This window comes from uncultured Cedecea sp. (genome assembly GCF_947498825.1).
Lineage (GTDB): Bacteria > Pseudomonadota > Gammaproteobacteria > Enterobacterales > Enterobacteriaceae > JGM124.
Window position 1 is genome coordinate 1 of the sequence record NZ_CANMLV010000005.1, and the last position, 115,343, is coordinate 115,343.

At 48.1% G+C, this 115,343-nt stretch carries 89 protein-coding genes, 4 tRNA genes, 1 other RNA gene and 3 pseudogenes (1 of these 97 running past the window's edge); 42 read left to right on the plus strand and 55 right to left on the minus strand.

All coding sequences use genetic code 11. The features are described from left to right. The 10 genes from Q1A40_RS07535 to nnr all read right to left on the minus strand — a co-directional run. Positions 1 to 869: hypothetical protein (locus Q1A40_RS07535; RefSeq protein WP_299998931.1), on the minus strand; the 869-nt coding region annotated here is incomplete at its 3' end. 509 nt (positions 870 to 1,378) lie between these two features. Next, positions 1,379 to 2,386, minus strand: coding sequence for a protease modulator HflC (gene hflC, locus Q1A40_RS07540; protein WP_299998933.1), 1,008 nt, complete (start codon positions 2,384 to 2,386; stop codon positions 1,379 to 1,381). Between the two features lie 2 nt (positions 2,387 to 2,388). Beyond that, positions 2,389 to 3,642 carry an FtsH protease activity modulator HflK gene (gene hflK, locus Q1A40_RS07545; protein ID WP_299998935.1) on the minus strand — a complete coding sequence of 418 codons (1,254 nt, stop codon included), beginning with the start codon at positions 3,640 to 3,642 and terminating at the stop codon, positions 2,389 to 2,391. Between the two features lie 82 nt (positions 3,643 to 3,724). Beyond that, positions 3,725 to 5,008 (minus strand): ribosome rescue GTPase HflX, encoded by a 1,284-nt coding sequence (gene hflX / locus Q1A40_RS07550; protein ID WP_299998937.1) that lies wholly within the window; start codon positions 5,006 to 5,008, stop codon positions 3,725 to 3,727. A gap of 74 nt (positions 5,009 to 5,082) precedes the next feature. After that, a complete protein-coding gene (gene hfq / locus Q1A40_RS07555) occupies positions 5,083 to 5,394 on the minus strand; it encodes an RNA chaperone Hfq (protein ID WP_299998939.1) in 312 nt (103 codons plus the stop codon). 100 nt (positions 5,395 to 5,494) lie between these two features. Beyond that, complete coding sequence (gene miaA, locus Q1A40_RS07560) at positions 5,495 to 6,442, minus strand: tRNA (adenosine(37)-N6)-dimethylallyltransferase MiaA (protein ID WP_299998940.1); 948 nt, start codon at positions 6,440 to 6,442, stop codon at positions 5,495 to 5,497. Further along, on the minus strand, positions 6,435 to 8,291 hold the full coding sequence (gene mutL / locus Q1A40_RS07565; RefSeq protein ID WP_299998941.1) for a DNA mismatch repair endonuclease MutL: 1,857 nt from the start codon (positions 8,289 to 8,291) through the stop codon (positions 6,435 to 6,437). The genes miaA and mutL overlap by 8 nt, the downstream gene beginning before the upstream one ends. 33 nt (positions 8,292 to 8,324) lie before the next feature. Then, the gene (gene amiB / locus Q1A40_RS07570; RefSeq protein ID WP_299998943.1) at positions 8,325 to 9,608 is read right to left on the minus strand and encodes an N-acetylmuramoyl-L-alanine amidase AmiB; all 1,284 of its coding nucleotides are present in this window, start codon (positions 9,606 to 9,608) and stop codon (positions 8,325 to 8,327) included. A 13-nt stretch (positions 9,609 to 9,621) separates the two neighbouring features. Then, the gene (gene tsaE, locus Q1A40_RS07575; protein ID WP_299998945.1) at positions 9,622 to 10,083 is read right to left on the minus strand and encodes a tRNA (adenosine(37)-N6)-threonylcarbamoyltransferase complex ATPase subunit type 1 TsaE; all 462 of its coding nucleotides are present in this window, start codon (positions 10,081 to 10,083) and stop codon (positions 9,622 to 9,624) included. A gap of 4 nt (positions 10,084 to 10,087) precedes the next feature. Next, a complete protein-coding gene (gene nnr, locus Q1A40_RS07580) occupies positions 10,088 to 11,599 on the minus strand; it encodes a bifunctional ADP-dependent NAD(P)H-hydrate dehydratase/NAD(P)H-hydrate epimerase (RefSeq protein ID WP_299998947.1) in 1,512 nt (503 codons plus the stop codon). Here nnr and queG point away from each other — a divergent pair. After that, positions 11,598 to 12,737, plus strand: a complete 1,140-nt coding sequence (gene queG / locus Q1A40_RS07585; RefSeq protein ID WP_299998948.1) for a tRNA epoxyqueuosine(34) reductase QueG — start codon at positions 11,598 to 11,600, stop codon at positions 12,735 to 12,737. The genes nnr and queG overlap by 2 nt on opposite strands. A 284-nt stretch (positions 12,738 to 13,021) precedes the next feature. Here queG and Q1A40_RS07590 read toward each other — a convergent pair. From Q1A40_RS07590 to orn, 4 genes are all read right to left on the minus strand, one after another. Beyond that, positions 13,022 to 13,097, minus strand: a tRNA-Gly gene (locus tag Q1A40_RS07590). A gap of 37 nt (positions 13,098 to 13,134) precedes the next feature. Further along, positions 13,135 to 13,210 (minus strand) — tRNA-Gly (locus Q1A40_RS07595). Between the two features lie 37 nt (positions 13,211 to 13,247). Next, positions 13,248 to 13,323 (minus strand) — tRNA-Gly (locus Q1A40_RS07600). Positions 13,324 to 13,519: 196 nt separating this feature from the next. Beyond that, positions 13,520 to 14,062: an oligoribonuclease gene (gene orn, locus Q1A40_RS07605; RefSeq protein ID WP_299998950.1), complete on the minus strand. Its 543-nt coding sequence runs from the start codon at positions 14,060 to 14,062 to the stop codon at positions 13,520 to 13,522. Between the two features lie 112 nt (positions 14,063 to 14,174). On the opposite strand from orn, the gene rsgA reads away from it, so the two are divergent. From rsgA to Q1A40_RS07625, 4 genes and pseudogenes are all read left to right on the plus strand, one after another. Next, entirely contained in the window at positions 14,175 to 15,227 is a 1,053-nt protein-coding gene (gene rsgA, locus Q1A40_RS07610) for a small ribosomal subunit biogenesis GTPase RsgA (protein WP_299998952.1), read from the plus strand. 121 nt (positions 15,228 to 15,348) lie between these two features. Beyond that, positions 15,349 to 16,215, plus strand: a pseudogene (gene asd, locus Q1A40_RS07615) (archaetidylserine decarboxylase); the annotation flags it as partial. 105 nt (positions 16,216 to 16,320) lie between these two features. After that, a complete protein-coding gene (mscM, locus tag Q1A40_RS07620) occupies positions 16,321 to 19,647 on the plus strand; it encodes a miniconductance mechanosensitive channel MscM (protein ID WP_299998953.1) in 3,327 nt (1,108 codons plus the stop codon). Positions 19,648 to 20,528: 881 nt separating this feature from the next. Then, positions 20,529 to 23,636 (plus strand): autotransporter outer membrane beta-barrel domain-containing protein, encoded by a 3,108-nt coding sequence (locus Q1A40_RS07625; RefSeq protein WP_299998955.1) that lies wholly within the window; start codon positions 20,529 to 20,531, stop codon positions 23,634 to 23,636. A gap of 221 nt (positions 23,637 to 23,857) precedes the next feature. Here Q1A40_RS07625 and Q1A40_RS07630 read toward each other — a convergent pair whose 3' ends face one another. Beyond that, positions 23,858 to 24,748: a LysR family transcriptional regulator gene (locus Q1A40_RS07630; RefSeq protein WP_299998956.1), complete on the minus strand. Its 891-nt coding sequence runs from the start codon at positions 24,746 to 24,748 to the stop codon at positions 23,858 to 23,860. A 105-nt stretch (positions 24,749 to 24,853) separates the two neighbouring features. On the opposite strand from Q1A40_RS07630, the gene Q1A40_RS07635 reads away from it, so the two are divergent. Together Q1A40_RS07635 and Q1A40_RS07640 are read left to right on the plus strand one after the other, a co-directional pair. After that, positions 24,854 to 25,552, plus strand: coding sequence for a pirin family protein (locus tag Q1A40_RS07635; protein ID WP_299998958.1), 699 nt, complete (start codon positions 24,854 to 24,856; stop codon positions 25,550 to 25,552). 530 nt (positions 25,553 to 26,082) lie between these two features. Beyond that, on the plus strand, positions 26,083 to 26,394 hold the full coding sequence (locus Q1A40_RS07640; protein ID WP_299998959.1) for a cupin: 312 nt from the start codon (positions 26,083 to 26,085) through the stop codon (positions 26,392 to 26,394). A 270-nt stretch (positions 26,395 to 26,664) separates the two neighbouring features. Here the strand turns inward: Q1A40_RS07640 and Q1A40_RS07645 are convergent, their stop codons facing one another. After that, positions 26,665 to 27,255, minus strand: a complete 591-nt coding sequence (locus Q1A40_RS07645) for a TetR/AcrR family transcriptional regulator (RefSeq protein ID WP_299998961.1) — start codon at positions 27,253 to 27,255, stop codon at positions 26,665 to 26,667. Positions 27,256 to 27,314: 59 nt separating this feature from the next. Further along, positions 27,315 to 28,361, minus strand: coding sequence for an aldo/keto reductase (locus Q1A40_RS07650; protein ID WP_299998963.1), 1,047 nt, complete (start codon positions 28,359 to 28,361; stop codon positions 27,315 to 27,317). 108 nt (positions 28,362 to 28,469) lie between these two features. On the opposite strand from Q1A40_RS07650, the gene Q1A40_RS07655 reads away from it, so the two are divergent. Both Q1A40_RS07655 and Q1A40_RS07660 read left to right on the plus strand, forming a co-directional pair. After that, the gene (locus Q1A40_RS07655; protein ID WP_299998964.1) at positions 28,470 to 29,264 is read left to right on the plus strand and encodes an SDR family oxidoreductase; all 795 of its coding nucleotides are present in this window, start codon (positions 28,470 to 28,472) and stop codon (positions 29,262 to 29,264) included. A 170-nt stretch (positions 29,265 to 29,434) separates the two neighbouring features. Then, the gene (locus Q1A40_RS07660) at positions 29,435 to 30,271 is read left to right on the plus strand and encodes an alpha/beta hydrolase family protein (protein ID WP_299998965.1); all 837 of its coding nucleotides are present in this window, start codon (positions 29,435 to 29,437) and stop codon (positions 30,269 to 30,271) included. Positions 30,272 to 30,377: 106 nt separating this feature from the next. On the opposite strand, the gene Q1A40_RS07665 is transcribed toward Q1A40_RS07660, so the two are convergent. Further along, entirely contained in the window at positions 30,378 to 30,998 is a 621-nt protein-coding gene (locus Q1A40_RS07665; RefSeq protein ID WP_299998966.1) for a LysE family translocator, read from the minus strand. 148 nt (positions 30,999 to 31,146) lie between these two features. On the opposite strand from Q1A40_RS07665, the gene Q1A40_RS07670 reads away from it, so the two are divergent. Further along, positions 31,147 to 31,815 carry a nucleoside-diphosphate sugar epimerase gene (locus tag Q1A40_RS07670; RefSeq protein WP_299998967.1) on the plus strand — a complete coding sequence of 223 codons (669 nt, stop codon included), beginning with the start codon at positions 31,147 to 31,149 and terminating at the stop codon, positions 31,813 to 31,815. Positions 31,816 to 31,867: 52 nt separating this feature from the next. Here the strand turns inward: Q1A40_RS07670 and Q1A40_RS07675 are convergent, their stop codons facing one another. From Q1A40_RS07675 to rsmI, 4 genes are all read right to left on the minus strand, one after another. Then, positions 31,868 to 32,848, minus strand: coding sequence for an alpha/beta fold hydrolase (locus Q1A40_RS07675; protein WP_299998968.1), 981 nt, complete (start codon positions 32,846 to 32,848; stop codon positions 31,868 to 31,870). Between the two features lie 66 nt (positions 32,849 to 32,914). Beyond that, positions 32,915 to 33,337, minus strand: a complete 423-nt coding sequence (locus tag Q1A40_RS07680; RefSeq protein ID WP_299998969.1) for an NUDIX hydrolase — start codon at positions 33,335 to 33,337, stop codon at positions 32,915 to 32,917. A gap of 269 nt (positions 33,338 to 33,606) precedes the next feature. Further along, an RNA gene (rnpB, locus tag Q1A40_RS07685) (RNase P RNA component class A) lies at positions 33,607 to 33,987 on the minus strand. Positions 33,988 to 34,091: 104 nt separating this feature from the next. Next, the gene (gene rsmI / locus Q1A40_RS07690) at positions 34,092 to 34,958 is read right to left on the minus strand and encodes a 16S rRNA (cytidine(1402)-2'-O)-methyltransferase (protein ID WP_299998970.1); all 867 of its coding nucleotides are present in this window, start codon (positions 34,956 to 34,958) and stop codon (positions 34,092 to 34,094) included. Positions 34,959 to 35,020: 62 nt separating this feature from the next. Here rsmI and Q1A40_RS07695 point away from each other — a divergent pair, with 62 nt between their 5' ends. From Q1A40_RS07695 to dolP, 4 genes are all read left to right on the plus strand, one after another. Next, positions 35,021 to 36,994 carry a penicillin-binding protein activator gene (locus Q1A40_RS07695; protein WP_299998971.1) on the plus strand — a complete coding sequence of 658 codons (1,974 nt, stop codon included), beginning with the start codon at positions 35,021 to 35,023 and terminating at the stop codon, positions 36,992 to 36,994. Then, complete coding sequence (locus Q1A40_RS07700) at positions 36,952 to 37,347, plus strand: YraN family protein (RefSeq protein ID WP_299999238.1); 396 nt, start codon at positions 36,952 to 36,954, stop codon at positions 37,345 to 37,347. The genes Q1A40_RS07695 and Q1A40_RS07700 overlap by 43 nt, the downstream gene beginning before the upstream one ends. A gap of 18 nt (positions 37,348 to 37,365) precedes the next feature. Further along, a complete protein-coding gene (gene diaA / locus Q1A40_RS07705; protein ID WP_211992824.1) occupies positions 37,366 to 37,956 on the plus strand; it encodes a DnaA initiator-associating protein DiaA in 591 nt (196 codons plus the stop codon). Between the two features lie 86 nt (positions 37,957 to 38,042). Then, on the plus strand, positions 38,043 to 38,618 hold the full coding sequence (gene dolP / locus Q1A40_RS07710; protein WP_299998974.1) for a division/outer membrane stress-associated lipid-binding lipoprotein: 576 nt from the start codon (positions 38,043 to 38,045) through the stop codon (positions 38,616 to 38,618). Between the two features lie 65 nt (positions 38,619 to 38,683). On the opposite strand, the gene cybC is transcribed toward dolP, so the two are convergent. Then, the gene (gene cybC / locus Q1A40_RS07715; protein WP_299998977.1) at positions 38,684 to 39,073 is read right to left on the minus strand and encodes a cytochrome b562; all 390 of its coding nucleotides are present in this window, start codon (positions 39,071 to 39,073) and stop codon (positions 38,684 to 38,686) included. 61 nt (positions 39,074 to 39,134) lie between these two features. Then, positions 39,135 to 40,487, minus strand: coding sequence for a metalloprotease PmbA (gene pmbA, locus Q1A40_RS07720; RefSeq protein ID WP_299999240.1), 1,353 nt, complete (start codon positions 40,485 to 40,487; stop codon positions 39,135 to 39,137). Positions 40,488 to 40,586: 99 nt separating this feature from the next. On the opposite strand from pmbA, the gene yjgA reads away from it, so the two are divergent. Continuing rightward, positions 40,587 to 41,135, plus strand: coding sequence for a ribosome biogenesis factor YjgA (gene yjgA, locus Q1A40_RS07725; RefSeq protein ID WP_299998978.1), 549 nt, complete (start codon positions 40,587 to 40,589; stop codon positions 41,133 to 41,135). A gap of 59 nt (positions 41,136 to 41,194) precedes the next feature. Here the strand turns inward: yjgA and Q1A40_RS07730 are convergent, their stop codons facing one another. Then, on the minus strand, positions 41,195 to 41,824 hold the full coding sequence (locus tag Q1A40_RS07730) for a LysE family translocator (RefSeq protein WP_299998981.1): 630 nt from the start codon (positions 41,822 to 41,824) through the stop codon (positions 41,195 to 41,197). A gap of 352 nt (positions 41,825 to 42,176) precedes the next feature. Continuing rightward, entirely contained in the window at positions 42,177 to 43,154 is a 978-nt protein-coding gene (gene epmA, locus Q1A40_RS07735; RefSeq protein ID WP_299998983.1) for an elongation factor P--(R)-beta-lysine ligase, read from the minus strand. A 318-nt stretch (positions 43,155 to 43,472) separates the two neighbouring features. Here epmA and frdA point away from each other — a divergent pair, with 318 nt between their 5' ends. From frdA to Q1A40_RS07765, 6 genes and pseudogenes are all read left to right on the plus strand, one after another. Next, entirely contained in the window at positions 43,473 to 45,263 is a 1,791-nt protein-coding gene (gene frdA, locus Q1A40_RS07740; RefSeq protein WP_299998985.1) for a fumarate reductase (quinol) flavoprotein subunit, read from the plus strand. After that, entirely contained in the window at positions 45,256 to 45,990 is a 735-nt protein-coding gene (locus Q1A40_RS07745) for a succinate dehydrogenase/fumarate reductase iron-sulfur subunit (protein ID WP_299998986.1), read from the plus strand. The genes frdA and Q1A40_RS07745 overlap by 8 nt, the downstream gene beginning before the upstream one ends. Before the next feature lie 10 nt (positions 45,991 to 46,000). After that, positions 46,001 to 46,396 carry a fumarate reductase subunit FrdC gene (gene frdC, locus Q1A40_RS07750; protein WP_299998987.1) on the plus strand — a complete coding sequence of 132 codons (396 nt, stop codon included), beginning with the start codon at positions 46,001 to 46,003 and terminating at the stop codon, positions 46,394 to 46,396. A 10-nt stretch (positions 46,397 to 46,406) separates the two neighbouring features. Beyond that, positions 46,407 to 46,766 carry a fumarate reductase subunit FrdD gene (gene frdD, locus Q1A40_RS07755; protein ID WP_299998988.1) on the plus strand — a complete coding sequence of 120 codons (360 nt, stop codon included), beginning with the start codon at positions 46,407 to 46,409 and terminating at the stop codon, positions 46,764 to 46,766. Between the two features lie 249 nt (positions 46,767 to 47,015). Continuing rightward, positions 47,016 to 47,318, plus strand: a pseudogene (locus Q1A40_RS07760) (serine hydrolase); the annotation flags it as partial. Between the two features lie 246 nt (positions 47,319 to 47,564). Beyond that, positions 47,565 to 48,158 (plus strand): LuxR C-terminal-related transcriptional regulator, encoded by a 594-nt coding sequence (locus Q1A40_RS07765; protein WP_299998990.1) that lies wholly within the window; start codon positions 47,565 to 47,567, stop codon positions 48,156 to 48,158. 86 nt (positions 48,159 to 48,244) lie between these two features. Here Q1A40_RS07765 and efp read toward each other — a convergent pair whose 3' ends face one another. After that, positions 48,245 to 48,811, minus strand: coding sequence for an elongation factor P (efp, locus tag Q1A40_RS07770; RefSeq protein WP_299998992.1), 567 nt, complete (start codon positions 48,809 to 48,811; stop codon positions 48,245 to 48,247). 40 nt (positions 48,812 to 48,851) lie between these two features. On the opposite strand from efp, the gene epmB reads away from it, so the two are divergent. After that, positions 48,852 to 49,898 carry an EF-P beta-lysylation protein EpmB gene (gene epmB, locus Q1A40_RS07775; RefSeq protein ID WP_299998994.1) on the plus strand — a complete coding sequence of 349 codons (1,047 nt, stop codon included), beginning with the start codon at positions 48,852 to 48,854 and terminating at the stop codon, positions 49,896 to 49,898. Positions 49,899 to 49,990: 92 nt separating this feature from the next. Here the strand turns inward: epmB and Q1A40_RS07780 are convergent, their stop codons facing one another. From Q1A40_RS07780 to Q1A40_RS07795, 4 genes and pseudogenes are all read right to left on the minus strand, one after another. Beyond that, the gene (locus Q1A40_RS07780) at positions 49,991 to 50,347 is read right to left on the minus strand and encodes a DUF4156 domain-containing protein (protein ID WP_299998996.1); all 357 of its coding nucleotides are present in this window, start codon (positions 50,345 to 50,347) and stop codon (positions 49,991 to 49,993) included. Positions 50,348 to 50,562: 215 nt separating this feature from the next. Continuing rightward, positions 50,563 to 51,090, minus strand: a complete 528-nt coding sequence (locus tag Q1A40_RS07785) for a hypothetical protein (RefSeq protein ID WP_299998998.1) — start codon at positions 51,088 to 51,090, stop codon at positions 50,563 to 50,565. Between the two features lie 261 nt (positions 51,091 to 51,351). Next, positions 51,352 to 52,920, minus strand: a complete 1,569-nt coding sequence (locus Q1A40_RS07790) for an SPOR domain-containing protein (RefSeq protein WP_299998999.1) — start codon at positions 52,918 to 52,920, stop codon at positions 51,352 to 51,354. Between the two features lie 611 nt (positions 52,921 to 53,531). Further along, positions 53,532 to 54,139: pseudogene (locus tag Q1A40_RS07795) on the minus strand (MFS transporter); the annotation flags it as partial. Between the two features lie 324 nt (positions 54,140 to 54,463). Between Q1A40_RS07795 and uxuA the strand changes: the two are divergent. After that, positions 54,464 to 55,645: a mannonate dehydratase gene (uxuA, locus tag Q1A40_RS07800; RefSeq protein ID WP_299999001.1), complete on the plus strand. Its 1,182-nt coding sequence runs from the start codon at positions 54,464 to 54,466 to the stop codon at positions 55,643 to 55,645. 8 nt (positions 55,646 to 55,653) lie between these two features. Beyond that, on the plus strand, positions 55,654 to 57,072 hold the full coding sequence (uxaC, locus tag Q1A40_RS07805) for a glucuronate isomerase (RefSeq protein ID WP_299999003.1): 1,419 nt from the start codon (positions 55,654 to 55,656) through the stop codon (positions 57,070 to 57,072). A 126-nt stretch (positions 57,073 to 57,198) separates the two neighbouring features. Here uxaC and ltrA read toward each other — a convergent pair whose 3' ends face one another. The 4 genes from ltrA to Q1A40_RS07825 form a co-directional block, all read right to left on the minus strand. After that, positions 57,199 to 58,590: a group II intron reverse transcriptase/maturase gene (ltrA, locus tag Q1A40_RS07810; protein ID WP_299999006.1), complete on the minus strand. Its 1,392-nt coding sequence runs from the start codon at positions 58,588 to 58,590 to the stop codon at positions 57,199 to 57,201. 528 nt (positions 58,591 to 59,118) lie between these two features. Then, entirely contained in the window at positions 59,119 to 60,765 is a 1,647-nt protein-coding gene (gene groL / locus Q1A40_RS07815) for a chaperonin GroEL (protein ID WP_299999009.1), read from the minus strand. 43 nt (positions 60,766 to 60,808) lie between these two features. Next, on the minus strand, positions 60,809 to 61,099 hold the full coding sequence (locus Q1A40_RS07820; RefSeq protein ID WP_211992806.1) for a co-chaperone GroES: 291 nt from the start codon (positions 61,097 to 61,099) through the stop codon (positions 60,809 to 60,811). A 133-nt stretch (positions 61,100 to 61,232) separates the two neighbouring features. Then, positions 61,233 to 61,712, minus strand: a complete 480-nt coding sequence (locus Q1A40_RS07825; protein WP_299999012.1) for an FxsA family protein — start codon at positions 61,710 to 61,712, stop codon at positions 61,233 to 61,235. Between the two features lie 332 nt (positions 61,713 to 62,044). Here Q1A40_RS07825 and aspA point away from each other — a divergent pair, with 332 nt between their 5' ends. From aspA to Q1A40_RS07845, 4 genes are all read left to right on the plus strand, one after another. After that, positions 62,045 to 63,481 (plus strand): aspartate ammonia-lyase, encoded by a 1,437-nt coding sequence (gene aspA, locus Q1A40_RS07830; protein ID WP_299999014.1) that lies wholly within the window; start codon positions 62,045 to 62,047, stop codon positions 63,479 to 63,481. Between the two features lie 112 nt (positions 63,482 to 63,593). After that, a complete protein-coding gene (locus Q1A40_RS07835) occupies positions 63,594 to 64,895 on the plus strand; it encodes an anaerobic C4-dicarboxylate transporter (protein WP_299999016.1) in 1,302 nt (433 codons plus the stop codon). 237 nt (positions 64,896 to 65,132) lie between these two features. Beyond that, positions 65,133 to 66,839 (plus strand): protein-disulfide reductase DsbD, encoded by a 1,707-nt coding sequence (locus tag Q1A40_RS07840; RefSeq protein ID WP_299999018.1) that lies wholly within the window; start codon positions 65,133 to 65,135, stop codon positions 66,837 to 66,839. Between the two features lie 38 nt (positions 66,840 to 66,877). Further along, complete coding sequence (locus tag Q1A40_RS07845; RefSeq protein WP_299999020.1) at positions 66,878 to 67,453, plus strand: transcriptional regulator; 576 nt, start codon at positions 66,878 to 66,880, stop codon at positions 67,451 to 67,453. Positions 67,454 to 67,570: 117 nt separating this feature from the next. Here the strand turns inward: Q1A40_RS07845 and Q1A40_RS07850 are convergent, their stop codons facing one another. After that, complete coding sequence (locus tag Q1A40_RS07850) at positions 67,571 to 68,755, minus strand: SGNH/GDSL hydrolase family protein (RefSeq protein WP_299999022.1); 1,185 nt, start codon at positions 68,753 to 68,755, stop codon at positions 67,571 to 67,573. Positions 68,756 to 69,735: 980 nt separating this feature from the next. Between Q1A40_RS07850 and Q1A40_RS07855 the strand changes: the two genes are divergently transcribed. Then, positions 69,736 to 69,811 (plus strand) — tRNA-Phe (locus tag Q1A40_RS07855). A gap of 135 nt (positions 69,812 to 69,946) precedes the next feature. Here the strand turns inward: Q1A40_RS07855 and Q1A40_RS07860 are convergent. The 18 genes from Q1A40_RS07860 to tssB all read right to left on the minus strand — a co-directional run bounded on the left by Q1A40_RS07860 (position 69,947) and on the right by tssB (position 92,869). Then, complete coding sequence (locus Q1A40_RS07860; protein WP_299999024.1) at positions 69,947 to 70,732, minus strand: type VI secretion system ImpA family N-terminal domain-containing protein; 786 nt, start codon at positions 70,730 to 70,732, stop codon at positions 69,947 to 69,949. Between the two features lie 100 nt (positions 70,733 to 70,832). Continuing rightward, complete coding sequence (tssE, locus tag Q1A40_RS07865; RefSeq protein ID WP_299999026.1) at positions 70,833 to 71,288, minus strand: type VI secretion system baseplate subunit TssE; 456 nt, start codon at positions 71,286 to 71,288, stop codon at positions 70,833 to 70,835. Continuing rightward, positions 71,288 to 71,833, minus strand: coding sequence for a type VI secretion system lipoprotein TssJ (tssJ, locus tag Q1A40_RS07870; protein ID WP_299999027.1), 546 nt, complete (start codon positions 71,831 to 71,833; stop codon positions 71,288 to 71,290). The genes tssE and tssJ overlap by 1 nt, the downstream gene beginning before the upstream one ends. Then, complete coding sequence (gene tssG, locus Q1A40_RS07875) at positions 71,811 to 72,896, minus strand: type VI secretion system baseplate subunit TssG (protein WP_299999029.1); 1,086 nt, start codon at positions 72,894 to 72,896, stop codon at positions 71,811 to 71,813. Before tssG ends, tssJ begins: the two co-directional genes overlap by 23 nt. Then, positions 72,860 to 74,614, minus strand: coding sequence for a type VI secretion system baseplate subunit TssF (gene tssF, locus Q1A40_RS07880; RefSeq protein WP_299999031.1), 1,755 nt, complete (start codon positions 74,612 to 74,614; stop codon positions 72,860 to 72,862). Before tssF ends, tssG begins: the two co-directional genes overlap by 37 nt. A gap of 18 nt (positions 74,615 to 74,632) precedes the next feature. Then, positions 74,633 to 76,222 (minus strand): type VI secretion system protein TssA, encoded by a 1,590-nt coding sequence (gene tssA / locus Q1A40_RS07885; RefSeq protein WP_299999033.1) that lies wholly within the window; start codon positions 76,220 to 76,222, stop codon positions 74,633 to 74,635. Next, positions 76,222 to 79,632 (minus strand): ImcF-related family protein, encoded by a 3,411-nt coding sequence (locus Q1A40_RS07890; protein WP_299999034.1) that lies wholly within the window; start codon positions 79,630 to 79,632, stop codon positions 76,222 to 76,224. The genes tssA and Q1A40_RS07890 overlap by 1 nt, the downstream gene beginning before the upstream one ends. Before the next feature lie 5 nt (positions 79,633 to 79,637). Then, complete coding sequence (locus tag Q1A40_RS07895; RefSeq protein ID WP_299999035.1) at positions 79,638 to 81,068, minus strand: hypothetical protein; 1,431 nt, start codon at positions 81,066 to 81,068, stop codon at positions 79,638 to 79,640. Then, positions 81,068 to 81,331, minus strand: coding sequence for a PAAR domain-containing protein (locus Q1A40_RS07900; protein WP_299999036.1), 264 nt, complete (start codon positions 81,329 to 81,331; stop codon positions 81,068 to 81,070). The genes Q1A40_RS07895 and Q1A40_RS07900 overlap by 1 nt, the downstream gene beginning before the upstream one ends. A gap of 346 nt (positions 81,332 to 81,677) precedes the next feature. Continuing rightward, positions 81,678 to 83,582, minus strand: coding sequence for a hypothetical protein (locus tag Q1A40_RS07905; RefSeq protein ID WP_299999038.1), 1,905 nt, complete (start codon positions 83,580 to 83,582; stop codon positions 81,678 to 81,680). A gap of 81 nt (positions 83,583 to 83,663) precedes the next feature. Continuing rightward, positions 83,664 to 86,186 (minus strand): type VI secretion system Vgr family protein, encoded by a 2,523-nt coding sequence (locus tag Q1A40_RS07910; RefSeq protein WP_299999039.1) that lies wholly within the window; start codon positions 86,184 to 86,186, stop codon positions 83,664 to 83,666. A gap of 57 nt (positions 86,187 to 86,243) precedes the next feature. Continuing rightward, complete coding sequence (locus Q1A40_RS07915) at positions 86,244 to 86,372, minus strand: hypothetical protein (protein ID WP_299999258.1); 129 nt, start codon at positions 86,370 to 86,372, stop codon at positions 86,244 to 86,246. A 175-nt stretch (positions 86,373 to 86,547) separates the two neighbouring features. Next, positions 86,548 to 87,039 (minus strand): Hcp family type VI secretion system effector, encoded by a 492-nt coding sequence (locus tag Q1A40_RS07920; protein ID WP_299999041.1) that lies wholly within the window; start codon positions 87,037 to 87,039, stop codon positions 86,548 to 86,550. A gap of 4 nt (positions 87,040 to 87,043) precedes the next feature. Continuing rightward, positions 87,044 to 88,753: an OmpA family protein gene (locus Q1A40_RS07925; protein ID WP_299999043.1), complete on the minus strand. Its 1,710-nt coding sequence runs from the start codon at positions 88,751 to 88,753 to the stop codon at positions 87,044 to 87,046. Continuing rightward, positions 88,750 to 89,439: a type VI secretion system protein TssL, short form gene (gene tssL, locus Q1A40_RS07930; protein ID WP_299999046.1), complete on the minus strand. Its 690-nt coding sequence runs from the start codon at positions 89,437 to 89,439 to the stop codon at positions 88,750 to 88,752. The genes Q1A40_RS07925 and tssL overlap by 4 nt, the downstream gene beginning before the upstream one ends. Continuing rightward, positions 89,436 to 90,779 (minus strand): type VI secretion system baseplate subunit TssK, encoded by a 1,344-nt coding sequence (gene tssK, locus Q1A40_RS07935; RefSeq protein ID WP_299999048.1) that lies wholly within the window; start codon positions 90,777 to 90,779, stop codon positions 89,436 to 89,438. Before tssK ends, tssL begins: the two co-directional genes overlap by 4 nt. A gap of 18 nt (positions 90,780 to 90,797) precedes the next feature. After that, complete coding sequence (tssC, locus tag Q1A40_RS07940; RefSeq protein ID WP_299999050.1) at positions 90,798 to 92,333, minus strand: type VI secretion system contractile sheath large subunit; 1,536 nt, start codon at positions 92,331 to 92,333, stop codon at positions 90,798 to 90,800. An 11-nt stretch (positions 92,334 to 92,344) separates the two neighbouring features. After that, entirely contained in the window at positions 92,345 to 92,869 is a 525-nt protein-coding gene (gene tssB, locus Q1A40_RS07945; RefSeq protein ID WP_299999052.1) for a type VI secretion system contractile sheath small subunit, read from the minus strand. 592 nt (positions 92,870 to 93,461) lie between these two features. On the opposite strand from tssB, the gene Q1A40_RS07950 reads away from it, so the two are divergent. From Q1A40_RS07950 to Q1A40_RS08010, 13 genes are all read left to right on the plus strand, one after another. Then, the gene (locus Q1A40_RS07950) at positions 93,462 to 93,968 is read left to right on the plus strand and encodes a DUF2501 domain-containing protein (RefSeq protein ID WP_299999054.1); all 507 of its coding nucleotides are present in this window, start codon (positions 93,462 to 93,464) and stop codon (positions 93,966 to 93,968) included. Positions 93,969 to 94,364: 396 nt separating this feature from the next. Next, a complete protein-coding gene (locus tag Q1A40_RS07955; RefSeq protein ID WP_299999057.1) occupies positions 94,365 to 96,032 on the plus strand; it encodes a hypothetical protein in 1,668 nt (555 codons plus the stop codon). Between the two features lie 272 nt (positions 96,033 to 96,304). Beyond that, a complete protein-coding gene (locus tag Q1A40_RS07960; protein ID WP_299999058.1) occupies positions 96,305 to 98,701 on the plus strand; it encodes a hypothetical protein in 2,397 nt (798 codons plus the stop codon). After that, positions 98,698 to 99,786: a glycoside hydrolase family 88 protein gene (locus Q1A40_RS07965; RefSeq protein WP_299999060.1), complete on the plus strand. Its 1,089-nt coding sequence runs from the start codon at positions 98,698 to 98,700 to the stop codon at positions 99,784 to 99,786. The genes Q1A40_RS07960 and Q1A40_RS07965 overlap by 4 nt, the downstream gene beginning before the upstream one ends. 39 nt (positions 99,787 to 99,825) lie before the next feature. After that, positions 99,826 to 101,469, plus strand: a complete 1,644-nt coding sequence (locus tag Q1A40_RS07970) for an alpha-glucoside-specific PTS transporter subunit IIBC (RefSeq protein ID WP_299999062.1) — start codon at positions 99,826 to 99,828, stop codon at positions 101,467 to 101,469. A 12-nt stretch (positions 101,470 to 101,481) separates the two neighbouring features. After that, on the plus strand, positions 101,482 to 103,566 hold the full coding sequence (locus Q1A40_RS07975; RefSeq protein ID WP_299999066.1) for a metallophosphoesterase: 2,085 nt from the start codon (positions 101,482 to 101,484) through the stop codon (positions 103,564 to 103,566). Between the two features lie 118 nt (positions 103,567 to 103,684). Further along, positions 103,685 to 104,566 (plus strand): Fe(3+)-hydroxamate ABC transporter substrate-binding protein FhuD, encoded by an 882-nt coding sequence (gene fhuD, locus Q1A40_RS07980; RefSeq protein ID WP_299999068.1) that lies wholly within the window; start codon positions 103,685 to 103,687, stop codon positions 104,564 to 104,566. After that, a complete protein-coding gene (gene fhuB / locus Q1A40_RS07985) occupies positions 104,557 to 106,494 on the plus strand; it encodes a Fe(3+)-hydroxamate ABC transporter permease FhuB (RefSeq protein WP_299999070.1) in 1,938 nt (645 codons plus the stop codon). The genes fhuD and fhuB overlap by 10 nt, the downstream gene beginning before the upstream one ends. 81 nt (positions 106,495 to 106,575) lie before the next feature. Continuing rightward, positions 106,576 to 108,789 carry a TonB-dependent siderophore receptor gene (locus Q1A40_RS07990; RefSeq protein ID WP_299999071.1) on the plus strand — a complete coding sequence of 738 codons (2,214 nt, stop codon included), beginning with the start codon at positions 106,576 to 106,578 and terminating at the stop codon, positions 108,787 to 108,789. A 186-nt stretch (positions 108,790 to 108,975) separates the two neighbouring features. Next, positions 108,976 to 109,743 (plus strand): IclR family transcriptional regulator, encoded by a 768-nt coding sequence (locus Q1A40_RS07995; protein WP_299999073.1) that lies wholly within the window; start codon positions 108,976 to 108,978, stop codon positions 109,741 to 109,743. Between the two features lie 224 nt (positions 109,744 to 109,967). Continuing rightward, entirely contained in the window at positions 109,968 to 110,867 is a 900-nt protein-coding gene (locus Q1A40_RS08000; protein WP_299999075.1) for a dihydrodipicolinate synthase family protein, read from the plus strand. A gap of 18 nt (positions 110,868 to 110,885) precedes the next feature. Then, the gene (locus tag Q1A40_RS08005) at positions 110,886 to 112,196 is read left to right on the plus strand and encodes an MFS transporter (RefSeq protein ID WP_299999078.1); all 1,311 of its coding nucleotides are present in this window, start codon (positions 110,886 to 110,888) and stop codon (positions 112,194 to 112,196) included. 34 nt (positions 112,197 to 112,230) lie between these two features. After that, positions 112,231 to 113,826 (plus strand): UxaA family hydrolase, encoded by a 1,596-nt coding sequence (locus Q1A40_RS08010; protein WP_299999079.1) that lies wholly within the window; start codon positions 112,231 to 112,233, stop codon positions 113,824 to 113,826. Positions 113,827 to 113,976: 150 nt separating this feature from the next. On the opposite strand, the gene Q1A40_RS08015 is transcribed toward Q1A40_RS08010, so the two are convergent. Beyond that, positions 113,977 to 115,343, minus strand: partial view of a membrane-bound PQQ-dependent dehydrogenase, glucose/quinate/shikimate family gene (locus Q1A40_RS08015; RefSeq protein ID WP_299999081.1) — the 3' portion only. The gene runs 1,012 nt beyond the window's last position; only the last 1,367 of its 2,379 coding nucleotides appear in the window; its start codon lies beyond the right edge, outside the window — the gene reads right to left on this strand; the stop codon is at positions 113,977 to 113,979.

The following is a 115,343-nucleotide window of genomic DNA, read 5'->3' on the forward strand; positions in this document are numbered from 1 at the left end:
GAGGCTTTCGCCGCAGGCTTTGCTGCAGGTTTGGCCGCGGGTGCCTGTGCGTTAGCGGCAGGCTTTACCGCCGGAGCAGAGGCTTTCGCCGCAGGCTTTGCTGCAGGTTTGGCCGCGGGTGCCTGTGCGTTAGCGGCAGGCTTTACCGCCGGAGCCGCAGCGATTACAGTAGGCTTTGGGACTGATGCGGATGATTTAGCATCGATCTTTTTAATTTCGAGAGAGATTTTATCAATATGTTTTCGGAGATCATTAACTTTCAAATTAATGTCATCCAAATGCTTTATTGCATTTTCTTTCTGGATTAATTTCGTTCTAAAATCAACCCACTCCTGCCACTGATAATGACTTTGGGCGATAGTCTTATAAACGATATCGCCATCTGCAATTTGCGCTTTAACGGTAGGGCACTGCTGCTTGATTGCGTTATAAGCATATTTTTTAATAAAATATTTTTCTTTTTCACTGGCTATAGAAATTTTTTGTGCTGTATCTTTCTTCGCCGCACATTGTTCCGCCAGTGCCTTATTTAATAATTCTTGCGCCTGGGCCAGGCGTTTTTTTAGATCATTTTTATTATCAGAAACAGATGGAGTGAATATTTTTAAACGTTCTGCATTTTTATTTAATGTAATTCTCCCCTTGTTAAACTCTTTTTGAGAGATCTGTATGCCTTGAGGTGGCCTCGGGTTCTCCATCCTTCTGTTTTGCGCATCAGATACATGCTGCATAACACTCACATCCGGTGTTATTTTATCCACATAATGCATTAAACAAAACCCAGGCTCCGGGCCATCAAAATTGGGCATGCAAGTTAAAGCCATCTCACTATTCACCCGCGTGAAACTACCTGGAAATCTATTTTCCATTTTTTATCCTTAAGTGGCTAAATTCCATTTTATATAATCATCTGAATATTTAATTTTCACCTGAAATCTTGCACGACAATAACAGGATCCTCAGATAATAATATTTTACCTAAGATCACGTTTATTTATTATATTTTACGACTTTAATTTTTATTATTATCCGGACTATTGATGAGCGTAAAATACACTGGTGGAAGAATGATTTATATTATTCGCACACTATATAATACATAGTGATTTTTTATTATATCGCTAAGTTAACTGATGACCAAAACAGGATCTGACCGCTTTCTGACAGGCAAAAAAAAGAGCCGGTTTCCCGGCCCTCAGACTGCTGACAAAGAAGGAAAAAACGTGGTTTTTCCTTCTTTGTGGTTAGCAGGCGAAAATCAATAAATTGATTTTCCTTGTTTTTTATTCGGCGATCTCTGTTTATTCAGAGATGGCTTAAGGTTTGTCATTACTCTCAGGGCCGGTTTCCCGGCCCTTGGTATTGATGTTATTGCGAATCAGTGACTGGCACTTTTTTCCGGTGACTTCATATGACGGAAGAAGTCATCGTCCGGGCTCATAACCATCACGTCTTGATTCGACTTGAAGCTATTTTCGTAAGCACGCAGACTACGGACTAAAGAATAGAAGTCCGGATCCTGACTGAAGGTTTCAGCAAAGAGCTTAGCCACTTCGGCATCACCTTCACCGCGCGTGATACGACCTTCACGCTCGGCTTCTGCCAGCGTACGCGTCACTTCATAGTCAGCCGCTGCGCGCAGCTTTTCAGCCTCTTCCTGACCTTGTGAACGGTGGCGACGGGCTACCGCTTCACGCTCAGCGCGCATACGGTTGTAGATAGCCTCGGACACTTCAGTCGGCAGGTTGATTTGCTTAATACGCACATCGACAACTTCAATTCCCAGCGCAGCCATACTGTTCGGATTAACTACCGGAATTTTTCCGTTAGTTTCTTTCATCACACGAGCGGCGGCAGAGGCAATGGCATCGTCGGCAGCAGGTGTTGCTACTTCGTCGTCAGTACCAGCAGAACCTGAGTTCAGCGCATCACGAACGTCGAGGGTCAGACGACCACGGGAGTCAGTCACGATGTCTTTAACATCCAGGCGACCAATTTCAGAACGCAGACGGTCACTGAACTTACGTTTCAGCAGCACTTCTGCCTGAGAAACATCGCCACCACCGGTAGCAAGGTAGTAACGGCTAAAGTCGCTGATACGCCATTTGATGTAAGAGTCGACAATCAGGTCTTTTTTCTCTTTGGTGACAAAGCGATCGGCCTGGTTGTCCATAGTCTGGATACGGGCATCAAGCGTTTTAACTGACTCGATGAATGGGATCTTAAAGTGCAGACCCGGGGCGTATACCAGAGGTTTATTTTCGTCATCACGGACCACTTTACCAAAACGTAAAGTAATACCGCGTTCACCTTCATGTACCACGAATACCGAAGTAAAGAGTACAAATAGCACGACGACAATCAGTGCAATTATAGACTTACGCATCGTTATTCACTCCCTACGCGCTGTGCATTGGCGCGACGCTGATCCATAATGTCGCTACTCCGGGTTTGTGAAGTCGTGCTGGCACGAGTGCTGGTATTTGATGTCGATGCTGGCGGCAGACGCAGTAAACTCTCTGCCGTGCTGCTTCCGGTGTTCGCAGCAGGAGTCTGAGTGCCTCCTCCTTTCAACATTTGGTCAAGTGGCAGAACCATCAGGCTGTTGCCTTTATCGTTAACCAGTACTTTACGGGTATTGCTCAGCACTTTTTCCATGGCTTCGATATACAGACGCTCACGGGTAATCGCCGGAGCAGCTTTATACTCTGGCAACAGTTTTGCGAATCGAGCAACTTCACCCTGTGCTTCCAGAACCGTCTGTGCTTTATAGGCACGGGCTTCTTCCAGAATACGCTGAGCTTTACCGTTAGCACGTGGCTGAACTTCGTTGGTATAAGCTTCTGCTTCACGGATATACTGCTGTTCGTTTTCACGAGCGGCAATCGCATCATCGAATGCAGCTTTAACTTCTTCAGGCGGACGAGCAGCCTGGAAGTTCACGTCCAGTAAGGTAATACCCATGTTATATGGACGCACAGTCTCTTCAATTTCACGCTGAGTATCGTTACGAATGATCGTACGTCCCTCAGTCAGGATCTTGTCCATGGTGTATTTACCGATAACGCCGCGTAATGCGCTATCTGTTGCCTGACGTAAGCTATCATCGGCACTGGTCACACTATACAAATAATGCTCAGGGTCGGTAATACGATACTGTACGTTCATTTCGACACGCACCACGTTTTCGTCAGAGGTCAGCATGACACCCGACGCCGCCAGTTCACGTACCGCTTCGACGTTGACAGGTCTTACGCTATCAATAAAGGTCGGTTTCCAGTTCAAACCGGGTCCAACCAAATGGCTGAATTTACCAAAACGAGTCACGACACCACGTTCGGCTTCTTTGATAGTATAAAAACCGGTTGCGGCCCACAGAATAACAATAGCTACAACAGCTATCCCGAGCAGACGTCCACTCACCGGCTTATTAGGTTCTTGTGATGAGCCGCCACCGGTCCCACCGCTTTTTCCACCTTTACCAAGCCCATTGAGCTTACTACTCAGTTTGCGGAAGATATCATCCAAATCAGGTGGTCCTTTATCACGACCTCCTTTGTTTCCCCCAGAGTCGCCGCCAGGCTTGCTGCTTCCCCACGGGTCGCGGTCCTGTCCGTTATTACCGGGCTGATTCCACGCCATGTTTATGCTCCATAATTGTTGTGCGGTGATATCCCCTCAATGGGGAAATAGTCTTCAGGATAAGGGTGACCCGACAGCGTGACTAATTAACGATATAGTCTGTTAATGTCGGTTCTTGTTTACAGAGACGATTCCAGTCTACGACAGGCAGGCGAATATCCAGCCCAACGAAACCATCCTCTTCTGTCCACTCTTTTTCTATTGCCTGAAGCTGATATAAACGACTCCGAAGTCGCCCGGCCTTAGGAGGTAAACGCAGCTCATGCTGCGCAATTTCACCAGACAGACGTTCTGTCAAAGCCTGAAAAAGCAGTGGGACACCAACCCCGGTCTGAGCTGAAAGCCAGACCCGAATAGGCAAATTCTCATCATTACGATCGATGCGCGGCGCAAAATCGTCCAATGCATCAATTTTATTCATGACCAACAGCGTTGGGATCTCATTCGCTTCAATTTCTTCCAGTACGGTATCAACTGCTGCAATGTTTTCCTGAAGCCGAAAATCGGCCGCATCGATCACGTGTAACAACAACGTTGCCTGACGTGTCTCCTGCAAGGTGGCCTTAAACGCTGCTACCAAATCATGCGGTAGATGGCGAATAAAACCGACAGTATCTGCCAGCACGGTTTCGCCTACATCTGCAACGTCAATGCGACGCAGTGTAGGGTCAAGAGTGGCAAATAACTGATCCGCAGCATATACCTCAGCCGCGGTAATTCGGTTAAAGAGGGTAGATTTACCGGCATTGGTATAACCTACCAGAGAGACTGTTGGCACATCAGCTTTTGCGCGGGAACGCCTTCCCTGCTCGCGTTGTTTTTCAACTCGTTCTAAGCGCGAGAGAATCAGCGTAATACGGTTACGCAGTAACCGACGGTCAGTCTCAAGTTGGGTTTCACCCGGGCCACGCAAACCAATACCACCTTTCTGGCGTTCAAGGTGAGTCCAGCCTCGAACTAAACGCGTTGCCAAATGGCGTAACTGGGCCAGTTCAACCTGCAATTTGCCTTCATGGGTACGTGCACGTTGGGCAAAAATATCTAAAATTAATCCTGTACGATCGATGACCCGACATTCGCAGAGTGCTTCAAGGTTGCGCTCCTGAGCGGGAGACAACGCATGATCAAACAGCACCACTGATGCTCCTGTGGCTTTCACTGCTTCGGCAATCTCAATTGCCTTACCTTCACCAACAAAATACTTGGGGTGTGGAGCTTTGCGAGTACCCGTCACAACCTGGAGCGCTTCAACGCCGGCAGAAGAGACCAAGGATTCAAACTCAACCAGGTCTTCCATGTCTTTGTCTTGCGTAAAATAGATGTGTACCAGTACAGCCTGTTCACCAGCATCGTAACGGTCAAACAAACGTATAACCTCTCAAAAATACCAGTGGGGAACGCAGTAAAACTGGTTCCCCAGTCTGGAAACAACACGCAATATTATTCAGCGTCGTCGCTATCTTGTTGCGTTGCAGAACCTGACTGCGAACCTGCACCTTGATGGTAACTACCAGGTGTTCCTGTTCCCGCATTATTACTGTGGTGTGAAACCGGACGAGACGGTACCACGGTAGAAATAGCGTGCTTATAGACCATCTGACTGACTGTGTTTTTCAACAGGATCACGAATTGATCAAAAGACTCAATTTGTCCTTGCAGCTTGATACCATTCACCAAATAAATAGAAACTGGAACACGTTCCCGACGCAGCGCGTTCAAGAACGGATCTTGTAAAGATTGCCCCTTTGCCATTCTATCTTTTCCTTATATGTTTGTTGTTTGTCACTCAAGAGCAATTTGCTCAGAAAAACTGCGTAAAACTCGCGCACGTCGACATATCAATTGTACACTGTCATTCATGCTTAGCACTAACAACCTGTAATACGTTTTGGTAGGCCTGTTCAGGGAGATCGCTGTCCAGCTCATGTACCTCTTCCCATCCACGCAGCCAAGTTAACTGGCGCTTTGCCAGTTGCCGCGTTGCACAAATCCCTTTATAGACCATATCGTCGTGCGAAATTTCACCGTTCAAATAAGACCACATCTGCCGATAGCCGACACAACGAATCGAAGGCATATCAGGATGTAAATCCCCGCGGGCAAAAAGAGCCCGTACTTCTGCTTCAAAATCTGAAGCCAACATCTGATGAAAACGCTGTTCAATCCGTTGATGGAGCAATTCACGCTTAGCCGGTGCGATAGCAAACTGATGCACTTGGTACGGCAAAGCCTCTCCCGACGTTTGCGTCAGCTCTGTTAAAGTTTTACCTGAAATGAAAAAAACTTCCAGTGCCCGGGAAAGTCTTTGCGGATCATTTGGATGAATCCTGGCCGCCGCTACCGGATCAATGGACTTAAGCCGCTCATGTAATGACTCCCATCCATGCTCTGCTGCTTGTCGCTCTATTTCAGCTCTTACCTCAGGGGACGCTGATGGCAAAGGTGATAACCCTTCCAATAACGCCTTAAAATAAAGCATTGTCCCGCCTACCAGCAGTGGGATCCTTCCTGCCGCGGTAATCTCTGCCATTTCCGCCAGGGCATCACGTCGAAAATCAGCAGCAGAATAGGATTCCGCCGGGTCCAAAATATCCAATAACCGATGAGGAGCCAGTGCCTGCTCTTCTGCTGTCGGTTTGGCGGTCCCGATATCCATTCCTCGATAAATGAGGGCGGAATCAACGCTGATCAACTCTACAGGCAATGTTTTACGCAAATTAATTGCCAGTGCCGTTTTACCTGAGGCCGTCGGCCCCATCAAAAAAATAGCCTGTGGTAGATTTTTATTCAGTTCAGTCATGTTTCAGGGCGTTCATCGCCAATTGTAAGTCAACCGGTTGCAATAAACCGCCGGGAGGAGACTTCACCAATTGCGGGCAAAGTCGTTCAACCTCCGCCAGTAAGGTAATTGCCTGAGACTGACTCCATTGCTCATATTCACAGGCCAGATGGCGTGCAATATAGGTCGCAAGGTGGTCAGGCGTCACCGCTGACTGTTGTGTTAAGTATCTTGTCAGTTCATGAATCAAGATTTGTAAATTTTGTTTACGCAAAGGTAAAGGTACGGCACGAATGGTTATCTGCTGAGCTTCGATATCCAGTTCGATGCCCATACTCAGTAAAATCGACTGATATTTAACCAAAATATCATGTTCTTCCTGCACCACTTTTATCCGCAGTGGTATCAGTAATGGCTGAGCACGTAAGTTTTCTCCCGCAGGCAATAACTGAGCTTGTTTAAGCCAGCGTTCGGCAACGCCCAATGATAATAAAGCCAGCTTACCATTACGTTCCAACAATGCCATATCGGGTGGCAGAACTGTCAGTACGCGACCAAAACTATGCAAATGTCCGTCAAGCGCCGCAGGCTCTTCAGCCCGCGCAGGGGGGACAGGTGTCGTATCAGGCGTCGAAAGTAACTGCTGATATAACGCGCCTTGCTGTTTCTGATAACCCGGTGTTGCGTGGGGCCACAGCGGTGCTGTGCCACTGCGTCCGGCAGACGATACACCACGCGGCGCAGGCTCCGGAACGCTTCGGGTTACCGGCGGAGTAGCAAATTGATTACGTCCTGCTGCCTGGCGATTCTCTGGCGGACGGGCGGTGCTGGCAGGTGTGATGCCTTCTACAGAGAGTTGTGCAGACTCTTTTTGCTGTTGCAGTACGCTCAGTACCCCCTGATAGATAAAATCATGCACTAAACGCGACTGATGAAAACGCACTTCATGCTTCGCCGGGTGTACGTTGACATCAACTTGATGCGGATCGACTTCCAGATAAAGGACAAAAGCCGGTTGCTGGTCAACGCCCAGTTGCTCCTCATAAGCCTGGCGAATAGCATGATTAATCAAACGATCGCGCATCATTCGGCCATTCACATAGCAATACTGAATTTCGGCTAATGCACTGGTCGATGCCGCAGGTTCAACCACCCAGCCTCGCATGGCTAAATCGCCATGCTGCCACTCAATCTCGAGTGCATGCTCCAGAAAGGGATTACCGCAAATCGCAGCGAGCCGACGCTCACGTCCTGCTCCTTCCTGAACAGCACGATACTGGCGCACCGTTTTGCCGTTATGACTGAGATTAATGGTGACATCAAAGCGAGCAAGGGCAATACGCCTGACAATCTCATCAATATGGTTAAATTCCGTTTTTTCCGTGCGCATAAATTTGCGACGCGCCGGAGTGTTATAAAACAGATCTAATACTTCAAGCGTAGTACCAACAGGGTGAGCGGCAGGTTTCACCGTCACATCCTGGTCGCGGCCTTCAGCATAGGCTTGCCAGGCTTCGTTTTGCTCTGCGGTACGGGATGTCAAAATCAAACGTGATACGGAACTGATACTGGCTAAAGCTTCACCACGAAATCCAAGGCTGATGATAGCTTCCAAATCATCCAGAGATGCGATTTTACTGGTCGCATGTCTGGCCAAGGCTAATGCCAACTCTTCCTGTTTAATACCGCAACCATTATCACGAATACGAATTAGCTTCGCGCCGCCGCGCTCAATATCAATATCGATACGTGTCGCACCGGCATCAATACTGTTTTCCACTAACTCTTTCACGACCGACGCCGGGCGTTCAACTACTTCGCCCGCTGCTATCTGGTTCGCCAGTTGCGGTGGTAATACCTGAATTGGCATAACCTCTCCTTTAGTTTATCGTTATGACGCGCTTTATTGTCTTGAAACCGCGCGGGTTTGTCCGCCAGGAGCCGCTTGCAAAGGATTATCAATAAAGTAGGCACGCAGCCCTTCATAAATAGCCTGAGCGATTTGTTGCTGATAACTGTCACTGTTCAGACGTTTCTCTTCCGCGGTATTACTAATAAACCCCGTCTCAATCAATAGTGAAGGAATATCCGGCGAGCGTAATACACCAAGACTTGCATGTTCAGGACGACGTTTATGCAAGGTACCGACTTGCTGCATTTTCGAAAGCACTTTTACCGCAACATCATAGCCCACACGCTGTGAATGACCGAACTGCAGGTCAAGGACAGCCTGACTAAGATAGGGGTCCGCCTGATTATTGGCGAGTACATCACCCGCACCGCCTAATAATTCGGACTGTTTTTCATGCTGTTCCAGCCAGCCCGCCATTTCACTGTTCGCCCGACGGTTGGACAATACCCAAACCGATGCCCCTCTGGCTTCTCGGTTCGGTGCCGCATCTGCATGGATGGAAACCAATAAGTTAGCATTTTGCTTACGGGCAACATCAGAACGCCCCATCACGGAAATAAAATAGTCTCCGTTACGGGTCATCACTCCCTCAAACATCGGGTCGGCATTCAAGAGCGCCTTTAATTTATGCGCAATCGAGAGTGTGATATTTTTTTCATGACTTCCGCCCGGACCAATCGCCCCAGGATCCTGGCCACCGTGTCCGGCATCAATCGCGATAACGACAGTATTAGGCGTTCTATTGCGTGGCGGTTCTGGTGCTGGAGTTGGGATTTGCGTACTTGTCGCCCCGGTCACCTTCTGAGGGTGAAACGGATTACGTGCAGGTTCACTGCTACGCGAAGCGGTTACTGGTGCCGCAGGCGTCACGACAGGAGGAGGGACAACATCCGCATCAATAGTGAAAATCACCAGATCACTCGCACCCTGCTTCTGTTTCACCGCACGCGCTTTACCGGCTTTGGTTAAATCTACAATCAAACGTATCGTCTGATCGTCTTTAGCTTGCCCGGAGCGAATACTGTTTACCAGGTTAGCACCGCTGAATGTCAGAGGTAGCCCTTGAATGATACCGGTTTGTTTAATATCCAGTATCACTCTTTTCTTACCTTCTTGTGTAAAGGTATATTCTGGTTCACCGAGAAAACTGAAAGTAATTCGCGCCTGGTTATCACCATTGGAAACCTGAATATCAGACAAGGTTGCCGCCAGCCCCGGTAAGGCACATATCAATAAAAGAACGGCGATTAATCCGTTTTTAACACGAGAGATCATCCCTTTCTCCTTGCTATTCAGCTAGCCTGGCGAGTAACTGCTTACCCAATGCAGAAACGGCGTTAATCGATGCTTCACGTCCTTGATCCTGATAACTGAGATGCAGTTCTATATCCGGCTCAGGCAGTACTCCGGCACCTTGTTGCGGCCACTCCACCAAACAGATAGCTTCATTGGAAAAATAGTCGCGGATACCCATAAATTCTAATTCTTCAGGGTCAGCCAGACGATAGAGGTCAAAATGGTATACCTGTACGTTATCCAGCTGATAAGGTTCAACCAGCGTATAGGTCGGGCTTTTAACATTCCCTTTGTGGCCCAATGCCTGTAAAAAACCCCGACTAAAGGTGGTTTTTCCGGCTCCCAAATCACCATAAAGATAGATAACTGTTGTGCCTTCGCAGGCGGTAGCCAGGCGTGCACCCAGCGCTAATGTTGACGCTTCGTCAGGTAATTCAAAACTGTGATTTATCATGGCTTCAGGTATTCAAGTCTGGGTTAATAAATAGATAAAGTTTCGAAAAAAGGTCACTGGCTAACATACCACGCATTCCGGTTTGCTCAGCAATAACATCTGCGGCACTGCCATGGGCAACGCAGCCCGCACTGGCTGCATCAAATAGCGTCAATTGCTGGGCCAGTAAGGCTGCAATGACGCCAGACAAAACATCGCCCATTCCCCCACTTCCCATGCCAGCATTGCCTACATCAATAATCGCTAAATCATGCTCGCTGGCCACAATGGTTCCGGCCCCTTTTAATACAACAACGCCGCCATATTGTTTAACTAACTCACGCGCTGACAGCAGACGGTCACGCTCAATTTGCGAAACGCTACACTGAAGGAGCCTGGCCGCTTCACCCGGATGGGGAGTGATAATACGATTTTGACGCTTATCAGGACTGATTGCCAGAAGGTTAAGCGCATCAGCATCCCATAACATCGGTTTATCACTTTCTTTAACCCTTTCTAATGCATCCCTTCCCCATTGCTGCTGGCCAAGTCCGGGGCCTATCGCAATAACATCTGCCCAGGCTAACGCATCCTCCAGTGACTCAGGAGTTAATTCATGGACCATCAACTCCGGCCTGGCAGTCAGTAAAGGTGTGATATTTTCGGCGCGAGTCAGCACACGAACCAGTCCAGCCCCACTTCGGACCGAAGCTTCCCCGGTTAAACGAATAGCGCCTGCAGTGCCACTATCACCACCAATAATCACCAGTCGCCCATTATCCCCTTTATGTGACGTAGGCCGTCTCGGCTTTAGCCAGTCAGTAAGATTCTGGCTATCAAAACGCATTATTGAGGGAGGATGTTGCTGTAACCAAGAACTCAGACCTAATCCGGCATAATGTAGCTGCCCCACCACATCACGTGCTTTTCCGGTCAACAAGCCGGGTTTCAGCGCGATAAAGGTTACACAATGCGTGGCTTCAACTACCGCCCCTGGTGTCGCCCCTGTTTCCGCTAATAATCCTGAGGGGATATCCAGCGCAATAACGGGGGCCGGATGCGCGTTAATCAGCGCAATCAAACTCGCCATATCGTCACGCGGGGCATCCGTCAGACCAATCCCCGACAAACCATCAATAACTAAATCAATCGACTCCGGCCAGGGAGCCTGCCAAGGCAGGGAAATCCCTCCCACATCAAACCAAGCCTGACGAGCCAGATTCGCTTCCTCTGGGAGTGGTTTACTGCTTTCTTGCGCCAGAAGTGTTACCCGAATCCCGGCCGCATGGCACAGACGGGCGACGACATAGCCGTCACCGCCATTGTTTCCCGCTCCGCAGAGAATCAGCCAATGACGGGCATCCGGATAATGATGGCAACTGACGTCAAATGCAGCCTGCCCGGCACGTTGCATCAGTTCATATAACGTTACCCCTACGCTATCCGCGGCCTGCTTTTCCGTGTCTCGTAACGCCGATGCCGGCCAAACTAAATGTGGTATACTTTTCGCGTACTTTTTAAAATGATGGCCTGCCATGTCACACCCCCTCAATTACAATCAGTTAGCTCAATTAATTAAACAATGGGGCATCGAGCTGGGCTTCCAGCAGGTGGGTATTACCGATACCGACCTTTCTGCCAGTGAACCTAAATTACAGGCCTGGCTGGATAAACAATACCATGGTGAAATGGACTGGATGGCACGCCATGGTATGATGCGCGCCCGCCCACACGAATTGCAACCCGGCACGCTCAGAGTTATCAGTGTGCGTATGAACTATCTGCCCACTCACGCTGCATTTGCCTCAACGCTTAAAAATCCTCAGTTAGGTTACGTCAGTCGTTATGCTCTGGGGCGTGACTATCATAAAGTGTTGCGTCAACGACTGAAAAAACTCGGTGAAAAAATCCAGGAACAATGCACCACGCTGAATTTTAGACCTTTTGTTGATTCCGCGCCGATATTAGAACGTCCACTGGCTGAAAAAGCCGGACTCGGCTGGACAGGTAAACACTCACTGATTTTAAACCGTGAGGCAGGTTCATTCTTTTTTCTGGGGGAGTTGTTAGTTGATATTCCACTCCCAGTTGACAGCCCGGTGAAAGAAGAGTGTGGCCGCTGTGTCGCCTGTATAAAAATCTGCCCCACCGGTGCTATCGTTGAGCCTTATACCGTAGATGCCAGGCGCTGTATCTCTTATTTAACCATTGAGCTTGAAGGCGCTATTCCGGAAGAGTTTCGTCCTCTGATTGGTAATCGCATCTATGGCTGTGACGATTGCCAGTTAATCTGTCCGTGGAATCGTTTTTCACAACTGAGTGAGGAAGATGATTTTAGTCCCCGGCAAGCTTTACACTCTCCGCCGCTAACAGAGCTGTTTGCCTGGAGCGAAGCGCACTTCTTGCGCATCACAGAAGGTTCAGCTATTCGCCGGATAGGGCATTTACGCTGGTTAAGAAATATTGCTGTTGCACTCGGTAACGCCCCCTGGAATGAAGCGAATTTGAACGCACTCAGGCAGCGCCAGGGTGAGCACCCAATGCTTGACGAACATATTGAATGGGCCATTGAGCAGCAGTTACAGCGACGTAAAGAACAAAATATCGAAGTACAGTTGCCGCAGAAACAGCGTCTGGTAAGAGTGATTGAGAAAGGATTACCGCGCGATGCCTGACATGTCCACAGCATGTGAATAACATTTAAAAGTTCCAGTTAATCAACTGACATACAAAATCCGTAAATACTTATCGAATAATTTAATTTTCAATTAAAATAAATTAAATCAATGAGTTACACTTGATCTGCAAATGTTATGGGTTTTGTTGTGAAAGTTACAGAACGGTAACTCCCTGTGGATAAATCTGTGTGCAGAAAAAATAACGAACAATATCCAATCAGTTAGCGTTACCTGTTTGGTAAGCCATTACTGAAGATGGTTATCATTTATTGGAAAAATTTTGGAGCGGGAAACGAGACTCGAACTCGCGACCCCGACCTTGGCAAGGTCGTGCTCTACCAACTGAGCTATTCCCGCTTAGGGTGGTGCATGGCGTCAAGCGCCAATCAAATTTTGGAGCGGGAAACGAGACTCGAACTCGCGACCCCGACCTTGGCAAGGTCGTGCTCTACCAACTGAGCTATTCCCGCTTAGGGTGGTGCATGGTATCAAACGCTAATCAAATTTTGGAGCGGGAAACGAGACTCGAACTCGCGACCCCGACCTTGGCAAGGTCGTGCTCTACCAACTGAGCTATTCCCGCTCTGGTATCTTTACAGATTTTGGTTATCAAATTCTGTATCGGTACGGGAGGCGCATTATACGAGAATTCGTTTTTGCCGCAAGCCCTTGAACGACTTTTTTCGATAATTTTTTCAAATTGATGATTTAACCGACAAATCGATCGTTTAATCGCCGCTACCTCGTCGCCCCACGTACTTTTAATCTGCTATTGTAACTTACTTGATGAAATGCTCACGGTAGTAAGCCAGTTCGGCTACTGACTCCCGAATATCATCCATCGCCTGGTGGGTTCCCTGTTTTTTGAAACCTGGCAGTATTTCTGGTTTCCAGCGACGAGCCAGTTCTTTTAATGTGCTGACATCCAGGTAGCGATAGTGGAAATAGGCTTCCAGCTCAGGCATATACTTGAACAGGAAACGGCGATCCTGGCCGATACTGTTACCGCAAATTGGCGAAGTGTTAGCGGGTACCCACTTTTTGAGAAATGCCAGAGTTTCTTGCTCGGCAGCCCTATCATCAAGTGTACTGGCCTTTACACGGGCGACTAAACCGCTATTGGTGTGAGTACGCACATTCCACTCATCCATCAGCCCGAGCTGCGCATCAGACTGATGTACGGCAATGACCGGGCCTTCAGCCAGAATATTCAGATTGGCATCCGTTACCAGGGTGGCTATCTCAATAATACGATCATGTTCAGGATTAAGACCGGTCATTTCTAAATCAATCCAAATCAGATTGTTTTCATTGCCACTCATGCTATTTTCCTTCTTTCAGTGGGCCACCCTGAGATGACGGTGGGTTAATTCAAGTGAGATTGTGTGTATCATAGTGCTTTTGCCCATAATGGGCGACCAGGAGTGAGTACGCTTGAGCAAAAATAAACTCTCCAAAGGCCAGCAACGGCGGGTAAATGCAAACCATGAACGCCGTTTAGTCAAAACCGTGGAGAAACACGATACTGATGATGCCCAGTTTGATGAAGGGCGTGAAGGAACGGTAATCAGTCGTTTTGGACAGCATGCCGATGTTGAATCTGCAGATGGTTCGGTTCATCGCTGTAATATTCGACGTACCATCCGTTCTCTGGTGACGGGCGATAAAGTGGTCTGGCGTCCTGCGAAAGAAAGTGTGGAGCAACGTTCAAAGAAAGGCATTGTTGAAGCCGTCCATACCCGGACTTCAGTACTCACCCGTCCAGATTTCTACGACGGTGTGAAACCTATTGCAGCCAACATTGACCAAATCATCATCGTATCGGCTATTTTGCCGGAACTGTCTTTAAATATTATCGATCGCTATTTGGTTGCCTGTGAAACCCTTGACGTTGAACCGCTATTGGTCCTGAATAAGACCGATCTGCTGGATGATGAGGGGCGAGCATGGGTCGATGAACAGATGGATATCTATCGCAAAATCGGCTACCGCGTATTAATGGTTTCCAGCTATCGGGCGGAAGGCTTAAAAGCACTGGAACAGGAGTTAATTGGGCGCATCAGTATTTTCGCAGGCCAGTCTGGGGTTGGTAAATCCAGCTTACTGAATACTCTGCTGGGTCTAGAAAATCAGATTCTGGTCAACGATGTTTCTGATAACTCAGGCCTCGGGCAACATACGACTACCGCATCAAGACTCTATCATTTTCCAGGCGGTGGTGATGTTATTGACTCCCCTGGCGTACGTGAATTCGGTTTATGGCATCTTGCCCCGGAACAAATCACCCAAGGTTTTGTCGAATTTCGAGACTATTTAGGTCATTGCAAATTTCGTGATTGTACTCATGACAATGATCCTGGTTGCGCGTTACGTGAGGCGGTTGAACGCGGTGATATTGCTGAAACACGCTTTGTAAATTATCACCGAATTCTGGAAAGCATGGCTGAAGTAAAAACACGTAAAGGCCTTTCTGATAGTAAGGACTGAAATTCTCTGGATAATTTAAGTCGCTTCCAGGTTTGCGAAAGCAAAGCACGCAGGCGATTTGGCTATAACGGGCATACACTCGCTCAACTTTTCATTTAAGACATTTAGCCCGGAGGCTATTTTGTTAAATAAAATTAAACTTTCGCTCCAATATATTTTGCCAAAACTGTGGCTGACTCGCCTGGCAGGCTGGGGTGCAAGCAAACGAGCAGGATGGCTCACAAAACTGGTCATAGACTTGTTCGTTCGGTTCTATAAAGTTGATATGAAAGAAGCGCAAAAGCCCGATACCGCAAGCTATCGTACTTTTAACGACTTTTTTGTTCGTCCACTGCGTGACGATGTTCGTCCCCTGAATACCGACCCGAATATTCTTGTGATGCCAGCAGATGGTGTTATCAGCCAGTTAGGGCGTATTGACGATGACAAGATTTTACAGGCTAAAGGACACGACTATAGTCTGGAAGCGTTGCTGGCAGGGAACTATCAAATGGCTGACTTGTTCCGTAACGGCAGCTTCGTTACCACCTATTTGTCACCACGCGATTACCACCGTGTTCATATGCCTTGTAATGGCATCCTGCGTGAAATGATTTATGTCCCAGGAGATCTTTTTTCAGTCAACCATTTAACCGCACAAAACGTTCCTAACCTGTTTGCCCGTAATGAGCGTGTTATTTGCTTGTTTGATACCGAATTTGGCCCAATGGCACAAATTCTGGTGGGTGCCACTATTGTAGGCAGTATTGAAACCGTTTGGTCTGGAACCGTTACCCCACCTCGCGAAGGCGTAATTAAACGTAAAACCTGGCCTGCCGGTGAAAGTGAAGGTTGTGTCGCGCTACTGAAAGGCCAGGAAATGGGCCGCTTTAAGCTAGGATCAACCGTTATTAACCTGTTTGCGCCCGGAAAAGTTAATCTGGTGGAGTCTTTAGAAAGTCTTTCCACTACCCTGATTGGTCAGCCCCTGGCAATCTCGACGGATACGATTAGCGAGCCAGCGGTTCCAACAGACGAGCCCCTAGACCCTGCTTCCGAAACCAGTTCTTTGGTCGGCGACAGCAACGAAAAATAATTGTACAGGCAGACTTACGTGCGCTCGATTATCGTTTTCCTGATGGCTTTGTGCCTCAGTATGGGGTCGGCGCACGCTGCTGTCGTCCCCGATTCAAAACAAGTTTCTCAAGACCTTGAGCAGGCTAAAGCCGCGAACAATACGCCCAACCAGGCGGAAGTCGTCGAGGCATTACAGTCTGCTCAAAACGCGCTTGATGAACGCAAAGGTTCACTCGAACGCGCGGAACAGTATCAACAAGCGATTGATAACTTTTCGAAACTATCGCAAGCCCTGCGTAAACAGATTGCCGCTATTCAGGATGAGCCTCAAAAAGCGCCAGGCAACCTGTCCACTGATGCCCTGAACCAAGAAATACTGCAAGTCAGTAGCCAACTGCTGGATAAGAGCCGTCTGGCACAGCAAGAACAAGAACGCGTCCGCGATATCACAGACTCATTAGGCCAGCTTCCCCAACAACAAACGGATATTCGTCGACAGCTTAACGAAATTGAACGTCGCATCGGCACACAAGCTGCCGGCGGCTCAGCATTGATTCAGGCTCAGCACACAGCACTGCTGGCCGAAGCCGCTCGTCTGAAAGCGCTGGTCGATGAGCTGGAACTGGCACAACTCTCTGCCAATAATCGTCAGGAACTCGCGCGAATGCGTGCTGAACTGGCAAGCAAGCAAAGTACGCTGCTGGATAGCTATCTTCAGTCTCTGCGTAATCAACTCAATACCCAGCGCCAGCGTGAAGCAGAAAAAGCGCTGGAAAGTACCGAGCTACTGGCAGAAGCCAGTGAAAATCTACCGCCAACCATTACTGAACAATTTAAAACCAATCGTGAACTCTCCCAGTCGCTGAATCAACAAGCCCAACGTATGGAATTGGTTGCTTCTCAGCAACGTCAAGCCTATACACAAACGGTTCAGGTTCGTCAGGCTCTGAATACTTTACGTGAACAAGCCCAATGGTTAGGAATGTCGAATGTATTGGGTGAGGCTTTGCGTGCCCAGGTGGCTCGTCTGCCAGAGATGCCTAAACCTCAGCAGTTAGATACCGAACTTGCTCAACTCCGGGTTCAACGTCTGTACTATGAAGATCTCCTGAATAAACAGACAGAGTTACGTCAAATACGTCAACCAGGCGGCGACCCTCTGACTGCCGAACAAAGCCGAATTCTTAATGCACAGCTACGAACTCAGCGTGGACTACTCGACTCCTTACTAAAGGGGAGTGATACACTGATACTTGAACTGACCAAGTTAAAAGTCGCCAATAGTCAGCTTGAAGATGCGCTTAAAGAGGTCAACGAAGCCACTCACCGTTATCTGTTCTGGACATCGGATGTCAGGCCCGTTGGCCTGGACTGGCCACTGGATATTCTGCATGCTTTACGCAGTTTGGTTTCACTGGATACCTTCAGTCAGCTGGGTAAAGCCTTTATCATGATGATAACCAGTCAAGAGACTATCGTCCCTCTGTTTGGCGCTCTTATTCTGGTGGGTTTCAGTATCAGTTCACGTCGTCACTTTAATAAATTTCTCGAACGTTCCAGCGCCAGAGTCGGCAAGGTGACTCAGGATCACTTTAGCCTGACGCTACGTAACGTTTTCTGGTCTATTCTGGTCGCCTTACCCTTGCCAATACTCTGGGCAACACTGGGACATGGTTTACAAGAGGCCTGGCCCTATCCTACTGCGGTAGCGATTGGTGATGGCGTCACTGCAACAGTCCCGCTGCTATGGGGAGTGATGATTTGCGCTATTTTCGCCCGCCCGAACGGGTTATTTATTGTCCATTTCGGCTGGCGTCGTGAAAGTGTTGCCCGCGCAATGCGCTACTACATCATGAGCATCGGTTTTATTGTACCGCTGATCATGGCGCTAATCATGTTCAATAACCTTAATGACCAGGAATTTGCGCCTACACTAGGCAGGCTATGTTTTATTCTGATCTGCGGTGCATTAGCGGTAGTCACTCTGAGCCTGAAACGAGCCGGACTTCCGCTCTATCTCGATAAGCAAGGTAGTGGTGAGAACCTTATCAATACCCTGCTGTGGAATTTGATGATTAGCGCTCCGCTGGCCGCTATTCTGGCTTCACTGGTGGGTTATCTGGCAACCGCGCAAGCCCTGCTGGCGCGTATGGAAACCTCTGTCGCTATTTGGTTTGTCCTGTTAGTCATCTACCATATCATACGCCGCTGGATGCTGATTCAACGACGTCGACTGGCCTTTGATCGTGCAAGACAGAGACGCGCAGAGATCCTTGCTCAGCGTGCGCGGGGTGAAGAAGATGCGACGCATTCACACAGTACAGAAGGCACTATAGACAATGTGGATGAAACAGAAGTCGATCTTGACGCTATCAGTGTTCAGTCTTTAAAACTGGTTCGCTCTATTCTGACTTTAATTGCCCTACTGTCCGTCATTGTTCTGTGGTCAGAAATTCACTCAGCTTTCGGTTTCCTCGGTAATATTACCTTATGGGACGTAACCTCCAGCGCCCAGGGAGTGGAAAGTATTGAACCCATTACCCTCAGTTCAGTATTAATTGCGATTTTAGTTCTGATAATCACAGTACAACTGGTACGTAACCTCCCTGCACTGCTTGAGCTCGCGATCCTCCAGCATCTGGATCTCACCCCTGGCACGGGTTATGCCATTACCACTATTACTAAATATTTGCTGATGCTGATTGGCAGCCTGGTCGGCTTCTCTCTGGTGGGCATTGAGTGGTCGAAACTACAATGGCTGGTTGCGGCACTGAGCGTTGGGTTAGGCTTTGGCTTACAGCAAATTTTTGCCAACTTTGTTTCCGGCCTGATCATTCTGTTTGAAAAACCCATTCGTATCGGCGATACCGTGACGATTCGCGATTTAACCGGAACCGTTGCGCGCATTAATACCCGCGCAACGACAATCAGTGACTGGGACCGCAAAGAAATTATTGTCCCAAACCAGGCCTTTATCACCGAACAGTTTATCAACTGGTCGCTTTCTGACTCAGTGACACGTGTGGTACTGACCATCCCGGCACCATCGGATGCCAATACCGAAGACGTGGTGAAGATCTTACTGGGAGCCGCAGAACGCTGCTCACTGGTGCTTGATAACCCGCCACCAGAGGCCTTCCTGGTTAATCTACAGCAAGGTATCCAGATTTTCGATTTACGTATTTTTGCTGCAGAAATGGGGCATCGTATGCCGCTACGCCATGAAATCCATGAGCTTATTCTTCAAGGATTCCGTGAACATAATATTGAAATGCCATTCCCTCCAATGCAAATGCGTATGGAAAACATGCGCACCCAGGCATTAAAAGCTGTTGGTCAAAGCGGCCAGACTCCCAGTCTCTAAACAATAGTGGAAATAAATGGCTCGAACGTACGAGCCATTTTTCATTAGGCGACATGTTTTTAATACGCTTATATGTTTTAAAAATATAAGTTAATACTATCTGTATTTTCTGATTATTATTTTCGGCCATTGCCCGTTTTGCTTCAGGGAGGTGAGTCCCTCCCTGTAACGGAAGAAGAATTTTAGAGGATACGAACCACAGGATTACGTTGATTCAGAGAGTTTGATGAAGAGAAACAGTGCCTCATGCTTCTGAGGAGGATCAAAGTCTGAACAAGAAAATGCTGCAGAATGCTATCTGAAAAAAGTTCTAAGGTCGCTGCTAAGGCGCATATTCATATCCAGCTACGTCGGGGAGACTGACTGATTAACTATAAGAAAACACACCATATTTATTGCCTTGAAGAGCTTGAGAAAAAGAAGAATAATTGATTTATTAGCTTATTGTGAAAATAATAGATCGCGATCACTCTCTCCATTAAATTTATCGTTATAATAAAAATAAAATGGCGAACGCATATCATTAACAGAAGATTATATTTGCCACAAAGAAGTAGAATTTAGCCACTTAATTCAATCAGTTACACTACCCCATCAAGTAAACACTATTGATAATTCATGACAGATATTGAAAGTTAAAAAACATATATGCTAGATATATTTCAAATAGTTTAGATACTCTCCTCATCAGCCCTGCCTAATCATACAGTATACCTGTATTTATTGTCGGAGCTGTTTCACCGTCTACATACACTCACATTATTCAGAGTGTAGACGTTATATTATGAGTTTATTAGATTAAAGAGTTTTATATTAATTAATATATTCAAACGATAAACAACACAGCTGCATACACATTAAAATCCATCAAGGAATAACTCATGAAACTACAATCACTTTCATTCAGAAAGAAAAAGTTCATTACTTATTCATCATTATTATTCTTATCCGGAACTGTCCATTCAGAGGGGAAAGATATTATCCTGAATGGCGATGGCATTACTTATATATTAGAGTCCAGAGTGGGCCGCCATGGGAATTTCCAGATTAATGGAAATGTCAGTAATGATGGTGGATACGCTTATAAGTTAGAAGCCATTGCCGGAAGCAATCAGTTTAATAATATTACTAAAATAGAATCCGCCACCTCTATTTTCGGGGGAGATGGTGGAAGATCTGAGAATGAGTTCGGTTACGACGGAATAAATGGGGGGAACGGTGGTGATGCCATTATTGGTGGCAAATTTACCCTGACTAATTTTGGGACGATAAAAGGTGGTAACGGTGGAGAACATACCTATTACGGTTTCGATGATGAGCGTAGTGGAAATGGGGGGAACGGAGGAAATGGTATAAGCGGGACAGACTTTATTTTCATCAACCACGGTGCCATAAACGGTGGCTATGGTGCTCTGGCCATAAATGGCTCCAGAAACCCTAACTTCGATGGCTCCGGTGGTAATGGAGGAAATGCTGTGAGCGGTCAGCGTTTTGAATTGCACAATAACGGCAGCATACGCGGCGGTAATGGTGAAAGATCGCTTTCTAATGGCAGCAATAAAAGTCATAGCGGTAATGGCGGTGATGCCGTCAGTGGCAGCAATTTTATGATAATCAATAATGGTAAAATCATTGCCGGTACAGCAGGTTCTGGTAATACAATCGGCACTCAAGGGAATGCCATCAGGGCAACAGGCGGTTCCAATACGCTTATTCTGAATACGAATAGTACGATAACTGGGGATATTATCCTCGATCAGGTTACAGACAAAAAAGATGACAATACTCTGCTTATTAAAAAGAATGCGCTAACAACTCTCGGTCAGCAATACGATATTGTCGGCAACATGAATGTCGGTACAGGAACTGCGGTGACGCTGGCGAACGATGAAATAACATTCAGTGGCGGTGTTCATTTCAATGAAGATACGATGCTGGCTTTAAAAGATGGCGGCGCAATTGACGCCAGTCACATTGAATTTAGTAAAAATGCGGATAAAGAGACGCAACTGACAACCAGCATTACCAAATGGCAACAGCAAGAAATTAATCTGCTTACCACGAAGAACGGTATTACAGGATATTTTACGGCAGCGCCTTCTAACCTACTCTTGACTGAAGGGGCTACTGACTACGCGGATATTAATATTACCGATAAAAACCTGACGTATTCCCTTAAATGGTTCAGTGAAGGGAATGAGGCCTATGGGACTTTTGATCTTAAGCAGGGTGCCGTTCTTGATTTAAATTTGTCACTGACAGATAACCTGGCGGTGACAAACCAGAATAAAAATGGCTGGGATGGCACCAGCCTGACCAAAGCAGGCGAAGGGAACCTTATCTTGTCTGGCACCAGTACCTATACTGGCAAAACGCTGATCGCAGGCGGGATGCTCACCACCGCTGTCGATAATGCGATAGCACAGAGCAGCGATGTAACAGTAGCCAGCAACGGCATTTTAAATCTGGCCGGAACAGACCAAAAACTAAATAACTTAAATAATAAAGGTATCATTCTCATTGAGGATGCGGCTTCTGACGTCGATATGTCGTTAAGCGCTGAGTCGTTACCAGTATCAGTGACCGTCGCAGGGAATATGTTTAACAGCGGTATACTGCTTATCAACGACGAGCATAGCGCGGTGGGTCATACTTATACTCAGGATGGTAACTGGGTAGGTAACGGTCTCAGCCATATCATCATGAGTTTCATCGCCAGTGACGATAACAGCAAAGCAGACAGGCTAAATATTACTGGCAACGCATCAGGAACGACCTCGGTCAAGGTCAATAATATCGGTGGAACGGGTGAAGCAACCCTCAATGGTATTAAACTCATTAATATTGGGGGGACCTCAACCAGTAATGCATTTGTACAGTTTGGTCGTATTGTCGCTGGTGCATATGATTATCGTCTTGTACAAGGCAATGCTGCCGGTCAGGATGACCAAAGCTGGTATCTGAGCAATAGCATAAGAGCAACAGAACCGAAGTCTGTAAAGAAAAATTATCGACCAGAAGGTGCAGCGTATACCGCGAACATAATGGCCGCTAACACACTATTTAACCTCTCACTTAATGACCGCCCGGGAGAAACGCGGTCCGCCAATCCCCTGATGCACCCACAACAGGCTCCCCATATGTGGATACGTAACGTCGGAGGGCATCAGCAATTCTCCATGAATGACAGTCAGAACAAAACCACTGCCAATCGTTATGTATTACAGATAGGAGGCGATATTGCCCGATGGAGTCTGAGTGGTAACGACCGTTATCATTTGGGACTGATGGCAGGTTATGCCACCCAGCATGGCAATACCGTTAACAAGAGTACCGGGAATACGACCCAAAGCCGCATCACTGGATACAGCACCGGGCTGTATGGAACTTACTTTCAGAACGATAAAGGCAAGGACGGTCTGTTCGTGGATAGCTGGTTACAATATAGCTGGTTCAATAGCACCATTAAAGGCAACGATATCAGTGAAGAGAGCGATAAGAACCGCGGTATAACCGCCTCTCTGGAAAGTGGTTATACCTTTAATATCAGCGCTAATGACTCCGGAAATGGGTTGTTCAACGCATTCTACCTGCAGCCAAAAGCCCAGGTCATCTGGATGGGCGTGAAAGCCAAAGATCATCGTGAAAGTAACGGCACTCTGGTTCACAGAGTGGGGAATAACAATCTCCAGACTCGCCTGGGGGCCAGGATGTTCCTGAAAGGGAAAGAGCATCTGGATAAAAAAAACATACGTAGCTTTGAACCTTTTGCTGAAGCAAACTGGATACACAATACCCAACAGTATGGTGTCCGTATGGACGAGATCACCTCAGCAGTACAGGGAAGCCGTAATATTGCTGAATTTAAAGCAGGTATTGAAGGTAATATCACGCAGGATCTGAATCTATGGGCCAGTGTTACACAGCAAATAGGCGACAAAAGTTACCGCGACACAGGAGGTCTGGTCGGCGTGAAATACAACTTTTAATTTAATACATGATGGCTTTCAAGGCTCTTGAATAAAAGCTCAGACCGCGAAAAAGAAGGGAAAAGTGAAGTTTTCCTCCTTTGCGCTAATAGCCGAAAATAGATAGCCTAATTTTCTTATTTTTTATTAGGCGGTCTGAGTTTTATCAGAAAAAAGTAAGGTTTGTTACCCTTCTTAAGTCTCCCTGACGGGGATTTATTTTCTCAAGAATAAAATCAATACTATTTTAATATTTTAGGGATTTCTCGCAGGCACCACGCCTTCGCTTCCCCCATACTGTCACGTCGCCATGCCATAATAATATCAATTTCGTGGGTCGTTTCAGGACTGACCACCCGTAAACGGCCTTCAGCAATATCGCGTTCCACCAGAACATATGGCATGGTTGCAACGCCCAGCCCAGCAAGCAGTGCCCGGCGCTTATTTTCCATCGAACTGATGGTTAAGCGTGGTTGCTTGTCCAACAGTTCTACCGTCAGTACGGGTCTTTCACGAGCGGTATCCGCTATCGCAATGCCGCGATATTTTATTCGTGTGGCTTCTGCAAGTGGTTCAGGTTCAAGATGGATCGGATGATCCGGGGCTGCCACTTGCACGTTCATTAACTTATACAGTTTACGACTATTAATTTCCGACGATGAACGAAAATGCATATCAGGCGCAATCACAATATCTGCTCGCCCTTGTTCCAGACGCTCCCAGGCTCCCGCCAGAACTTCAGAAACAATAGACAGCTGAGTTTTGGATTTTTCTGCCAGCTTTTCAACAAGAGGAAAGAGCCTCTCAGCCGGGATTAGTGCTTCAGTGACAATCGTCAGATGCGTTTCCCAGCCACGAGCAAGGGCTTCTGCATCAGTGGTTAACTTATCGGCCGCTTCCAGTAGAATACGCCCTCTTTCCAGCAACATCCGACCAACATTAGTAAATTTGGTTCTATGTCCTGAACGGTCAAAGAGCACAACATCCAGCTCCTCTTCCAATTTTTGCATGGTATAACTGAGTGCCGAAGGGACTCTTCCCAACTCATCAGCCGCAGCAGCAAAACTGCCCCGCCTGTCAATGGCGTCCATTACTCTCAGCGCTTCCAGCGTTAATGCTCTCTCTTTTGCCATTTGAGTCTCATTCAGTAAATTTGACGATTGCGTGCAGATTAACTAGCTAACAATACTACGTCTATACCTCTACCATAATTATAGCTTAAAAAGAGGTAACCAATAATGATCACAATAAGAGCAGCTAAACAATGTGGCGAAGCCGATTACGGTTGGTTAAAGGCCCGCTACACCTTTTCCTTTGGACACTATTTTGACCCTGAATTGCTGGGTTATGCATCTCTGCGTGTACTTAACCAAGAAGTTCTGGCGCCCGGTACATCGTTACAGCCCAGAAGCTATCCTAAAGTCGATGTCCTCAACCTGGTGCTGGAGGGGGAAGCCGAGTATCGGGATACCAAGGGAAACCATGTCCAAGTAAAAACAGGTGAAGCGGTGTTGTTAGCAGCCCAGCCAGGGGTCAGCTACAGCGAACATAATATCAGCAAAAAAAATCCACTGACGCGTATACAGCTTTGGCTGGAAGCCTGTCCGGAGAGTGATAATCCTTTAATCCAAAAAATTACGCTGAATAATCAATCTCAGCAATTGATCGCTGCTGTTGATGGCGGGAAATCGATGTTACAGCTACGCCAGAACATCAGAGTCCATCACCTGAACCTGGAAGCGGGTCAGCAGCAAAGTATTCCATTACAAGGAGCACACGCTTATTTTCAATCCATCCATGGTACGGTCACAGCAAGCGCTGCTGAAAAAGATATCGATTTAACCTGCGGTGATGGCGCTTTTATCTGTGATGAACAAAAGGTGACGCTACAGGCAAGTACGCCATTAAGAGCGTTGTTAATTGATTTGCCTGCTTAAAGCATCACTGTTTCTGTTGTTTTCGTGATGTCTGGATAACGCTGTTTTATGCCCGGCCAGAACATTTTGTCGATGACCTATTACCTCTATCATCATCAAAAAAGAGCTAATATGGAAATCGCCGCCTGGTTTTATTTCGCTATTGCGTGTTTAGGCCAGGCACTGGCCCCAGGAGCAAATGCCATGCTGGTGATGCCTACACGGTTGCCGGAGGCGTCCTGTCTTTCACAGTTGAGGGTTTGGGGGCAATACCTTACTGGAAGTTTTCCTTCGCTGTCTCCTGCGACTGATAAGAGTGTGCTCGTAGGACGCTAAAACTTATTTCTGCCTGAGGGGAAATGCGGCTATCGAATTGGCACCATTTCTGCTGGAAAAATCAGGCTGTAGCCGTGCGATGAAAGGGCTTTCGGTACGACACCAGAAAATGGTGGAAAATACGATAAAATCTCTCTGCAACCCTGTCCGACAGTCTGCACATCTGATATATCTTGTAGCTGATTTTTTTACTCATCCATCAGCCAAGGAATATCATGCAAACCTATATCAGTAAAAATTTCACTGCCGAAAGAGCCTGGGGAGCCACTGATATTGCTAATTTTGACGGCACCACCGTCAGACTACACTGGACCGATAAACCCTATAAGTGGCATATCAACGATGGTCAGGAAGTCTTTGCCGTGATGGATGGTGAAGTTGAAATGCATTACAAAGAAGCAGGCGAAATTAAAACGGTCCTGTTAGCGACTGGCGATATTTTTTATGCAAGCGTAGGGACAGAACATATTGCTCATCCCGTTGGTGTCGCAAGAGTGCTGGTAATTGAGAAAGAGGGCTCTGTCTAAGCCTGGTTGCTTGCAGGCGCGAAGTACGGCGCGTCAATGAATAGATGAACTCGCACCTCACGTACTCGGCGCCAGAGTGACAGGCACACTGATTGGTGGTCTGTTTGCTATTCTGCCTGGTTACTGCATCAAGCTCATTATGAAAGATGACATATTTGAGCCGCATAAAAACCACGAAAAGAGTTAAATATTCTTTCGTCCAAAGAGATTCGCTGGATAAAAGAAACAGAGCATAGCGCCAAAAATGCGGCTCGGTTTCACCAGTGACCTCTATTTTTTAGTCTCTGCCATCTCAAGTAACGCTGTTTTCGCTGCGGCAAGAAAACGCCCGGAGATATCATCACCACGGGTGGCTCTGGCAAGCATTAAAGCCCCTGCCATTAGTGCAAACTGCGTCAAATGCTTATCCCCGATGGTAGAGTCGGAACCGTCGCTTTGCATATTTTTAATAAACTCAGTCATATTTTTAACACCTGCGATATACGGCTCATGTATCGGTTTGTCCTGCCCCTTACGTTGAACATCGGTGGCAAGGGCTGCAATAGCACAGCCGCTGGCAGGACAATCCCGATGTCTGAGAGAAAGATAACGTTCAACAAGTTGTGGAAAATCAGACACCTGATTTTCGGCTATTGCCATGTAGCTTCCCTTAAGAGCTTGTTCACAGGCGAGAGCTTCCAGCTCATCTTTAGAGTTGAAATGTCCGTAAAATCCACCATGTGTCAACCCTGCTGCAGCCATAATATCTTTAACACTGACGCCGTCGAGTCCCCGCTCTCTGAACAACTGAGATGAAGTCGCGATAATACTGTTACGGTTAAGCTCGCTTTGTTCCCTGGAAACGCGCCCAGTTCTGGCCATGATTACTCCGTTCTTTCCATACAGGACTGTCAGTCAGCTCCTGAAAATATATCGCCTACTCAGGCTCGTGGTGGTGTGAGCTTAGTATATTCAGCATCTAAACCCTGTGCACGCAATAGCGTACCCGCGATCTGCTTGTGAGGCGTTCCTGCTGAAATAGCGCTGGCTTCATTCAGTCGGGCTGCCTGTGCCTCACTGAGTTTTACATCCAGTGAGAGCAGTGTTTCAGCTAACTGCTCTATGGTACGCGAACCAATAATCGGAATCAGCGACGTCTGTAGTTGCGCTGATTGGTAACGAAGCCAGGCCATCGCCACCTGTACAGGCATGATATTGAGTTCTTCGGCTACGCAAATAATCTCATCAAGCAGTGTCGGATCTTGCTCAGTATGTACCAACCGCCCCGCAAAACCTTTCAGACGCCCCTCCTGACTGGTTCGGTATTTCCCGGTCAGCATTCCTCCCCCTAGCGGTGACCAGATAGTCGCAGCCAGACCAAGAGCATCTGCCATCGGCAAAAGTTCTCTTTCAGCGCTACGATCGGCCAGACTGTATTCGACTTGTATCCCCGCAATACGAGACCAGCCACGTAATTCAGCCAGCGTTTCGGCACGAGCTATTTTCCAGGCTGGGAAGTTAGAAAGACCAGCATATTGCACCTTACCTGCCCGAATAAGATCATCAAAAGCCCGAACGACCTCTTCCAGCGGCGTCATCTGATCATCAAAATGCGCCCACAGCAGTTCAATACGATCGGTTTTCAAACGCTTCAGACTCTTTTCAACCGACGCTATCATATTCCTGCGGCTATTTCCGGTAACAGCAGCCCCGGCATTCGGGGACGCGCTCAGGGTATATTTGGTCGCAATGACAAAGTGTTCGCGATCGGCGGCAATAAAATCCCCAAGCATTTCTTCGGACTGACCAAACTGATATGAATCTGCGGTATCAATAAAATTCCCCCCGGCATTGACGTATCCGTCAAATACGGTTCGGGCTTCCTCTTTTTCGGAACCATACCCCCAGCGAGTACCAAAATTACCTGTCCCTAGTGCCAGCTCAGATACCCGTAAACCGGTGTTACGACCAAATGTTGTATATCGCATGGTTTTTCTCTCTCAGTTTATTTTTAAATGACGATTGACATTTATTATACATGTCACCCATCATTTAAAAAGACCGACAAGACTATTTTTTACTAAAGAGAGCTAAAAATGACTGAGACCACATCTTCAGTACTGATAACAGGCGCTTCAACCGGACTGGGAGCCATCTATGCCGATCGCTTTGCTCAACGCGGGCATAATCTGGTCCTGGTTGCCCGGGATGCCGCGCGAATGGAGGCCCTGGCAGCACGGTTGCGAACCCAGTACCACGTTGAAATCGACGTATTACCTGCAGATCTTACGCAAGAAGCCTGTCTCGATACCGTTGCGCAACGCCTTGAAACCGATCCTCGTATTAGCATACTGGTCAATAATGCTGGTATGAGTTTGCCTGGTACATTTACCACGCAAACACCTGCTGATATTGACCGGCTGATAACGGTTAATCTACGTGCGGTGGTACGTCTCGCTCGGGCTATCGCTCCGCGACTGGCGAAAGCGGGTACTGGTTCGATTATCAATATTAGCTCTGTCGTTGGTCTGGCCCCCGAGCTGGGCATGGCACTGTACGGAGCAACCAAGGCGTTTGTTCTTTTTTTATCACAAGGATTAAACCTTGAACTTGGTCCGCAGGGTGTTTATGTCCAGGCCGTACTTCCTGCCATTACACGAACAGAAATCTGGGAACGATCGGGTAAAGACATTAATACAATGAAGGGTGTGATGGATGCCGGAGAACTGGTTGATGCTGCACTGAGCGGTTTTGACAGTCGGGAACCTGTCACCATCCCTCCTCTGCATGACGAGACCTTGTGGACGCACCATGGACAGTCACGTCAGGCAATGCTGGAAAAATTCGCTCAGGAACATGCAGCACCACGCTATCGGGTCGAGGCCAAATAAAACGCTATCACTCACTGATTCAGTATCAGAAAAACAGAACGGCTATCATCATCCTTTGAGTAGGCCCGTTCTTTATTGCCATATTTATCACATAACTCAAGAGGAGAAATGACTGAATCGATATTATCAGCTATATCTTAGGACTGATATTGAGTAAGGAGGCTAATTTAATGATAAAAAAACAAAATATCGCTCTGGCATGTTTATTCTGTGTATCGTTCTATTCTTACTCGTATGATATTAAGCGTGTAGAAATCGCCAGTGATAATATTGATAAAAAATTACATGCGACTGTCGTTTTACCTGACAGTTACAGTAAAGAAGATAAGAATTACTCGACGGTATATTTGCTTCATGGCTGGAGCGGCAATGACCAGAACTGGACTGAAAAAACGCAAGTCGCCAGCCTTGCCGATGACTACCAGCTGATTCTCGTCATGCCGGATGGTGACTATGATAAATGGTATATAGACAGTCCGGTGCTCGCCAAAAGTAACTATGAAAAATATATTGGTAGCGACGTCCCTTCCTACATTGATAAGAACTTCAGAACCATTGCGGCTAAAGATGGTCGCGCCATTACTGGCTTGAGCATGGGGGGATTTGGCGCGCTCAATATCGTCTTAAATTACCCAGGTACTTTTGGTGCGGCAGGAAGTATAAGTGGCGGCGTTGATCCCCGAGACTACCCTAAAAACTGGGGACTGGAAAAAGTTTTTGGCGATCCTGTAAGCAACGCAAAATTCTGGAATGAAAAAGCCATTATCAATAATGCCCATCAGTTTATTAATCTGAATATACCCATTTTCATTGAATGTGGAGTGGACGACTTCTTTATTGAACCGAACAGAAAGCTCCATCAACGTTTACTAGATTTAAGAATAAAGCACACTTACCAGGAAGGTCCTGGAGGACATACATGGGATTACTGGGATAATGCCATAAAATATCAGTTACTGTTTATGAAGAACGCACTGGAAAAAGAACAGGCTAAAAATAAAGTCTGATATGGATGAGGGACGCACAAACTCTACTGCTGATAATAAAAGGTGGGTGCGTCTCGTTTAATCACAAGGAAACAAGACGCACTGTTAAAAGTCTGTGGCCGTAAGGCTATTTCGTGCTAAAAGCCAGTTTAGCCGCAAAGCATAAAAATAGCCCCCCTGTTGCTCTGTCCATAAAGCGGATTACGCTGCCTTTTTTTAATATCACGGAGGCAAAATGCGTGACTAAAATAAGCGTGGCTGACCATATCGTACCGATCGTGACATGAATACTGACCAGTATAAATGTCCATACAAAGGGAGAGTGCCCGACAGGTATAAACTGAGGTAAAAAAGAGACATAGAAAATCCCCATTTTAGGATTCAATACATTTCCAAGCATTCCTCTGACAAACCAGTTCTCGTGTGAAGAGGTTGTGCTATCGTTATAACTGAAAGAGGATCTGGGTCGCATCAGCAACTGTATACCCAGCCAGCACAGATACGCCGCACCACAGATTTTAAGTATCGTATAAGCAAGCTCTGAAACGGCCAGCAGAGCCCCCAGCCCGAACGCGACAAACGTTCCCCATATAAAACAGCCAGTATCAATTCCAAGTGCCGCCTGAAAAGCCTTTTTACCGCCTTCAGCACAGCTCGTTCGCAGAATAAGTGCGGTATCAAGGCCAGGCGTAAGAGTCAGTAAGAGTGCTGCGAAGGAAAAAGCGAGAAGTGAATCGGTAATAGACATTTTCTTGATCCGAAAGAGCAGATGCTACTCACTTGCTTTTACCCAATCAAGCTATTTTCAGCATGGGATCCAGACTAAATAGCGACAAATGAGGACCGTAGCGATTAGAGTGTTTTTACTAGCCATCACCTGATTAAAGGAGGCCATCATGACGCCCCCCGAACAGAATCGCGTTGTACTGATTGCAGGCGCCACAGGCCTCGTAGGCGGACAGATATTACAGCTCCTGCTCAATGATCCGGAAGTGACCTGTATTCATGCCCTGAGCCGCAGGCCACTCGGAGTCAGCCACCAGAAACTTCAAGTCCACCTGGTCGATTTTACATCATTACCACCACTTCCCCCTGCTGATGATCTCTACCTTGCGCTGGGTACGACAATAAAAGTCGCAGGCAGTAAAGAGGCGTTCCGTGCCGTGGATTTTAAGGCCAGTTTAGCCGTTGCACAGGCGGCAATATCAGCAGGAGTCAGTCGTATAGGCCTGGTCAGCGCTGGCGGGGCAAATATAAAATCATCCCTGCTTTATCCCCGGGTTAAAGGGGAACTGGAAGAGGCGCTCAAAGAACTCCCCCTCACGACCCTGGTCATTGCACAGCCTTCTCTGCTACTTGATTATCGCCGTGGGCTTGGGCAACCCATTCGCTTGGTAGAAATGATTTCGATCCCTCTGGCTAAACTGCTCTCCCCTGTTCTTCCCGGAGCCTACAAACCCGTCAAACCTCAAGCCGTTGCCCGCGCATTGGTGAAAAATGTCACCACCGCAGAAGGGATTGTGGTTCTCACTTCTGAGCAGTTAATCAGGCAGGGAAAAAACTAAAGCCTCGCCTTACGGCTAACAGCCAGGAAATGTACTGAAAACCAAAAAACGGTTATTTTGCGCAAAAGGGTGAGTTCCGGATAAGAAAATGCGCAATCGAGTCAATTAAACCTGGAGCCAGGGGAAGCGCAGGTTCCGCATATGATGCGATATTGTCCTGGAGGTCCGAAGTCACCTCTTTCATCACATGGTTCATATCAGGAAATACCATCAGGGATGCTTGAGGATTGGCGGCTTTAAGCTGTCTCGCATCGTCTTCTGTCACCTGAAGATCGCGTTGCCCTTGTAGCACCAGCACGGGTTTAGAAAGGGTCGAAATAAGCTGGCGAGGATCGTATGAAAATGCATCAATCAAAAATCCCTGAACGGAAGAATGAAAGAGACTCTGTAGGGCCGGATGTATATTTGTTGTATCGATTCGTCGCCGATGCTCCAGAGCATCAATTATCGGTAATGCTTCTTTTAATAACGCAGCGTTTGCCGGGTTAGCTTTAAATTGTTCCCTCAAAACCTCTCCCATTGGCCTTCCTGGCGTTGCGATAAGAACAACTCCGCACACCTCCTCTTCTGGAGCCGAAGCAAGGGCGACAACACCGCCCTCACTGTGCCCTGCAAGCCAAATACAGGAGGCTGGCATCTCACGCCTGAGCACCTTTATCCAGGCCCGGATGTCGTCAACATAGTCTGCAATCGTCACTGCATTAGCATCCTGGACCGCCATTGCACTGGCAAACATTCCACGTTTATCGATACGAAGCGTTGCAAAGCCTTTTGCAGCCAGGCCTTTAGCAAGAAGGCGGTACGCGGATGCCTTCACACCCAACGGATTATTTCCATCCCTGTCGGTAGGCCCGGAGCCAGGAATAATAAGAACAACTCCGTCGGGTGTTAAATCTGGAGTGAGTAACGTGCCTTTCAAAGGGCCTTTTGGCCCAGGGGCCTCGAGAAAAATTTCGGAAAATGTCGCCTTTACTGACGTCTGACTCACTGATGAGCATGCACTTAAAAGAGCAACAGAGGCTATCGTTTTCACCGATAATATTCCTGTAAGATCAAGCGCAGCGTAAGCCGATTGATATTATCTAGATCGATAACACGACTACAGCATATCTTTAATACCATCAGGGAACACCGGTAGCACATCACTAAGTACCGTGGCTTGTTCAATCCAGCGCATCACAATCGGTACGCCATTGGACTCAACACCGTGCACAATCTCTTTCTGATAAAACGACTCATCAGCAAAACGGCCTTCATAGACAAAGACGATTTCGTGCCCTGGCTTGCCGTTGAAATCGAAAATATTCTCGGATACGCCTAACAATTTTAATTCTACAGCTTCAGCGCCAATCTCTTCTTCCACCTCGCGAATTGCCGCAGCAACTGAAGTCTCACCAAAATCAACGCCACCACCAACAGGCAACAAGAAGTGTATTTTTTTGACCGGATCGTATCCTTCTGCCAGCAGAATTCGCCCATTATGGCGAAAAAGACAGACGGATTTAGCTCTTATCTTACTCATGATTAAAGTTTCCTCGGCAAAAAAGAGAGAAAATCTACATGAGGATATCAACGTGTATTGCGATCCTGCTCAAAGAACGGAACATAACTCTTACTGATACAAGCGCCAGCGTAAGAAATATATTGTAATCTGAAATGGAGGCTGTAACGGTTGCCACGTTTGAGTATATGCGGAATGGAACAGCCGTTGGTGCGTCTCGTTTGTATCACAGTCTGTGTCACAGTTAGCCTTCAAAGCACCGGGACACACCAACGTATTGTTTTTGAATGAGTTGAAGCTGACCGTTAAGCCGGGTTCTGTCGTGGACAGTCATTCATCTAGGCCAGCAATCGCTCACTGGCTCAAGCAGCCTACCCGGGTTCAGTACGGGCCGTACCTTATGAACCCCTATTTGGCCTTGCTCCGGGTGGAGTTTACCGTGCCGCGAACTGTTGCCAGACGCGCGGTGCGCTCTTACCGCACCCTTTCACCCTTACCTGATCCCGCTTGCGCGGGCCATCGGCGGTTTGCTCTCTGTTGCACTGGTCGTAGGCTTGCGCCCCCCAGGCGTTACCTGGCACCCTGCCCTATGGAGCCCGGACTTTCCTCCCCTCCGCCTGTCTCCCCCCGAAGGAGGACGACGACGAAGCGGCGACTGCCTGGTCAGCTTCGCGGCGAAGTATAGTGGGTTTCCCCTCCAGTGTCACGCAGCACACCCATTTCCCTGTCTCTGTTGTTTACTCCCTGAACAAAACAGGGCGAAAAAACGTGATACTTACTTGTCTGCCTGATCCAAAGCGTATTTATATAACGCGTTCTTCTTCACGCCATGAATTTCTGCCGTTAGTGCCGCCGCTTTTTTCAGCGGTAACTCCGTTTGCAATAATGCCAGCGTGCGAAGAGCATCGGCCGGAAGTGCATCATCACTTTGCACTTTGAAACCTTCAACAATCAGGACCATTTCCCCTTTGCGACGGTTTTCATCTTCTTTCACCCAGGCCAGAAGTTCCCCGACCGGTGCACCATGAATCGACTCCCAGGTTTTGGTCAGTTCACGCGCCAGTACCACATAGCGCGATTCACCCAGCACGCTGCAAATATCTTCAAGACTATCCAGTAAACGGTGAGTAGATTCGTAAAAAATCAGGGTACGGGTTTCTTGTTCAATCGCTTTGAGTGCGTCACAGCGACCTTTGGTTTTGGCTGGTAAAAAACCTTCATAGCAGAAACGGTCTGATGGAAGCCCTGCTGCACTCAATGCAGCAATCGCAGCACAAGGACCAGGCAGAGGCACAACGCGAATGCCAGCTTCACGGCAGGTACGAACCAGATGATAACCCGGATCGTTAATTAACGGCGTTCCGGCATCCGATACCAGAGCAATACTTTGCCCTTCCTGTAGCTTTGCCAGTAAAGTTTCGGCTTTTTGTTGCTCATTATGGTCATGAAGCGCGAATAAGCGCGCATTTATTGCAAAATGCTGTAATAAAAGGCCAGTATGACGCGTATCCTCTGCGGCAATCAGATCAACACTCTGTAACACCGAGAGGGCCCGCTGTGTGATGTCGCCGAGATTGCCAATCGGTGTCGGGACGATATAGAGCGTTTTCGCTAAAATCGCAGCCGTTTCGTGTTGTTTCATTGTTTCATCCGTATTGCCGTTTTAATATTGAACACTGAGATTAAAAAACCACTGGATATTGAATGCGACTCTCAACCTTAAAACTATCAAAAGCCGGACGCAGTTTACCTGTTTTACTCGCTGCGCTGTTTTTTGCCGGGTGTACTTTACAGACATCCGTTCCACCCCAAGAGCTGCCGCCAGCCAATGGTACTGCTAATTCAGCCTGGTATCTGCAACAGATAGAGCAGAGCTCAGATGATAACAAGACCCAATGGCAATTACTCGCCATTCGTGCACTGTTACAAGAAGGGCAAACTGAGCAGGCTATCAATATTTATAACCAGCTCCCGGAAAAGCTTAATAATGCTCAGCAACTGGAGCAGTCATTACTGATGGCGCAAATTAAAACTGCCCAGCAGGATTATGCCGCTGCAATTGCACTACTCAATAATATTGATGCCACTCGTCTGGATACCAACCAGCAGCAGGCTTACTATAGCGCGGTGATTGCAGCCAGCGCAGGACAGCCATCGCTGGCCCTGCTGCGTGCTTATATTGCCCAAGAACAGCTATTAAGCAATGACAACAAGCAGGAAAATATTGACGCTACCTGGCAAGCGGTATCATCCATGACCCCTGAGCAAATGAATAGTCTGGTGATTAACGCTGACGAGAATACTTTGCAAGGCTGGCTGGAACTTCAGCAAATCTGGACCAACAATCGCACAGATTTGGATAAACTAAAAACCGGTATTCAAGAGTGGCAGATACGTTATCCGAATAATCCAGGAGCAAAACTTTTACCAACCCAGCTGATCAACCTTCAGAATATGAATGTCGGTAACGCTTCAGTCGGAAAAATTGCCTTACTACTCCCACTGAATGGTCAGGCAGGGGTATTCGGTCGCAGTATTCAGCAAGGCTTTGAGGCAGCGAGAACCCAAGGTTCACAGCCCGTGAACGTTCCGCAAACCAGCGACAGCCAGGCAACCGCTGATTTATCTTATCTTGCCGACATCATTCCTTCGATGGTTGAACAACCTCAGCCATCGGCGCTTTCCTCTGCGCCAGCTAACCCAAATGCAGAAATTAAGATCTACGATACCAGTAGCCAGCCTGTCGACCAGATACTGGCTCAGGCCCAGATTGATGGTGCAACGGTTGTCGTCGGTCCATTGCTAAAAAATGATGTCGATGCCTTGCCTGGTGTGAACAGCTCACTGAATATTCTGGCGCTCAATGAGCCAGAAACCGCGCAGAATCATCCAAACATTTGTTATTTTGCTCTTTCTCCTGAAGATGAAGCCCGCGACGCTGCCCATCATATCTGGCAGCAAAATCAGCGTAGCCCATTATTACTGGTTCCCTCTAACCCATTGGGTGAGCGAGTCGCTAAAGCCTTTACCAGTGAATGGCAAAGTCTGGGCGGTGGCACCGTACTGCAACAACGTTTAGGTTCTGTAAGTGATTTAAAACGTAGTATTAATGGTGGTTCCGGCATTGCTTTAACCGGTACTCCCGTTATCACTGCGAATAATCCTCCTGAATCAGTCACTATTGGCTACCTGACTATCCCAACAGTACCTGTTGAACCTCAGATAGCCAGCAGCGGTGGAAATGTAGATGCGGTTTATATTGTCGCTTCATCAGATGAAATGGCGCTGATTAAACCACTGATCACGATGCGCACCGGAAGCCGCAGTAGCACTCAGTTATATGCAAGCTCCCGTAGCGCACAAGGTATCAGCGGCCCGGATTACCGCTTTGAAATGGAAGGCCTGCAGTACAGTGAAATTCCGCTTCTCTCTGGCGGTAACCCACAGCTGATGCAGCAAGCGTTGAATAGCGTGAATAACGATTATTCCCTGGCGCGCTTGTATGCTATGGGCGTTGATGCCTGGTCTCTCGCCAACCATTTTGCTGAATTGCGTCAGAATCCTGGTTTTGCACTCAACGGTAATACCGGCCAATTAAGTACTACGACAGATTGTGTCGTTAACAGAAAGCTGAACTGGCTACAATTCAGCCAAGGTCAGGTTGTTCCGGTACCGTGAATACTCAAGAGCGCGGCGCAGGCTATGAAATAAAAGCGCGTCGCTACCTTGAGTCACGTGGGTTGCAGTTTATCGCCGCGAATGTGTATGTTCGTGGCGGTGAAATAGACCTTATTATGCGACATCACCAAGTTATCGTGTTTGTCGAAGTCCGTTTTCGCCGTAATGATGCTTTCGGCAGTGCTGCTGCGAGTGTCACGAGCCGAAAGCAAAAACGCCTGCTTCATACTGCCAGTGTATGGCTGAATGGAGCAGGTGAAAGCTTTGAGACTGTAGATTGCCGTTTTGATGTGGTAGCGTTCACCGGCAATGAAATAGAGTGGCTAACCAACGCGTTTGCCACTGAAATCTAAAAAACCAGGTAAATCAACGTGCTTGAAAGAATCAAAGCCTGCTTCACGGAAAGCATTCAAACTCAGATAGCAGCAGCAGAAGCCTTACCAGATGCTATCTCTCGGGCAGCTATCACTCTGGTTCAGTCTTTGCTGAACGGTAATAAGATCCTGTGCTGCGGCAATGGTACATCTGCCGCGAATGCTCAGCATTTTGCGGCCAGTATGATTAATCGCTTTGAAACAGAGCGTCCCGGTTTACCTGCTATTGCACTTAATGCGGATACAGTGGTCTTAACAGCGATTGCTAACGATCGCCTGCATCAGGAAGTGTATGCCAAGCAGGTTCGTGCGCTTGGCCAGGCTGGTGATATTCTGTTAGCCATCTCTACCCGCGGCAACAGCCGTGATATTGTCAAAGCAGTGGAAGCAGCTGTCACACGGGATATGACCATCATTGCCTTAACAGGCTACGATGGCGGTGAACTCGCCGGCTTGCTGGGGCCGCAGGATGTAGAAATCCGCATTCCTTCCCACCACAGCACGCGTATTCAGGAAATGCACATGCTGACTGTAAACTGCTTATGTGATCTTATCGATAACACGCTGTTTCCTCATCAGGACGGATAATTTTATCCTGAAGGTGATGAAAAATGACCTGCGATGTTGTCTGACGGACCTGAGAGATGACACCTCTTTCAAAAGAAGGAATCAATATGAAGGTTATTACGCCCATCGCAGTGCTTGTCTCTGCATTGTTACTTCAGGGCTGTGTTGGTGCAGTGCTCGTCGGTACTACCGCTGTAGCAACCAAAACAGCAACCGACCCGCGTACTGTAGGTACCCAGGTTGACGATGGAACATTAGAACTACGTGTGAGCAATGCGCTCAATAAAGATGAGCAAATCAAAAAAGAGGCACGTATCAACGTAACGGCCTATCAGGGGAAAGTGCTGCTGACAGGTCAGGCCCCTAATTCTGAAGTGTCTGCTCGCGCCAAACAAATTGCTATGGGTGTTGATGGCGCAACTGAAGTCTACAACGAAGTTCGTAACGGGCCAAAAATTGGCTTAGGTACAGCGTCCAGTGATACTTGGATAACCACTAAGATCCGTTCACAATTGCTGGCAAGCGATCAAGTTAAATCCACAAGTGTCAAAGTCACGACCGAAAATGGTGAAGTTTTCTTACTGGGTCTGGTTACTGAGCGGGAAGGAAAAGCGGCGGCAGAGACTGCCAGTCGGGTCAGTGGTGTGAAGCACGTCACCACGGCATTTACTTTTATAAAATAACGCACACAACAAGAACGAAGGCGTAACAGGCAGAATCACCACTGCCTGTTACGTCAGCCAGCGGATTAACGATACTTTTTGTGGTATTCGTTACGTGTTGCTTTAAACTCTTCCGCCACAGCTTTCGCCTCGTCGACTTTACCTGCGTCAGCCAGTTTCATCGCCTCATCAATCTGCGCGATAAGAATATCAAATCCATGCTGATAATCTTTCATCGCTTCGCTGTCTGCAGACTCTTTTTCAAGCTTAGGTGGTACGCCTTTTTTGGCATCCATTGCCGCTTCACGCATATTGGTTAACGCTTTTTTCAGAGGGGCTGCATCTGTAGCTTTGAGTACTGTACCGTAGTTTTGAGCCAGAACATCCATGTCTTCAGCGACATCATTTGCCAGGGCTGAAACACTGCTCAGGAGGAGGGTTGACATTGTTAACATTGCAATCAAGTGTTTACGCAATTTGCTCACCTATTATTTTTTTATTCAAAAACTGGCGCAATCTCTCACGCCACACAAATTTCTACTGCCCGGCAATTTTCATTTCAGGCAACAGAACAGAACCACACTGTATATTGCTACGTGTTTCAATATCGTTACCAACCGTTACAATTTCACGCCACATATCCTTAAGGTTGCCGGCAATGGTGATTTCACTGACCGGATACTGAATTTCACCATTTTCAACCCAGAAGCCTGCAGCGCCACGTGAATAGTCACCCGTCATACCACTGACGCCCTGTCCCATTAGCTCCGTAACCACCAGTCCTGTGCCCATTTGCTTGAGCATACCATCAAAGTCGAGGCCACGACCCGCGATACGCCAGTTATGGATACCGCCTGCATGGCCGGTGCTTTTCAGACCCAGTTTACGGGCAGAATAACTGGTTAACAGCCATTGCTGAAGAATCCCCTCTTTGATGATGTCACGGCGTTCAGTCCGTACACCTTCACTGTCGAAAGGCGTTGAGGCAAGACCTTTCAGTAAATGCGGGTGCTCTTCAATAGTCAGCCAGTCCGGGAATATTTGTTGGCCTAATGCGTCCAGTAAGAAAGTGGATTTACGATAAACAGAGCCTCCGGCAATCGCACCGACCAGATGACCAAATAAACCGGTTGCCACTTCAGAGGCAAATATAACCGGGGCTTTCATGGTAGCGAGCTTACGTGGAGCAAGGCGAGAAAGCGTACGACGCGCACATTCTTCACCTACCCATTCAGGACTTTTCAGATCCTCTATGGCGCGGCCAATGGTATAAGCGTAATCACGTTCCATATCTCCATTTGCTTCTGCGATTACACAGCTAGAAAGCGAGTGGCGGGTAGAACAATAGCTTTGCAGCATTCCGTGGCTGTTACCGAAAACCTTAACGCCATAGTGACTATTAAAACTACCACCTTCGGTGTTAGTGATACGTTTATCCACATTCAAAGAGGCATTTTCAGCCCGGGAAGCTAATTCAATAGCACGCTCAGCATCAATTTCTGTGGGATGGAACAGGTCTAAATCCGGCGCATCAAAGGCCAGTAACTCTTTATCCGCCACGCCTGCACAAGGGTCTTGTGAGGTATAACGCGCAATATCCAGCGCGGCCTGTACCGTACGCGCAATAGCATCATGGCTCAGATCGGTAGAAGAGGCGCTACCTTTACGATTTTCATGGTAAACAGTGATGCCTAGTGCACCATCGCTATTGAATTCAACATTCTCTACTTCACCGTAGCGGGTGCTGACCCCTATTCCTGTGGTTTTACTGACCGCAACTTCTGCACCGTCTGAATGCTTTGCTGCTAACTCCAGTGCTAAAGAAACCGCCTGCTCTAAGGTTTGACGTTGTTGTGCTACTTGCGTGTTTACTTTCATCGCGATTGCCATCGTGTAAGGTGAATACTTCCAGTCTAACAGGATCAGAACAATTTCGCAGTCTGGAGCCTTTACTGGTAATATTCGCGTCAACTTTTTAAGGAGCCTGATATGACCAAACAGCCCGAAGACTGGCTCGATGACGTGCCCGATAACGAAGACGAAGATGATGATGAGATTATCTGGGTCAGCAAAAGTGAAATTAAACGCGATGCCGAAGAGCTTAAACGCCTGGGTGCCGAATTAGTTGAACTTGGTAAAAACGCACTGGATAAAATGCCGCTGGATGATGATCTCCGTGCCGCCATTGAACTTGCCCAGAGAATTAAAAAAGAAGGACGCCGCCGTCAGCTACAGCTGATCGGTAAAATGATGCGTTCCCGTGACGTTGAGCCTATTCGTCAGGCTCTCGATAAATTGAAGAATCGCCATAATCAGCAAGTTTCTCTGTTCCATAAACTCGAAGCCCTGCGCGACCGCTTGGTTGAAGAAGGGGATGAAGCGATCAGTGAAGTATTGAGACTTTATCCTGAGGCTGACCGCCAACAACTGCGTGTGCTGATTCGCAACGCACAGAAAGAAAAAGCGGCCAATAAACCGCCTAAGTCATATCGTCAGATTTTCTCTTATCTGCGTGAACTGGCGGAAAGCCAGGACTGATTTCTGTCAACAACAGAAAGACTTAATCGCATACTGTTGAGTCTTTCTGTTCTCTTCACTTACGTCACATTACTCCGGCGATAAAGCGCCACGCCTACGGCCAGGATAGCCAGCATACCGGCGCAACTACGATTCACCCCACGCATCACTTGGGCTGAAAAGCGACGCATAGCATGACGGCCACCATAGGCATAAATCGTCATCATCAGACAATCAATCATTGCGCTAACAGCGGCCAGAATCAGATACTGGCTCAGAATGGGTTCTTGTGGACGAATAAATTGCGGTAAAAAAGCTGAGAAAAATAACAAACCTTTCGGATTAGATAGCCCAACCATCAGAGAACGTAAAAATGCCGTTCTACCGGTAGTGAAAGCCGCATTATTACTGACATGTAATGCCTGAGCCGGTGCTCGCCATAAAATGCAGGCCAGATAAATCAGATACAGGGCACCGCCCCATTTCACCAGGCTAAAAAGTTGCTCGGAAGCCTGAAGTAATGCCCCTAACCCGCATCCCACGGCAGCAATCAACAGTAGGTCTGCCAGCACAGCCCCCATAAATCCGTAACCGGCAATGCGCATTCCGTAGGTTGCACCATTATTCAATGCCAATAACATTGAAGGTCCTGGCGTTACCATCACTGCGCTAACTGCAACAATGTAAAGAAAAAGAGTACTGATATCCATAAGTGTTCCTTTAAAAACAGCACGGGTACAACTCCGGTAACCCGATTAAGTATTATTACTATCAGCCATTACTTCATGACGTAAGTTATTCAAAAAAAAGCGGATACTGCTATGAGTTTATCGGGTGAGGATAACTCAGAACAATCAGCTAATGGTCGGCAATATCTTCATGATACGTAGGATGAGAATGCAGATAATGGTTTTTCTGGCAACCTATGGCTTCGCTTTTCGTGTAAAGGAAAAGCGTCTTCATATAATCTATCTACCTGCGCGAAAAGCGCAGATTTTTCATCATTAAGCGGTATAACGTTCAACATTAGCAGTGATTTTTCCAGACTTGGCAATAATGGACTTAAGCACGATCCACGGTAAACGCCAGTACATCAGCCAAACTATCAGCGCCCAGCGCCAGCATCACCAAGCGGTCAACACCCAAGGCAACGCCAGAGCAGTCTGGCAGACCAGCCTCTAGCGCATCCAACAATAGGTTATCGATCGGTTGTTCCGATAGCCCACGAGCAACACGCTTACGATTATCCTGCTCAAAACGCTGGCGCTGTTCACCGGCATCGGTCAGCTCATGGAAACCATTGGCCAGCTCAATACCTTTAAAATAAACCTCAAAGCGTTCAGCAACACGATGATCTTCGCAGCTAATTTGCGCCAATGAAGCCTGAGTCGCCGGGAAATGATAAATAACAACCGGCTTATCTTTACCGATCATCGGCTCCACACCAAAGGTGAACAACATCTGTAATAAGGTATCTCTGTCCTCTTCTTCATCAGCCATATTGCTCAAGTCGAGTTTCGCTGCAGCTGCGCGTAATGTCGCTTTATCAGCGGACAGAGGATCTATTTCCAGGTGACGCTGAAAAGCTTGCTGGTAGGAAAGATTTTCGGCCGGCTCACAATCAAGAACCTGCTGCAGCAAATCATCCACTTCATTGATCAGACGATACATATCGTAGTGTGGTCGGTACCACTCCAGCATGGTGAACTCAGGATTATGATGGCGCCCCATTTCTTCATTACGGAAACTACGGCAGAGCTGAAACACAGGACCACAACCTGCGGCCAGCAAACGTTTCATATGGTATTCAGGGCTGGTCATCAAATAGAGATTTAATCCCCCGGAATGCCCAGGTCCGACGAAACGCGTTTCAAACGGTACCAGATGAATATCGGTTACCGTCGCCTGACTCATGCAAGGCGTCTCCACTTCCAACACGCAACGATCGGCAAAAAAACGTCGAATTTCAGCCAGAATCGCTGCGCGTTTTAATAAGTTAGGAATGGATGCACTTGGCTGCCAGGAGGCCGTTTCGCTCATGGGTAAATCTCCGTCAATCAACAAGGCCGAAAAGTCTACCTGTATCCCAGAACAGAGACAAATTATGCGTATTATTTTTATCAGTCAGGCCTGCATATTATGGAAAAACACCTTTTTAATCTTCTGTTGTTAAGATCAGATATGCGTCACGCCACAGAACGACAAAAAAATCGAATACATCAAAATTCCATACTATTTACGCGTCTATACTGCCTCCCAAATAAGGTCAGGAATCTTTTCGCAACAGCAGCACTCTCTGCGGTGAACTATCTTTAGTGCATATCGCTTTGCGAAATAATAAAAATCAGGAGGAATGTTGTGAAAACCTTTCAAGCCGATATTGCCATTATAGGGGCCGGGGGGGCTGGGCTACGGACAGCTATCGCCGCTGCTCAGGCTAACCCACAAGCCAAAATTGCTCTGATCTCAAAAGTTTATCCCATGCGTAGCCATACCGTTGCAGCAGAAGGTGGATCTGCTGCTGTGACACAAGATAGCGACAGTTTTGACTATCACTTTCATGACACTGTAGCCGGCGGCGACTGGCTTTGTGAGCAAGATGTCGTGGACTACTTTGTACGCCATTGTCCGCAAGAAATGACTCAACTGGAACACTGGGGTTGCCCGTGGAGTCGCCGTCCGGACGGCAGCGTTAATGTACGTCGTTTCGGTGGTATGAAGATTGAAAGAACCTGGTTTGCGGCTGATAAGACCGGTTTTCATATGCTCCATACGTTGTTCCAGACGTCATTACAGTTTCCACAGATCCAGCGTTTTGATGAATACTTTGTCCTCGATATTCTGGTCGATGACGGCCAAGCCCGCGGCCTGGTCGCCATGAACATGATGGAAGGCGAACTAACACAAATTCGTGCTAACTCAGTGGTTATGGCCACCGGTGGTGCAGGCCGTGTTTATCGCTATAACACCAATGGCGGTATCGTTACAGGCGATGGTATGGGCATAGCGCTGAGCCATGGCGTACCGTTACGTGATATGGAGTTTGTGCAGTATCATCCGACCGGTCTGCCTGGCTCAGGTATTCTGATGACGGAAGGCTGCCGTGGTGAAGGCGGTATTCTGGTCAATAAAAACGGCTACCGTTATTTGCAAGACTACGGGATGGGGCCCGAAACGCCGCTCGGAGAACCCAAAAACAAATATATGGAACTGGGTCCGCGCGACCGGGTTTCCCAGGCTTTCTGGCATGAAGCGCGTAAGGGCAACACCACCCCAACACCGCGTGGAGATGTGGTCTATCTCGACCTGCGCCATCTGGGAGAGAAAAAAATTCTGGAACGGCTGCCGTTTATCTGCGAGCTTGCCAAAGCCTATATGGGTATCGATCCGGTAAAAGAACCGATTCCAGTGCGCCCAACTGCGCATTACACCATGGGCGGCATCGAAACTGATAACCAGTGTGAAACGCGCATTAAAGGCCTGTTTGCCGTCGGAGAATGCTCTTCAGTAGGATTACACGGAGCAAACCGCCTCGGATCTAACTCGCTGGCTGAGTTAGTGGTGTTTGGCCGTCTTGCCGGTGAGAAGGCGGCTGAACATGCCCGTCAGGCACATCAGGCAAATGATTCAGCTCTCAATGCCCAGGCTACTGACGTGGAAAATAAACTGAAGCACCTGGTGAATCAGGAAGGAACAGAAAACTGGTCGACTATTCGCGACGAAATGGGCCTGTCGATGGAAGACGGATGTGGGATCTACCGTACTCCGGAACTGATGCAGAAAACCATAGATAAACTGGCTGAACTGCAAGAGCGTTTCCGCCGCGTCAGAATTACCGATACCTCCAGCGTCTTTAATACCGACTTACTCTACACCATTGAGCTCGGCCATGGTCTGGATGTTGCTGAATGCATGGCACACTCCGCCATGGCACGTAAAGAGTCTCGTGGCGCCCACCAGCGGCTTGATGATGGCTGTACCGAGCGCGATGACGTTAACTTTTTAAAACATACCTTGGCCTTCCGAGAGGCCGACGGCACTACGCGTCTTGATTATGGCAACGTCAAAATTACCACCCTGCCGCCCGCAAAACGTGTCTACGGTGCAGAAGCTGATGCCGCGGATAAGAAGGAGAAGGTCAATGGCTGAGATGCAAACACATAAAGTTTCCATCATGCGTTATAACCCGGAAACGGATAGCGAGCCGCATAATGTCACTTATGACGTCCCGTTCGATGAGCAAACATCGGTATTGGATGCACTGGGTTATATCAAAGATAACCTCGCCCCTGACCTGAGCTATCGCTGGTCCTGTCGTATGGCAATTTGCGGTTCCTGCGGCATGATGGTGAATAACATTCCGAAACTGGCCTGTAAAACCTTTCTGCGTGAATATCCACAAGGCGTACAGATCTCTGCGCTGGCAAACTTCCCTGTCGAGCGCGATTTAGTCGTCGATATGACACACTTTATTGAAAGTCTTGAAGCGATTAAGCCTTATATCATCGGCAATGACCGCCCACTGGCAGAAGGCCCTAATACACAGACTCCGGCTCAAATGGCTAAATATCACCAATTTTCCGGATGTATTAACTGTGGTCTGTGTTATGCAGCCTGCCCGCAGTTTGGTCTGAATCCGGAATTTATTGGACCGGCGGCGATAACACTGGCCCATCGTTATAATCTGGATAACCGCGATCACGGTAAAGCCGCGCGTATGCCGCAGCTAAATGGCAAGAATGGCGTCTGGACCTGTACCTTTGTTGGCTTCTGTTCTGTCGTCTGCCCTAAACATGTTGATCCAGCCGCCGCTATTCAGCAGGGCAAGGTCGAAAGTTCTAAAGACTTTTTGATTGCCACCCTGAAACCACGCTAAGGAGTGCACCATGACCACGAAACGTAAACCCTATGTTCCCCCGATGACTTCAACATGGTGGAAAAAACTCGGTTTTTATCGTTTTTATATGCTGCGTGAAGGAACATCTATTCCTACTGTATGGTTTAGTTTATTACTGATTTACGGGCTGTTTTCTCTGAAACATGGTCCTGAAGAATGGGCCGGATTCGTCAGTTTTTTACAGAATCCCGTTGTTCTTATTCTTAATATCATTACGCTCGCTGCAGCATTGTTACATACCAAAACCTGGTTTGAACTCGCGCCTAAAGCAGCCATTGTCATTATTAAAGAAAAAAAAATGGAGCCAGAGCCCGTAATTAAAGGACTCTGGGTGGTTACCGTGCTGGCAACCTGCGTGGTGCTGTTTGTGGCATTATTCTGGTAGGGAGAAAACCATGATTAATCAAAAACCTCAACGCTCTGATGAACCAGTATTCTGGGGACTTTTTGGTGCAGGCGGTATGTGGGGAGCCATCTTCGCACCCGTTATTGTCTTACTGGTCGGTATTTTACTGCCACTTGGCCTTTTCCCCGCAGAAGCATTGGATTTTGCACGTGTCCATGCTTTCGTGAGTAGTTGGATAGGACGATTATTCATTTTTCTGATGATTGTTCTGCCATTATGGTGCGGGCTACATCGTATCCATCACGGCATGCATGACTTACAAGTTCATATTCCTTCCGGAAAATGGATATTTTATGGCCTGGCAGCCATTCTTAGTATTATCACCTTTGTTGGTGTGATAAGTTTTTAGTCATCGCCAACCTTAAAGCCCACATTATATTCGTGGGCTTTAAATTAAACAGATTAATATTTTATATTAAAAATATAATACTGAATGTTGCTTTTAAGAAAATAGAATAATTTGCCATTCTGATATATACCCAAAATAATTCGAGTTGCTTGTAGGCGCCCAGTTCAGCCCGTCGATGAGCATAGATACACTATGTGATTCGGCGGGCTGGACGCAGGCAACACCCAAGCAACTTGAAGTATGACGGGTATAGGCAGCATGTATCAGGGACTTGGCTGGGATATCTTTAACTGGCCGGCAGAACCTGAGGTCCTGATTTATTGTTGCAACCCTAAGGTCGCCTTAGAGCCACAGCCTGCCATCGCGATTACGCCTTCGGTTTCCCTGGTCAAGGCGTCATGGGTACATAAAACTGGCTCAACGTGTGGCTTTGGGGCGTATGTCGCTTTTATTCCAGAAAAAAAAATCGGTATCGTACTCTTAGCCAACAAAAATTATCCTTATGGCGATCGTATCAACGCCGCCTATACCATTTTGAGTGCCCTGCAATAAATTAGCGACCTGGCATTGATATAACCCATGCTGAATATACCCCAGTGACTGGGGTTAACAGCAAGTATCCCTATTCGTAGAGCGGTTATATGCCGAAAATCAGTCTATGGATATGCCGTTAAGCCTGGAATTGATAGAGAATTAGAACGCAGTTTGTCGCTTCATTTATTTTTTTTATTCATATCATAGAACATGTTTTGTGCCGCCCTGTAAAGGAAGCTGTTATCACTTACGTGAACTATGAATATGTATAAAATACTGGTAGTGGATAAATGTTGTTTCAGTCGATTTGGTTTAAAAACCTGGTTCAATCAGGAAGCCTTCAGAGAGAAAGGCGTTATTATTACCGAGGCAGACAACCTGCAACTCGCCCGTGAGATGATGGTGACATGGAAACCTAATCTCATCATTGCCGATTTTACCAGTTTTATCACCACGCTAAAAAATATACGCCGACTATCGCTCATTCATGAAACACAGACTACAAACACCAGTATTATACTATTACAGAGTAATCATCACACACATATCGGTGATGTCAGTAAAAATCGTGGCAATATATATATTCTGGATAAATCCATAGACCTTAACGAGTTAGAAATTATTATTAAGAAAACCATTGCCCAGCAAGATAAAGAGAAAACTAAAAAAAGTGCGTTAATGCCACTGCTCACATTACGAGAAGAACGTATTTTAAAGCTTTGGAAAGATGAAGCGCATAATGCCTATATTGCCAGGCTCATGGGGATCAGCATTAAAACAGTTTATACCTACAAACGAAATATCAGAGTCAAACTAGGGGCAGGAAATCGGCTCTCACTATTTATGAATATGTCTTAATCCAACAGGTGAAAGCGACAGGCTGTCAGGCAGTAGGAGTGTATCGGGAATGAGATGACAAAGCTCTCACTCCCGACCCGCCAGAATTACTTCACGCGAGAAACGTATTCACCTGAACGGGTGTCAACTTTAATCACTTCACCAATCTGTACGAACAAAGGAACTTTAACCACAGCACCAGTGCTCAATGTTGCGGGCTTACCACCGGTACCGGCAGTATCACCTTTCAGGCCAGGATCGGTATCAGTGATTTCGAGCTCAACAAAGTTCGGTGGCGTCACGCTGATAGGCTGACCGTTCCACAGAGTCACGATACATTCAGCTTGATCCAACAGCCATTTGGCGTTATCACCAACAGCTTTCTCATCCGCTGCCAGCTGCTCGAAGGTTTCGTTGTTCATAAAATGCCAGAACTCACCGTCGTTATACAGGTAAGTCAGGTTCATATCGATAACATCTGCGCCTTCTGCACTGTCAGTCGATTTAAAAGTTTTCTCAACACGAGTGCCGGTCAACAGACGACGTAATTTAACACGAGCAAAAGCCTGACCTTTGCCCGGTTTTACGAATTCACTGGCTTCAACAGCATAAGGTTCGCCATCCATAATGATTTTAAGACCGGCGCGGAAATCGTTGCTAGAATAAGTTGCCATAAGGCCCTCTGAATTAATTAACTGGTAGATTAGCCAAAAAATGGCAAGCATTGTAACCCTAAATACCCCCAACAGAGAAGATTGGTTAACGCAACTTGCCGATGTTATAACCGATCCTGATGAACTCCTTCAGATTTTAAATCTGTCAGATAGTCCTGAGTTGCTCCTGGGGCGTGAAGCCCGACGCCTTTTTGCCCTACGCGTTCCTCGGGCTTTTGTTGACCGAATGGAGAAAGGCAATCCTGACTGCCCTCTGTTACGCCAAGTGTTAACAGCAAAACAAGAATTTATTATCGCCCCGGGATACAGCACTGATCCACTTGAAGAACAGCATAGCGTAGTACCCGGGTTACTGCATAAATACAGCAACCGTGCCCTGCTCTTAGTCAAAGGCGGCTGTGCTGTTAACTGTCGCTACTGTTTTCGCCGCCACTTCCCTTACGCTGACAACCAAGGCAATAAGCGTAACTGGCAGGCGGCACTCTCCTATATCAGCGAACATCCAGAGCTTGATGAGATTATCTTTTCCGGCGGCGACCCACTGATGGCGAAAGACCACGAACTGGACTGGCTGATAACTGAACTGGAAGCTATCGGGCACATTAAGCGGCTGCGCATCCATAGCCGACTCCCGATTGTGATCCCTGGCCGTATCACCGAGACCTTAATTTCAAGACTCTCTCGCTCACGCTTACAGGTGCTACTGGTCAACCATATCAACCACGCGCAAGAAATTGGCGATGACTTCCGCAATGCGATGCTAAAACTGCGCCAGGCTGGCGTCACGTTGTTGAATCAGAGCGTATTACTACGTGGAGTCAATGATAATGCCCATACCCTGGCTGACTTAAGCCGGGCTTTGTTTGATGCGGGTGTACTCCCCTATTATCTGCATGTTCTCGACAAAGTTCAGGGTGCGGCACATTTTATGGTGGAGGATGAAGAAGCGCGGGCGATCGTGCGTGAGCTGTTAACGCTGGTATCAGGCTATATGGTACCTAAACTGACCCGTGAGATTGGCGGGGAACCCAGCAAAACAATGCTGGATTTACAGCTTCGTCAGCAATCTGGCTCAGAAGCGAACTGAAGCAAAGTCCTGGACTGATAAATGCAAATATCACCGCTTACCTCTGTTATTCATACAATACCCCAGGTAAGCGGTGAATCAGGCAACCCTTGTCATTCAGGGCACTTATATACCTGCCCGGTCATTTTACTGTCGGTTGGAACAAAGCTGGACAGTAATGTCTGGCTTGGGCTACTTACGCCATACAGTACGTTACCCCCCATCGTCGCTGCGTTATTACGCAAAGCATTAGCAGCGCCACGCATTGAACCACCTTCATCGCCATTTTGACCCGACAGCCAGTTACTCTGCTCACCGGTTGCCGTCCCAAGCAGACGACATTCACTACCTGGTTTGTCTTCTACAAAGCGAACATTCTGACCACCCGCCGTAAGATCATTGCTTGAGCTACTACAACCAGCCAGCAGTAATGCTGCTCCAATCATTCCCACTGCAAGTTTTATGCGCATCTTGTTCCCCATCATGATTGTGTTGAGCTTTTATCACCCATGGAAATCTTATACTAAAGTCAGCGATAAAGGGAGCGGTTTGCAAGCAGCAATAGGCAGCAGGCAAGATGCAGTTAATAACACCGGCAATGTATTTTCAATGATGAATAAATTAACCTTCCTTTATTGAGCTTAAGTATTAATGACAACGGTAATAAAGTACCTAAACAGAACGTTTAATCATTATATATATACGGACCAAATTTAAGATAAAGAAATTCATTTTGCATCTGTAAACAGAATTTTTTAACTATTGCTCGTCTCTCAGCGCAGAGGGTTTCAGGAGACAATTCCAGAGAGTGAGCAATTTCATAGACAGTTTTACCACTCTTCAGTAAAGACCATATATATTCCTCATGTGCAGTAAAACGAAAGCGTCGGGGAGAGGGATGATAAGTGACATGTTTAGCGACTGTTCGTTCAATTTCAATCAAACTATTATACTTGGATACAATCAGCCAATTGCCAACCCTTACTTCTGAAATGTTCATTGGTGTATTGATAATCACTATAAACTTATATATTCTTTGCTCATCTATTTTTAAAATATAATCCATAAGATTCTTTTTTTCAAAAGAAAAAATGAACACATCTTTGTTACTGGATGAACTTAACTTCTCATCAATGACATGCATTTGGTCAACAGAGGTAATACATGCACACTCTATAATATGCCCCCTGCAAGCCTCTTGCATTCCCATCATTAAATAAACATCATCAGAAAAAAACAAACCCCAGACATGGTATAACCTTAAACATCTTTAAAAAACATTGAGCACCATTTACTGCATACTGCATGAACAATAACTGACAATCTTATTAAATTGACGAAAATCATTTCACATATAAAACTGACTGAATTATTTAATAAACTTTCAGAACTGGAGAACAACAGGAAATACAATAACCACAATGATAATTTATCTCTTTCCTGTTATTCTTTCTCTGATATCTATTGGTCTGTCTTAAAGTTCAGCGTGAACCTGAGCCAGGCTGCGTATCCAGGGGGTATTTCTTTTCAAGGTGTCCGGTAATTGCTGTAAAGCCTTTTTCGCCTGCGCCATTCCGGCATATTCCCCATACACCAATACATACCAGAGGCGACCGTGACGCTGGGTTTCATACACCAGGTAGTTTGAGAGTTTGTGTTTTTTGGCTAATACCTGCAGCGGCTCGGCTTGACTGGCACTGCTCAGTTGCAAGGTATAATGCCCTTTGGGTGCATTGTGTAACGCGCCACCTAAATTTAATGCTCTCGGTGCAGCCTTTTTTTCCCTTTGAGATACAACATCCGGAACTCGCGGAGCAACAGCTTCAGCGGATTCAGAAACTTGAGGTGAAACAACCGCAGGCAAGGCATCAACCGGTACCCACTCCACAACCTCTTCGTTAGCAGGAAGGCGGGGTTCTTCTTTTTCTGATGAAGTTAATTTCCCCGTTTCGTCCGCAGACGGAGAAAGGGTAACTTCTGCTCCCCCGGCCTCTGACAGCGTAATTGTCGGCTCTATAACTTCAGCTGGCGATACATCAAGCAGGGCCTCCACTTCATCCTCGTCAGGCGTTATTGCCATTTCATTCAATGGGTCATCCGCCGTTTTCTCCTGGTGATCCAGAATATGTCCGACAAATAAAGGCGCCACGGGATCAGGCTCGACACTGACCATTTCTGTAAGAGTATCTTCCTCAGAGTGCACCATCGGACCAAGTGAATTCACGCTGAATTTATCATTCATATGATGCGGTACTCTCTCCTGTTTGGAACCGGTGTCTTTTCCCAGTAACGGATGTCCAGGTTGAATAAAGTGTCGCACCATCTTTTCCTGGAAAGAGGTGAGCGGAGCAGGTCTGACTTCAGGTTCAATAAGCACCGTCTGTTCAGGCTCTGCAAGTACATTTGCAGAAGACCCATCCACTCCCGAACTCAACGTGACAGGTATATCCTGCACTTGCTCAATCTCATCAGTCTCATCAATGTCAGCGGCACTGTCAGGGTTCTTCTCAGACTGAGGAGGCGCTATCTCTTCTCCTGGAAATACCACTTCGGGTAACTGTTCACACTCCGTCACCGTAAGCATTCGATAAACTTTTGCCCCCCCTGTCGACGCAGTGAGTTCATATAATGCCGCCAGGGCCTGCTGCGCCATTTGGCGGGTCTCACCGCCTTCTGATGCTGATTTATTGAGCCAATGCACGGCGCACTCTTTACTTTGTGCTCCCCCAATACCATCAAAAAACATCACACCCAGATTATATTGTGCCAGCGGGAACCCTTTTAAGGCTGCCTGGTGTATCCAGTAACGGCCTTTGACGAAGTTTTGCCTCACCCCATCACCATTGGCGTAATGGACCCCGAAATCATAGCGAACGGCAGGGTTGGCTTCGTTCAGCATCTGTTGCCAGCATAATGACTCCGATGAATCATCAATAAAACAGGAAGCAAAACGCTCAGAAGCGGGCACTGTATCTGCCCCAGTCGCCTGTGCATTGAGATTAATAGCGCCCAGCAAAAATAAATAAATAGAATGCTTCTTCATATTGTCTTATCGGGTGTTCTTATGATGTATTGATAATTATTCTTCACTTAATCCCAGTCTATTTTAACCGTTGCTGTAGCACTACCGTCACCGAGTAAACCAGAGTTATTGCCGCATAACGACCACGTAATTGGAATATTCGTTAAGCCAACCCCGACATTATTAATTGTTTTTGTGCCACTCGAACCATTAAAGCCCACTTGATTTGCGCTATCCGCGGCACATAATCCCCCCGCATCTAAATAACGGCCTCTAATATTACCCATTACCTGGCCGTTACTATTTTTAACAGGCAATTGTGACCATGATCCGGATGCGATTTCACCAGAAAATGAAATTTTCATTTGTTCAACCACGCGCAGTGGGTCATCAGACGTGCAATTAATATCAATGCCTTTTTTCTGGGTTGCTAATAATTGATTATTAGAAGCACCCGTAATATTAACTCTTCCAAATGCTATCGCTGCCGGGGCGGAAACAGTACAATCAAAGGCCCCCTTCACCTGAACAGTGCGCCCTCCAATCGCAGAACGCTGAAATACAACCCCTTGGCTACCATAATGTTCTGCACGGGCAAAATATACTTCTGGAATGGGATAAATCCCATCAGCTTCTTGGGCCAGATATAATGGCATCCAAAAACTCATTACCGCCCATGCGGGTTCAGCCATAAATGCAGGAATAGCAATACCGTAAAAACGTTTATTTTTAGCAACTCTTTTTAACGCAGCAAAGAAAGGTAATTTAACTGCAGGAGGCTCATTATCTTGCTGAATAAAAGATAATTTTTTTTCACTTAAGTTAGGGTGTTTTTTTGGTGAATGATAAAACAACCACCATAAATGAACCCATGCTAATGCTAAGCCACCCGTAACAATAAATGCTCCCCGCCAGCCAAATAATGAATGTGAAAAATAAATAATGGCGGGGGCTATCATTGCCCCAAGGGAGAAGCCAACACCCGCCCATCCGGCAGCAATTGGACGCTCTTTTTTCGGGAACCATTCGCCGGGTGTTTTGGCGTTTGCCGGGGTGGCCGCAGCTTCAGAGCTCCCCATAAAAAATCGTAGTACGACTAATTGAATATAATTCGTTGCTCCTGCATGGAACATACGGGTTAATGCCCAAACTATTGCACAAATCAGGAATCGAGTTTTAAACCAATAACATCAATAAACCAACCACATATTGGTTGGAAAATGGTATCGGCGACCTGATATGTTTATCAATATCATCTGTGGTATTAAAATTTTATTGGTAAACCAAATTTATAATTCTGAAATTCTCACACCCTGAAACTACAGACAGCGCCATTCTGTATAAAAAATCAATCCAATAGGGTGACTCAAGTCTGGTTTTTGAAATTTGGCCAATCAATTCTTCAAAAAAACAAATTTTGGTTGACCAGATGGGATGATTTGATTGACATCTCAATTGCTCAAGTAAGAGAATGCTCAAAACAAACGCAATGTGAGCAATAAAACACAGCGCTATTATTTTTGGATAACCAAAAAAGTCTCAATCAGCTTTCAAGGAGTGACCGATGAAACAAACCTGGCGTTGGTTCGGGCCTGCAGATCCAGTGACGTTATCTGATATTCGTCAGGCAGGCGCTACCGGAATAGTGACAGCACTACACCATATTCCGAATGGCGAGATCTGGACTATTGATGAAATTCAGCAGCGTAAAGCATTGATTGAAGCCAATAGTCTCGAATGGACGGTGGTAGAAAGTATTCCAATTCATGAAGATATCAAGACACAAACCGGTGACTATGAAAAATGGATTGCTCACTACCAGCAATCCCTGCGTAACCTGGCAGCCTGCGGCATTCATACGGTTTGTTATAACTTTATGCCGGTCCTCGACTGGACACGTACTGACCTTCAGTACGAGTTACCCGATGGCTCCAGAGCCCTGCGTTTTGATCAGATTGCATTTGCGGTATTTGAGATTTACCTGCTAAAACGTGAAGGGGCTGAACAGGACTACACGGCGGAAGAACTCGTACAGGCCAGAGTCCGCTTTGAAACCATGCAAGATGATGAAAAACAAAAATTAATCAATAACATCATTGCAGGCCTGCCTGGCGCAGAAGAAGGTTATACCCTCGAGCAATTCAATCAACATCTGCAACGTTACGCCGGAATTGATAAAGCAAAATTGCGTGAACATTTTGCTTATTTCCTGAAAAAAATTATTCCCGTGGCTGAAGAGTCTGGCCTGAAAATGGCTGTACATCCTGATGATCCTCCGCGCCCTATTCTCGGCCTGCCACGCATTGTATCGACAATTGAAGATATGCAATGGATGGCGGATACCGTAAACAGTGACGCCAATGGTTACACCATGTGCACCGGTTCTTATGGGGTACGTGCTGACAATGATCTGGTTAAGATGATTGAAACCTTCGGCCCGCGGATTTACTTCCTGCATTTACGCTCAACCTTGCGTGAAGAAAATCCGAATACATTCCACGAAGCTGCACATCTGGCAGGTGATGTAGATATGTATCGGGTTATCTGCGCGGTAGCCGCCGAAGAGCACCGTCGCCGTGAAAGCGGAAAAGAATTCCTGATCCCAATGCGCCCTGACCATGGCCATCAGATGCTGGATGATTTGAACAAGAAAACCAATCCAGGATATTCAGCAATAGGACGCCTGAAAGGCCTGGCTGAGATTCGCGGCCTGGAAATGGGCATTCATCGCGCATTTTATGATTAGGAAGGGCCATGAAATCATTTCTTTGTGAAGACTTTTTACTGCACAGTGATATTGCCCGTCGCCTCTATCACGACTATGCAGCAGATATGCCTGTCTATGACTATCACTGTCACCTGAATCCAAAGGAAATCTCACAGAACCGCCGCTTTGATAATCTCAGTCAGATTTGGCTGGAAGGGGATCACTACAAATGGCGTGGAATGCGCTCTGCCGGTATCCCGGAGCATCTGATAACGGGCTCAAGCAGTGATTATGAAAAATACCAGGCATGGGCCAGAACAGTACCGATGACGCTCGGTAACCCGCTCTATCACTGGACACACCTGGAACTCCGTCGTCCGTTCGGTATCACAGGGAAAATATTCGGACCGGAAACGGCACAGGGTATCTGGGATGAAGCCAATGAAAAACTTAACCTGGATGAATTTTCAGCACGTGGCATTATGCAGCAGATGAATGTGCGTATGGTCGGTACAACGGATGATCCTGCCGATTCTCTGGAATACCACCAGCAAATTGCCCAGGATGACAGCTTCGATATTGAAGTCCGTCCCAGCTGGCGCCCCGATCGTGCCTTTAAAATTGAACAGAGCGGATTTGCAGATTATATCGAGAAGTTAGGGCGAAGTGCCGATGTAGAGATCTGTTGTTTCAGCTCCCTGCTTACAGCTCTGGAACGCCGCCTCGCCCATTTTGCACGCCATGGCTGCATTGCTTCTGACCATGGTATTGACGTTCTCCGCTATGCACCGATACCGGATGAGTCAGTGCTTGATGCTATCCTGCAAAAACGTCTCGCGGGTGAAATCCCGGATGAAACAGCAACGGCACAGTTTTCAACTGCAGTGTTGGTCTGGCTCGGCAAGCAGTATGCAAAGCGTGGCTGGGTGATGCAGCTGCATATCGGGGCATTACGAAACAACAATACGCGTATGTTTAACCTGCTCGGTGCAGATAGCGGTTTTGATTCGATTGGCGATGCGCCAATTGCGTATCCACTTTCACGACTGCTCGATGAAATGGACAAAACCAATGAGCTACCACGCACGATCCTCTACTGCCTGAACCCACGTGATAACGAAGTGCTGGCAACCATGACAGGTAACTTCCAGGGTGGGGGTATCGGCGGGAAAATTCAGTTTGGTTCTGGCTGGTGGTTCAACGACCAGAAAGATGGCATGCTTCGCCAGCTCGAACAACTCTCGCAGCTGGGATTATTAAGCCAGTTTGTCGGTATGCTGACAGATTCTCGCAGCTTCCTGTCCTACACCCGCCATGAATACTTCCGTCGCATTCTCTGTAATATGCTAGGTTCGCTGGCGGTAAAAGGGGAAATTCCGGCAGATGAAAAAATGCTGGGACAGCTGGTTCGTGATATCAGTTTTAATAATGCTCAGCGCTATTTTTCTGCAGCGAAAATAGAATAATTATCCGGCAATTTCAAACTGGATAAAAAGCTAAACGCCATTCTCTCGACATCGAGTAGGAGGCGGGATCACTCCCGCCGTCCTCTCACACCACCGTACGTACGGTTCCGTATACGGCGGTTCATGTTAACCCTGGAACTGCCTGTGTTGTTCGAGCAATGACAGTAAGCCAGCCTTCCTCAGTGACGATACTTTTATCACCTGATTCATATGGCTCGCTCCCGAGTTCCACCACGATCCTCTCTGATTGCACGCTGAACGCCACGCCCTTTCTTCCGTTAACCCCGCTCGCATTAACTTTCTTGCTCGCGTTCCTGTGCGCTTCCATTGCCTCCAGAGAAGACAGCGTAACTTCCTGTTTATCCAGCTATCCAGTTCTTTCAGTACGCCTTTTACTTCGGTGTAACGGAAGTAACTTATCCATCCTCTGAGGACCGGGCTGAATTTATTGATGACTGCTTTTACTGACGCTGACCTGTGCCCTGTGGTCAGGCTGCGGAGCTTCTCCTTCAGCCTTGCCACACTGCTGTCTGCCACTTTCAGCCGAACATATTTATGCCTTGTGACGCTGAACCCCAGGAACTTACGCTCCCAAGGTCTTGCCACCGCACTCTTCTTTTCGTTTATCGTCAGTCTTAACGTCTTTGTCAAATACGCACTGATATCTTCAAGAAGATGTTCACCCGCTTTTCGACTGCTGACATAGATATTGCAGTCGTCTGCATACCGGCAGAACGCGTGTCCGCGTCGTTCCAGCTCTTTGTCCAGCTCATCCAGCAAGATATTCGACAGCAATGGCGATAAAGGGCCGCCTTGCGGCATCCCTCTTACACGTTTGACTCTCTCTTTATTGCTGTCGACACTTTCTGCCTCAAGGTAACGGCGAATTAACTTCAGCAACCGTATATCCTTGATGCGTCGGGCTATCCGCGACATTAATATGTCGTGATCCACTCTGTCGAAGAACTTTTCCAGATCCATATCGACCACCCAGCGTTTACCACTGTGCATGTAGACCTGTGCCTGACGCACAGCCTGCCATGCGTTACGCCCCGGGCGGAAGCCATAACTGGAGTTTGAGAAGGTCGGGTCGACGACAGCGCTCAGTTTCTGCGCTATCGCTTGCTGGATAAGTCTGTCTGCCACCGTCGGGATACCTAATGTTCTCACGCCGCCATCTGGCTTTGGGATATCCATTTTGCGTATCGCCCGGGGCAGATAATCTCCTGCCATCAATGCACTCTTGATACTTGCCCAGTGTTCTTTCAGCCAGGGTTTTAACGCCGACACGCTGAGGTTATCCACCCCTGCGGCGCCTTTGTTTTCCACCACCCGCTGGAAGGCCAGCATCATATTGGCTCTCTCTGTCACCGTTTCGATTGTCAACGGCACTTCCGCTTTCGTTCGCCCACTGACCGCCGTGTCGATTTCAGCACCACTAAGCTGCTCTCGCGAATTCTGTTCGCTACCTTGACTGGTGGCGGCAATCGCTTGCCCTTGTGCATCATTAATCGACATCGAGTATCCGTGTCCTGATTGCGGTTAACATGTTCAGCCCTTCATACTGCCGGGGAGTCAGTACTACTACGGCGTCGGCTGACTTCTGTCATTCCATCCCGATACCTCCCGATATCGGTAGCACAGTGGCAGAATGGCAGATCTCCCGAGGTAATTCGCGTGACCTTCCTGCATATGTCTGTCGGTTTTACGTCACAGCGTTCCGTGTAAGTATTGGGCGTTGACGATATTAGCCACCTTACCCTGCTGTGCCGCCTGAACCGCTTCCTGTTCGTCAGACCCGCATTTTGCTTTCAGCTTCCTTCAGATTTCACCTCGCGGTGGACACCCTTGCCGTTCAGCTAACACTTCCCCTTGCCGGGTGTGTAGAGGACTTTCACCTCCAAGTCATCTGTTAACCACCACGGTCAACGGACAGCGCCGTTCAAGACGCTACGCGCCATGCCCGGCGCACCAAAAAAAAAAAAAAGCCTGTAAGCTATAAGCTTACAGGCTTTCTTCACAAGCAGTAATGTTTGAACTACATGATTACATCATGCCGCCCATTCCACCCATTCCGCCCATACCACCAGCGCCACCTAAATCAGGAGCATCGCTTTTTGGCAAGTCAGTAATCATACATTCGGTGGTGATCATCAGACCAGCGATAGAAGCAGCATACTGCAGAGCAGAACGCGTTACTTTAGTCGGGTCCAGGATACCGAAGTCGATCATGTTGCCGTATTCTTCAGTTGCAGCGTTATAACCGAAGTTACCTTCGCCCGCTTTAACATTGTTGGCAATAACTGATGGTTCTTCACCGGCGTTAGAAACTATCTGACGCAGCGGTGCTTCCATTGCGCGCAGCGCAACTTTGATACCCACATTCTGGTCTTCGTTCTGTGCAGTCAGAGTAGCCAGTTTAGCTGCAACACGAACTAATGCCACGCCACCACCAGCAACAACACCTTCTTCAACTGCTGCACGGGTTGCGTGCAGAGCATCGTCAACGCGTGCTTTTTTCTCTTTCATTTCAACTTCAGTCGCAGCACCCACTTTAATTACAGCAACACCGCCTGCCAGTTTCGCTACGCGCTCCTGCAGTTTTTCACGGTCGTAATCAGAAGTCGCTTCTTCGATTTGCTTACGGATCTGAGCTACACGGCCCTGAATCGCAGCTTCTTCACCCACACCGTCAATGATGGTGGTGGTGTCTTTGTTGATCAGTACGCGTTTTGCCTGGCCCAAGTCTTCCAGAGTCGCTTTTTCCAGCTCCATACCAATCTCTTCAGAGATTACGGTACCGCGAGTCAGAGTTGCGATATCTTGCAGCATGGCTTTACGACGATCGCCGAAGCCAGGTGCTTTAACAGCAGCCACTTTAACAATACCGCGCATGGTGTTAACCACCAGAGTCGCCAGTGCTTCACCTTCAACATCTTCAGCGATGATCAGCAGTGGTTTACCGGCTTTAGCAACGGCTTCCAGAACTGGCAGCATTTCACGGATGTTAGAGATTTTTTTATCAGCCAGCAGAATGAATGGGCTTTCCAGTTCTACCGCACCTGTTTCAGGTTTGTTGACGAAGTAAGGAGACAGGTATCCACGATCAAACTGCATACCTTCAACGACGTCCAGCTCATCTTCCAGGCCTGTACCATCTTCAACGGTGATAACGCCTTCTTTACCGACTTTATCCATCGCTTCAGCGATCAGTTTACCTACAGTCTCATCGGAGTTAGCAGAGATAGTACCAACCTGAGCGATAGCTTTAGAATCAGAGCAAGGTACAGACAACGCTTTCAGTTCTTCAACCGCAGCGATAACTGCTTTATCAATACCACGCTTCAGATCCATTGGGTTCATGCCAGCAGCAACTGCTTTCAGGCCTTCGTTCACAATCGCCTGAGCCAGTACAGTTGCAGTAGTCGTACCGTCACCTGCTGCATCGTTGGCTTTAGAAGCGACTTCTTTCACCATCTGAGCGCCCATGTTTTCGAACTTGTCTTCCAGCTCGATTTCACGTGCTACAGAAACACCATCTTTGGTGATGGTCGGTGCACCGAAAGATTTATCCAGAACCACGTTACGACCTTTAGGGCCGAGGGTAACTTTCACTGCATCTGCCAGTACATTTACGCCGCGAAGCATTTTAACACGAGCGTCATTACCGAATTTTACGTCTTTAGCTGCCATTTCTTATATTCCTCAAATTCGTTCAGGTGTTCGTTCGCAGGGATTACTCAACGATAGCCAGGATGTCGCTTTCGGACATGATCAGCACTTCTTCGTTGTCAATTTTCTCAGACTTCACGCCGTAGCCGTCGTTAAAAATAACGATATCGCCTACTTTAACGTCCAGCGCCTGTACGCTGCCATTTTCCAGGATGCGGCCTTTACCGACAGCGATAATTTCGCCACGAGTTGATTTACCTGCTGCTGAGCCGGTCAGAACAATGCCGCCTGCAGACTTAGATTCAACTTCTTTACGTTTGACGATAACACGATCGTGTAATGGACGAATGCTCATTGATAGCTCTCCTTCGAGAAAGTCAGTATCAGTTATTTAGGTTACGCCGCCCAAGTAGGATTCGGCTGCTGACCAGATTAATGGGGATGATTAACGCTCCCTTCAAGGGGGAGTTAAAAAAAAAATCGAAAATTTAACGATCCTGGCGATCTTTTTCTTCAAGGCGCTCTGTCGTCTCGTCTTTACGCTGATACTCGCCATCAAATGTATTGCCTTGATGGGAGTTTCCACCACCAAACCCACCGCCTGGCATCCCGGAAAAACGCAGATGAGGCATCAGTTTAACCGTTAAATGTTTCTGTATTGGTGGCAGTAATAGCAGCAAACCGAGGAAGTCGGTAAAGAAACCTGGCAAGATAAGCAAAATACCGGCGATGATCAAAGAGACGCTTTTGACCATCTCTGCGGCCGGACTCTCGCCCGCAGCTATTTTTTGCTGCATCAGCATAAAGTTCTTCAGACCCTGATTTTTTACCAGCGATACACCCAGCACTGAAGTCAGTATCACAAGAATCAACGTCAGAAAAACGCCCAGGATATGCGCGACCTGTATAAAGAGAGAAATCTCAATATAAACATAGAGAAAAAAGGCAATAAATGGGATCCAGCGCACTGAATGCTCCTGTCATCAGGCAAGCCCCTTAACCAGGCGCTCACAAAAAATGGGGTTGTCATATTTACCTGATAAAAGATGGCGACACTGTAGCCAAAATTCAAGGGGAGGAAGAACGTGTTTTTTCACTCCTGTTAACTGTTGACCTCTGTCACAAATCGATAATTGTTGTCCCCCATTGGCCATAATAAGTGATCCAAGTTAATGCATTTCGCTATTATCAGCATATCATCAAGGCGAATAAGCAAATATTGGGCATAATCATCGGTCTATACCTGTCAGTGCCAGATATCCTGTGTGTACATTGTGATAGTTTAAATAAGAAGGTTTACATGCTAAACAACATTCGTATCGAAGAAGATTTACTGGGAACCAGGGAAGTGCCAGCGGAGGCCTACTACGGCATCCATACTCTGCGAGCGATTGAGAACTTCTACATTAGCCACAATAAAATCAGCGATATACCTGAATTTGTTCGCGGTATGGTGATGGTCAAAAAAGCCGCTGCTATGGCGAACAAAGAACTACAAACGATCCCCAGATCCATTGCTAATACCATTATCCAGGCCTGCGATGAAATCTTAGAACAGGGTAAGTTTTTAGATCAGTTCCCGGTCGATGTTTATCAGGGTGGCGCGGGAACGTCAGTCAATATGAACACCAACGAAGTTCTGGCCAATATTGGACTGGAACTGATGGGGCATCAGAAGGGTGAGTATGAATATCTCAACCCGAATGACCACGTGAACAAGTGTCAATCAACCAACGATGCCTATCCTACTGGCTTCCGTATCGCGGTCTACTCCTCCATTATTAAGCTAATAGAAGCCATCCACCAGCTCAGCGAAGGTTTCCAGCGTAAAGCTGTCGAATTCGAATCCATCCTGAAAATGGGTCGTACGCAATTACAAGATGCAGTGCCTATGAGTCTGGGGCAGGAATTCCACGCTTTCAACGTTCTGTTAAGCGAAGAGAAGAAAAACCTGCTGCGTACTGCAGAACTTCTGCTGGAGGTTAACCTTGGCGCAACCGCTATTGGTACACGCCTTAATACGCCGGATGGCTATCAGCAACTTGCCGTACAAAAACTGGCTGAAGTTAGCGGCCTGCCTTGCGTACCGGCAGAGGATTTAATCGAAGCAACCTCTGACTGCGGGGCTTATGTCATGGTTCACAGTGCGCTGAAACGTCTTGCTGTGAAAATGTCAAAAATCTGCAATGACTTACGTCTGCTCTCTTCAGGCCCCCGCGCCGGACTAAACGAAATCAATCTGCCAGAACTTCAGGCCGGCTCTTCAATTATGCCTGCCAAAGTGAACCCTGTCGTACCTGAAGTGGTGAATCAGGTTTGCTTCAAAGTGATTGGTAATGACATGACCGTGACCATGGCCTCTGAAGCGGGTCAGTTACAGTTAAATGTAATGGAACCCGTTATTGGCCAGGCGATGTTTGAGTCTATACATATTATGACAAATGCCTGCTATAATCTGCTGGAGAAATGCATTAATGGCATTACTGCAAACAAAGAAGTGTGTGAAGGTTACGTCTATAACTCCATTGGTATCGTCACCTATCTGAACCCATACATTGGTCACCATAACGGTGATATTGTGGGCCGGATTTGCGCTGAGACAGGCAAGAGCGTACGTGATGTTGTGCTGGAACGTGGTTTGCTCACAGAGGATGAACTGGATGATATCTTCTCCGTTCATAACCTGATGCATCCGGCATATAAAGCCAAACGGTATACAGATGAAAACGATAAGTAGTTCAACCAAATAACGCCAAGAAGGCACGTCGACAGACGTGCCTTTTTCGTTTTTAGTCATAACTAAAACATAACAATTTATTTTCAATTGATTAAATAGTGAGGAAGTCATTATGTTTGCAGCAGAGCTCGTTATCGTCCTGCTGGCGATATACCTTGGAGCCAGACTTGGCGGCATAGGTATTGGTTTCGCCGGGGGCTTGGGTGTTCTGATCCTGACACTGGTTTTCCAGATAAACCCCGGTTCAATTCCCTTTGACGTGATTGAAATCATCATGGCGGTCATTGCAGCCATTGCTGCAATGCAAGTCGCAGGAGGGATGGATTATCTGGTGAATCTGGCTGAACGTATGTTACGCCGCCATCCCAAGTATATTACCTTGCTGGCCCCTGTCGTGACTTGGTCGATGACCGTTCTTGCCGGAACCGGACATACTGCCTTCTCGACACTTCCGGTCATTACGGAAGTGGCTAAAGAGCAGGGTATACGTCCTTCCCGTCCTTTATCTATCGCCGTTATTGCTTCACAAATTGCTATTACTGCCTCTCCTATTTCAGCTGCTGTGGTCTTTTTCTCCGGTGTACTGGAGCCGTTAGGTATCAGCTATCTGACGCTGCTGGCCATTTGTATTCCTTCAACGCTGATTGCTGTTTTACTGACTGCTGTGGTCTGTAACTTCCTCGGCTGTGAACTGAAAGACGATCCGGTTTACCAGGAGCGTCTGGCGAAAGGTGAAGTTCAGCTGCGCGGTTCTCAGGAATTAACACTGAAACCACATGCTAAACGTGCTGTCTTATTATTTTTGATTGGTATCCTTGCGGTGATGTTTTATGCCACCGCCATCAGCGAAACCGTCGGTCTGATTAAAGATCCTGTATTGCCACGCAATGAAGCCATTGTGGTATTTATGCTGACTATTGCTGCGCTGATAAGCTTCAGCTGTAAAATCGATACCGGTGAAGTGCTGAATGCCAGTACCTTTAAGTCTGGTATGAGTGCCTGTGTCTGCGTTCTGGGTGTAGCCTGGTTAGGCGATACCTTTGTTCAGGCCCATATCGGTGATATTAAAACCTTTGCCGGTGACTTGCTAAACGACTTCCCCTGGTTACTTGCTGTAGTGCTGTTTTTTGCATCAATGCTACTCTACTCTCAGGCAGCAACAGCCAAAGCACTGTTACCTGCTGCATTAATGCTTGGCGTCAGCCCATTAACGGCTGTCGCTTCTTTTGCCGCGGTCTCTGCCCTGTTTGTATTGCCGACCTATCCGACATTACTGGCTGCCGTTGAAATGGATGACACAGGCTCAACACGCATCGGAAAATATGTGTTTAACCATCCGTTTATGATCCCAGGCGTCATCGCTATTACACTTTGCGTGGTGTTCGGGTTTATTCTCGGCGGTATTATTCTGTAAATAAGGTTAAACACAGGGAGTTTAGCCGCCTGCTGCCCGCTCCTACATGATATAGTTCATCGCTGTTAATTTAGACAGCGATGACGTATCACCTCTACGTCATAAGCGTTCAGTCTGCGTCACCGCGTATTCTCCTGTAACGGACCCATACCAGACAGCCTGTCGCCTTTACGCTATTTTTCTCCTATTCCCGGTATCGCTGGTTTTGCCAGTGACAGATCAAACAGTGAAGATTTTATGGCATTGCGCATTCTTACATTCATCCTGTTGTTTTGTAGTTCACAAGCCTTTGCTGGATTATTTGATAACACCAACAGATCCCAGTTTGTGCCTGTCGAGCAAGCCTTTGCGTTCGATTTTCAACAAACCGAACACCAGGTGACCCTGAACTGGCAGATTAAACCTGGCTACTACCTCTATCGCCAGCAGATAAAAGTGATTCCGACAGATGCCCGACTTGCGCCGTTTGAAGTCCCACAAGGCACCTGGCATGAAGATGAGTTTTATGGCAAAACAGAGATTTTCACCGACCATTTTAGCCTGCCCTTAACACTTAACAGTGCTGAAAAAGGGGCTTTTCTCAGTGTCACTTACCAGGGATGTGCTGAGGCTGGTCTGTGTTATCCCCCTGAAACTCTGACGGTTCCACTTAGTGCTGTCGAGACAGTACCGGCATCTCAGTCAGCGAATTCGCCCGTGGCAGATACCTCATCTGCAACACCGAATAATGCCCTACCTTTTTCAGCGTTGTGGGCCTTTTTGATTGGTGTCGGTATCGCCTTTACTCCTTGCGTATTGCCGATGTATCCGCTGATTTCCGGTATCGTGCTGGGTGGAAAAACACGTCTTTCCACATCCAGGGCGCTGATGCTGGCCTTTATTTATATCCAGGGAATGGCGCTGACCTACACTGCTTTAGGTTTGATTGTCGCCGCAGTCGGCTTACCGTTTCAGGCCGCATTACAGCACCCCTACGTGCTGATCGGGTTGTCAGCGATGTTTGTCCTGTTAGCGGCCTCAATGTTTGGTTTATTTACTCTGCAACTCCCCTCCTCTTTGCAGACCCGGTTAACGTTAATCAGCCAGCGTCAGCAAGGTGGCTCCGTATACGGCGTCTTTGCTATGGGCGCATTAGCAGGGTTAATCTGCTCACCTTGTACCACCGCTCCGTTAAGTGCAATCCTGCTGTATATCGCCCAAAGCGGAAATCTCTGGCTCGGGGGAGGCACGCTTTATCTCTATGCATTAGGGATGGGCTTACCGCTGGTACTGATAACCGTCTTCGGCAATAAACTGCTTCCCAAAAGCGGGCCGTGGATGGAAAGTGTCAAAATCGCCTTCGGTTTTGTTATTCTTGCGCTGCCCGTCTTTTTACTTGAACGTGTTATTGGAGACCTCTGGGGCTTACGGCTCTGGAGCTTACTGGGGGCGGCCTTCTTCTGCTGGGCCTTTATTACCAGCCTGAGTGTGCATAAATCCTGGGGCAGAGTGCTGCAAATCCTTTTTCTGGTCGCCGCAATAGTGAGCGTTCGCCCTTTGCAAGACTGGGCATTTGGCACAGCATCAAGCCATAGCGAGCAGTCTCAGCTACACTTTGTTTCGATTGAAAATATTGAACAGCTAAATCAGGCGCTGGAAAAAGCGCAGGGGAAACCGGTCATGCTTGATTTGTACGCTGACTGGTGTACCGCCTGTAAGGCTTTTGAAAAATATACTTTTAGCGCCCCACAGGTACAGCAAGCATTATCTGGTATGGTGTTACTGCAAGCCAACGTCACGGCCAACAATGAAGCAGACAAAGCCTTACTGAAACATCTTAATGTGCTTGGGCTTCCGACTATCTTGTTCTTTGACTCACAAGGTCATGAACAGCCGAACTTAAGAGTGACCGGCTTTATGGATGCTGACGAGTTTAGTACCCATTTGCACCATCTGATACCCTAGAGAGTGTTGACTGTTTGAGTTAATCAGAGGAGAACACCGTGCAACGTGAAGACGTTTTAGAGCATACCTTGCATGTCCTTGAACGCGAAGGCATTGCTTGCATTACGCTGGATATCGTGGCGAAGGAAGTCTGCCACCCGGTGGCAGAAATTCGGCAATTCTGGCCTGACGAAGAAGCGATGCTGTATGACGCGCTACGTTATTTAAGCAGTAAAGTCGAAGTCTGGCAGCGCCAGCTCATGCTGAACGAGGAACTTTCCGCTCAACAGAAACTGCTGCTACGTTATCAGGCCCTTACCGAATGCCTGAATAAACAGCGCTATCCAGGCTGCCTGTTTATTGCTGCCTGCACTTTTTATCCTGACCCTACCCACCCTGTTCATCAGCTAGCCGATCGGCAGAAACAAGCCGCCTGGAACTATACCCACACTTTACTGACCCAACTTGAGGTGGACGATCCGGCAATGGTGGCCGATCAGATGGAGCTCGTGCTGGAAGGCTGCCTCTCTAAGTTGCTGGTCAAACATAACCAAGCCGATATCGATACCGCCCGCCGTCTGGCTGAAGATATCTTGCGCTTTGCTCTGTGCCGTAAAGGTGGCGCGTTAACCTGATTCACAGAGCCGATATATACCCCTGATACTTCAAGTTGCTTGTCGACGTAAAGCTTCGACAAGCAACTTGAAGTATGGCAAGCATAGTGATGTTCTTATACCGTACCAATACGTAAATTAAGCAGCAGCTTTATCTGCATAATTATTCGCTATAAAGTGGTTTAATATAGTAGCAAAGGTATGATGGACTTCCTGGGTCGGATGCACCTTATCGTTAAAAATATATTCAGGTGAAATATTAAGTTCCGGATCTTTTGTGCCAGGAATATGGATATAACCGTGGTTAGTATAAGAATGCGTTGTATCGTAGCCAATTTTACGGGCAACAGTAATGATATTATTCAACGCACCGGCGATATCAAAGAAAAATATCTTTGCCTCCGGATACTTTTCTTTTAATGCATCAATATTTTTCTGCAATAAATGATTATGCGCGATAGCGATATCTTTATACTGTCTTTTACGATCGGAATTCTTAGAGTCTGGTTTCATGGATAGATCGGGTATTCCCATTACCAGAACATTTTTAACGCCTTTCGTCAGTAATTTTTCAACGCCATCTATCTGGCTTTCTACAACTTTCAATATGTCATTTTTATGGAGTGTTGAATAATCATTCGCACCGAAAAGAAAAAAAGTCAGATCCTTGTCAGATGGTCGATAATTTTTCATCTGACTATCAAGATTTGACAAAAAATTACTGCGCAGGGTTAAAGGAGAGTAACTTGCTGCAGTGCTCCCACCTTCGGCAAAATTAACCATCTTCTTATTTAAAAAAGCAGGTGATGATAAAAATTCACCCCAAACAAAACCATTAGTGAACCTGCCTTCATAATACTGACTATAGGAAGGAAGTATATGAAATGATTTTTCAAACATCCGACCATCTGAATCAGAAAGGCTGTCACCGAATACGACCAGCCGGTCAATATTATTCAGAGAGACCTTCTGGTGTGGGTATAACTTATCAATCTCTTTTGCGAGTCTGAAATTATTATTTTCAGCCAGTCTATCCGTTCCTTCACTGACAGTATTTTCTTTCCCCGTGACACTTTTCGGATTAGGTTGAGGATTCTTTATGGCCTGATTAAATTTCTCGATGACGCCGGCTTGACCGAGGCCTGATTTATCTGTCGATACATTCTGATTTCGCAGGGGATCATTCCGCTGAGAAAAATCCACCTGACTATTTATTACTTTTTCTATATTTGACAGTGAAGGAGAAACATGAAGTCGGGGTGTTTTAGTAACCAGTTTAAGTTCTTGTGCCACCACTGAAGTTGAACCATTAATATATGTCATTTTTATCACCTATATCATTGCTATTATTTATTACGACTTAACAGGAAGCTATAGGTGTATTTCAGAAACCAATATAAAATATATCTTATTTCGCTCTTAAGGCGATTTTAAGTGTCTTTATTGCTCAACGATCACACTTTCTCCTTTCTCTCAAGTAAAACTAACACTTTAAAAGAAGAGATAAACGACATCATTTCCACATGACACCGCCATCCACTCAGAGCAAGAACACGTAAAGTACATTTTTACATACCCCATATGTGCATTGATTATTCGGGTATAAAAGAGGATATTTAAATAGAACAAGCTAAATTTATTTTGAGAATTTAATACAGCATCTGGCTATAAACTTTTATTACTGGGAAAAATAATGAGGTTAATAGAAATTAAACGAACAGGTTTATATTGACTATTTATACCCAAAATAATTCGAGTTGCTTGTAGGTACGCCTCACGCACGCAGCACCCAAGCAACTTAAAGTATGGCGGGTATGCAGCATTATCTCAGGGTCAGAAGAATGGGGTTATACTGAAAAAATTCGCAAAAAAGAAGGCGACTATATATCGGGAAGAGGTGAATAGCGGGAAGTAAATTTGCTTCTGCGATGCAGGAGAATTGCGCGGTCAAGAAGGCTGTAGACAAGTGTCTGGACAGGATGGGGAACAGAGAGCGTTGTCCGGTAAGAAGAAGTGATATAGCGGAGTAAGAAAATAAGACAAGAGAGCGAATTGCAGCAAGGCGACGGTGAGGATATTTTGTCTCACTGGCTCATGCCTGTCTTTGCAACAGCAGGGGGGCATCATCTGACTCTGACCCTTCTCTCTTTTTTCTGAAAAGGGTTCCAGTGTGTGTTAAACGTATAAAAAATGTCGAAAATTACTGCAACACAGTAAAACTTGTCGTAAAGTTGAGCAAACAGTTATTTTTTACTTAAATATCATTGACGCCTTACGCCAATTAGGGTTTAATGCGCCCCGTTGCCCGGATAGCTCAGTCGGTAGAGCAGGGGATTGAAAATCCCCGTGTCCTTGGTTCGATTCCGAGTCCGGGCACCACTTATTCAGAAAAACCAGCCTGCGGGCTGGTTTTTTGCTTTCTGGCTCAACAATTTCTTAGATGGCCAGCAGTGTTCCCTTTTCAATTAGAGAGGGAAGTCGTCAATATTGCTATCTCACTGTAGCGGGATCAGGTCAGCGGAAATACTGCCAGCTCCATATTATGACGATACTCATCAACAGCATGAAACACATCCCGGCAACGAAGAAATGCCATGGTTTTGCCGGAGTGGGTAGCCTTGCCGACACTTGTGAATCGACTTTCTGCTGTCTGGCAAGCCTCTTCTTCTCTGTACTGTCCGCTGCGTTCCGTCTGTTAATCCAGGCTGCATCCGATACCTCAATTTCAGGTTGCATCATCTCAGATTGAATAGCAGTACTGCTATCGCGAGCGACAGAACTGTTTTCCAGTCGGACAGCATCGTTACGTATCATTTCACGCAGTGTTTCAAGCTGACTAAGATTTTTAAAATCCAGATGCCGACATTCAGTGACCAGACAAGTAAGCAGCTTTTCGGCCCGATATAGCTGGCTGATATCACTGTGGCTCAACGGGATCACACGCATCTGCTGCTTCAGACACTTGCTCAGATTACTGAGAATATCCATACGGGAATGGACGGACTTGGGCCAGAATTCTCCCCATTGATGACTGATTAACTTTCCCACTATCGCCAGTCCTTCATTCATACCGAATACCCCGCCAAGCTGCGCACGGGCCAACGTATACCAGGCGACTGTTTGTAACTCGACACCATTTTGTTCAAATAATAAAAGGCAGAGTTTTTCGGCATAATGCCAGTCTATATCCGGACATGCGGGATGTGTCATCTTGCTCAGTTCATCGCGTAGAGCAGCATAATCCGGCAATCTACCAGGGTTACTACCCGTTTTAATTTTATATGGGGTAATGTCATTCATGACCCTGTCTCCATGTCATGTGAGTAGAGCGCTAACCTGTAGTAAACACAGAGCTCTTGCCTGTCGTTTGTTGAGAAGCTGCAATGTTACTGAGCGGGTTTTAGAGGTCGGTTATCGTGTTGAGGTATTGTTGATTTTTAAGGTGGCGAAGCAGAACCCGCCCTTCGGGCATAAATTCCGTGCCATAGCGCACCAGACCAATATCTTTGAGTTCTGCATCAATGGCATAGCGCAACTCACCGGGAACATTCTGCTTTAACAAGACAACGGTTATTTTTTTCAGTCGGGGTTCATATTTGAGCAGTATCGCAGACAATGTACTCATCAATTCATGGGATGATCCTGGCATACCCTGCAGAATTTTTGTCATATCCGGCAGACCATAGTCAGGAAGGTGCGCCAGCGTACCCGCACGGCAGTTAAGAATACGCTGCATATTATCGAGTACCGACAAAATAACCTGGTTTTCTTCACTGATTTGCTCAAGACCAAGGCCACCACTAAAATTACCGGTGAGCATTTCATATAACGAAGGGGTGCTATGTTCCTGGGGCATTATGTCTCCTTGAGCGGCTGCAGCATCAGCCGGTTATTGCCTGCTTCAATGATGCGCGGTTTATCCGGATCAAGTTCTTCACGCTTAATCACCAGCTTCCAGGTATTACTGACCAGGTCGGGATGCCGGAACAATCCCGCCACCGCCACAAACGTCGTCTCTTCATGCATCGGCATATCAAGGTTGCTATCTTCCCCCGGTTTCACTATCACATCACAGAAAGAAAGCAGGTCGGCTTTCAGGGTGATCTCCCCCTCCAGAAGCAGCTGCTGATAGACTGCTTCGTCGAACGCTTTACTATCTTTTAGCTGATACACCCGGATCACCACCGGCTCAGAAAAGGTGTGATTTTCGCGAGAGTCGGTATTCAGCGCTTCACGTGCGGTAAAATCCAGATGCAGTACCTTAATATTCTTGTAAAACACAGCATTGAAGGCTGATTTGGTTCCTTCGCTGACTTTCTGCGTCACCCCGCAGCCCGCCAGGCTGAATGCCAGCAATGGTAAGATCCAGCGCGCAGTTTTAGTTAAACTTGTACGTAACACGTCGGTTTCCTTGTTGTGGTTTCGCAGGCGCAAGCCCGCTGTAGTCACCCAGTTCTGAGGTAAAAGTCTGAGGAATATCATCCGGAAGGTCATCGCCCTCCCCTCCCAGTACCCCATTCATCCCCAGCCAGAAGGTTCCCTCCCCCAGGGGCGGTGCCACCAGCAACCGGGTAGCGGTCGTCAGGGTTATCCTGGCCTTAAATCGCCAGCCCAGGTACACCCGCAGCATCACCAGAAAGTCCTGATACAACAGGCCATTTGGCTTCCAGCCCTGTGCTTCCTGCGGGTTATCCGTTGTCAGGGCTATCAGCAACTGGCTGTTGGCATCCATCGCTTCATCGCCCAGGGGGGTATTGCCGTCCAGTAAAAAATCCTCATCACCATAAAAACCCAGTGGATGACTGACAGTCACCGGGCGCAGGCAGTACGGACTCACCCTGACCGTGGTCTCCGGTGCCAGCAGCGTGACCAGCGCCTGCATGCCTTCCTGGGTTTTGCCCGGCAGGTGCAGTACACCCAGCAGTGCCAGGAAGCGCGACACCGGCGTATCGATATGGTTAGCTATCCCGGGAATACCCAGCCCCACCAGCCCCAGCAGTGACTGGGAAATCTCGTCGTTCCCCCCGGCGTCAAAGGTGGCCGGGAAGGAGTATTTACGCCAGATACGGTAAAACTGCGTCAGAATACGGTGGCTGAAAATATCCAGAAACCCTTGTAACGCCTCGTGCCCTTCCCGCCGCTGGGAGATATCATCGAGATAGGCGGTGGGTAACGGGGAATCAACGCCGTACAGCCCCATAAACGTGGTGCGGATAACCGGTGGTTTGCTGTTATCGTTTTCGTCGTATTCAACGCCTTTCAGTTCACTGGCCGGAAACCCCATTCCCGGATGCGGCGCAAAGCGCACCGGATCGTCAGCAGGATGGCTGGTCGCGCCTATCAGTGGTTTATCCGGGTTGCGTTTTTCCAGCAGCTGACATAAACGGTAAAAGTTAATGCGCTGGAGGTCGGCTTCCAGCCGCGGAGTCAGCCGGGAATACGGCGGTTGTGCTTCTCTTCCCATTCCAGACGCTCCCCTGTCGGTTGCAGAATAATAATCAGGCGATTAAACAGATAAATATCGGTGTAGAGCGCAAAGAAGCGGCTCAGCATTTCACCGAACAGACAGATATCGCCTCTTCCGGCAAAACCATGACTGTCGAGAGTAATTTCAATCTGGACTCCGCGAACCAGATACCCCTGCTCAAAACGTTCGGTTTCGCTGTGCTTTACGTCAATAATCGCTTCCAGACGGCGACGGTTCATTTCGCTGTCGGTCCATTCATACAGCGCCAGCGTGCCGCGCAGCACATCGGCGTTATCCATCATCGACAGAAAACTGCTGCCGAGATGGCTCAGTACACGCCAGTGAAAACGGTCCTGGGCCGGCGGATAACAGGGGAGCGTTGGCATACACAGGTTACGTACAGCAATACTGGTTGAGGTCGTTTTCACCACGGTATCAAGCACTGTGCTTTGCAGCGTCCGCCGCGGCAACTGACCGTTAGTCCCGGTCAGCGTCATGGAGAGGCTTTCATCTTCCGGTACGGTGTGGTTATCAAAGGCTTCGCCGCCAAGGATAAGCCAGGTGTTATACAGCCCTGACGGGCCACGCCGTACGCGGGTATGGTAGTAATATTCCGGGGCCTGATGGCGCATCATCCCGCCTTTGTGGCGGAAACTCGAAAAAGGCACGTAAATGTGCTGACTGGATGACATCACCGAATCGACGGAATAGATCTCGGTATGTCCGTCCTGGACACGCATCGGACGCAGCAAATACTCGGTCTGGAGTGAGTTCAGCGTCAGCGGATCGGACTCCAGCGGGAACAGGTTGATCACCGGCACGCAGTTCAGGCGCAAATGCTTTTCGGTAAAGCTGAAGTCATATTCCCAGCGTTCAGCCAGTATCACGTCAATTTCAAACCAGGGAAGCTCGGCCGGAAAGTCCACCGTTTCCAGGCCGCGCAGGCCGGTAAACATAAATTTTTCACGGAAAGTGAAATACTCCAGCAACAGCTGGTAGCCACTGAAACTGCTGCTTCCTTTCGGCCACAGGTCATCGTTATCGCCAAATCCCAGCGCGGTGAAATACCCGTCCAGTGGCCTGTTGTCCACCTCCCCCGGCAGCCGCAGTCGCAGGTGCGAGGTGTTCATGGTAAAGGCTTCATGCATCGCGCAGGCCAGCGGCGCGTCGGCATTCAAATAAAAAGGAATATGGCTGAGATCGATACGGGTCCAGTCCGCAAGACTGCTGCAGTTAAAACGCAATGTAATCACCGATCGACCATCAGGATCGGTGGATAAACTGGCACGTTCAAGCGCCAGCGGCTGAAGGCCAATCTCTTTGGTGGTGGTGTAGCGGCAGCGCGTACCTTTCTCCCCCATCGGCCGGGAAAGGACTTCAAAACCTTTGGTGATACGCATCGGTTCTTTCATTTCCGGCCAGTCCGGGGTGAATTCCACCACCGACATCGACGGAATGGTGCGCAGATAGTGCGGCCACAACAGGCTGACCAGCCCTTCGGTCAGTTCCGGCAGGTCATCGTCCAGTTTTTCGCGCAGCCTTCCCATCAGAAAGGCAAAGCCCTCGAACAGGCGTTCCACGTAGGGGTCGCGCGCGCCCGCTTTATCAAGATTGAGCATTGCCGCCTGTTCCGGATGCGCGCGGGCAAATTCCTCGCCAGCTTCCAGCAGGTAACGCATTTCCGCATCGTAATAGCGCAGAGTTAAGTCATCCATAGCTTTATGATCTTTTTATTAGTTACACAGCACGGCAGCACGGGCAGGATCAAGAGAGATGAGCCCTGAGAGCAATACGTCCATTTCAGATTGCAGACGGATTTTATCCGCCTCGCTGCGCCCAGCTTTTCCACGTAGTAACTTGAGTCTGCGGGCTTTAACTTCGAACATCAGTTCTGGTACCCCTTGTTCGAACGTCAGCGACTGAGCGCTATTGTTGAGTTCCCACAGCAGATGCAGTGCCATTTCATTTTTGCCGTACTGTTCGCTAACTCTGGCCATCAGCAGACGAATTAACCATTGATCCCGGAAGGAATGGTAGCCTGGTTGAACTTGTAGCCAGCTAAGTGCTGCTTCAATCCCCTCACTGTCAGCCTTAGCCAGGGCTTCAGGCTCCAGCCTTAGTACATCATCACTTGTTAACGTCGGTATAACAGGCTCATTTTTCCAGCCTGAAATATCATCCAGAATATTTTCGTTGATCCAGCGCGTAGTGGTGTCATCGGCAAAGGGCATTCCGTCATTAAAAGTCATCGTCTCAAGCCCTGGAAGACGGGTCAGTAAACCTTGCAGATCCCGGCAGAGGATATCCGCGCGTACACTGTTAGTATCCAGCTTGAGTAGTGCCTGCCAGGCATACCACTGCATATCCAGCCACAAATGGTTTACCCCCTGCACCAGTAAGGTATCCGTATGCTCCAGTAGCTCAGACCAGTTATTTTGCAAGTAAAGTCGTTTGAGATTCGCTTTGTTATCAGGTTTAGGGGGAAGCAGACGGGTACGTCCGGATGCATCCAGAGGCGGGAGTTCTGTCAGCGTATCCCAACGAACACTCTTAAGCAGATGATGCCCTGCCAGCCAGCCTTGCGGTTGAGAGCGCAGATATTTTGCCAGTATTTTGGCCTGGTCGAGTAAATCACGCCCGGACGTAACCGTATTCTCCCTTGGCGAAGAGGAGGCTGACACACTGGGTCCATTCTCTTCCCGACTATTTTGTGGTACCAGGCTCTTGGCACCACCGCTCTGTATCAGGCGGTTTTCCAGAGTCTGATACAATTTTCCAAGCTCCGGGCGGTCATCGTTATCAAACATATTAAATGCCTGCTCGATCAGAAGCAGGCCGCCTGTGATGCGTTGCATGACAGAGATATCGACTTCAGGATATAACAAGAGACTGTCTACTATTCGGTTGCTCCCCAGCCACTCCAGGGCAATTTTACGGCTCCTGTCGCGGCGTGGATGCAGCTGGGAGCCGAACTGTTCAAGCATTGCCGCCAGTAGCTCGATTCCCTGCGCAAACCCGGACTCACCTTCCTGGTGTAACCGTGCCCAGATGTAGAAGGTGATCACGCGCAGATCTTTACAGTTCCCAACCAGTAGCTTTTCCGCCAGCTCGCAAATCAGGCCAGTATCTACGCCAGAAAGTTTGTCAACTTCTTCACGAATGCGCTGAAAAAGATCGTCATACCCAGGGTCTTCACCTGCCGGAGACATATCACTGATGGGAACAAGCCACTGACACCAGTTTTCGGTTCGGGCATGAGTTAGCTGCCGTAGCTGTTTTTCATCTGCCCCGCAGGCAGCAACAAGCTTTTGTAGTGAGTCCATTACTCTATTCCGTCCATGTAATTATTTTCTTCAACGATCATCCATTCCTGAGGTTTAGCGACGCTATCGACCAGAAAGATCTTATTCGGCAATGTGAATCCGCGCAGATCAAGCAGCCCCAGCGGACCATTACCCAATTGCGTACGCAGGACCCACTTCAATATATGGCCGTCCGGTGTCGTAAAGCTCAGCATCCATCGGCTACGATCGATCCGCTGGCATTTCCCCTTCTCCAGCCAGCGAATGAACCCCCAAGTACCGTTGTAATCACCAAACAGACGTGTGCCAGCCTTAATGCTGTTCCAGGTCAGCATAGCTCCCCTGTTAAAGGTTTCTCCCGGCCAGCGGAAACTCTGCCAGTCAGTCATTTGGTTAAAGTAGTGCAACTTTTTCCCGTCAATGGTCAGCTGAGTCTCTACTATTTGTGGTATCGGGCGAGCCTGCAATTCAAAGCAGATCCCTTGGCTACCATCAGTAAAGAGAATGTCCGATAACAGACTGAGTTGATTAACCGCTTTAAGAAAAGCAGGATTAAACATGAGCCCCCGGCTATGGGCATTGTCCGGAACCCACTGACTACCTTCTTTATGCAGCACCCCTTGCAGTTCTGTGGTCAGAAATCGCTCAATACGACCGCTGTCTTTACGGATAAATTCAGCCAGCATCGGCAGAGAGGCTTCACTTTTGCTTGCAGCAAACGGAAAGCGACCTTCAAACGCAGTATTCCAGTTGCCCACGACCGAACGATTCCATTTATCATTGAGACTTGCGGCAGAAGGCTGCAAAACAGTTTCCCAAGCCTGAAGCAATGGCTGCACAAACAGCGTATTACCAAAGCCACTCCACTCTTGTCCAAGGCTTGCCGCCACAAGACTGCCATATTGCTGGGTGTCGGTCAGATCCACGCTTTTTCCCTGAAATACGGTCTGGGCCAGGGTCTGCATCATCTGCCGTGGATCAGCAGCGTTCTCCACTTGTTGCAGACGCAGACGCACACGCGTGATGCGAGTTAAATAGGACTGCAAACTGAGCGAGTTATCCGCTGATATCAAATTACTGGCTTTATTTTTCCCCATAAGCGTTAACAGAGGACCAAAGGTGTCATCCAACGGGCCCTGTGGAGCTAACACAGGCAGGCCAATTGCAGGCTTGTCTTTTCCATCAATAAGGTCTTTGGCAGATTTGGTGATAACATCCGACAGGTCTTCGTTTTGCTGACCGGCCAGCCCCTGCCATGCAAGGGTATTCATCAGGGCAATCAAGGGGGACTGACGCACATCACTCATCAGGGCCAATTGGTCAGTGACATCAGCAATATTGTTCACCGGATTAAGTCGCAGACTGTTGAGGAAAGTCAGCCAACTGTCGGCAAAATCGATGAAGTAACGCTGGGTCAGGCGTGCTTTCAATGCCTCCGGTGAGAGTTCAGCCGAAACGGTATGAAGGGACTCGCTCAGTACCCAGTCGATTTCGTCCCGTCGTGAACCGGCCGCTTTCTCAATCTCCTGCTGAATACCACCTTCCCATGCCTGGCGAGTGAACATACCAGGAAGCACTGCATCGGTGGTAAACAAACCCTGCGCGTCGGTACCATTGATAATCTCTTCCAGAGACACGTCGGCAAAATTACGACTCACAAGTTTGAGCATATTTTCATACAACGTACTTTCAGCATTATGATGGCCTATCTGCCGTAACAACAGCTGACGGATATGATTGACCAGCTGCGCGTCTGGGGTGATGTTCCACTGAGGTTGTTGTGGTAATTCATTGATATAGAACTCCCACAAATCTGGGGAAAGACTCTGCCACAACCCGGTTGAAATACCGGTTCTTGAAGGCTGAACCTCCTTCATTGTCCGGGCGTAAAACTCACCATCCACTTTGTCATGGCGCGACATCATCAGCCAGGCTTTTAATTGGTCATAACCGGATTTCGCGAGTGCTATGCGCTGGTCGCTATTAGGTTCTGAATTGACCAAGGCTGTGAGTTTTTGTGACAACGCACTACTGGCCGGATCGCGGATCAGGCGATTATTCACAACTCCATACCAGGGCAGCAAGGAATCAAGCAGTTGCCGATTATGGTCAAGACCAAAACGCAGATACCAGGGAGCACCTTCCCGGACATGGTGCAGCAGGAGACCAGCAGCGTTACGCAAATCATGTAAAGCCGTTAACTGCTCATCAGAAACGGTCGCGTTTTTTATCAGATGATGAACTTTTGCTGCCACCGACGATATCTGGCTATAGTTCAGCGCAAAAGAGAGCAGCATACCTGCCCCCCAGCTACCGACGATGGTCATGATGCTCCAGGAAAGCGTTCGCTCCCATGCCAGACCGACGCGACGTCCGTGTATACGGGAACAGTCGTCGACGATACTCTGCCAGGTCACAGGCAGAGCTATGATATTGCGCCGTGACTGCGGGACATCGTGCCCTGTTTCTGTGGATATCAGGTCTTCGTCAAATGGGTTAGCGGAGTTCTTATCCGGCAAGCTGAATATCAGACCACGCAAAGGAACATGCTGCTGAGAGCCAGCCAGCCAGGGTATTAATTGCTCAGTCCATCGCGTGATGCCCTCGGCTTTCAGGTATTGGTTCAGACGCAGCAAAAAATCATGGCTATTGTTCTCCGTAATCTGGAGCATGCCCTGCGTCTGTAGGAGCGGCAGCATAAGTTCAAGTTGACGGGTGATATCCTCGACTTTCGCACGCGCCGGGAAATGAGCCCCTACCACCTGCTCTGCGCGCTCGGCTTGTGGCCAGTCGCTATCGCATAGCTGCCATAGCCAGACCGGAGCGGAATAACCGAGAAGCTCACTTATTCTTTCCAGCCCGCGCAGGTCGTTATTGCTTATTTGTGGTGTCAGATTAAGCGATTCGGGTATCACCCGAATAATGCCATCCAGCGGTCGTCCCCAGCACAGTTTGCATAACGCAGTATATTTTTCGCGGTCGACTTCCGATGTCAGGCTGCCGCCATAAATAAGAACAGTACGGCGACCTTCCAGCCACTGCTGCTTTTGCAGACCAGGAACTAATTTCTCGATGGCAGCATCGTCGCCAGTGACCAGCAGCAAACGGACTTTATAGCGCCAGAATAGAGAGTAACGTCTTCTGAAATGCCGGGTGAGGGCTAAAAATTCATACCAATCCGACATTTTCTCTTCATGATCGGTATTCCCTTCATTGAACACGACAGGCGGGGGATTTTTTTTACCTGATAACATAAAAAAAATAAGAGTGCATAATAACGCGCTCAAAGCTATACAACCTGCCACCGTATACCAGAAAACATTGTCATCATATCCAGAGGATAATAGCGCCGTCTGTGCAAGAAAAAATATCAGAAGAGGGACAAACAGAATAAGGAACCCTGTACCCAAGGCGTTCGAGTTTTTTTTCATACCCGTCATTCCTTTTCTGACTGTTTTACAGCCCTGATAAATAAGGGATATTGAAAACGGGCTATCACGTGTCGCAATACAAATGCCATTCCAGGCAACATTAGCACTAATGACAACAGCAAAATGGCCATACCCAGCCAAGAGAATGCTATTGAAGGGAAATAGAAAATAATCAGGCTGTATAGCCCGCCACTCAACAGTGATGCTATCTGAATAGAGCCACCGGGAAAGGGAGGCGGAACGATCAAATCCTCATGTCCAATAGCGGAGGAGACATTTCCAAGCACCACAGCCCAGGCATCATCTTCATTTTCCTGGAGAAGCCACTGACAGGAGGGGCCATAAACTGCCATATCTGCAGCAGCACCAATCATTGCCCAGCCAGCAAGAGCACCATATCGGGCGCACTCTCTGTCATAATCAATAACGCCCCCCATGCCAATGTCGTCATAGAGTGGAACTGACAGTTCGTGCAGTATCCTGTTGACTGACTGAGCCGCTGCGTCTGAAAGACCACTGTGCCAAACCAAAGACTTCTTATCCGCAGGAATAAAAACCGTATCGCGCAATTCGCCGAGCTCAGCTGCCAGCAAACGGGTATTGAGGGGCATCGCCCTGAATAACCGTAGTACATTTTTTTGTTCGTCCGGATGGAGCATAGAGGGGGGCATTAAAAATAATACGCTGGCAAATTCCGGTATAGCATCCTCAGACTGACGATAGTGCATCGCTAAAACCAGTATTGGACATTTTGCTGCCCCCATAAACTGATTCCATACCTTCAGGGATGAATCTGTATTCTGAAGCTCAATCTCTGTTTCCCAGGGTAAATGCTCTTCAGTCCAGATGTGCTGGAGTGACTGCGATTCTCGCTCTTTATTGCTACCACTGGTCTGCACAATAACCCGTAGTGGACCTGAGGGATATCGTCGTAGAAGCAAAGGCAGTATCCGAGAGATAAGGTGGCGGAGCAGTTGCTCGAAACGTGGGATCCCCTGCGTCATCACCTCTTCCGGTAATAGCATTAAAGGCGGTGTGTCTAGGTCATCATCTTCCGGTATATGGGTAATACGTGATAACAGCTTCGTATCAGATGAGAGGAAGATATGGTTGAGAATAATGAGATGTTGATGTGTACGCCTGCGGCATATCAGATGTGTATGCCGGCACCACGTATTCCAGTTCCAGACACAAGTTGCCACGATTTCCCAGCACAGACTGTATAACGCGATGGAGACCGAAATGCCTGCGAATATCCAAGTCATCAAGGATAATCCGTATCCACTGTTCAGCAAGGACAATTCTGCGGTTGGTGATTTCAATACAGCAATAATTAACCCGATAAAAAGACCTGAGATAATAATTAACAGGCAAACCCACGGCGACCAGGCAGATGCCTGCTCTTTTTCAGGCACCTTTAACAGAGACCATCCCATCAGCTGACCTCCATATCCCGCACACCTGCAATCACAGTGGCACCACATTGCGTAATACAACCATGCAAGACTATTCCGCGCCCATTCTCCTCATAAACAGAAACATCGCACTGAATAATGCTATTTATGCCATGTAGAGGACAAGTGGTAATATCATTAAAAAGTGCTGCAGGCTTACCTGATATTTCAAGACTGGATGAAGCATATAATACTTTACCACCATGCGTGGTAATATCTCCCAAGACGACTATAAACTTTCCCACGTTATATACCTTATTCCATTCTTAATATAGCATTGAAGTAATAAAAAATCGTTCGTCAATGTCCTTCAATACCCACAGCCACCCGGTGATTTTAATATTATTAACTTCACTTATTCATAAAATAAAAAACTGCCAGGATATATACCCAAAATAATTCGAGTTGCTTGTAGGCACCCAGTTCAGCCCGTCGATGATCATAGGTAAACTCTGTGATTCGGCAGGCTGGACGCAGGCAACACCCAAGCGACTTGAAGTTTGACGGGGATATCAGTGATTGACAGAAACGATGATTAGCTCCAATTAATGATTATCAGCTGACAATTTAAAACTAAAAATATACCTGTTATTAGCATCCCAGTTTCTTCAACATCCCTTTTATCAACATAAGCATCAGCGTATTAATACCGCTATCTTTCCTGATAAGAACAGGAATAGCAGGAAGAGCTAATTGTCCATGCCGGTAATAGTCATCACTTTCTAACCAGTCAGCCTGGTAACGTAACTCAGCTAAACTTTCTCTGTCCCATGAATGCCAGCAGTAACCTATCGGTAAATCATAGGCAATGACTCGACTCATAAAGCGTTTATCTCGTGGCAGCGTACCAGGATCAGTTGCCCGCTGAATGTAAGTACGGATCTCTTTCAATATTTCCTCCCTGGAGTGTCTTTCATATCGGCTACGATCTTCTTTTGAATCGGGTTCCGACTGACAGTCACCGTCGAGCTTTTTGAGAGCCATGTTCTCTTCAAAAGAACCATAAAGTGAGATGTAATAACGGTAGCCATTCATAAAAGACGCATTAACACCAGGGTCAATCTGTCCGTATCTGTAACCCTGGTCACAATTTTTCAGCTCTTCAGCAGACAAGGGTTCTGGTACCGCGGGAGCGTTAATTCCCGATTCAGGCCCCTTTAATGACTCAGGGCAGGCCGCATTCTGCAACAGCGTTTTGGTCTTGCCTGCCAGACCTTTCTTCTCCTCAGAAGCGCTGGAATGGGCTTGCATATTAGGTTCAGCACCACAGGGGGCATCGGGTCCGAGCATACGTACGTACAGCGTATCGCCTGCGCGTTTAAATAAAGGATGTGATGCGGTGAACTGCGTGATTCGGGTATTAGATAACCTAAGCCAGCCGATCCTGCGCAAAGACGTTAAGTCCACCGCTGTGTCATGTGGATTGTAGTAAATCCAGGTTGTTCCATGATTATCGCGTTCCGGTATATCGGCGTAGGTTTTCCCCGTTGGTGTCCAACTTTCTCCCTCACTGCATACCCCTGCCAGCAATCGTTCGTAACCCTGTCGCTGCAGACGTTCTCTATTTTCAGCCACCTTCTTCACAATATCCGCAAACGTTGCTTCCCTGGCCTCTTTGCTGATGATTTCGTCCATCGGATAAGAGATATAGGTCATAGGTTCATTATCCAGCGCATAGGGTGAATTCATCATAAATAATGCATCTGGGGTTTCTATTGCAGCGGCGGCCAAGGCAATCATTGTCCCTTGACCATGTGACAGTATCGTCACCGTATCTTCAGGATGTTTATCGCGGATCGTTTTAATTAATTTTACCAGGCGACCAGCCGCATGCGCACAATAATGACGTGGAGGTCCGGTAGTCAAAAGTTGATCGCATTCGCCATTCAGTAATTGCGTATTCAGGGGTAATGAAATACCCAGTGCCGAAGGGCTGTTATCAAATCCTTTATCACTCCACAGGCTAACCAACTGGTTACAACCATTTTGAAAAGGTCCCCCACCCCAGTAAAAGGGACCTTTCTTTTTTCGCTGTTCTGGTGTCAGATCGTAATAATCATCGCCTTGTTTATTTTTTAATGGAATCGCATATTTATCAGTTTCATTATCTGCTGCGCGGTAGCCCCAATAAAAACGAATAACGGGAGAACGCCCCTCTTTTATTATTTTTCGCGAGGAAGAAACTCCCTTTTTATCTCCCCCATTACTATCGCAGCCTCCCTCTGTATATTCATTTGCTACAAGAATATGCCTACCATACAGCCCCAGTCGCTTATTTAAACCCTCGCATAATGATTTTTCAGCAGCCTCATACCACTCGCCTTCAGAATTCACGCCGTGGACAAATATAATTAACCCCGGTAAATGTAGTGGCGGCTGCATTTCAGCATGAACCTGAATATTTTTATGTGAAGTTATTGAATAAGAAAAGGGCGAGCCGTTATCTGTTAATAGAACATCGATTTTACGTGTCGGAGATATTTTATCATTGTTCATCAGCCACTCTCTCGGCAGATTATATCCGTCATACTTCAAGTTGCCTGGGTGTTACCTGGATATAGGAGATATCATATTTTGCTAATCAGACTCACCGCCATTTGCTTTTTGTATTGATTTCTTCAAAGCTATCTTCAATGCATCGACAGATTTTGACGTAATAGGTGATGAATGACCTTGCTCATCGGTGACACCAGATAGCACACTCCCGTCCTGTAGATGAATATCATAATGCTGATTTACCAGCGGTTTATCTGAAACAGGATGAGTAACAACAAATTTCTCATCAAATGTTGAGGGCTCAAATGATTTCATCACACTCTGCATACTGCCAGAACCTGATTTTTTAATGCCGCCATTCTTGATTCGTAGCTTTCCCGGCCCACCTATCTCAACATTTCCATCATTAATTTTTATATACCCTCCGCCGCAGATCAGCGTGAGTTCATCCTGTGCCGTAACCACCAATTTCTTACCGCTCGAAATATACGTATCCTGAGTAGACCACGTAGTGATATTCCCGCCTTGAGCCTGAATATCAATATCATTTTGTGAACTGTACAATTTTGCACCTTCACGGCTGTACAAACTGAGTTGCTTACCCACGGCCAGTGTGAAGTCTCTTTGTGCGCCTACATCCAGCTGCTTGCCTGCTGTCAGTGTCAGATTATCACTGGCAGACAGCAGCATATCTTCTCCACTTGCCAGTGCAATTCCCTGCGAAGCACTGGCCAGCAGGACTTCCTGCTGCAGCTTTTCCAGCTTTTTGTTGAGCAATTCCTGCTGACGTCCGACATCAGCTGCCAGCGCCTGAGCCTGTTGTGCGCAGGCTGAGAGGGATTCCATTTCTGCCACCGCAGCTGAAATACGGGCTATTGCTGGTTCCATATCCAATACCTGCCCTTGTCCCTTAGTTTGCCTGTCCGCGGTAATAAATATCCCTTTTTCTGCCCGTATTGCTCCCCAAGCGTCGGTTCTCAGTTCAAAACCTTCACCACGCTGCTGCTTTTCTGCATCCACTAAATGGCCGAGGTTGAGCTGGCTTTTGCCGCCGTATTCGGTGCTGATTTTGATATGTTCTTTGCCGCGTTCGTCGTCGAGGCGGATTTTGTTGTTCGACGGGGTGCGCAGGACGTTGCGTTTGTAGTTATGGATAGTGACGTGGTCGCCGTGGGCCGAGTCATGCATCACGCCCTGGATATAGGGCCTGTCCGGGTTGCCGTCTTCAAAACCAATCGCCACTTCGCTACCGGCCAGTAATGGCAGGTGCAGGCCGTAGGTGTCCCCGGCGTAGGGGCGGGACTGGCGTACCCACAGGCTTTCAAATCCGGTTTCCCAGCTGTCACGGTCAAACAGCATATTGACGCGATAGCGCCCGGCTTTATCAATATGCCCGTAGGTGTCATTTTCGGTGGTGCTGGTCACCCGGGCAGGCAAAGTACCCGCCATCACCGGGCGCTTGTCGGGGTTCGGGCGGAAACAGAAATCGCTGCTGTCCGGGATACCGTCAAAATGAACCCCGAAGTCTTCATCCCGGCGGGCATGGGTGCGCATGGCGGTGATCACCAGCCCGCGGTTGAAGACCTCTTCAACTTCATAACCCCCGGTCACTTCCAGCACCTGCCCCAGACACAGGGTCGGGCTGCTGGTAATGCCCCCGGCCCGGGTCTGGCCGTTCAGGTAACGTTCGTGGCGAATACGGGCATAAAAGGCACCGGACTCCGGGGCCGGGTGAAGGTCATAAGTACTGCCTTGCGTCAGGAAGTTATCGGCGTAGTGATAGGCTTCCCCGTAGGTGATGGTCTCTCCGCGGCTGGCATCCACCGCGATATCCATATCCTGCGTGGCCTGGCGGTAGTTGTAATCCCGGGTGCTGACCTGTTTTTGCACCACGTTATGGCTGCTTGTCATCCCCCAGACAGAATCCGCCCCTTCAGCATGCTGGCCCGATGGCGGTACGGACGGCAGACTCATGACTTTTTCGTAGCCCTGCTGGCTGTCGTAAAACTCCACCACGTCGATATTCAGGCGCGTGTCAGTGGTGAAGCGGAACCAGATCCCTACCTCCCCCAGCAGGCGGGTGATAAAGTGCAAATCATCCTCGCCGTACTGCATTACCTGTTCGCGGCGCGGGTACTCTTTTGTCAGTGAAAACAGAAAATCCTGCCCGCGCAGGTTATGGCGCTCTCGCAGGATTTTTTCCACGATTTGCGGCACCGACATATCCTGATAGATGGCGTTCTGGTGTGAGCGATCCAGCAGCGCCAGGCGTGGCTCAAGCGTCAGGGCATAAAGGGTTTCATCCTTTGAGGTGCCAAGACGCTCAAAGCCGCTTACCACTCCCTGAATCACGCGCACCGGTTGCTGGATTTTGATACCAACCCCCTGGTTAATCAGTGCCCGTAGCGTCAGGGAGCCGTTCTTCATCAGCATCATCTCTTTGCTGATAGCATGGTTTGTGCTGGTGAACTCAATGCGGTAGCTGAACGGGGTGCTCAGGGCTTCTGTTCCCTCAAACGCCAGCACATCCATATCGGCGTCACAGCCTTTCACCGCCAGTAAATGATGACGATGGCTGAATATTAACGAAAAGTGGGTACTCATAAGCTCATTCCTTGTTGTTTGTCACACTCCATTTCGATCCCCTTTTCATCGCTCCGACTATTTCAGCAACCAGTGTTCCGGTAAAATTTCCGCGTGGGCGCGGGTCTGGCAGAGCAAGGCGGCCTCTTCCATCACACGTGCACAGTAAGGGTTCAGATATCTGAACAGGCTGGCTGGGTTTTCCATAACTTTCTCTCTTTATGCTGTTCCAGGGCACGCTACCGCCCTTCGCTGTTTCCCGTAAAGGGAACCAAAGCGCATACGGTCAGGCTGGCAGAGTGTATTTTTGCTGAATGTCCGCTTGCGGCAGACGCTCAGCAAAAATGAAAAAAGCGGACAGATAAACCTGCCCGCGGGTGACTTACGCCGTCGTGCGTTCGTTCCAGGAATCGGAATGAATGATGTTGCCGTCATTGTAGGTCCAGATGATTTTTTCGTAGCGCAGCTCAAGCCGCTCCAGGTGGTTGTGCTTCTCTTTAGAAGGATCCTTGATGTCATACATAACCGGACTGACTTTCACCACTTTGACGTTTTTCAGCGTGGTGTTGAAGAACTCCACTTCCTGCCCCGCGTCATTGATGCGATACCACTTGAATTCCGCAGACTTCAGGGTTTGTCCGGTGGTGACAGCTTTATAGAGATATATGCTGGAGGAGTCGATTTCCTTGGTGAACTGGAAAGGCTCGTGGACTCGGGTACCGGTCAGTTTACCGGTGTTGTTATCGGTCGGGATGTACAGGCTATGCTCCTGCGCCACCACTTCGATGCTGCCTTCACGATCCTGAACATCAACAGATCCTTTGATATCCGCGCCACCGTCATCTTTCAACCAGAGATAAACAGGAATTGCCATAGAATTACTCCCTATTGTGTTGTAATGCGCCACCATCCTGTAATGACGCTTCGGTATATTCTGGTATCTGACAGGCATTGGCCTGGGGTACCAGACTGATTTCGACACGACGGTTGAGCGTACGCCCCTCCGCTGTGTCATTGCTTGCTACCGGTCGGCTTTCTCCATGGCCCTGAACCGCAAAACAACTTTCCGGTATATTGCCGATATCACGCATCCAGTCGCGCACCGCTTCGGCACGTTTCTGAGAAAGCGTCTGGTTCAATTGTGAACCGCCGGTGTTATCAGTGTGCCCGGCCACGACAATCAGCCAGCCCGGCTTGGCCTTAATCCCGACCAGTGAATTGATCAGGACTTTAGTTGAATCCGTGTTGAGCGCAGACTGACCGGAGTCAAACAGCGATATGCTGTCCAGACGGATAATTTTCGGGGCCGGTAGTGTGGGTTCAGAGGGTGGTGATGGCGGCGGCGGAATATAAGAGCGGATCGCATCCAGAACAGGCATATGCAGACGTTCTCCCTGATACAGGCCGAGGCTCATTCCAGCGGGCACACCATTGCGCGTCCACTCATCCAATTTCGCCGCATCATCACGCAGGACGGCAACAGCATCGGCTTTCGAATCGTAGTCATCCATTGCGATACGTTCGTAACAAGCAATATCGAAACTGACTTGGTGCAACAACTGGTGGTTATTCCAGCCGCTGCTTAACAAGGCAACCACCGCAGCCAGGGTGAACATGCCTAATGCACAGCACCAGGCCCTGGCGCGTGGAGTGATCCCCCGCCCTTCCGGCAACAGCGGCAGTACGAAATCCGGAAACAGTGACGATCCGGCGCTGCCCGTACCTGCGGGCTGCCAGCCGGCTACCTGCTGCATGGCGGTATGGCGGGCCAGCCATGCAGTCCAGACAGAAGAGTCCAGGCTTCCGGCAAGAACCGGCCCCATTCCCCAGAGTACGGCCCTGGGCGTAATCGCCGGGATATCCGGGTTTTCATCCATAAATACCGCTTTGACATGCGTACAGAACCACCTCATCAGGCTGTTCATCAGCACCTGTTGTTGCATGGCTATCGCCCCGCCAGTGGTAACCCATGCATCAATTGAACTGGGGGAAGCAGACTCACGCCATACGCGAACCCCCTCTCCTTGGATAGCGGTCTGCCAGAGCACATCATTTATCATGCTGCTACCCGTCTGACCACAGAGCACCAGCGGTATGCTATACCCGGTCTCCTTGCGCAGCCGACTGATTTGCCAGCGCAGCGTCAGCAGACGACTGGCCAGCCGTTCCGTGTCGGCATGCTGCTGCGGACAAATGCTGACCATCACGGACAGCTGGTGCCCCCAGTGCGGGCGCATCCACAGTACATGGCGGGCAACATGCTCCAGATCCTGATAATCCTCCACCCGGATCCAGCATCCCTGGGTGACGGTGAGTACTGAGGAGCCCTTAGCCCAGGCTTGGGAAATATCACCGCAAACCAGCACCACTGGTTGACGATAAATGGATTCAGGCAGGGCATCCAATTGCAGGGTAGTCTCGTATTCCGTGCGACGGCTCACCACATACCAGTACACCGCAATCAGTCCCATAATGGTTACCCAGACGATCTCCGCGACCAGTTTCGTGACCGGCAGAAAGCCCAGGCAGACCATGCCGCTCAGTAGTGCAGCCCACAACACCAACCCATACTGCTGCGCGAGACTCATTTCACGGCTCCTGGCAGCAGGGTCAGCAGTATTTGGGTAAGCCAGTGATTCAGTCCCCACGAAAGTATCACCAGAACAATGACACTCAGACTTATCCGTACCGGCCAGGAGGCTATCCACCTCCCCACCTGCCATCTGCCTCGATTTTCTACCAGGATCGGGTGGTTATGTGGGTAACTGAACGGCGTCACCCGTTCGCTCAGGGCTGAGACGAACTTCAGACGTTCCGGATCGTCCAGGGAACGGAAGTTTCCCAGAAACCCGAGCATCATCACGCGCTGAAAACACGTTAACACCGCACTGTCCGGGGCCGGCTCACACAGCACATCACGTATCCGATCGCACAGGGTATCACCGGCATCCATGGTGCCAAGAAAATGCCCCTGCAGCGGAATGTTATACCACTGCACACAGGCATCATCGTCCACTCCACGGCCTTTTACCGTCTCATCGAGCAGGGCACACTGGGCGGTCATAATATGCCGGCAACTGGCTTCGTTCAGCCCACTGGCTTTCAGTTCACGCTGCACGCGCTCTACATCGGCAATGCAGCGCTCCCACAGAACCTGACCTTCTCCGTCCTGAAACTGCGGGCCGTGACGCAGGCTGATGACCTGCAGCCAGGTATCCTGCAGCAATGCATCAATATCAATGGACGCGGCAGCACCGCGTTTACCTTCACTCATGTTCTCAGTACCGCAAAGAGTTCAAGTTCGGGCTCACCGAGCATCCCGGGAACATAAAACATGCAGGTTCCGCCCTGAAGCATTTCGGCTGCCAAAGGATGGGAGATATCAAGGCTGAAATACTGGTTTTCCAGACGTAGCGGAATAGCGGCCGGAACATGACGCAGGGGCACCAGAGGGACACCCACGCGGGAAGAGTTCACTATCCCCCGCACATGATCAGGGCTCCCCACTTTGCACTGGCGTGGAAACTGTTCCTGCAGCTGTGCCGCAGGCATCGGGGAGCGTACCGACAGGTAATAATCGGCACCTTCACGCAGGCGAGGATCGTGCAGGCGGGTCTGCCAAAAGTGCAGACGTGGATCATAGTCGAGTTCCAGGGCGACCACGCGTGACGGCAGGCTGGCTTCGAGCAGGTCGCCGAGCAAATCAAATAGCGGCGGAAATACCCTGTTAAGATGCTCATGCTGCCAGACAGGAATGGCGCTCACCTGATGTTCCAGAGAAAATGTCAGCAGGCTTCCCATCAGGCGGACAAGCTCCGGATACAAACGCTCCGGCGGGCTTTGTGGATTACGCTGAAACTGGCCGAGGACAGGCTCCGCGCTGTTCAGGGCGTTGAGTAACCAGAACAGGGACACATCGGCCACGGCGAAATCCGCCATGCGTTCATTGCTCTCACGGCGCATCGACATCAGTCGGGTCAGGCGGGTGCGCAGCTGGGTCATCAGCTGTTCCAGTTGGAGCGACAGCCAGCGACTTCCCTGGAGGGTCAGAAGCGGAGGAAGAAAGGTCTCGTCAAGTTGCCATATGCCCTGTAGATCCTGTTGCACGCGGGCAACCGGACAGGTCAGGTAATCACCGTTGTTCTGGTGAGCAAAGCGCAGCGTCAGCTCCGGCTGGATCACCGCAATCTGACGGGTGTCCTCTCCGAAAGTATTGCGAACATCCCGCCAGCACTGGCGATAACGCACCGGACGATCGGCGGTTTCATCTGGTTTCAGGCAGTTACCGCCGTTCGACCGCAGCAGTGGCAGAGCCAGCATCACGACCACACCATTTGATTCAGCACTTTCCAGTGACAGCACCGGGGGCAGGTCGTCAGCATTGTCAGTGTCAATCAGCGTCCCGTCCTGAAAACGGATATGCAGATGGCGGGCCTGCAAACGGCCCAGTTTCAAAGCGTCAGGTTCGAAGGAGGCCTCAATCACCCCCCAGGGATGACTGAGGCCCAGTCGGGCGATACATTCCGCAGACCAGGCCGTGTATGCGGCCTGTTGCTGGAAGTGCTGGGGAGAGACCATAATGCCTCTGCCCCATAGCGGTTGTTCCGTTTTCATCGGCTTCCTGCCTTTAGATTATGCTTTCGCCTTTGGCATCTGGGAAACCAGTGACAGGTTGACGTCCATGCCTTCGACCTGGAAATGCGGTACCGCGTACAGCTTCACGCGGAAGAAGCCCGGGTTATCTTCGATATCTTCCACGGTCACTTTCGCATCACGCAGGGGATGGGAAGCCTGCAGCTCGTCGCCCGGATCGGTCATTTCGGTGACCAGACTGCGGATCCAGGTGTTCAGCTCCAGTTCCAGCAGGCGACGGTCTTTGGTGGTCCCGATATTTTCACGCTGGATAAGTTTCAGATAATGCGCGATACGGGACAGCAGGAAGATATACGGCAGACGGGCGTTGATCCGGCTGTTCGCCGTGGCATCGGCGGTGTCATACAGGGCCGGTTTCTGGACGGAGTTCGCCGAGAAAAAGCACGCATAGTCACGGTTTTTATAGTAAGACAGCGGGATAAAACCGAGGCTGGAAAATTCAAATTCACGCGTTTCTGGGATCATCACTTCTGACGGAATTTTCACCTGATTACCGGTGCCCAGGTCATAGAGATGGATAGGCAAGTCTTGCACTGCGCCACCCGCCTGCGGACCACGAATTTGTACACACCAACCGTTATTGATAAAACTGCGCACCATGTTAGCCGCAAAGGAGAACGACGCATTCGTCCACAGGTATTTATTGTGTTCCGAGCCTCTTACCTCCTCAACATAGTTGAAGCTGCGTACCGGCACGGTATCCGGGCCATAGGGCAGACGGCCTAACACACGCGGCATCACCAGGCCGATATAGCGGGCATCATCTGTTTCACGAAAGGATTTCCATTTCAGGTATTCCGCCCGGTCAAAATAGTTGCCAATATCTTTAATTGCCGCGACCTCTTCCATGGAGTCTTTCAGGAAGAATTTCGGTCCCGCAGAGCCGATAAACGGCATATGAGCCGCAGCAGACACTTTAGAAATATTCCGCAACAGCGCCACGTCTTGAGCTGAGGCATCAAACTCGTAAGCGGAAATCAGGGCTGCGATCGGTTCCCCTCCCGGTGTATCATATTCATCAATATAAGTGTGTTTATACAACCCGCTCTGGGTGGTTTCCGGGCTGTCTTCAAAGTCCTGAAGCAGGTCGTCTTTCGACAGATCCAGCAGCTCAATTTTGACGTTCTGGCGAAAATCCGTTTTATCGACCAGGGACTTCACGCCACGCCATAAGCTTTCTATCGCCTGGAAAGCGTCGTGATGCATAACAGCATCCAGCTGGCGGCTAATCTGGAAATCCAGCTCAGCAATATGGTGGTCGATAAGTGTCTTGTCCAGTTTTTCAACTTTTGAACCCGATTTTTTCAGGCATTCGAGAAACACCTGCATCCCTGCGGTCAGGCGCTCATCTGCTGTCGCATCCGACATCGCCTGTGCATCCTGCCAGATATCCAGCGCGCTCAGCTCGGATACCGGGTTCAGGTTAATTTTTTCAAACAAAGAGGCATAGACGCTACCCGCTTGCTCCAGCACCACACTCTCGCCACCCGCTGTGTTCTCAGTTTTTACAGACATCAGTAGTTTCCTTATTCATCCGTTAAATCATCGCGATTGTTATGGCTGCTTTGGGCCAGAGCAGACAGCTCGGATCTGAGTTCTGCGCTTAACGCCGGGTCGAGTAGAATTTTTTCCAGTTCTTTACGGAATTCCTGGTTGTCCAACAGGTTCGCCTTTAAATCACGCAGCAAATTACGCATGGAAAGCATGGCTCTCAGCTGTGGTATTTGCCGGGAAACCTGTTCAGGAGAAAAATCGCTCATACTCTGGAATGTCAGACTGACATTGTTTTCACTATTATCATCTGCAAGGGTATTTTTAACGGCCAGATTTACTTTTGGAGAATATTCGGAAAGAACGGCATCAAAGTTATTTTTATTCACATTAATTTTTTTACGCTCTGATAATAATGCCGATTCCTGACCATGACTAAAATCACCGGCAATAAGCAATTTCAGTGGAAGTTCTGTTTTTTTACTTGCCCCACCCGTATGTAAATCAAGCTTTAGATTGATACGTGATTTTGGCACTTCGTTCTGGAAACTGTCAGCCATGTCATAATCCTTTATTTTATCGCTGTATATATTTTCCGTACTTCAGCTTTCGAAAATCATAATAGAACAAGGATATTAAAAAAATCAAATTTATAAACAATTAAAACAATCAATTTGTATAAATAAAATTTTCAACTAAAAAACAATAACAAAACCTGCTCTCACACAAATCATAAGCATAGAGAAATAATATATCCACCATAAGATATTTTATATTTTATTGATATCAAATCCCTGCCACAGAAAATTAGCACCCTTATTTAATAAGATAAACGTCATGAAATATACCCCCTAAATAATATGACTTGTTTATAGCATGAAGGATATCGAAAATAAGTTTATATATTCCAATAGCAAGTATTGAATTTGCAGTCAGGAAACAGGGCAAACAGAACTGACTTTGACATGGCTTGTTTTTCCGCTCCCGCCTCTCAACTCTATTTACAATCTTCATGAGGAGGGGGCATTCTCAGTAACAGGCAGAGAAATCTGATTTTTCTGCTGTTTACATTCACTTATGAACTATCTTCCTGAATCCGGTACTAAGTTGCTAATACAGAATACAGACAGAGTTAAGTACAGAGGCAGCACAATGCAAAAAATGACCAAATCTTTATGTTCCATCGGCTGGGCTATCTACCTGTTAAGCGGTACAGCCCAGGCTGCAGGCTGGCAAGATAAACTCAGTGGTGCCGCTACCGATCTGTTAGGCAATGCTTCAGGCAGTAATACCACCAGTACGACCGATGGGGGGCTTTCTCTTGGTACCATCACCCAACTACTTGGTGGTGGTAATAATGCCGTTGCCTCTGGCACTATGACTAACGCAACAGGTGTGCTGGAATACTGCGCCAAAAATAAAATTGTTAACAATGTAAACAACTTAACTGACAGCCTACAGTCCAAGCTAGGCCTGAACAATAATGCCAGTCAGTCTAAAGACACGAACTACCTACAGGGAGTTGCCGGGTTATTGAATACAGGCAGTAACCAAAAACTGGATCTCAATGCACTCGGGGAGACCGACCTGGGTAAACAGTTAAAAACCAAAGCCTGTAATGTGGTTCTGGACCAGGGAAAATCCTATCTCGGTCTCTAATATATACGTCGAATCAAATAGATATACCCGTCATACTTCAAGTTGCGTCGATGTTACCTGCGTCCAGCCCGCCGAATCACAGAGTTTATCTATGCTCATCGACGGGCTGAACTGAAAGCCCAGGAGCAACTCGAATTATTTTGGGTATAAACAGTGTGATTCGACGGCATAAACACCGTTAACACTTCATACAGTGGACGTACGGATATCACACTCTGCTGAGCTACTGGCTTCAGCATGATTTCAAATCTTTACCTCTATCGCAGCCCCTCATTCTGACGATTCAATGCCAGCATTGATAGCGGGTTGCAACATCGTCAGCTTCCGCACACTTATTTTTTACATTTTGTGGTATCACTACCAAAAGATAAAATAAATGATAACAGGGTTTAATAAATGTGGCAGACGCGCGCACTGGAACTAAACAATCAAGCGTACTGGAACTGGGATAAAGCTTGTAAACTAATAGAATATGCCGTTTCCTATGAGTTCAACACCATTATTGTCGGACAGGCGGACTTGTTCAACAAACTGGTCTCTCCCAAGGGTTATACTCCTCATAATTACAATGATTATATTTCCAGTCAGCAGCGTGCACGTTGCGTTTACCTGAATCGACTTGCTAAGCGCTGTCAGAGCAAAGGGCTACGTTTTTATCTGCAAGCGAAGGAATTAAGTTTTCCTACAGATTTGCTGTGCGCTCATCCCTATCTCTTCGATGCCGAAAGAGGGGTGCGGTTCGATGCAGACTTTTGGTGTCGTTATCTTGCAGATAAAGTCTCGCTTATTTGCCAGCAAATTCCTTCTTTGAGTGGCCTTCTGGTCGCTATTTCCAATACTGATGGTCTGCTTCCTGTATCGCGCCCCAACTGGGAGTTATCCGGGGACAATTACGATAAAGTCAGCGATGCCCGAAGCCTGTCGCTCTATAGCCGCTGTTTCGCCGCTCTTGCAAAAGCGCTGGAGAATGAAAGCAAACATCTGGTTCTTCGGGTTTTCCCTGCCGGAAATCATGACCTCGATAATGTGCTCGACGCTATTCGTCCACTCCCTGAGAACGTGGGCGTCTCAATAAAAGTGACACCAGAACGTTTCTGGCCCTCTTTTCCTAATAACCCGGCGTTGCTGGCTGTGAATGACCGGGAAGTTTGGGTGGATTTAGATTTGGTGGGTGAAGAAGTGGGTTGGGGTATTTTTCCTTATCTACGGATTAACGAGTTGCAGGGACGCCTGTTGTGGTGTCGTAGTAATCCTGCAATACGTGGTGCAGTTTGTAAAACCAGTTGGGAAGGCGTTGATAACCACTGGGTAATGGGAACATTGAGTGAATGTAATCTGTTTGCTTGCAGCCGTATGTTACGCGGTAATCATCCCGCACTCACACAGTCTCAGTTACTTATGCTCTGGCTTGATGAAAGCTATGGCTGGCGTCCTGAACCCGGAACATTTGCTGAGTTTAGTACGCTGATGGAACAAGCCGGGCAAGTGTTATACCAGGCTATCTATGTACGTGACCATGTCTTCCATCGTCACAGTCAAGTGCCGGAAAGTTATGGTCAGGCAGTATGGAGTCTCTACGGACAGCTAAACCGTAATCACTGGTTACCAGGTTCCGGGCGCGATATCACTTTTAGCGCTAAAGACGTTGAGCGTTCAGCCTCTTGCCTCGCGCTTATTGCGACTGAAAAAGATGAGACTCGCAACAGTATCGCTATCTTGCATAAACAGGCTCTGTTTTTTGCAGAAACAGCGCAGTTTCCCTGGGCTTTAAAGCAGCGCTGGCTGGAAGAGTGGCAGGGATTTGCGCTCTACTGCCAACTATTTCTGCATGCTCAGAAGGCATTTTTTACGCTGCATTTTGCCCGAGAGGTTGAGAATAGCTGGAGTATGCGTGAAATCAGTCTGATTAATATTCAGGAGCTGTACCGCTGCGCTGCTGAAATGGACGATTACTGTTCCCGACATGCGGATGCTTCCCCAGGCTTACATGTTCTGTTCGATGTCTCGCGGGTGATGGCTCTGGCGGATAGTTTCAGTGAAGAGCTCCGGGGATTGAAAGAATAGCCGTTTCACGCATAACCAGCAGAACGCGATTTTGGTGTGATATAAATCACACCAAATTTCTTAGCCTGAAATTTTTTGTGATGCGCTTCGCAATGATATTTTTGCTGCACGCCAAAAGTTTGATGGAAATCACGTTACAAGTCCCCCTCCCTCCTGCTTTGTGAGATGCCATCCATATCTCACGAATACCTTTAATCCACTGCTCGACGGATATAACAAAGCGATTGATGATACGCGCTGAATAAATCTGTCCTGCAGGAGATAAAGAAAATATGTCACAAGGTGACTGGCAATTAGCACAGGGCGAGGCGCTGACGCGTTTTCTCTTCTCAGCGGCCACAATGCAGCGTTTTGCTGAGTTTTATACCGGTGAAATCACCGATCCTGCTATAGATTATCACTTTCGTAACGGGGCGGGCCCACAGAATGAGTCTTTCTGTCGTCGTGTGTTTCGACAAACACATGCCCTGCGTATTATCGAACCGACCCAGGCTCCAGCCTGCGAGGAAATGACGCTTCCCGGCCCCAATCATTCTGTTTCCTTTTCTGATTTCTCTCATCTGGCGTTTCACGCCCAACGCTGGCTGAAAGTCGATTTGTTTGCCCCTGCCGACGGCGAATTTCGTTTTCGTCTGGGTACCTGTGGTGGGGTGCGAATTTGGCATACGCAAAACCAAATAGCCTGTTTTACCCCCTTTACCCGAAATACCATGCAGTACTGCGAGATGGCACTTCCACTGAACGCGGGCAAAAACAGTCTACTGATACACCTTGATGAACTGTTTGAACGAGACACAATATTTTCCCTGAGCATGGTTTACCTGGACGCACTGACACTGGGTGTCGGGTTGCCCGGTATTGAGGGGCAATCTGCTGACGCATTAATTCAGTTTGTCAGTGGCTTACGCCCGGAACTGTCTGTTTTTAACCACGCTGTACGCATTCACTGTAATGTTCCAACTCTGGATGATACGACCCTACGTGGAGAGATCCGGGGTATGGGCAACGACAACTTTCAGGCGCAATTCATTGATTTCGGTAAGCTCAATCCCGGGGAGCGAGAATTAACCCTCCAGCTACCACAGACGATCGGAGAGGCACACTATCAGTTACGCCTGACGCTGCAACGCGGCGCAGAATTACTGACCCGCAGCATTGGCATCAATATCATGCCAGAAATCCCGACGGTAACGACGGCAGAGACACTGGCCGGACGCAAGCTGGAATCTCTGCGCTATACCGCTGCCCACGGCATGGATAGAACCTGTCGCTTACTGGCGATGATGCACCTTCATGAATACGGTCCACAGTGTGAAAGCTTACTGAACAGTACACTGCAACGGATCAGCGCCCGCGAAGACTGCTCTGATTTCTCGTTGGTACCATTACTGTGGATTTGGCGTTATCACCAGGGGGAACATTTTCCTGCACCACTGTGGCGTCGGGTAAAATCTACGGTACTGGGATACCGTTACTGGCTGGACGAATTAGGCTGTGACGTAATGTGGTTCTGGAGTGAGAATCACGCCCTGTGTTTTCATACCGCGCAATATCTGGCAGGACAATGCTTCCCCGATGAGCGTTTTATTGCCTCCGGTCGTTATGGCCGACAACAACAAGCGATTGCCGAAACTCGACTGTTGCAGTGGTTTGATGCTGTGGAAGAACATGGCTTCGTCGAGTGGAACTCTGCTCCCTATTATCCAGTGGACTACATTGGGCTGTTCGCGCTCTGGCAAATGGCCGAGAGTGAAATCCTACGCACACGAGCAGGTCAGTGTATAGACCGATTGATGTTACTGAGTGCCTTACATTATCAACAGGGTATTGCAGCAGGCACTATGGGGCGGGTGTATGAAAAAGAGTTACTGGCAGGAAGTCTGACAGAACTGTCAGCCTATGGCGCCGTCGCCTGGGGCAAGGGTAGCTATAATCGCAAATGCGCTTCGTTGCCAATGTTCTGTGCCAGCGATTATGTCCCTTCGGCCGTAACCCAACAGTATGCCGATATGGATACAGGAGAACTCACTGCATGGTACCGCTGTGGTGGCGGTAACATCGTGGTGTGGAAAGCCCCTGAGGTTATCTTATCTTCATGTGTCGACCATCTCACGGATTTGCCTGGCCATCAGCAACATCTGATCGATCTGCAGTTCGCTTCATGTGCGGAAGCCCGAATCTGGATTAACCATCCGGGAGAAGATGAACCGGGAGGCGAAAAGCGTCCTTCATTCTGGGCTGGCAATGGCACGATGCCCAAAGTTGAGCAACGAGAAAATCGTCTGTTAGCACAATGGAATATTGACGATAAAGATGCCCTGCCTTGGACCCATATTCATCTTCCCGTCCACGCCTTTGACCAAGTGATTAATACCGACTGTACACGTCTGGTTCGGGCAGGTAACGCTTTTGCCCTTATTCTCTGCTCTGTTCCCCTGCACAGCATCGAAAAAGGATTAACCGCGGGAAGAGAGTGCCGGGCGATGGGACGGCAACCTCGCTGGTATATCGAGGTCGGCTATGGCGACGATCAGGCTTTCGCCACCTTCGCTTCATATGCAATGACACTTGTACTTGATACGCATTTTTCGCTGGCGGATAACGCGCCTTGTTTCCCACAACTTGACGGCAGTGGGCCACTGATTCTCATCAATGGGGTTCAGGCATGAACAGAGAGCAACTGATGAACACCCTGGGGAGCGTAGTACAAGGGTTCTGTCGCCTGAAAAACCTGCATGACATAGGCCAGAATGATGGCTTCACTATTCACTTTGAGGAGTGGGAGTGGGAAGTGGGTATCGGGCTGTATGGCTTCTGGCATTATGCTGAATTTAAAAAAGATACCGGGCTAAAACAAGCAGTACTCAACTGGTATGAAAAGCAGATAGCCAAAGGACTACCAGAGATTCAAATTAATACCACCTCACCAATGATAGTCCTGGCCTTGCTGGCCGGAGAATATCAGCGCCCAGACCTGCTGCAAAGAGTCAACGCCTGGGCTGACGCCCTGCTGCGTGATTTGCCAAGAACGGAAGAAGGTGGCCTGCAACATGTTGTCAAAGAGCAGGCCAATACAGGCCAACTCTGGGATGATACGCTCTTTATGACTGGCTTGTTTCTGGGCGTTGCTGGCGTGGTACTAAAACGTCGTGATTTAATTGATGAAGCGGAATATCAGTTTCTGCTTCATACCCGCTACCTTAGCGATCCGGCAAGCGGACTCTGGTATCACGGCTGGACCTTCGTCGACAAACACCATTTTGCCGGTGTTTTCTGGGGCCGCGGTAACGCCTGGATAACCATGGTTATTCCCGAATTTATTGCTCTGCTGGGAGAAAATCTTTCTCCATCTATACGCCATTTCCTGACACAGGTCGTCGTCCGGCAGGTCGATACCCTGTGTGCGCTACAAGCTAAAAATGGCATGTGGCACACCGTGCTCGATGACCCCATGTCACCACAGGAATCATCCGCCACAGCAGCCATCGCCTACGGCATATTGCGCGGTGTACGTATGGGTATTCTGGATAAAGCAGTAAGCGTTTATGCGCTACGTGCATTTAACGCCGTGATGGCGCGCATTGATGAAAAAGGCATTGTTCTCGAAGCATCGCGCGGCACCATGCTGGGCTGGGATATTCAGTATTACTGCGATATTGCCATGGCCCCTGTTCCCTATGCTCAGGCCTTAACCATGTTGCTACTACTGGAGACAGAACAAGGCAACTGGCTGAGCGATATAAAACCTCTGTGACCTCATCTTCTAAGACTGATAGCCTGGAGATAATAATAAATGAAAAAACGCAATATCATGGGTGCCTTTCAGATTTTTGGTGGCGCAATGGCCGTCCCGATAGCCTTTCTGCCCTTTACCGGCTTGCTGCTGGCCGTCACCAATATTCTTACGATGCCGAGTATCATGGGGGAACTTGCCAGTCCGGATTCCAATTTTTATAAAGTGATGACTCTGCTGAAGTCCGGTGGCTGGACAATTTTCCGTAATTTCCCACTGTTATTCTGTATGGCGCTACCTATTGGCCTGGCAAAATCAGCTCAGGCGCGTGCCGCCCTGGTTGCCTTATTCTCCTATATGGCATTCAACTATTTCACCAACGGTATGCTCACGTTTTGGGGTGCTGATTTTGGTGTTGATTTTAACCAGGAAGTGGGCGGTCAAAGTGGACTCGCCCTGGTAGGCGGAATCAAAACACTGGATACCAGTATTGTCTTTTCACTGCTGGTGGGTGGAATCGTCACCTGGATCCATAACCGCTTTTTTGACAAAAAATTGCACGACTACCTCGCCATTTTTCAGGGTATGGCGTTGGTGTTTATTATTGCCTTCTTTACCATGATCCCGCTGGCTTACCTGACCTGCCTTATCTGGCCTAAAGTGCAGTTAGGTATCAATGCCATGCAAACTTTCTATATTGAAGCGGATGTTTTCGGTATCGGACTGTTCGCTTTTGTGGAACGTATTCTGGTACCAACCGGATTACACCGCTTTGTTTACTTCCCGTTCTTCTTTGGCCCTGCGGTCGTGGATGGCGGTTTGTACACACACTGGATTGAAAACGTCTCAACTTATGCGGCATCAACCGTACCATTACGCGAGCAGTTCCCGCAGGGGGGATATTCACTCTACGGTAATATCAGTGTCTTCTGTTCACTGGGTGCCGGATTAGCGATTTATGCCACCGCAAATAAGAGTCAGAAAAAAGTGGTCGCAGCCCTGGTGATCCCAGCGATCATTACCGCGATGAGTGTCGGGATCACAGAACCTATCGAATTTACCTATCTGTTTATTTCACCTCTGCTTTATTTACTGAATGCCTTGATCGGGGCTGTGCTCTGTATGGTGCTTTATCTTGCCGGTGTTGTCGGTTTTATGGGCGGCGGAATGAACGATATGATCCTGTTTAACTGGATCTTCTATTCACAAAATCACGCCCATTTGATCTGGATCCATCTGGCTATCGGCTTTGGCTTTGCTGCAATAAACTTTGCCGTTTTCCGTTATGTCATTCTGCGATTCAATATCATGACACCGGGACGCGGTGAAGAAGGTCAAGAAGTTCGTCTTTATTCGAAACAGGATTACCGTGATAAGCAGGCAGCTGTCCCTGCGGTGTCCCGTGGGAAGTCATCCGATCAGGAAAAGGCTATCGCGATTCTGCGCTGCGTGGGTGGCAGCAATAACGTTGATACTATCAGTAACTGTCAGACCCGATTGCGTCTGGTGATTAATGATCCTGCTCTGGTGGCGGATGATGCAACGTTAAAGCAGGCAGGAGCATTGGGTGTCGTGCGTAAAGGCCATAATCTGCAGATTATTATTGGTCTGTCAGTCAGCGTACTGCGCGAATACTTTGAACAAGAAGTGATAGCAGAACGGGCTGCTGTTCAAGATAAAACCGACCCGGCATTTGCTAAATAGGAGCTGCCAGCAATGAAATATCATTTTTTATCAGGTGCGCTTCTGCTAATAACCGGTAGTACCACCGGACTGGCGCAATCCACCACACCACATCAGGTGGCATTTATGCCTGATATTCACTTTCATGATGTGTATGGTGAATTTAAAGATGGCAGTTTTCATGGTCTGGAGAATAGCCAAAGTGGCAAACAGGCGACTATCCGTACCATGTATGCCCAGCTCACATCAACACGGTTGTTCAATGAAAACTACTTTGCCCTGCGTGCAGCGCTGGATGATGCCGGTCGTAAAGGTGTAAAAATTATTGCACTGCCTGGTGACTTCAGTGACGACGGGCAGTCGGTCCATCTGCGTGGTCTGGTAAAAGTACTGCATGAATATGAGCAAAAATATGGCATGCGCTTTTTCGCTACGCCAGGCAATCACGATCCTAATCGCCCTTTTGATATGCCGGGTGGTAAAAGTGATTATCTGGGTGAAGGGGGGAGAAATCAGGCCATTTATAGCCGGGGAATGAAAGCCTGTAAAACCTATAGCGGGGAAAGTGCCGTACTGGATACGGGTGAAGAGCTACCGGTAATTTGTAGTGAAGAAGTCGCTCACCGCGGCTATGAATACATTCTCGGTACTATGGCAGATTTTGGTCTGGACCCACGTGAACAGGATATCTACTGGGAAACGCCCTACAGCAACTATAAGTACAACGAATACAGCTATGCCAAAGCCCAAAAAGCCAGCCTGTTTGCCGAACGCCAATATGAAATTTGTGCTCAGGGAACCGGCGGGAGTTATCGCCAGGCAGATTACGGTCCCTGTTTTAACGTGACCGATAGCAGCTATCTGGTCGAGCCTGTTCCCGGCTTATGGCTGATGGCGGTGGATGCAAACGTCTATCTGCCTAAAACGGATGCAGACCCGTCACATGCCAGTGCGGTAAGTTTCTCCGGTTCCGGTGATGCCGGGTATAACAAAATGCTGACGCATAAACAGCAAACCATCGCCTGGATGGCTTCGGTCGCCAAGCGTGCGAAAGAGCAGAACAAGACCCTGTTAACCTTCAGCCATTTCCCGATGGTGGAATTTGATAACGGTGCTGCCCCTGAGCTTGCAGCTATCTTCGGCAAAGGAAAGTTTCAGCTAAAACGCGCCCCACAGGAAGACACTTCCCATGCGCTGGCGAAAACCGGCATTGGTATTCATATTGGCGGTCATATGCATTTCAATGATACAGGGGTGCGCAAATATGATGATGGCTCGATACTGTTTAATATTCAGGCTCCTTCTATGGCAGCTTATGTTCCCGCCTATAAGATAGTCAGCACCCAAAGTCCAGTTACCATGACAGTAAAAACCGTGGTACTGGATAAAGTGCCGCAGTTTAATGAACTGTTCGAACACTATCAGACTGAGTGGGATCACTTACAGGCAACACATTCGCCGAAATTGTGGAATAAAGATATTTTGCAGGCCAGTAATTACTATGATTTTACCAACTGGCATATTCGCGAACTGGCGCGTCTGCGTTTTATTCCCGATGAATGGCCTTGTGCCATCCGTCAGCAACTATTCAGTCTGAATGGGGCGGATATGTTAATTCTGAGTCAGCTTGATAACCACACGCCTTATCAAGAGATCATGAAAACACCGCTGCCAGCGGAAAATAAGGTCTGTGATAAAGGAGAAACGCCTGAGCGAGTCAATGTCGCACAACATTACCTGCAAAAAGATAACCAGAAATGGCTGACCGCCCAAGAAAGAGCAGAAAAACTGGCACATGATGCAGGAATGCAGTTAGCGGATTTCAGTGACTGGGATGGCTATGCGCTGGCAACAGATGTTTATCGACTGCGTAATGCTGATGAACTGGCGCTGGCAGATATTTCACCCCAGCGTTTACGGCAATACCAATTACTGACGCGTCAGTTAGCTCAGAGCTTACCAGCAAACCCTGAGAAACTCTCCGCCCATGACAGTTTTGAGACCGTCTTCCGCTTACGTTTTGCGAGTCTTTTTTCAGTGATTGATAAATACCTGCACGGCGCACCGTCGAAAAATTTCTCTCTCAATACGGCGACAGGTGAGATTCACTCCCTTTAACAGGGCTGAGGATGATATGGATTGCTATAGGCCATATCATCCTCTTTTCGTTTTACTTGGCAGTCTGTGGTCTGACACAGCATAATAGAAATGTTGAATAATAATTATTGCCATTTCTATGAATATTTCACTCAGTCGCCGACATTTTTTACTGCTTTCTGCCAGCGCTTCTCTGGCTGCAATGTTACCTGAAATGTCTTATGCCGCTCAGCCGGACACCACCAGGATTATTGCGCTTGAATGGCGACCCATTGAGATGCTTATCGCCTGCGGTGTGATGCCTATGGGAGTGGCCGATAAACAAAACTACCACCGCTGGGTTTCTGAACCAGCACTGCCTGAGTCAGTGATTGACGTCGGGTTACGTAATGAACCTAACTATGAATTGATGTCTCGTATGCAGCCCTCCCTTTTCGTGATTTCTTCAGGTTTTGGGCTCGGAGCAAAAGAACTTGCTACTATTGCCCCTTGCTGGGAAACCTCATTTTATGATGAACACGGACATCCTTTAACGCTGCTTGAAACCGAGATTTTGCGCTTAGGAACAGTTCTGGGGGCCGAATCTGAGGCGAAAAATCATCTTGAGCATTTTCATCACCATATTGATAAAACCAAAGCCATGCTTCCTCCAGTGAACAAACCATTGGTTATTTTTTCCTTCCTTGATAGTCAGCGGGTAATGATTTTTGGTCAGCAGAGTTTGTTTAACGATCTGTTAAGTCGTCTTGGACTGCACAATGCATGGGACGGTAAAACTAATCGTTGGGGAAGTGCGATTGTCGGTATTGAAACATTAGTCAATCTTGAAGGCGCTATCGGTCTGTGTTTAACCCATGGAGATGACGATCCGGTTTACTCTCTCGCGGGCTCTGCACTGTGGCAAGTGATGCCCTTCGTTCGCGACAAACAATTGCATTTGCTGCCTGCGGTCTGGTTCTATGGTGGCAGTTATTCGGCTATGCGGTTTTGTGATTTATTGCCGGAGGCTCTGTGCGTCTAGTCAGTGCGTTAGTGTGTGCATTCGCGCTTTTTTTAACCGGCGTTAACTTTGTACAACTTCTCCCGGCTGCTCAATGGTGGCAAGCAGTTTCAGCTCCTGAAGTGACACAAGTCCAACAAATGCTTTTCCATTACAGTCTGCTACCGAGGACAGTCTTAGCCTTAATTGCGGGTGCCGGTCTTGGCCTTGCCGGATGCCTGTTCCAGCATATTTTGCGTAATCCACTCGCAGAGCCTGCTACGCTCGGTGTTGCCTCGGGTGCTCAGCTTGGCCTTACGCTGGCGACACTATTATGGGTGCAATCCACAGAAACTGAACGTCAGCTGGCTGCTTTGGCGGGTGCGGTATTAGTAGGCGGGATCGTTTTAGCGACGGCCTGGGGTAAACGAATGTCCCCTGTCACGCTGATACTCGCCGGTCTGATTATGGGGCTGTATTGTGGCGCCGTGAAAAGTGTACTGACGCTGTTTAACCATGAAAGACTACAAAATGTCTTTATCTGGAGCAGTGGGATGCTGAACCAGTATGACTGGTCAGCAGTGACCTTTTTATGGCCGCGCCTGCTGATTATTACGCTCTGTATTCTGCTACTGATCCGCCCTCTGAGCCTGCTTTCTCTGGATGACAGTGTGTTACGAGGTCTCGGGTTAAAACTGACCTTAGTCCGGGTGGTCGGTTTACTTTTTGCTATCGTTATCAGTGCACTGCTGGTCAGCCGCATCGGTATCATTGGCTTTATTGGTCTTTTTGCACCCACCATTGCAGGGCTGCTGGGGGTACGTCGCTTTCTACCGCGCCTATTCGCTTCTATGTTGGCTGGTGCGCTACTGCTACTTATCAGCGATCAGCTAGTGATTTGGATGAGCCGTGTATGGCTAACCTTACCCACCGGGGCGATTACCGCCTTTATTGGCGCCCCACTGATGCTTGCCCTGTTACCGAAATTAAAACACCGCCGACTCAGCACTGAAGCGGTTCCTGCTCCGGCAGTTGAGCATCGTCTGAGTATCAATCTGGTCGCCATTTCGCTCATATTACTCTGTGTTACTGTCTTGCTTGCTCTGGGTCTGGGGCGTGAAAGTGAAGGCTGGTTCTTTAGCTTACAAGAGATGTGGCAATGGCGCTGGCCACGCGTACTTGCGGCTCTGGCTGCCGGAGCGATGCTCGCCGCGGCAGGGATGTTGGTTCAGCGTATGACCGGTAACCCGATGGCCAGTCCTGAAGTACTGGGGGTCAGCAGTGGAGCAGCCTGCGCTATCGTTATTTTAGCCTTAGTCGCACCAGGCAGTAGCATAGCCTGGCAACTGCCTGCCGGTTTTTCCGGCGCAGCACTTACGCTGTTATTAATGGTGCTCTTGACCCGGAGTGGACTTTCCCCGACCCGATTGCTGCTGACTGGCGTGGCGCTGAGTACCGTATTTGCCACGTTCCTGACACTCTATCTCGCCAGCGGAGACCCTCAGGTCGGTAAAATATTAACCTGGATATCCGGCTCAACATGGAAAGTTACAGCTGAACAAGCGTTACTGAGCGGAGTCATGGCACTGGTGGTGATTAGCGCTATCCCGTTAGTGCGTCGCTGGCTGACATTACTGCCTTTAGGTGAGGAAGCGGCGCGTTCACAAGGTGTGAACCTTACCCGCTCAAGGCTGATAATCCTGATGATAGCGGCAGTGCTGGTTGCTGCTGCCACACTCTGCGTAGGTCCACTCAGCTTTATTGGTCTGATGGCCCCTCATATGGCACGAATGCTCGGTTTCAGACGAACAATGCCGCAGTTATTTACAGCAGTATTACTGGGTATGGGGCTGATGCTGATAGCGGACTGGCTGGGCCGAACGTTGCTTTTCCCTTTTCAAATTCCAGCGGGTTTACTCGCCACGCTTTGTGGTGGGCCTTATTTTGTCTGGCTGCTACGTAAAAACTGAGCGTAATATCTCTACCTTTTGGTATATGATAACGACAATCTTAAAGTGAATCACTATCATTACCATTAACAGGACATTGCTATGCCCCGCTCGACCAATACAACCAGAGCCTTTCCCTTTGCACCTTTGTTTGTGCTGATATCCGGCAGTCTTGGTTACTTAACAGCAGCCTCAGCAGAGACCACACCTTCAGCTAATACGGCCCAGACCGAAGACAATATCACCGTAGTCGCCAAGCCAGCCGATACGTTCCGTTCAGGCGGTGATGAGTTGGTACCTGCTTACTTAGATGGTCAGGTCGCAAATGGCGGACGGTTAGGAATTCTTGGTCAGCAGGATGCACGTAATGTCCCGTTTAATGTGATTGGCTATACCTCGAAAATGATTGCCGATAAGCAGGCGAATAGCCTGAGCGATATCATTCGTAATGATGTCACTATTCAACCGGTACGTGGCTATGGCAATTTCGGCGAGTCTTATCGCGTACGTGGCTTTTTACTTGATGGTGATGATATTTCTTATGGTGGCTTGTACGGCGTGCTGCCTCGCCAGGTAACCAGTACTGCACTGGCTGAGCGTATTGAAGTGATTAAAGGTTCCACCGCATTTCTTAATGGCGTACCTCCTGGTGGATCTGGCGTTGGCGGGGCTATCAACGTTGAACCCAAGCGTGCGGACTCAGTGCCTGATTTACAGCTTGGTGTCGATTATACTGGGGCTTCACAAGTGGGCGGGCATGTTGATGCAGGCCGCCGTTTTGGTGAGGATGACCGCTGGGGAGTTCGCGTCAATGCGCTGCATCGCGAGGGGGAAAGCCAAATCCACGATCAGAAAAACCGCACTTCTCTGGCAAGCGTTGGCTTAGATTATAAGGGTGACAAATTACGCAGCTCTCTGGATGCAGGCTACCAAAAACAGACCGTTCATCACGGAAGAATTGGTGTCGGATTGGGGACTGCCACAGAAATTCCTGCCGTTCCTGATAATCGCACTAACTACAGTCAGCCTTGGGTCTATACCGATATGCAGACACGCTTTGCGGCCCTGCGCAGTGAGTATGATATGACCAGTGACTGGACGCTTTATGGCGGTTTTGGAACCAGTGAAAATGACGAGAAAGGGAATTACAGTACACCTAAACTCATCAATAATCAGGGCGATACCAATCAAACTCGACTAACCACCCGCTATATTGCTGACTCCTATTCCGGTATGACTGGGGTGCGCGGTAAATTTGACACCGGGGCTATCAGCCACAATGTCAACCTGGGTTATTCTGGCGTGTATCGTAAAACGCGTGCGGCCTATACGATGTCCGCGTCAAAAACACCGGAAGGTAACAATATTTACCATCCGTGGCCGGTGCCTTACCCTGAAACCAGCTTATCCGCGAGTGATTTAGGCGACCCGACCATTCGTAGCCGGACCATCAACAACGGGATCTCGTTGTCAGATACATTATCCGCACTGGACGACAAAGTGCATTTAACCGTAGGCGCCAGACGCCAGGAAATTCGGATACGTAATTACAGCTACGCTGGCGTAGAGGATCCCAAAACGCGCTTTGATGCCTTTAAGTTCACGCCAGTCTACGGCCTTGTTTTCAAGCCCTGGGAACCCGTCTCTCTCTATGCGAACCATATTGAAGCGCTACAACCGGGCCCGACTGCACCAACACGCGCACTTAACGCTGGCAATGTTATTGGTGTCGTCCAGTCCAAACAGAACGAAATTGGCGTGAAAATGGACTTCGACCGCGTCGGCGGTAGCTTAGCCTTGTTCGAAATTAAAAAACCGGTCGGTCTTATTGATGCCAATGGCCTTTATGGTCTGTATGGTGAGCAACGTAGCCGGGGTGCTGAGCTGAATGTCTTTGGTGAGCCGGTCTATGGTGTACGCTTACTGGGCAGTGCGCTTTGGATTGACCCCACTCTGACGAAAGCCGTTGATAAATCGAATAACGGCAACGATGCTGTAGGTGTACCGCGTTATTCGTGGTCTGTGGGCGGAGAATGGGATCTGCCTTGGGTGCGTAACCTAACCGCCACTGGGACCTTGACCCGTACAGGTTCACAATATGCGAATGCAACCAACAGTCTCAAACTCAATGGCTGGACGCGACTAGATATGGGGGTACGTTATACGTTGCCTGTTAACACCCAGACCGTCACCCTGCGCGCTAATATCGAAAACGTTACTGACGAAAAATACTGGGCTTCGGTTGATGACAGCGGCACATATATTACTCAGAGCGAACCTCGTACTCTGAAACTCTCCGCCACAATCGATTTCTAATCCCTTATCAGGCTGCCTGGAAGCAGAAGGCAGCCTGATAATCTCAATAATCAAACAGTGAAAAGAGTGTCAACGGAATAGCAACGCGGAAAAATAGATTCTGGTCGGGCTACAGATAATCAGGGATATGTAGTTAAATAGGGTGAGTTAAAGAGCACTTTCCTGTGGGCTGTTATAAGGAAAAATATGAAGGTACTTCATAAACCTACCGAGCGCGTTTTAGTTATTCTGGAAACACTGGCCAACGTAGATGGAATGACGCTCTCGGAGCTGTCGCTCAAAACGGATATTTCAAAGGGCACTATTTTCCCCATCCTCAAATCATTACAGCAACGAAAATACATCAGTTACGATAGCAGTAACGGTATTTATACCCTTGGTATCTCATGTGCAGTCCTTGCCAGCTCTACCGTCGAAAAAGAGTTCTGGATTAAAATGATCAATAGCGAGATGCATACGGTAGTCAATGAATGCAATGAGGTTTGCCAGCTCGGAATTCTGGATGATGCCTGGGTACTCTATGTCGATAAAGTACAGGGGGATCAAACCGTACAGTTGGTTTCTAAGATAGGCACTCGCCTGCCTGCAATCTGTTCCGCACTGGGGAAATCACTACTGCATAAACACAGTGATGAAGATATTCTGGAACTTTATCCACAAGGCTTTCCCTCCATTACTGCGCGCAGCGTAACCAATATTGCCCAGCTTCGTCAGCAGTTAGAACAAGTTAACGCCAACGGTTATGCTATGGATAACCGGGAAATTAACGACGATACCATCTGCTTCGCCGTCCCTTTGCAACAAAAAGATATCATACTGGCAGCCATCAGCGTCTCGCTGCCCTCTTTCCGCGCCACTGATGAAAAAATACAGCAAGTTATCGGTTCATTAAAAGGAGCAAAAGAGCGTATCGAAAACGTACTGAACAAATTACCCGATATAAAAAACTACTGATTGATCCGTAAACTATGCCGCAGGAATTGTGATTACCCACACAATTACAATATTTAATTATTCACTGTGGCATCTGACCATTCCGTCTATTTCTCCATCAATTCATTAAGTTAATTAATTATCCGGCCACCTTTCCGCCATTTGACTTCAAATCGGTGGCGTGTTTATTTGTACTTGATCATAAATACAAACAACGTTCGCATATGCGAACAAAGAGGTGAGGTATGCAAAGTCGTTATATTACCCCTGCTGTAACCGTTTTTGACGAACATGGCAGATTAGATCCGGAAGGGAATTTCCGTCTGTACGACTTCATTCAAAAAAGCGTATCGGGATTTGTCGTTATGGGCAGTACCGGCGAGTTTTTCTCTCTGGATATGAAAACATCTCGCCAAATTATTCATATGGCATCTGAATTTCCACGAGATGGAATAAAAGCCTATGCGGGAACCAGCCGTATGGATATTAATGAGTGCGTGGAACTGGCAAACTATGCTCATGAGTGTGGCCTTGATGGCGTCATGATTATCAGTCCATGGTACTTCCGCCTGACTGATGAAAGTATTTATACATTTTACAGTCAGATAGCTCGCCGTACTGCCGCTAAAATTTTTATCTATAATTTCCCGGACCGTACCGGTTATTCCGTTTCACCAGAAGTCTGTTTGAGGCTTGCCAGAGAGTTTCCGAATATTATCGGCCTGAAAGATACTATTCCGGATACCAACCATACTTCGCAAATTATTCGTTTAGTCAAATCTGAACTACCGCAATTTGAAGTGTATGCCGGTTATGACAATAACTTTGCGCACAATATCTTATCCGGGGGAAATGGCTGTATCGGTGGGCTATCCAATATTTGTCCTGAGATATTCCGTGACTGGATACAGGCATTTAACGATAACGACCTCAGTAAGGTTTATCTGTATCAACAAAAAGTAGATGCATTAATGGATATTTATAGCGTTAACGACCCGTTTATTCCTACTTTCAAAAAAGCATTACAATTGCGCGGTATTATTCAGTCCGACCGCTGCACACAACCGTTTAGCACACTATCAACCTGCCAGAGCGAAAATATTCAGCAGATACTTTCCCGTGCTGGTATTGAAATTAATGCCTGATCCTAACACGGAGGTATTATGAAAAAAATTACGGCTTACGATAATCCAATCTTAAATTCCGCCATCAGTAAATCATGGAAGCGTCTGGTTCCGCTGATGTTTATTTTATACTTCATCGCCTTTATCGACAGGGTAAACGTGGGGTTTGCCAAAGAAGCGATGCAGGTGGATATTGGACTATCTAATTCCGCCTTCGCTCTCGGGGCGGGGATATTTTTCGCCGCCTATGCGCTATTTGGTATTCCCGCCAACCTGATTCTGAATAAGATTGGAGCGCAGAAATGGTTAAGTATTACCACCGCCCTGTGGGGGGTACTTTCTGCCCTCACCGGCTTGGTTCAGACAGAAACCCAGTTTATTGTCCTGCGTTTTTTACTGGGATTAGGTGAGGCAGGTTTTTATCCCGGCATTCTGTTGCTGGCTTCTATCTACTTTCCCAATAAAGTTCGGGCATCCGTGATAGGTATCTTCGTACTCGGTGTCCCCCTGGCGCTAACCTTAGGTTCACCTATCTCCGGTGCTCTTCTGGAAATGCACGGATTCCTCGGCCAGCCGGGTTGGTTCTGGATGTTCTTTATCGAAGGGATCCCGGCTGTCATCATGGGGATCTTTGCCTGGTTCTGGCTTGATGACACCCCAGCCAAAGCGCGCTTTCTGACCTCGGAAGAAAAAACGGCGCTCATTACACAGCTTCAAAATGAGCAGCAACAGACAGAGACCAGCAGCGTCAGTACTGCTCTGAAAAGCCTGAAAGTCTGGCACCTGGCACTCATCTACGGCACCATCCAGATCAGCGTTTATGGCCTCATGTTCTTTTTGCCTTCGCAGGTTGCATCATTGATGGGGTCAACGCTTGGCTTTAAAGAATCATTAGTTGCCGCCATTCCCTGGGCCTGCTCTGCTTTCGGAGTCTATTACATTCCGCGTCTGGCAGATAAAATGCCGGCCCATCGAGTTCTCATTTCAGTTATCTGCATGCTGGCAGCGGCATTAGGTCTGTTTGTTTCTGCCTGGTCGGGTCCGGTGCTGGCGATTGCCGCCCTGTCACTGTCAGCGATCGGATTTCTTTCTGTACAACCTATTTTCTGGACCTTTCCGGCACAAATTGTGTCAGGTACAGCACTGGCCGCCAGTATCGGTTTTTGCACCACTATGGGCGCATTTTGTAGCTTCCTGGCACCAATGATTCGTGTAGAGGTCGACACCTTCTTCAGTAACGACTCGGCTGGTCTGGTCGCACTATCTCTCATCACTCTCTGCTGCGCGGCGCTTATTGCTGCACTCGCCAGAAAGAAAGAGACAATCAACGTCGAAATCCTGCATCACTAACGAGCTGATGTGCCTATCACAAAGGATAAATAAAATGCAGACCATCTTAAAAATTGACCCTGATGATAACTTAATCGTTGCGCTACAAAACTTACACAAAGGTCAGCAGGTGCACTGGAATGACGAACAGTACGTTCTGCGTAGCAATGTCAAAGCCAAACATAAGTTTGCTACTCATGATGTTAATCCCGGTGATATCGTTTCTCTGTACGGCGTTCCGGTTGGTAAAGCAACGCAGCCCATTGCCCGCGGTGAGGCGATCACTACCGAGAATATCAAACACTACGCGGCTCCGGTTTCGCTTGATGATACCGCTCCCTATAGCTGGCAGCAGCCGGATGTCTCAGCCTGGCAATCACGTACCTTCCAGGGGATCGTCCGTGAAGATGGTCGAGTTGCTACGGCAAACTACTGGCTAGTTATTCCATTGGTGTTCTGTGAAAACCGCAACGTTCAGCGCGTCACTGATGCGCTGAACGACGCCCTCGGCTATGCCAATAACAGTCTGAAAAATTTTGCTCGCCAGATAACTTCGGCGGGGGACTTAAACGATACACGGCACCTTCCCTTCCCTCACCTTGACGGTATCCGCTGTATTACCGTTAATTCAGGCTGCGGCGGTGCGACCTCAGACAGTATGACCCTGTGCGATGTCCTTGCAGCCTATTCCAATCATCCTAATGTTCTCGGCGTCACCGTCTTTGCTCTGGGTTGTGAAAAAGCACGAATTGTCGATTTCAAAGCAGCACTTGCGAAGCTAAATCCGGACTTCAACAAGCCGGTTATCTACTTCAGACAGCAGGACTGGAATAGCGAAGAAAAAATGATGCAAGATGCATTAACCCAAACCTATAACGCGATTCGTGAAGCTCCCGTCGATAAACGCCAGCAGGTTCCGCTTTCTCAGCTAAAAATCGGTGTGAAATGTGGCGCTTCGGATGGTTTTTCAGGGATCAGTGCTAACCCGGCAATGGGTGAGGTTTCTGACCGTCTTATCGCGCTGGGAGGGGCTTCCGGACTGGCAGAATTCCCGGAACTGTGCGGTGCAGAAGGAGATATCGTGCAGCGTTGCACAAGTCGCGAACTAAAAGAAAAGTTTCTGTCATTGATGAAGAACTATGAAAATATCGCCAACTTTTTCGGTACCACCATCGCCGATAACCCCAGTCCGGGAAATATCGCCGATGGACTGATTACTGATGCTATCAAATCTGCCGGAGCGGCGAAAAAAGGGGGAAGGGCCCCCGTTAGCGCAGTATGCGACTATGCCGAGCCAATGGCTAATAGCGGCCTTTCACTCGTCTGTACGCCGGGCAATGATGTAGATGCCGTGACGGGGCTGGTCGCCGCAGGATGCAATATCGTTATTTTCTCCACCGGACTCGGCACCCCGACAGGTAACCCTATTGTTCCGGTTATCAAGGTTTCTACCAACTCCGAACTGGCAAAAAAGATGCCGGATATTATCGATTATGACTGTGGACCGATTATCGGAGGAACACCGCTCTCAGAAATCGCTGATGGGTTGTTTGAGAAGGTCATTGCCACCGCCAGCGGAGCCTGGCGAACCAAGGCGGATGCGCTTGAACAATTTGATTTTATGATGTGGAAACGGTCTCTGGAGCTTTAGGTATCCAGCAATATATCTGGAAAAAGTAATAAAGTGCCTTTCCAAACATAAAAGAGCCTGAATTCGGCAAAGTACCAAATTCAGGCCCGAATGATTATCAGATAAAACACCAATATTATCGGAGGTTTACAGATACCATTTTTTCATTACTCAATGCGCTGACTTTAATTTGTAAGCCACAACGCTATCACCCTGTTTAGTACCTAAAGATCCATGGCCACCTGCGGCAATAACCACATACTGCTGGCCATCATTCCCCATATAGGTTGAAGGTGTTGCCTGACCACCCGCCGGAAGCTCTTTTTCCCACAGGATCTCTCCTGTTGAGCTGTCATAAGCGCGGATAAAGTTATCAGCAGTTGCACCCTGGAATACTAAATCTCCGCCGGTGATCAAGGGTCCTCCGTGAGCAACCATTCCCATGGGGAAGCCAATGGGGAAACCGCCCGGGAGGAAACTTGTTTTCAGGTTCTCAGTGGTACCAATACGTCGCAGCCATTCAGTTTTACCGGTTTTTAAGTCAACACCAACCATACGTCCCCAAGGCGGTGCAATACAAGGAATACCAAGGTTAGAGGCCAGCTGCTGGATCTGAATGGCGTAGTCGCCCTGGAAGTTTTCATTCCAGTATGGCTGCCCATCTTTAGTAAACAGGCGATCGTTTTCAGTTTCTGGTGTTCTTTTGATCAGATGATACTTATAAGCCAGACGTACAGGTGCTGCGATCAGGATCTGACGTTCTGGATCCACTGCAACAGATCCCCAGTTAAATACACCAATGTTACCCGGGAAAATCAGCGAGCCTTTTTCAGTAGCAGGCGTCCAAGGGTTACCGTCATAACGCAGTGATTTAAAATCAATACGACAGCTCATTTGATCAAAAGGTGAGATTCCCCACATTGACTTCTCAGTCAATGGCTCAGGAATAAAGTTCAGGCTAGAAACCGGTTGAGTCGATGAGAATTTCTCTCCCGGAACGCCACCTTCAGTCGAGACACTGACTTCCTGTACTGGATAAACAGGCTCACCCGTTAAACGATTAAGTACAAAAAGATTACCTGTTTTAGTCGGTAAAATAACAACAGGTTGCTTTTTATTACCGTAGTCGATATCCAGCAAAGAAGGCTGAGAGGGATTATCGCGATCCCAGAGATCGTGATGGGAAGTCTGGTAACGCCATTTAAACGCGCCGGTATTCAGATCTAAAGCCACAAGCGTATCGCGGAATTTCTCTGTAAAGCTATCAGCGTTACGCCCAATGCCGACTTCATCAGGGGATGCATTACCAAATGGCACATAAACGATACCATTTTTCATATCAGCACTGAGTGTTCCCCAGGCGACAGGTGTATCCTGGGGATACTGCCCGTCAGCGGCAATAGGTGTGGTATTTTCAGGATTGGCAGGGTCAAAGTTCCAGACTAAATGTCCGTCATGCACATCATAAGCACGGATTACGCCAGAAGGATTTCCGCTATTATAGCCATTATCCATCACCGATCCGCCAACAATCACTT

What these genes read in the sequence shown, in the direction of transcription:
- hflC (WP_299998933.1), bottom strand. Translation starts at nt 2,386, where the DNA reads ATGCGTAAGTCTATAATTGCACTGATTGTCGTCGTGCTATTTGTACTC.
- hflK (WP_299998935.1), bottom strand. Translation starts at nt 3,642, where the DNA reads ATGGCGTGGAATCAGCCCGGTAATAACGGACAGGACCGCGACCCGTGG.
- hfq (WP_299998939.1), bottom strand. Translation starts at nt 5,394, where the DNA reads ATGGCAAAGGGGCAATCTTTACAAGATCCGTTCTTGAACGCGCTGCGT.
- miaA (WP_299998940.1), bottom strand. Translation starts at nt 6,442, where the DNA reads ATGACTGAACTGAATAAAAATCTACCACAGGCTATTTTTTTGATGGGG.
- mutL (WP_299998941.1), bottom strand. Translation starts at nt 8,291, where the DNA reads ATGCCAATTCAGGTATTACCACCGCAACTGGCGAACCAGATAGCAGCG.
- amiB (WP_299998943.1), bottom strand. Translation starts at nt 9,608, where the DNA reads ATGATCTCTCGTGTTAAAAACGGATTAATCGCCGTTCTTTTATTGATA.
- tsaE (WP_299998945.1), bottom strand. Translation starts at nt 10,083, where the DNA reads ATGATAAATCACAGTTTTGAATTACCTGACGAAGCGTCAACATTAGCG.
- queG (WP_299998948.1), top strand. Translation starts at nt 11,598, where the DNA reads ATGTCACACCCCCTCAATTACAATCAGTTAGCTCAATTAATTAAACAA.
- nnr (WP_299998947.1), bottom strand. Translation starts at nt 11,599, where the DNA reads ATGGCAGGCCATCATTTTAAAAAGTACGCGAAAAGTATACCACATTTA.
- orn (WP_299998950.1), bottom strand. Translation starts at nt 14,062, where the DNA reads ATGAGTGGCAATGAAAACAATCTGATTTGGATTGATTTAGAAATGACC.
- Q1A40_RS07625 (WP_299998955.1), top strand. Translation starts at nt 20,529, where the DNA reads ATGAAACTACAATCACTTTCATTCAGAAAGAAAAAGTTCATTACTTAT.
- Q1A40_RS07630 (WP_299998956.1), bottom strand. Translation starts at nt 24,748, where the DNA reads ATGGCAAAAGAGAGAGCATTAACGCTGGAAGCGCTGAGAGTAATGGAC.
- Q1A40_RS07635 (WP_299998958.1), top strand. Translation starts at nt 24,854, where the DNA reads ATGATCACAATAAGAGCAGCTAAACAATGTGGCGAAGCCGATTACGGT.
- Q1A40_RS07640 (WP_299998959.1), top strand. Translation starts at nt 26,083, where the DNA reads ATGCAAACCTATATCAGTAAAAATTTCACTGCCGAAAGAGCCTGGGGA.
- Q1A40_RS07645 (WP_299998961.1), bottom strand. Translation starts at nt 27,255, where the DNA reads ATGGCCAGAACTGGGCGCGTTTCCAGGGAACAAAGCGAGCTTAACCGT.
- Q1A40_RS07650 (WP_299998963.1), bottom strand. Translation starts at nt 28,361, where the DNA reads ATGCGATATACAACATTTGGTCGTAACACCGGTTTACGGGTATCTGAG.
- Q1A40_RS07655 (WP_299998964.1), top strand. Translation starts at nt 28,470, where the DNA reads ATGACTGAGACCACATCTTCAGTACTGATAACAGGCGCTTCAACCGGA.
- Q1A40_RS07660 (WP_299998965.1), top strand. Translation starts at nt 29,435, where the DNA reads ATGATAAAAAAACAAAATATCGCTCTGGCATGTTTATTCTGTGTATCG.
- Q1A40_RS07665 (WP_299998966.1), bottom strand. Translation starts at nt 30,998, where the DNA reads ATGTCTATTACCGATTCACTTCTCGCTTTTTCCTTCGCAGCACTCTTA.
- Q1A40_RS07670 (WP_299998967.1), top strand. Translation starts at nt 31,147, where the DNA reads ATGACGCCCCCCGAACAGAATCGCGTTGTACTGATTGCAGGCGCCACA.
- Q1A40_RS07680 (WP_299998969.1), bottom strand. Translation starts at nt 33,337, where the DNA reads ATGAGTAAGATAAGAGCTAAATCCGTCTGTCTTTTTCGCCATAATGGG.
- rsmI (WP_299998970.1), bottom strand. Translation starts at nt 34,958, where the DNA reads ATGAAACAACACGAAACGGCTGCGATTTTAGCGAAAACGCTCTATATC.
- Q1A40_RS07695 (WP_299998971.1), top strand. Translation starts at nt 35,021, where the DNA reads ATGCGACTCTCAACCTTAAAACTATCAAAAGCCGGACGCAGTTTACCT.
- dolP (WP_299998974.1), top strand. Translation starts at nt 38,043, where the DNA reads ATGAAGGTTATTACGCCCATCGCAGTGCTTGTCTCTGCATTGTTACTT.
- pmbA (WP_299999240.1), bottom strand. Translation starts at nt 40,487, where the DNA reads ATGGCAATCGCGATGAAAGTAAACACGCAAGTAGCACAACAACGTCAA.
- yjgA (WP_299998978.1), top strand. Translation starts at nt 40,587, where the DNA reads ATGACCAAACAGCCCGAAGACTGGCTCGATGACGTGCCCGATAACGAA.
- Q1A40_RS07730 (WP_299998981.1), bottom strand. Translation starts at nt 41,824, where the DNA reads ATGGATATCAGTACTCTTTTTCTTTACATTGTTGCAGTTAGCGCAGTG.
- epmA (WP_299998983.1), bottom strand. Translation starts at nt 43,154, where the DNA reads ATGAGCGAAACGGCCTCCTGGCAGCCAAGTGCATCCATTCCTAACTTA.
- Q1A40_RS07745 (WP_299998986.1), top strand. Translation starts at nt 45,256, where the DNA reads ATGGCTGAGATGCAAACACATAAAGTTTCCATCATGCGTTATAACCCG.
- frdC (WP_299998987.1), top strand. Translation starts at nt 46,001, where the DNA reads ATGACCACGAAACGTAAACCCTATGTTCCCCCGATGACTTCAACATGG.
- frdD (WP_299998988.1), top strand. Translation starts at nt 46,407, where the DNA reads ATGATTAATCAAAAACCTCAACGCTCTGATGAACCAGTATTCTGGGGA.
- Q1A40_RS07765 (WP_299998990.1), top strand. Translation starts at nt 47,565, where the DNA reads ATGTATAAAATACTGGTAGTGGATAAATGTTGTTTCAGTCGATTTGGT.
- efp (WP_299998992.1), bottom strand. Translation starts at nt 48,811, where the DNA reads ATGGCAACTTATTCTAGCAACGATTTCCGCGCCGGTCTTAAAATCATT.
- epmB (WP_299998994.1), top strand. Translation starts at nt 48,852, where the DNA reads ATGGCAAGCATTGTAACCCTAAATACCCCCAACAGAGAAGATTGGTTA.
- Q1A40_RS07780 (WP_299998996.1), bottom strand. Translation starts at nt 50,347, where the DNA reads ATGCGCATAAAACTTGCAGTGGGAATGATTGGAGCAGCATTACTGCTG.
- Q1A40_RS07785 (WP_299998998.1), bottom strand. Translation starts at nt 51,090, where the DNA reads ATGATGGGAATGCAAGAGGCTTGCAGGGGGCATATTATAGAGTGTGCA.
- Q1A40_RS07790 (WP_299998999.1), bottom strand. Translation starts at nt 52,920, where the DNA reads ATGAAGAAGCATTCTATTTATTTATTTTTGCTGGGCGCTATTAATCTC.
- uxuA (WP_299999001.1), top strand. Translation starts at nt 54,464, where the DNA reads ATGAAACAAACCTGGCGTTGGTTCGGGCCTGCAGATCCAGTGACGTTA.
- uxaC (WP_299999003.1), top strand. Translation starts at nt 55,654, where the DNA reads ATGAAATCATTTCTTTGTGAAGACTTTTTACTGCACAGTGATATTGCC.
- ltrA (WP_299999006.1), bottom strand. Translation starts at nt 58,590, where the DNA reads ATGTCGATTAATGATGCACAAGGGCAAGCGATTGCCGCCACCAGTCAA.
- groL (WP_299999009.1), bottom strand. Translation starts at nt 60,765, where the DNA reads ATGGCAGCTAAAGACGTAAAATTCGGTAATGACGCTCGTGTTAAAATG.
- Q1A40_RS07820 (WP_211992806.1), bottom strand. Translation starts at nt 61,099, where the DNA reads ATGAGCATTCGTCCATTACACGATCGTGTTATCGTCAAACGTAAAGAA.
- aspA (WP_299999014.1), top strand. Translation starts at nt 62,045, where the DNA reads ATGCTAAACAACATTCGTATCGAAGAAGATTTACTGGGAACCAGGGAA.
- Q1A40_RS07835 (WP_299999016.1), top strand. Translation starts at nt 63,594, where the DNA reads ATGTTTGCAGCAGAGCTCGTTATCGTCCTGCTGGCGATATACCTTGGA.
- Q1A40_RS07840 (WP_299999018.1), top strand. Translation starts at nt 65,133, where the DNA reads ATGGCATTGCGCATTCTTACATTCATCCTGTTGTTTTGTAGTTCACAA.
- Q1A40_RS07850 (WP_299999022.1), bottom strand. Translation starts at nt 68,755, where the DNA reads ATGACATATATTAATGGTTCAACTTCAGTGGTGGCACAAGAACTTAAA.
- Q1A40_RS07860 (WP_299999024.1), bottom strand. Translation starts at nt 70,732, where the DNA reads ATGAATGACATTACCCCATATAAAATTAAAACGGGTAGTAACCCTGGT.
- tssE (WP_299999026.1), bottom strand. Translation starts at nt 71,288, where the DNA reads ATGCCCCAGGAACATAGCACCCCTTCGTTATATGAAATGCTCACCGGT.
- tssG (WP_299999029.1), bottom strand. Translation starts at nt 72,896, where the DNA reads ATGGGAAGAGAAGCACAACCGCCGTATTCCCGGCTGACTCCGCGGCTG.
- tssF (WP_299999031.1), bottom strand. Translation starts at nt 74,614, where the DNA reads ATGGATGACTTAACTCTGCGCTATTACGATGCGGAAATGCGTTACCTG.
- tssA (WP_299999033.1), bottom strand. Translation starts at nt 76,222, where the DNA reads ATGGACTCACTACAAAAGCTTGTTGCTGCCTGCGGGGCAGATGAAAAA.
- Q1A40_RS07890 (WP_299999034.1), bottom strand. Translation starts at nt 79,632, where the DNA reads ATGAAAAAAAACTCGAACGCCTTGGGTACAGGGTTCCTTATTCTGTTT.
- Q1A40_RS07895 (WP_299999035.1), bottom strand. Translation starts at nt 81,068, where the DNA reads ATGGGATGGTCTCTGTTAAAGGTGCCTGAAAAAGAGCAGGCATCTGCC.
- Q1A40_RS07905 (WP_299999038.1), bottom strand. Translation starts at nt 83,582, where the DNA reads ATGAACAATGATAAAATATCTCCGACACGTAAAATCGATGTTCTATTA.
- Q1A40_RS07910 (WP_299999039.1), bottom strand. Translation starts at nt 86,186, where the DNA reads ATGAGTACCCACTTTTCGTTAATATTCAGCCATCGTCATCATTTACTG.
- Q1A40_RS07915 (WP_299999258.1), bottom strand. Translation starts at nt 86,372, where the DNA reads ATGGAAAACCCAGCCAGCCTGTTCAGATATCTGAACCCTTACTGTGCA.
- Q1A40_RS07920 (WP_299999041.1), bottom strand. Translation starts at nt 87,039, where the DNA reads ATGGCAATTCCTGTTTATCTCTGGTTGAAAGATGACGGTGGCGCGGAT.
- Q1A40_RS07925 (WP_299999043.1), bottom strand. Translation starts at nt 88,753, where the DNA reads ATGAGTCTCGCGCAGCAGTATGGGTTGGTGTTGTGGGCTGCACTACTG.
- tssL (WP_299999046.1), bottom strand. Translation starts at nt 89,439, where the DNA reads ATGAGTGAAGGTAAACGCGGTGCTGCCGCGTCCATTGATATTGATGCA.
- tssK (WP_299999048.1), bottom strand. Translation starts at nt 90,779, where the DNA reads ATGAAAACGGAACAACCGCTATGGGGCAGAGGCATTATGGTCTCTCCC.
- tssC (WP_299999050.1), bottom strand. Translation starts at nt 92,333, where the DNA reads ATGTCTGTAAAAACTGAGAACACAGCGGGTGGCGAGAGTGTGGTGCTG.
- tssB (WP_299999052.1), bottom strand. Translation starts at nt 92,869, where the DNA reads ATGGCTGACAGTTTCCAGAACGAAGTGCCAAAATCACGTATCAATCTA.
- Q1A40_RS07950 (WP_299999054.1), top strand. Translation starts at nt 93,462, where the DNA reads ATGCAAAAAATGACCAAATCTTTATGTTCCATCGGCTGGGCTATCTAC.
- Q1A40_RS07955 (WP_299999057.1), top strand. Translation starts at nt 94,365, where the DNA reads ATGTGGCAGACGCGCGCACTGGAACTAAACAATCAAGCGTACTGGAAC.
- Q1A40_RS07960 (WP_299999058.1), top strand. Translation starts at nt 96,305, where the DNA reads ATGTCACAAGGTGACTGGCAATTAGCACAGGGCGAGGCGCTGACGCGT.
- Q1A40_RS07965 (WP_299999060.1), top strand. Translation starts at nt 98,698, where the DNA reads ATGAACAGAGAGCAACTGATGAACACCCTGGGGAGCGTAGTACAAGGG.
- Q1A40_RS07970 (WP_299999062.1), top strand. Translation starts at nt 99,826, where the DNA reads ATGAAAAAACGCAATATCATGGGTGCCTTTCAGATTTTTGGTGGCGCA.
- Q1A40_RS07975 (WP_299999066.1), top strand. Translation starts at nt 101,482, where the DNA reads ATGAAATATCATTTTTTATCAGGTGCGCTTCTGCTAATAACCGGTAGT.
- fhuD (WP_299999068.1), top strand. Translation starts at nt 103,685, where the DNA reads ATGAATATTTCACTCAGTCGCCGACATTTTTTACTGCTTTCTGCCAGC.
- Q1A40_RS07990 (WP_299999071.1), top strand. Translation starts at nt 106,576, where the DNA reads ATGCCCCGCTCGACCAATACAACCAGAGCCTTTCCCTTTGCACCTTTG.
- Q1A40_RS07995 (WP_299999073.1), top strand. Translation starts at nt 108,976, where the DNA reads ATGAAGGTACTTCATAAACCTACCGAGCGCGTTTTAGTTATTCTGGAA.
- Q1A40_RS08000 (WP_299999075.1), top strand. Translation starts at nt 109,968, where the DNA reads ATGCAAAGTCGTTATATTACCCCTGCTGTAACCGTTTTTGACGAACAT.
- Q1A40_RS08005 (WP_299999078.1), top strand. Translation starts at nt 110,886, where the DNA reads ATGAAAAAAATTACGGCTTACGATAATCCAATCTTAAATTCCGCCATC.
- Q1A40_RS08010 (WP_299999079.1), top strand. Translation starts at nt 112,231, where the DNA reads ATGCAGACCATCTTAAAAATTGACCCTGATGATAACTTAATCGTTGCG.